Genomic DNA, 115,343 nt, shown 5'->3' on the forward strand with positions numbered 1-115,343 from the left:
ATCATGGCGGTGACACGCGCCACCTCGGGCTGGACGACGTCGACGATCACCACTCCGCCGACGCCGAAGATCAACGCGCCGTACAGGCAGATGCGCCCGTTGAGATTGAACGGGAAATGCGAGTAGTCCCACCAGCGCGCGTGGAACAGCAGCTCCATCACCCACGAGGTCACGTACTCGAGCAGGCACGCGCCGACGGCCGAGATGACGAACAGGAGGATCGGGTTGTCGACCTCTCCCAGCACGACGACGCCCAGCACCGCGCCGGTGCCGTAGATCGGGCACAGCGGCCCGTTGAGGAAGCCGCGGTTGACCGGACGACGCTCCTGCACGGACACGAGGATCGACTCGTACACCCAGCCGCAGAAGCTGTAGAACAGGAACCAGAGGAACAGGTACTCGACCGCAAGCGTCACGCGGGCACCTCGCCCTTGTTGAAGCGGTCGAGGGAGAGCGTCTCGCGTGTGGCGGAGAGCTTGTCGGCGACGGTGACGAGATACCCCTCGACGTAGCGCGGCGGCGTCGGGGTCATCGGGAACATGTGGTTGGCGATCGAATCGCGTTCGATCGCGTTCAGGCGGAAGTCCCGCAGCGCGTTGCGCAGGGCCGCGCCGCCGTGGGTGAAGCCGTGCAGTCGGTGCTCGCCGCCGTCCCAGTCGTGCCAGTCGTACAGGAAGTAGTCGTGCAGCAGGGCGGCGCGGATCAGCGATTTCAGATCGACGTGACGCCACAGGTGCGCGCGGTCGGCGATCCACACCGCGAGGCACGCCACGCGGATCGAATGGGCGAACGTGGAGACGTTGCCGTGCTGGAAGCAGCGGCGTTCGATCTGCATGTGCTCGTGTTCGATGACTTCGCGGCCGTGCACGGCGACCAGCTCCCGGATCTGCGTGCGCGTGAGCAGACGTGACATGGTATCGGTCCTTTGCGGGGTTGCTGTACGGGTTCTCCCGTGCGACGGTTCAGACACGACGGTTCAGACACGACGGTTCGGCCGATCGCACGACGGTTTCCGATCGCTCGACGGTTCCGATCGGATTGTCGTGCGATCCTCCCGGCTGATTCTAGGCCGCCCCGTACGGGCGCACGCTCATCCGCGAGGACGATTCCACGGGGCTTTCACCGTTCACGCAAGCCCGTGCGATTCGGCATACTCGCGGTAGGCTCGGAACCCGCCCTCGAGGCTCGCCACCTCGTAGCCGCGGTCGGCGAGGATCTCGGCGACCTCCTCGCTCCACCAGCCCTCGGTGCAGTAGACGACGACCATGCGGGTCTTCGGCACGGTCCTCAGCACCTTGGCCAGAGGGTCGAGCGGCGCGTTGATCGCGCCCGCGATCGGGTACGCGGCCACGTCGGCCGGCTCGCGCAGGTCGAGCAGGGTGACGGGTGTCGTTCCCGCCGGTTCAGCCGGTTCAGCCGGTTCAGCCGGTTTCGCAGTCCCCGACGCGACGATGGCGGCGAACTCGGCCGGGCCGATGCGCCGGAACGCCGGCGAGGAATCGGCCGCATCCGCCGTATCGGCGGTATCGGCGGTATCGGCATCGTTCGCATGAAGATGCAGTGCAATGGACATATGGATCCTTCTCTTCCCCTATGGGCTTCCCCTCTCCAGGGCAGCTCTCAGACCCGCTCCTCAGGCCCGCTCCGCGGGATGGATCGCGCAGGCCGGCTGGACGTACCGCGCCGGGTCGAGCGAGGTGATCGTCGGCCTGTCGCCGCACACCGGACAGTCGGGCACATGGTCCGGCAGCGGCACGCGACGGATGTTCATCGTCAGCGCGTCGACGGTGAGCATGCGCCCGACCAGCGGCTCGCCCACGCCGATGATGAGCTTCAGCGCCTCGGTGGCCTCGAGGCTGCCGATCACGCCGACGACCGGGCCGAGCACGCCCGCCTCGCGGCAGGTCGGCACCTCGCCGGCGGCCGGCATGTCGCCGAACACGCATCGGTAGCAGGGCCCCTGACCGGGCACGACGGTCATCACCTGTCCGGCGAATCCGACGACGCCCGCGTGGATGAACGGCCTTCCGGCGAGCACGCAGGCGTCGTTGATGAGGAACTTGGCCGAGAAGTTGTCGGTCGCGTCGATCACCAGGTCGTAGCGTGCGATGAGGTCGGCGATGTTGGCCGCGTCGACCGGCTCGTCGCAGGTCTCGACGGCCGTGTCCGGGTTGATCGCGCGGATCGCCGCCGCGGCCGATTCGGCCTTGGGCTCGCCGATGCTCGCGGTGGTGTGGATGATCTGACGCTGCAGGTTGCTCAGGTCGACCGTGTCGCCGTCCGCGACGCCGATGCGGCCCACGCCGGCGGCCGCCAGATACAGCGCGATCGGAGAGCCGAGCCCGCCCGCGCCGATGACGAGCACGCTCGAGGCGAGCAGCCGCTTCTGCCCCTTGACGCCGACGCCACGCAGGATCAGATGGCGTGAATACCGTTCGAGCTGATCGTCCGAGAACGCCGTGGCCGTCATCAGTGCAGGTATCCCGTGGTCGGGCTGGACGGCACGGCGTGGCCTTCGGTCACCTTGCCGAGTCCGGACAGGTAGGCGGCGCGGCCGGCGTCGATCGCGTGCCTGAACGCCTCGGCCATGAGCGGGATGTTGCCGGCGGAGGCGACGGCCGTGTACGCCATGACCGCGTCCGCGCCCATCTCCATCGCGTCGCACGCCTGGCTCGGGCGTCCGATGCCGGCGTCGATGATGACCGGCACATGCGCGTTCGCGATGATGATCTCGATGAAGTCGCGCATCCTCAGGCCCATGTTGGAGCCGATCAGCGAGCCGAGCGGCATGACCGCGGCGGCGCCGGCCTCCTCGAGCTGACGCGCGGCGATCGGGTCGGGGAACATGTACGGCATGACCACGAACCCCTCCTTGGCGAGCATCTCGGTGGCGCGGATCGTCTCCGCGTTGTCGGGCAGCAGGTACTTGGTCTCGTGCTCGATCTCGACCTTGACGAAGTCGGTGTGGCACACCTCGCGGGCGAGCCGGGCGATGCGCACGGCCTCCTCGGCGTTGCGCGCGCCGGACGTGTTCGGCAGCAGCGTGATGCCCTCGGGGATGTAGTCGAGCACGCTGTTCTCGGTGGTGGTCGCGCGGCGCAGCGCCATCGTGACGATCTGGGTGCCCGCATGCTCGACGGTCGCCTTGATGAGGTTCAGGTCGTAGCGTCCGGAGCCGAGGATGAAACGGGACCGGAATTCGTGGCCGCCCAGATTGAGCGGCTTGTCCTCGACGGGCAGGATCGGCGCGGCGGTGCCGACCGGGTTGACGACCGCCGGCTGCGGGGGCAGCGGCGTCGCCTCGACGGATGCTTCGGTGACGGGGTTGATGTTGCTCATGATGGTTCCTTCCATTAGAACGGATCGACGTGTGATGAGGTGTGATGAAGTGCGGTTATACGACGGATTGTGCGATGTGCCGCTCGGCCCCCTCTGATGAGGGGGCTGTCAGCGAAGCTGACTGGGGGAGAGAAAAGCCGCGTTGCCCCATCAATGATGATTGACGAACACAAGCGCTACTTCCCTTTCCTCATCCCCCCTGAACGAACTGGACGATCTCCATGACGCACTGGTCGTCGAGCATCGTCTCCGCGCGCCTGTCGCGCGGGATGATCTCCCCGTTGAGTTCGATGGCGACGCGTCCCGCCCGGTATCCGTGCGCGTCGAGGTAGTCGGCGACGCTGACCGGCGCCTCCAACGCGACGTGTTCCCCGTTGACCTGCATGTTCCGTTCCCTCCGTTCGTTTGTGCCGCGCAATGCCTGCGCAATGCGTGCCGCGCAATGCAAAAGGGCACACGAATGTAAGCCGTACCCTAAGTGGTGCGCCCATTCATGTGCCCTGACATGCGACCCTGCATGAGTCCCTGTCTTCCACGGCCGGACGAGTAACAGCCGTGGAAGCCACGCCCCAAGCATGGCTGAGTTATATGGTGACGAACGGATCCAAAACGTCTGATCGGCGGGATCGGGGCTTCACTATGAAGAAACCAACACAACAACGATTCCTTACGGCGGCATGACCCGCGTCAAGTTCCCCGGTCGAAGCTTCGCGCTTCCTCTCAGCCTTTCGGCTCCCGTTCGTTATGTGCCCCAGTCTAGATGCCGACGCTGACAACCGTCAGAACGTGCCCGGCGCCTTGTAGGACGGGCCGTCGGAGGTGGAGTCGGCGAAGACCTTGAGCTCCTCCAGCTCGCGCTTGGCGTCGACGATCTGCTCGCGCACGCGGCCGTAGGCGGTGCCGCCCTTGCCGTTGCGGGAGTCGACCGAACCGTGCGACGAGAGCACCTCGCGCACGCCCGGCGCCTTGTCGGCGGGCAGGAACGCGGCGAACGTGGACGCGAAGTCCTCGTCGGTCAGATCCCACAGCTCCTGGCCGCGGCCCTCGGCGATCTTCACGCACGCGCCGGAGAGCTCGTGGGCGTGGCGGAACGGCACGCCGTTCTTGACGAGCCATTCGGCGATGTCGGTGGCGAGCGCGAATCCGGTCGGCGCCTCGGCCTCGAGACGGTCGGCGTCGAAGCGCATGGTGCGCACCATGCCGGTGAAGGCGGGCAGCAGCACCTCGAGCGTGTCGACCTGATCGAACACGGCCTCCTTGTCCTCCTGCAGGTCGCGCGCGTACGCGGTGGGCAGGCCCTTCAGGGTCGCGAGCAGACCGGTCAGGTCGCCGATCAGTCGGCCGGACTTGCCGCGCGCCAGCTCGGCGATGTCCGGGTTCTTCTTCTGCGGCATGATCGAGGAGCCTGTGGAGTAGGCGTCGTCGAGCCTGACGAAGGCGAACTCCTGCGTGTTCCAGATGATGATCTCCTCGCTCAGGCGGGAGATGTCGACGCCGGTCATCGCGGCGACGAACGCGAATTCGGCGACGAGGTCGCGCGAGGCGGTGCCGTCGATCGAGTTGTCGGTCACGCGGGAGAAGCCGAGCTCGCGGGCGACGGCCTCCGGGTCGGTGCCGAGCGTGTTGCCGGCGAGCGCGCCGGAGCCGTATGGGGAGGCGTTGATGCGCTTGTCCCAGTCGACGAGGCGTTCGACGTCGCGCAGCAGCGGCCAGGCGTGGGCCATGAGCTGGTGGGCGAGCAGGACGGGCTGGGCGTGCTGCATGTGGGTGCGGCCGGGCATGACGGTGCGGCCGGCCTTCTCGCTCTGGGCGATCAGGGCGTTGACGAGGTCGAGCAGAAGCTTCGCGATGACGCGGGAGTGGCGGCGCAGCCACATGCGGATCAGGCAGGCGATCTGGTCGTTGCGGGAGCGTCCGGCCCTGAGCTTGCCGCCGAGCTCGTCGCCGGCGATGTCGATGAGGCCGCGCTCCAGTGCGGTGGCCTCGTCCTCGTCGTCCTCGATCGGGGCGAAGGAGCCGTCGTCGACGTGACGCTGCAGCGTGTCGAGCGCGTCCTCCATGCGCTTGAGCTCCTCGTCGGTGAGGAGTCCGGCGCGGCCGAGGGCGCGGGCGTGGGCGCGGGAGCCGGCGATGTCGTCGTCCGCGAGTCGCCAGTCGAACTGGGTGGACTTGGACAGGCGGGCGAGCTCGGCGGACGGCCCGGAGGTGAAGCGGCCGCCCCACAGGGCGAGGTGTTCGGTGTTTTCGGCCATATGCTGCTCCTTACGAGGTTCGGTTCTGCTTGGGTTTGTCATGCGTTTTCGACCGTATGCCAGCCTATCAGCGTTGCACTACATAGCGTCGCGGCCGTTCGGTTGCTTGTTCCTGGTCGTTGTGGTTCTCCTGCTTCTGATCTTCTTATTCTTCGTCCGCGTATTCGTTGAAAATGTCGCTGTCCACGGCTTTGATCTCGTAGGTCCTGCGGGTGCTGACACCGAAATCATGCTCGATCATCAGTTGTGCGAGCTTGTGCCCGTCCACAAGGATGATGTGCTGGAGCTTCGCATAGTCGATCGCCTGCCTGCTGAATTTCGCGGTGGTGACGAACAATCCCCTGCCGCCGCGCCCTGCGATGGCACCGACAAACTTCTGAATGTCCGGCCTTCCCACGGTCTGATCCTCGGCGTAGCGCTTGGCCTGCACGTAGATCAAATCGAAGCCGAGCTTGTCCTCCATGATGATGCCGTCGATGCCCTCGTCCCCGGTGATCGGCGTCATCTGATTCGCCGAGTCGAAGGCTCCATATCCCATCTTCGCCATCAGATCGAGCCTCCCCTCCATATGAGCCTCTCACCGAATGGTGCTCGGGTTGAACCTGACGGTTTCAGGATGCATAGGCTGACCCGTTGCAGGAGATCATGTGGCCCCCTCACCACTTGTGTTCGCCGGTGGCCACAAGGTGATCGATATCCTCATAGGCGTTGCGGATACTTTCCTGGTGGTACATCTCGTACATGTCGTAGATCTCCTGCGTGACGCCGCGTTCGTCCCATTCGCGCAGCACATCGGAGGTTGAACGGTTATTGTCTCCCGCATACTTCTCCAGCAGATAGATGAAGAAGCTCATTTCACGCGTCAATCTCATCCCTCCTCAAGTACAGCGAATCCCGGGGATCCCCCGCGATCTGTTCGACCTCTCACATGTCGAAGATGCCCTCAGGAGGAAAGTCGGTCATCGCCAATTCCGGGTCGCGCAGCATGGCGTATGTCTGTGAATGGATGAAGGATTCCAACGCCTTCATAGGAGAAAAACCGTATTTTCGGCATATCCGTTGCACGATCTCACGGTCGTAATAGATGAGCAATTCCCGTTCCAGCGTGGTCATGGTCGAATCACCTCGATGCAGGTCAGGGCGTCGATCGCCCGTTGCGTGCGAAACGCATACTGGTCCTTCAGTTTTTGCGGCAGCAGACGCTTCAAGGTCTCTTCCACGGGCTGCCTTTCCGCCGGCGTCTGGCAGACAATACCGCCCATCGCGAAGCCTGTTCCAGACTGCTGGTCAGGTAGAAGCCCGGTCCGAAATCCAAGCGACGATCCGAACGCAGCAGTCGTGGATTTCGAACCTCGACGTTGCTGCCGTGATACAAACGCATGACGTTGACCTCCTTGCCTCCGAACGAACATCTTGTCGAGCGACGATCTCTTGATGTTCCGCAGCAATTCCAACTTACGCCGATAAGGGTCGACGAGGCGAACGAACGCCAACCTTCCTTGAGCGCTCCTCATGGCGAGAGGTTCCCGTCACCTTGCAGCGCGCATCTCTCGCGGAACGGCTCCTGGCGGGAGATCGCCGTTGCCGTGTGACGGGAACCTCTCGTGAGGAAAACTCGTGGCGAGAGGGCTCCGTCATGCGGTGACACGAACCTCTCACTGGACGGCCTCCGGCGGGAGATTCACGCTCATCAGTGACGAGAACCTCTCGCCGAAGCCCCATCCCGCGAGAATCGCACCACGCAAAAGGCCTTCCTCCGGAACGGGTTCGGGAGGAAGGCCTTAGGGAAGGGGAGTCAGTCAGCGCCAGTCGGCGTCAGTCGGCATGTCAGCGAGACAACCGATCAGCGCCGGTGCGACGACCGACGACCAGCGACCAGCGACGACCGCGCGCGTCAGACTGACGTCACTCGACGGTGTTGGACGGCACTTCGATGCCGTTGCCGAACTTGACGTCGCGGGCGGCGGCGACGCGGCTCGGCAGACCGTAGATGTCGATGAAGCCGTTGGAGGACTTCGAGTCGAAGCTGTCGCCGGAGTCGTAGGTGGCGAGGTTGTAGTCGTACAGCGAGGAGTCGGAGCGACGGCCGGTGACGACCGCGCGGCCGCCGTGCAGGACCATGCGGATCTCGCCGGAGACGTACTTCTGGGTGTCCTCGATGAACGCGTTGAGCGACTGGGTGGCTGGGGAGAACCACTGCGCATCGTAGACCAGCTCGCCCCAGCGCTTGTCGATGTCGCGCTTGATGCGGTGCTGCTCGCGCTCGAGGCAGCAGTTCTCGAGCTCCTGGTGCGCGGTGATCAGGGCCACGGCGCCCGGGGCCTCGTACAGCTCGCGGGACTTGATGCCGACCAGACGGTCCTCGATCAGGTCGATGCGGCCGATGCCCTGGGCACCGGCGCGGCGGTTCATCTCCTCGATGGCCTGCAGCGGGGTGACGTCGCGGCCGTCGATCTTGACCGGGATGCCCTGCTTGAACTCGATGACGACCTCGTCCTCGACCGGCGGGAACGCGGGATCGTCGGTGTAGGAGTAGCAGTCCTTGGTCGGGCCGTTCCACGGGTCCTCGAGGAAGCCGGTCTCGATGGCGCGGCCCCACACGTTCTGGTCGATGGAGTACGGGGACTTCTCGGTCTGGACGATCGGCAGCTTGTGCTCCTTGGCGAACGCGATCTCGACGTCGCGGGTCAGGGCCAGGTCGCGGATCGGGCTGATGGCCTTCAGGGTCGGGTCGATGGAGGCGATGGACACCTCGAAGCGGACCTGGTCGTTGCCCTTGCCGGTGCAGCCGTGGGAGATCGTGTCGGCGCCGAACTGGTGGGCGGCGCGCACGAGGTGCTTGGAGATCAGCGGGCGGGAGATGGCGGAGACGAGCGGGTAGACGCCCTCGTACATCGCGTTGGCCTTGAGGGCCTTCATGCAGTACTCGTTGGCGAACTCGTCTCGCGCGTCGACGACGTACGCCTCGACGGCGCCGCAGGCGAGGGCGCGCTCCTTGATGGTCTCGAGGCTTTCGCCGCCCTGACCGACGTCGAGGGAGACGGCGACGACGTCCTTGCCGGTGCGCTCCTTCAGGTACGAGATCGCGACGGAGGTGTCAAGGCCGCCGGAATAGGCCAGTACGAGTCGATTGTTGTCTGCCATGGATTGCCTTTCTTCAAAAACAAACTGATGAAAGTATATACATAAGTCCGTATATTTATGCATCGACGGTGTGGCGCGTCTTGCGATGCGGACGCGCCACACCTCACTTCGACGCCAGCGCGAGCAGCCAGTCGGCGCGCATCGACGCGGACTCGTCGTCGGGGCAGATCACCATCACGGTGTCGTCTCCGGCGATCGTGCCGAGCACGCCGGCGAGCGGCTGCTTGTCGATGACGGACGCCACATACTGCGCCGCGCCCGACGGCGTGTGCACGACGATGAGGTTCCTCGCGGCGGCGACGGATGTGACCAACCCGCTCAGCACGCGCGACATCTGCGTCTCGACCTTCGTCATATCGGGATGCTCGTCGTCGGAGACGTGCCCCACGGCGTAGGCCATCGTCCCGTCGGGCAGGCGCTTCTTGAACGCGTTCATCTCGTCCAGATCGCGGCTCAGGGTCGCCTGCGTGACGGCGATGCCCTGATCGGCGAGGATCGCCGACAGCTGCGACTGGGACGTGACGACGTGGTTCGTCAACGCTTCCTCGATGGCGCTCAGCCGCGCCGCACGGGTCGTCGGACGCTGCAGGGAGCCGGATTCGCTCATGCGAGCAGGCTTTCGTCGCCGCGCGCCTTGCCGGTCAGCCAGGTCAGCAGCGCCTTCTGCGCGTGCAGACGGTTCTCGGCCTCGTCCCACACGACCGACTGCGGGCCGTCGATCACCGAGGCGGTGACCTCCTTGCCGCGGTAGGCGGGCAGGCAGTGTTGGAACAGCGCGTCGGGCTTGGCGAGCGCCATGAGCTCGTCGTTGACCTGATAGTGCCAGAACGGCTTGGAGCGGATCGCGTACTCGGCCTCCTCGCCCATCGACACCCAGGTGTCGGTGAACACGCAGTCGGCGTCCTTGACGGCCTCCTTCGCGTCGGTGGTCACGAGGATCGAACCGCCGTTCTCGGCCGCGATCGCTTCCGCGTCCGCGACGATGTCCGGACGGGGCAGGTAGCCCTGCGGGCCGGCGACGCGCACGTTCATGCCGGCGACCGCGCCGCCGAGCAGGTACGAGTTGGACATGTTGTTGGCCGCATCGCCCACGTACGCGATGGTCTGGTTCTTCAGGTTGTCGACGCCGCCGCGATGCTCGGCGATCGTCTGGAAGTCGGCGAGGATCTGACACGGGTGGAAGTCGTCGGTGAGCGCGTTGACGACCGGATGGGTGGAGTACTTCGCCATCTCCTCGACGCGATCCTGGCCGAAGGTGCGCCACACCACGCCGTAGGCCATGCGGTCGAGCACACGCGCGGTGTCGGCGACCGGCTCGCCGCGGCCAAGCTGGGAGCCGGACTTGTCGATGACCAGCGGGTAGCCGCCGAGTTCGGCGACGCCGATGGAGAAGCTGGAACGGGTGCGGGTCGACGGCTTGTCGAACAGCACCGCGACGGCCTTGGGGCCTGCGAACGGCTGCCTGTAGAAGCGGTCCTTGTGGAACTTGATGGCGAGTTCGAGGACCTGCTTCTGCTCCTCGTGGTTCAGGTCGTCGTCGCGCAGCATGTGACGCAGTTCGGGGGTCATGGTGATTGCTCTTTTCTTGTGACTGGATGACGCGAGGGGACGGATCGGCGGCGGGAAGGCCGCCGGCCGTCAGTCGTTGGGAAGGTCCGTCGGAACGGCCTTGAGGATGGCGAGTGCATCGTCCACGTCCTTGGCGGAGACGATGAGCGGCGGGGCGAAACGCAGGGCGTCGGCGCGCACGGCGTTGACGATGAGCCCGTGCTCGAGGCACCAGTTCATCACGGCGTGGGCGCACGGGTGCGACAGTTCGACCGCGTCCAGGAGGCCCCGGCCGCGCACGGAGACGTACAGCGGGTTGCCGGTGGCCATGAGCCCCTCGCGCAGCTGGCGTCCACGCTCCTCGGCGTTGGCGACGAGCCCGTCCTGTTCGATCACGGAGAGGGTGGCGAGGGCCGCGGCCGCGCCCAGGGGGTTGCCGGCGAAGGTGGAGCCGTGCGATCCGGGGGTGAACAGCGCGGAGAGCTTGGAGCCGAAGGCGATCATGCCGCCCATCGGGAAGCCGCCGGCCACGCCCTTGGCGAAGGTGACGATGTCCGGGGTGATGCCGCCGGAGAGATCCTCGCGCTGGAACGCGAACCACGAGCCGGTGCGGCCGATGCCGGTCTGCACCTCGTCGATGATGAGCAGCGCGTGGTGGATGTCGCACATCTGACGCACCTGCTTGACATAGTCGGCGCCCAAGGGCTTGACGCCCGCCTCGCCTTGGATGAGCTCCATGATGACGGCCGCGACCGGACCCTTGCCGTAGTGGCCGACGCCGGTCTCGGCGAACGCCTCGTAGAGGGCGAAGGGATCGCCGGCGCGCACGAACTGGACGCTCGGCACGAGCGGCTCGAACGGCTTGCGGATGGCGGGCTTCCACGTCGCGGACAGCGCGCCGAGCGTACGGCCGTGGAAGCCGTTGGTCAGGGCGATGATGCGCGCGGGCTTGCCGCCCATCGCGGGCGCGGCGCCCGGCAGCGTGCGGCCGTAGAGCTTGGCGAGCTTCAGGGCCGCCTCGTTGCCCTCGGCGCCGGAGTTGCCGAAGTAGACGTGTGAGCCCTCGGGGGCGCCGGCGAGCTTGACGAGCTTGGCGGCGAGCTCGATCTGCGGTTCGGTGGCGAAGTAGTTGCTGGTGTGGGCGACCTTCGCGGCCTGCTCGCTGACGGCCTTGACCCACTTGGGGTGCGCGTAGCCGAGCGAGTTGACGGCGATGCCGGCGAGGAAGTCGAGGTATTCGTTGCCGTCGACGTCCCAGATGCGCGTGCCCTCGCCGTGGTCCATCACGCGCAGCGGCGTGCCGAACACGTTCATGTGGACCTGGGAGTACTCCCCCAGCCACTTGGAATCCTTCGGGCCGAGCGTCTCGCCACCGGCGGGGACGGTGACGCCCGGGACGGCCGCGGCGCCGGCCGCGGCAGTGGTGTTGCTGACGTCAGTAGACATAGGAGCTCCTCATCTCGATGCCGTCCTCGGGCACGACCATGGTGCCGATGCCGGCGGAAGTGAATATCTCGTTCAGGATGGAATGCGGCTTGCGGCCGTCGATGATGTGCGCCTGCGGCACGCCGCCGTCGATGGCGCGCACGCACGCCTCCATCTTCGGGCGCATGCCGGATTCGAGGTCGGGCAGCATGTCGCGCAGGTTCTCCACGCCGATGCGTCCGATCAGGGAGTTGCGGTCGGGCCAGTCGGCGTACAGGCCGTCGACGTCAGTCAGGATCACGAGCTTGCGCGCGCCGACGGCGGCGGCGAGCGCGGCGGCCGCGGAGTCGGCGTTCACGTTGAGCACTTCGGTGGCGTCGTCCTCGTTCGGGGCGACCGACGAGACGACCGGGATGCGGCCCGCGTTGACGAGGTCCTCGACGGCGGACGCATCGACGGACACCACGTCGCCGACGAGTCCGATGTCGGTGGCCTTGCCGTCGATGACGGGCTTGCGCTGCATGGCGGAGAACAGGCCGCCGTCCTCGCCGGACAGGCCGACGGCGAACGGGCCGTGCGCGTTGATGAGGCCGACGAGCTCACGCGAGACCTTGCCGGTCAGGACCATGCGCACCACGTCCATCGCCTCCGGGGTCGTGACCCTGAGACCCCCTTTGAACTCGGACTTGATGCCGAGCGCCTTCAACATGTGCGAGATCTGCGGTCCGCCGCCATGCACGACGATCGGGTGCAGTCCCACCTGACGCAGGAACACCATGTCCTCGGCGAAGCACTGCTTCAGGTGCTCGTCGACCATCGCGTTGCCGCCGTACTTGACGACGATGCGCTGCCCGGCGAACTCCTCGAGCCACGGGAGCGCCTCGATGAGCACCTCCGCCTTCTGGTCGGCGCGCAGATCGGTGTGCACGTCGAAATGGAATCCAGGTCCCTTGAGTTCTGTTGCCATTGACTCAGCTTTCGTAGTCGGCGTTGATGTGGACGTATTCATGGGTGAGGTCGTCGGTCCACACGGTGGCCTCGGCGTCGCCGGCGTTCAGGTCGATGTCGATGTGGACCTCGCGCGGGGTCATGTCGACCTCGCTGCGGTCGCGCCCGGCGCCGCCGTGCTCGCAGATGCGCACGCCGTTGACGTCGACGGTCACCTTCTCGGAGTCGTACGGGGCGATTTCGGGCGGGACGGTGCCGAGCGAGGAGACGATGCGGCCCCAGTTGGGGTCGTTGCCGCTGATCGCGCACTTGAGCAGGTTGGAGGCGGCGACCGCGCGGCCGCAGGCGAGGGCGGCGTCCTCGCTGGTGGCGCCGGTCACGGTGATGCGGATGTCGTGGCTCGCGCCCTCGCCGTCGCCGATGATCTGGCGGGCGAGCGAGGCGCAGGCGTCCTTGACGAGCCTGTTGAACTCGTCCTTGTCCGGTTCGACGCCGGAGGCGCCGGAGGCGAGCAGCAGGACCGTGTCGTTGGTGGACATGCAGCCGTCCACGTCGATGCGGTTGAACGAGTGCTCGGCGGCGACCGTCAGCGCGGCCTGCAGCTGGCCGGCGGTGACGACCGCGTCGGTGGTGATGACGCACAGCATGGTGGCCAGCTGCGGGGCGATCATGCCCGAGCCCTTGACCATGCCGCCGATCCTCCAGCCGTTGGAGCCGGTCAGTTCGACGGTCTTCGGCTTGGTGTCGGTGGTCATGATGGCGTGGGACGCGTCCGCGCCGGCCTCGGGGGTGGCGGCGAGCGTCTTGTAGGCGCCCTCGGCCCCGGCGAGCACGTTGTCGAGCGGCAGCAGCTCGCCGATGAGTCCGGTGGAGCATACGGCCACGTCCTCGGGCTTGACGCCGACGAGGGCGGCGACCTTCTCCGCGGTGGCCTTGGACTGCGCGTAGCCGGCCTCGCCGGTGCACGCGTTGGCGCCGCCGGAGTTGAGGATCACGGCCTTGACGCGGCCGTCCGCGACCTGCCTGCGCGACCACTGCACGGGCGCGGCGCAGAAGCGGTTCGACGTGAACACGCCTGCAGCCGCGTCCAGCGGCCCGTTGTTGACGACGAGGGCGAGATCCTTCTTGCCTTCGACGGACGAAATGCCCGCCGCGACTCCGGCGGCGGAGAACCCTTGCGCGAATGTGACGCTCACGGTGCGACTCCGATCTTGGTCAGGCCCTGGTCCTCGGGCAGCCCCAGGGCGATGTTCAGTGACTGGACCGCCTGTCCGGCGGTTCCACGGTTGAGGTTGTCGATGGCGGCGAACGCGATGATGCGACCGGCATGACGGTCGGTGACGACCTGCAGGTGCGCGGCGTTCGAGCCGATGATGTTGCCGGTGGCGGGCAGCGAGCCTTCGGGCAGCAGGACCATGAAGTCCTGCCCCTCGTAGGCGTGTTCCCACACCGCGCGGATCTCGGCGTCGCCCATCGCGGCGGCCTTGTCGGTCATCGGGGCCGAGACGACGGCGAGGATGCCGCGCGACATCGGGGCGAGGACCGGGGTGAAGCCGAGGGTGAACTCGGCCGCGGCCGAAGCGGGCTTGCCGGCCGCGTGCGCGAGGTTCTGCAGGATCTCGGGGATGTGGCGGTGCGTGCCGCCCACGCCGTACGGCAGGGCGGAGCCGAGCGCCTCGGCGGCGAGCAGGTTGGTGCGCTTCAGGTTCTTGCCGGCGCCGGAGTAGCCGACGACAAGGTCGGCGACGAGGCCCTTGGGCTCGACGAGGCCTTCGGCGACGCCCGGCTGGATGGCCAGGGTGGTGGCGGTCACGTTGCAGCCCGGCCCGGCGATGCGCTTGACGCCCGACAGGTTCCCACGCTGGCGGGTGTAGCCGCCGTGGCCGTCATGGCCGGTGATGAGCTCGGGCATGCCGTAGGTCCAGTGCTCGTAGAAGTCGCCGCCGTAGAATTCGTCCCACGCGTCCTTCTCCTCGAGACGGTGGTCGGCGCCGAGGTCGACGACGACCGCGTCCGGGTCGAGCTGCGCGGCGAGCCTGCCGGAGGCGCCGTGCGGCAGCGCGAGGATGATCACGTCGTGGCCGTTCAGCACCTCGGGGGTGGTGTCCTCGACGGTCAGGTCGGCCAGCTGCGGGATGTGCGGCATATGCTTGCCGAGCTTGTCACCCACCGAGGAATGGCCGGCGACGCACGTCACCTCGAAATCCGGGTGGGCCGCCAGAATCCGCAGCGCCTCACCGCCTGCATAGCCCGTGGCACCCGCCACGGCCACCGTATACTTCGCCATATTCACGTCCTTATTCAACAAGACAACAAGCACGAGTATACGACTTATGCGGACTATTGCATAATTATGCAGTCCGGTGTTTCACAGTGTGATTCGTTGTCATGCGGACATCGAATCGCCGGAGGTGCCGGAACCTCCGCTGCCGGAGCCGTTGAGACCGTACATGTTGAGGACCTGGGCGTACAGGTCGTCCATGCTGATGCCGTGCATCCACATCCACACCTGCACGCCGGTGGTGATCAGGTTGATGACGACCGCGGCGATCGCGAACCCACGGCCCTTCATGTGGAAGGTGCGGGTGCGCCACATGGACGCGCAGCCCATGATCGCCGGCAGCAGCGGCACGGAGAAGATCAGCGCGAACACGAACGCGATGATCGCGTAGGGGTCCCAGCGCCCGTAAAGCGGGTTCTGGTTCGGGTCGTTGACGTCGACGCCGTAGATGTAGCGCGGCGTGTGGCCGTCGGCGGGACGGTTGGGATTGCCGTTGACACCGTTGGCATTGGCGCCGGTCGGCTGGGCGTACGGGTTCTGATTGCCGGCGGGGTTGCCTGCGGGGTTGTACGGCTGGCCCTGCGCCCCCGGGTATCCGCCCGGATAGTACTGCTGGCCGCCCTGCGGATTGCCCTGAACACCTTGGGCTCCCTGCGCTCCCGCTCCCTGCGCGGCGTCGCCGTTCGCGTCCTTGGGATCGGGGTCGGGCGCGCCGTAGAGGTACGGGTTGTAGTTCGGGCCGAACTGGCTGCGCATCGCGCCGTAGTCGAGGTTCGCGTACTGGCCGTACTGCGGCTGATCCGACGCCGGTTCCGGGGCGGCCGCGTTCACCCCGTTCGGCTCGGTGGGGTTGTTCGGCTGCTGTTCGGGTGCGGTCATCGGGTTCCTTTCCTACAGGGGTTCGTCCCCAGCTTACGCGACAGGGGGCGTCTTTCGACGCCCCCTGGTCACGGATCACGCTGAGCGCGGAGCATGCGCGGTCACTGTGTGACGCACGTCACGCGACATCACGCGATGTCATGCGCCATGCGACGTCGCGCGGACTCACGCACGCAGCTGCGCGCCGATCGTGGCGGCCTTGTCGACGATGGCCTTGCGGATCGCCTCGCTGTCCTCGGCGGACAGCGTCTTGTCGGGCGAGCGGAAGACCACGGCGAACGCCAGCGACTTCTTGCCCTCGCCGAGGGCGTCGCCGGTGAACACGTCGAACAGCTCGATCGACTCGAGGTTCGCGCCGGCGGCCTCGCGGATCACGCCCTCGAGACGGGCGGCGGTCACCGTGTCGTCGACGGTGAAGGCGAGGTCCTGCTTGACGGGCGGGAACGTGGAGATCGGCTTGGCCTGCACCGGCTTGCCGTCCAGCGTGGAGAACAGCGCGGTGAGGTTGAGCTCGAACGCGGCGGAGTGCTCGGGGAAGCCGAGCTCCTCGTTGACGTGCGGGTGCAGCTCGCCGACGAAGCCGACGAACAGGTCGCCGACCTTGACGTTGGCGAAGCGTCCCGGATGCCACTGGGCGGGCACGTCCTCGCCGGCCGGCTGGTCGAGCGCGATCGCGGCGCCGAGACGATCGGCGATGCGGCGCACGGCCTCGACGGCGTCGGACCAGTCGACCGGACGCCTGCCGCCCAGCCAGCCGGAATCCTCGGCCAGACCGGTCAGGATGCCGGCGACATGGTCGGGCTGGTCCGGCAGACCGGCGTCGAGCGCGGCGAGCTGCTCGTCGGTCGGCTTCACGCCGCCGGGCAGGGCCGGGATGGCCGGCGCGTCCGGGTTCCACAGGTAGACGTGGCCGAGCTCGTAGAGCGAGACGTTCTCGATGCCGCGGCGGATGTTGCGCTGCACGGTGCCGGCGAGGGTCGGCAGGATGTGGCGGCGCAGGAACGGACGGTCGCCGTACAGCGGGTTGGCGATCTCGACGCTGACCTTCTTGGTGGCCTCCGCGTCGTAGCCGAACGCCTTGTAGTCGGCGTCGCCCACGAACGGGTAGCTCAGCGCCTCCACCATGCCGTATTCGGCGAGCTCGTCGGCCACGCGACGGCGACGCAGCTGGTCCGGGGTGAGCCCCACAAGGCCCTCGACCGGCGCCGGCGGCACGGTCACGGGGATCTCGTCGTAGCCGACGAGACGCGCGACCTCCTCGACCAGATCGCACGGCTCGTTCAAGTCCGGGCGCCAGGTCGGCGGGGTGACGACGAACTCGCCGTTGCCGCCACCGGCCACCTTGCAGCCGATGTCGGTGAGGATGTCGGAGATCTCGTTGACCGGGGTGTCGAGGCCGGCGACGCGACGGACCTCGGAGGCCTTGAAGTGGATGGCCTTGCGGTGCGCCGTGTTGTTCACGTCGGTCGGATGGTCGCTCGGCTCGCCGTCGCCGTACTTGACCAGCAGGTCGGCGGCCATCTGCGCGGCGGCCGGCTGCAGCTCGTAGTCAACGCCGCGCTCGAAACGGCGGGACGCCTCGGACGGGATCTTGTGGCGGCGGGCGGAACGGGCGATCGTCACCTGATCGAAGTGCGCGGCCTCGAGCAGGATGTTCTTCGTCTCGGCCGTGACCTCGCCGTACAGGCCGCCCATCACACCGGCCAGGCCGATGATGCGGGAGGCGCGCTCGCCGTTCGGCGAATCGGTGATGAGCAGGTCCTCGACGCTCAGCTCGTGCTCCTTGCCGTCGAGGGTGGTGAGCTTCTCGCCCTCCTTGGCGCGGCGCACGACGATCGGCGCCTCGAGCTTGTCGAGGTCGTAGGCGTGCATCGGCTGGCCGAGGTCGAGCATCACGTAGTTGGTGACGTCGACGGCCAGGGAGATGGAGCGCATGCCGGCGCGGATCAGGCGGCGGCGCATCCAGTTGGGCGTGCGGGAGGTCGGGTCGAAGCCGCGGATGACGCGCGCGTAGTAGCGGTCGCAGCCGGGCACGCCATGGATCGGGTTGTCGTCCTCGATCTCGACCTGGATGTCCGGCACGGTGCCGGAGGCCTCGCCGGCCGGCTCGGGGACCTTCGCGTTGAGCTCGACGACCGGATCGGTGTACGCGGCGCCGGTGGAGTGGTGGTATTCGCGCGCCACGCCACGGTAGGAGAGCGTGTAGCCGCGGTCCGGGGTGATGTTGATCTCCAGCAGCGGCTGGTCGAGATGTAGCAGGTGCATCGCGTCGTCGCCGGGCTTCAGGGCCTCGTACTCCTCGGTGGTGAAGCCGTAGTGGCGCAGCAGGATGATGCCGTTGTGGTCGTCGCCCAGCCCCAGCTCGCGCTCGGAGGCGCACATGCCGTTGGAGATGTGGCCGTAGGTCTTGCGCGGCTCGATCCTGAAATCGCCCGGCAGGACGGCGCCCGGCAGGGTCACGACGACCTTCTCGCCGGCGGCCATGTTCGGCGCGCCGCAGATGATGCCGCGCGGCACCTTGTTGCCGTTCTCGTCGGTCTCGTTGTATTCGGGGCCAACGTCGACATGGCACCAGTTGATGACCTTGCCGTTCTTCTGCGGTTCGGGCGTGGCGTCGACGACGTAGCCGACGACGATCGGGCCGGTGACCTGCGAGGCGTGGATCTGCTCCTCCTCGAGGCCGACCTTGACCAGGTCCTTGGCCAGCTGCTCGTAGGTGAGGTCGGACGGAACCTCGACGTGCTCCTTGAGCCAATCGATATCAACCATGGGCATTGGCGATCACTCCCCCATCACAAACTGTTCGGCGAAACGCACGTCACCCTCGACGAGGTCGTGCATGTCATTGATGTCGGAACGCAGCAGGAGCGTGCGCTCCATGCCCACGCCGAACGCGAAGCCGGTGTACTCGTTCGGGTCCAGGCCCGCGGACTTGAGGACGTTCGGGTTGACCATGCCGCAGCCGCCCCATTCGAGCCAGCCCGGGCCGCCCTTCTTGTCGGGGAACCACAGGTCGAGCTCGGCGGAGGGCTCGGTGAACGGGAAGTAGCTCGGGCGAAGGCGCGTCTTGGCCTCCGGGCCGAACATGGCGACGGCGAGCTTGTCGAGCACGCCCTTCAGGTCGGCCATGGTCAGGTGCTTGTCGACGGCGAGCGCCTCGCACTGGTGGAACACCGGGGTGTGGGTGGCGTCGAGCTCGTCGGTGCGGAACACACGGCCCGGGGAGGCGATGTACAGCGGCACGCCGCGGCCGATCAGGGCGCGCACCTGATCGGAGGAGGTCTGCGTGCGCACGACCATGTTGCTTCCGACGAATCCGGCGGCGTCCTTGGCCTGGTTGCCCTTGACGTAGAAGGTGTCCTGCATCTGGCGGGCCGGGTGGTCCGGGCCGAAGTTCAGGGCGTCGAAGTTGTACCATTCGGCCTCCACCTCGGGGCCGGAGGAGATCTGCCAGCCCATCGAGATGAAGAAGTCCTCGACGTCCTCCATGAGCTTGGCGAGCGGGTGACGTGCGCCGAGCGGCTTGCGGTTCACGGGCAGCGTCATGTCGACGGTCTCGGCGGCGAGCGCGGCCTTCTCCGCGGCCTCCTTGAGCTCGGCCTCCTTGGGACCGAAAGCGCGGCCGAAGTCGGCGCGCAGCTTGCCCATGAGCTTGCCGGCTTCCTTCTTCTGATCCTTGGGCAGCGATCCGATCGCCTTGCTGGCGAGGGTCATCGCCGACTCGGCGCCGGCGTATTCGGTTCTGATGGCTTTCAATTCCTCCAGCGTGGAGGCGTTCTGGATTTTGGCGATGCCTTCGGCGACCGCATCGGTCACCGCTTGCGCATCGAATAGCGCTTCTGCCACGAGCACCCTTTCCTTCTGTTGCTTCATTGACGTGAAAACACGTGGGAAACCGCGCGAAAACACGCGTTTCCCCAAGCTTTGTCCAACATCACATTGTCACTATACGACTCGACATGGGGCCGCCCGCTCATCAGGCGGTCGACAGGCAGTCGACAGGCAGTCGGCGATCAGCGGTCGGCCATCGCCAGGCTCATGAGCATCACCGCGGCGGAGGTACCGAGGTTCAGCGATTCGGCCTTGCCGTACAGCGGAATCGAGACGATGCGGTCCATGCACGCGAGGATCTCCGGCGGCAGTCCGCGCGCCTCGTTGCCGAAGAGCACGGCCTCGCCGGGACGTGCGGCTTCGGCCTTCGCGACGACGTCGGTGCCGGCCGCGCCCGCGGTGCCGGTCACGTCCGCGCGTTCGGTACGTTCCGCAAGCAGCGTCGGCAGCGACTCGGGTCGACGATCGGGCGTGCCGTACACGTCGGCCGCGACGGTTGTGAGATCGTGTTCGGCGCAGTACGCGAGGAAGCCTTCGACGTCCATCTCGAGGACCGGGATGTGGAACAGCGATCCAGCGGTGGAGCGCACGACCTTGGGGTTCAACGGGTCGACGCATTCGTCGACGAACACGACCGCGTCGCATCCGGCTGCGTCGGCCGCGCGGATCACGGTGCCTGCGTTGCCCGGATCACGCACCTGCCAGAACGCGGCGATGCGCGGCGTGCGCTCCCCCGCGGCCGGCAGCGCCACCGACTCGGGTTCGGCGTGCATCGCCCGCATGTTGCCCACGGCGAGGATGCCCTGCGCGTCCTTGCTGATCCGCTCGATCACCTCGCGCGTGGCCCGGTGCACGTAGATGGTGGCGTCCTGCGAGGTCTCGACGATCCTCGCGAGCGTGTCCGAGGCGTATCGGACGTGGCCCAGCGCGTCGTCGACGGCGACATACAGGTCCTGGACCACGTCCGGACGCCAGGTGACGGCCTCGCGCACCGACTGCGGCCCCTCGATGAGGAACCTGCCGGAGCGTTCGCGCCCCTTGGCGCGCGCGAGGTCGGCGACGCGGCGCACACGGTCGGACTTCGGGTTATCGAGCAAAGCTTGGTTGATCGGCATGGCCACCAGACTACCGTTACTCCTACCGCGGCGCATCCGCGGTCACGATTCCCCCCTGCTCTTCGATCCTGTTCCATCTTCTGCCATAGAGCGCCCGCCCGTCAGCGTTCAAAGAGACGACAGTATGAGCATCGATGATTCGCCGTGTCTTCTCGGAATACGACCCACGCTTGTCGAAGGCGATGAACACCTGCTTGCCCATCGCGTCCGTTTTCGCATACATCTCCATGATGGACTCGATCGGCTCGTCTCCGATGTTCTTCAGCAACGTTGAATCATGAATAAGTATTGGAAGATCGGTACGTTCCAGAATGGCCAAATCAAGAAGAACCACATCCTTCGCACGGGTGCCGGCACCGGTGTCCCGCTCGGTGCCGAACGTATACGACTGCTTCCCGTTCCGAGTCTCCGATATGCACAGCTCGGGCGGATTGTTCCCCGTATCGACGGCATCATTCAGCTGTTTCAACGCAGTGTTGATCGTGCCGGTCATTCGGCCAATGAGTTTCGGCCGTTGTATCTGCAGTTCCGCGGATGCCTCCTGCATCGCCGCTTTCAGTGTCTCGGTCTTGTCCCAGGAGCCGATTTGCGCCTGCAACCGGTGGATGGTCCCATTCAGCTCTCCCGCCTTGTCCCACTCCTCCGTACTCAACGTTCCGGTCTGTCCCATATCGGCAAGTTCGGTTCTCAAGTGGTTGATCTGATTGTCGATGGAGCCGATCATCAGCCGGTACTGTTCCTTCTGTGCGGAGAGCTCATCACTGAGGATTCCGGTCAGTTTGTGGTGAAATGCCTCTATCTCCTCGATTCTGCCGATGTCCGCATTCGGGAAAAACCGAAGCAAAGCTTCGATCTGCCGGACGTCGACATCATGTCGAGTGATTCTTCCCCTGTCGATGATGCCGATTTTGGCGGTCAGTAGATCCCGCTTCTGCAGCAGTTCGTTGATTTCCGCTTTGAGTTCATTATTGCGTTCCGAGGCGGCAATGCCTTCTTTGAACAGCTTCTGGTCGGCCGCCAGTTTAAGGTCGTTGAGTTCTCGTTCGGCCGCCTCCAGCTGTGCTTGTGCGTTTCTGCGATCCCGTTTGCTCCTCAATGAGATGTAATCGGAAAGACCCAGCTTTGCTGCTCCGTGCATCACATCGTATCGCTTCCGGGCATCCGAGACCGCCGTCTCCAGTTGCTTGATGGGCTGGAAGACGCCGAACATCTTCTCAAGCGTTCTCACAGCTTGAGCATCCGGCGTATGCATCGAGGCGTTCAATGGTTTCGCATAGTCGATCTCATGCGACGTACTCACACGGGCAAAAGTCGCTGCTGCCTCCCTCCAGGTCAGGTCCGGGTCCTGGAATCCGGATTCCTCCTTCAGCGTCCTGCAGAAATCCTCAGCGGTCATGGATCCGGTAAGCAACGAATACATGCCATCCGAGTATTCCCTGACCAGATTCGGCTGAGCGGTGTCTCTGGAGAAATACCGCGTCCCCGAGGCGAACTCATGAGCGAAGAAGATCTCATGGTCGCCCACGGCGTAATCCTTCACAGCATCCGATTTACCGAACGTCTTGCCTCCGAAGGCGTAATCGACGATCATCAGCAACGTCGATTTGCCGATGGAGTTCTCTGCCTGTTCGCCGCCGAGCACCACGTTCAGCCCATCGTGGAACTGGATGTGCCGGTCAACACCGACATGAGCGGCGAATCGGCTCGAATAGATCTCCTTAAGCACGATGGATCACCTCCTTGGTCTCGTCAAGCTTCACCGCTCCGATTGCGAACAAGACGGTCAACGCGTCAATGACGGCCTCGGGGCTTTTAATTCCGGAAAGACACCGCAAACACAAGTCGATGACGCTGATCCCTTCTTTCGGTATCAGCGAAAAAACCGGCACGAGATCAGCCAACGTCGACTCGGCGAAGGGTACAAGCTTACTGGGCAGGAGCACGGAACACCTCACATATCTGAACAAAATACGAAACGAGAATTGAAGCGGTGCGCGACCGCGAATGAGTGCGATCGGCTATCCAATCGGAAAGTTGGTCGAAAATCTCGGCTTGGCTCAATCCCTGACCCTCATACTTCAGATATTTGGCATGCATCTGTGACAGCAGCTCATTGAACGACAATCTATGGGTTTCCTCCAGCATTTTCATTCGTGCGGCGATGAATGGATAATACGAGCTGACTGAATCGGTTATCTCGCGACAGAGCTCGCCGTCTTCAGAGACCTTATCACGTATCGGTACGGGATTGCGCATCTGGATTTGCTGATGAGACGTGTCTTCAAAACCCAGTTCTCTGATATCATCCAATAATTGCGCAAGTTCCTTCTCCAAGTTCAACGGAGTCAATAAACCTTCGAGATCCCTCTGCTTGGAAACGGCTTTCTTCTCGCTTCGCACTCGTTCGATGTCGCTCTTGCGTGGGTGATGCTTGTATTTCGCCGCGCAGGTCGGACACATCACCACAAAATCGTCAAGACCATATGAGGATACGTCCGAATCAATGGGAAGAATCTCGTATACGGGTATACCGTTCCCACGTTTATCCGTTATCAGGGAGGCGCCGCATTCTGTGCAGAGACCGGCACACTGCATGAGCAGGGCGTCCTTGTTATTCGCGATGCCTCTCGCGTAGGCAATCCTGGCAGCTACGGATTCCGGGGACATTTTTTGACCGGCTTTTCGGGAAATCACGCTCAATGCGATTTTCGCGCATCGCTCACCCAACTCGTTAAGATTCACCGTTATCCCATATTCGGTGAGATTATCCACGATTCTCTGTTTAGCCATAGGTTCCGCGCCATCAATTTGGCTTATGAACTGTCCAAGATCCATACATTCGTATATGGCATTGGCCAACTTCTTTGTGAATGAACCGTCACTTGAAGACATCTTACGGAGAGTTTCCTGTGACGCCTGGGCTGGATCCACAGCCGTGCCTATACGATTCTCCGGAACCTTGGTGAGCATCGAAACGACCTCAGCTACTTGTTCACCGGCAGACAGACCCTTCCCGGTAAGAGGTCGCAGCGATTTCACCAAATCACAGAATCTGACGTTCTCCTCTCTGGTCATCGCCTCTCCTCATGCAGCGCAGCACTGTCTTTATGGCGTATAGCTCCGTTGGCATCAGCCACACAGACAGCATTTTTACAATTTTTAGTTTACTAGGCGCCGCAACGCTTTCCACGGTTTTTCTCCCAGTTTCTCCCTCCTGAGTCTCCCATTTTCTCCCTGAATCCCGGTCGCCGTTTCATAACGTGGCCAGCATCGCGCACAACACGCGAATCAGCGAGCGGAAAGGAGGCGGACGCGATGGGCAGCGGAGCCAAGGGAGCGTATAGCAGCGGCGGATCGCAGCCGTACCAGCCGACCTACCACGTCGTCAAGTCGATGTTGGAACTCGACAAGAAGGCCGGCATCTACAAACCCGGCAGAGGATACTTCAAGAATCCAACCCGCACCGACCTCGAGAAGGCCGCCAAGGGCGACTCCATCATGTTCGACGGAGAGAAAGCTACTGGTACTTTCATGTACGTGCTGGATATGGACGGACACATCGTCTTTGGAGAACGGCGTAACCCGTACAACTCGAGGGGACGCTCGCCTCACCCCACGCTGATCGGCGGCAAGGATCCTGTGGTGCAGGCTGCTGGCCTCATGAATATGCAGGACGGGAAAATATTGTCTTTCGATGACCAGAGCGGTCATTTCAGACCAAGCTCCAAGTCCATGGACAAAGTGGCGACCGCACTGCGCAAACTCTACAATAAAAATCACAGTCTCTTCAGCGATGAATTCAATTGGAGGAAACAATGAGCAACGACCGCGACCTCGAGACCCCTATCAAAAACTACTTTGACGCCGATTCGGACTTAGTGCCTTATGAGGAATTACGGGCACTCGAGAAACAAGCTGCACGCCTTGTGAGCGAGTATGGCTGGGATGCCGTCAGGCAAGCGTTCTTCCGTTACGTACGGAACGAGTGCAAAACCTCAGACGACATCGCACGGGCGGCATTCCGCTACGAGGGACTTAATTGGAACAAGAAGCCGATCCCCGACCCTTACGAATTTCTCGGTTACCTCTACTACAAAGCCGGATTCAGAAAAGCCTCTCCCAAGGCAGCACACGCCCTCGACGATCTGTGCATCACCGTCCTGCCCGCATCCGGCTACCCCGAGGCGAACATCTATTACCACCCCTACTACGCCGCGGAAGCCGACCCCAAGATGATCGCCGCCGTCGAACGCTGGAGACAACGCGAAGCCAATGAAGCCGGCGAAGACAGCAACGACACCGGCACGACAAGCGATCCTCAGGAACCACACGGGATTCAAAGAACAGGAGAGACCCGTGACCTCATGTGAACTACATCAGGACGCATTCGACATCCCCGGGCTACGTAACGTTCCCGTAGATGACGGCGACCAACCACCGGCCGCACAATCACCGGCGCAACGACCTGCACGCCGCAACGCGACCATCGACGACGGCATGAACCCCGAGCTCGTCGCCGGCGCCGACTTCGACGGCGTCCTCGGTATCCCCATCATCAAGCGCCCATCAGAATTCATCATCCCCTCGGACATCATCCCGTTCAGCAAACGAAACCGGGACGCCGACACGGACCTTGCCGTGGGATTCTACGAGATGGACACCGAATTCGCCGACGTGCTCATCACCCCGGACCAGTTCATCGACGAGTTCCGCCAACGTCCGCTCATCAGTCCGGATTGTTCGCTCTACCGGGATGCGCCGCTCGCAGTTCAGATCGCGAACACCTACAAAAGCCGCGCCATCGGCTACTACTATCAATCCCACGGCATATACGTGATTCCACAGATCCGTTGGGGCAACAGCCTGACCTACACCACCGAGGCGCTACCGGAAAGATTGGCATTCCTCGGCGTGGAGAAACACAGCATCGTAGCCATCGGCACCTATGGGTGCATTCGGACTGCGGACGACAAACACGAATTCCGAGCCGGGCTCGACGCCATGATGGAAATCCTGGAGCCGGAAATCGTGCTCGTCTACGGTCCCATGCCTAAGCCGATCTTCAAACCCTACGCGCATAACACCACGTTCAAACAGTACGACGACTGGACCAGCCGCGTGAAAGACCGGTGACCGGCAACAGTTTCCGATATGGCATGCGTTCCACCCATGTCCGGAACCACCGATCCCAAGCATCACGTCACTTGGTATGAGCCGGATACCCGCTTACCAGTGGCGCGAAACGGTTATGGAAGGCCGTCAGTTCGTCCACGACCTCCTGTCGCCGCCGTTCGTACGCATTATCCCGCGCAAATCGGGACATCGGCTTCATAACAGCGCTGATGGCAGTACCCTCATCCGGTACATGTCCAGCGGCGAATGCCTCGGCCATGAACGCGCGCGTGGTCTCTGGCTTGAGTCGTTGTTCGACAATGATTTCTTCGAGTTGACCTTCCATCGCTTTGACAACATAGTCATGCCACGCGTTCGTGACGAACTCGCGACGCCGGTCTTCCGGCACGTTGCCGATGTCGATGACGGGCGGATACTGGTCGAATCCGACGAGCAGGAGAAACTGTTCGATGAGCTCGGCCTTGTCGCGCAACTGCGGTGAGGATGCGACGGCGCTGCGGATCTTCTCCGCAGTCTCCTTATCCTTGACGTTATCACCGTGATACTGCTCGACGAGCATGAGAATGTAGTCGATATTGATCTCCACCTGTCTCACGAGCTCCATTTCGAAGACGAGGTCGTCTCCGATGCCCGCAAGCTCTGCCTTGCCACGTCTGCGGTATTTGTCCGCGAGGTCGAGGTAATGACTCTGATAGTTCTGCAGTTCACGCTCACCGATCGGGTCATCAGCGGCGAAGTCGTCGAAGCAGGAGAGGATATTGCGCAAGCGTAGCAGCGTGCCGAATGTTTTGACGAATTCCTTTTCCCTTTCCTCCCCCAACATGGAGAAGTTGCCGTCAATGGGGAAATCGGCACGGAGTCGATCCAGTGTCTCCATGTATTGGGAAAGATATGCTTCGTACGGTTTGAGCAGGACGATGCCTCCGGCATCCGGATCGCCGAACAGGGCAAGCGCCTCATCCACCTTCGTGGACAGGTCGCGGAAACAGACAATGTTGCCGAAGGTTTTGACCGAGTTGAGGATGCGGTTGGTGCGGCTGAATGCCTGGATGAGACCGTGTAGCTTGAGGTTCTTGTCCACCCACAGGGTATTGAGGGTCTTTGCGTCGAAGCCGGTGAGGAACATGTCGACCACGATGAGCAGGTCGAGTTCACGGTCCTTCATACGACGTGAGATGTCCTTGTAGTAGTTGTCGAAGCCCTTGGCATCGGTGCCGCAGTTCATGGCGAACATGGCGTTGTAGTCGGCGATGGCATGGTCGAGGAATTCGCGGTCGGTTGCGCTCATGCCGGCGGTATCCATCGGCTCGTCGGCGAGCATGCCCTGCGCGTCGCCGGCTTGGTCGTCGCTGTTGGGCGCGTAAGTGAAGATGGTCGCGATTTTGAGGTCGCATCCCGGCCGTTCGGCGATCATCGATTTGAGCTTCGTATAGTACGCCTTCGCGGAGGGGATGGAATCGCAGGCGAGGATGGAGTTGAAACCCTTGCGATAGGAGCCTTCGTACCGGTATGCGGATTCCCGCTTGGTCTTCTGGTCGTAGTGATCGAGGATATAGGCGCACACGTTGTCGAGCCGTTGGGGATGCCGCCATGCAGTGTCGACGTCGATGCCCTCCACCTGTTCGTCCTGAATGCCGGGTTTGCGGTGGAACGTCCTGATGTAATCGACTTTGAAGGGCAACACGTTGCCGTCGTCGATGGCATTGACGACCGTGTACCTGTGCAGGCAATCACCGAACGACTGCGCCGTGGTCTTGAGTTCCGGGTCGCCGCCGGAGCGCGCGTTCTTCGCGAAAATGGGCGTGCCGGTGAAGCCGAAGATGTGGTAGTTGCGGAAGGCGCGGGTGATGGCCTTGTGCATGCGTCCGAACTGGGAGCGGTGACATTCGTCAAAGATGAACACGGTATGTCGATTGAAGACCGCAGTGTCACTCGAGCCTTCGGTTTTCATGCTGGCGAGGTAGACGGCGAGTTTCTGGATGGTGGTCACGCAGATGCGTTTGTCTGAGGCCGTGGATTCGAGGTTATGTCTGAGCGCCGCCGTGTTGGCGGACCCGTTGACCGCGCCCGGCTGGAACTTGTTGTATTCCTTCATGGTCTGATAGTCGAGGTCTTTGCGGTCCACGACGAACAGTACCTTGTCCACGCCATCCATGCCGGAGGCGAGTACGGCGGTCTTGAACGAGGTGAGGGTTTTGCCGGATCCGGTGGTATGCCAGACGTAGCCGCCTGCTTCGGGCGTGCCGAGCCGTCGCCGGTCGTTTTCGGAGATGAGGATGCGGTTAAGGACCTTCTCGGTGGCGCAGATCTGGTAGGGGCGCATGACGAGCAGGTTGTCGTCCACATCGAGCACGCAGTAATGGGTAAGGATCATGAGCAATGTGCCGCGTGAAAGAAAAGAGGCAGCGAACGGCGAGAGATCCATGATGCGTTTGTTGCGGGCATCTGTCCACCAACTGGTGAACTGGTAGGAAGCGCTGGTCTTATTGCCGATGACGACGCCTTCGTTGCGGGTCTTTTGCCAACGCGTGGTGTTGGAATAGTATTTGGTACGCGTGCCGTTGGAGATGATGAAGATCTGCACGTATTCATACAGGCCGCTTCCGGACCAGAAGCTTTCGCGCTGGTAGCGTTCGATCTGGTTGAACGCCTGTCTGATGTCGACGCCGCGGCGTTTCAACTCAATGTGGACGAGCGGCAGCCCGTTGACGAGGATAGTCACGTCATATCGGTTGTCATGCATGCCTTCGCCCGTCTCATACTGGTTGAGCACCTGCAGGTGGTTGCGGTGGATGTGGTGGCGGTCGAGCAGCATGATGTTGCGCAACGTGCCGTCCGCGCACGTGTAGTCGATGACTGGCGAATGCTGGATGCGCCTCGTCTTCTCGACGATGCCATCAGACTTGTTGGCGATGTGCGTGCGATAGAAATCGCTCCAGTCCTCATCGGTGAAAGTGAATCCATTGAGCATTTCGATGCGATGCCGCAGGTTGACGACGAGGCCTGCTTCGTCGTGGACGCTGAGCCGCTCGTAGCCTTGGGAGACGAGTTGTGCGATAAGCGCGGATTCGAGCTGCGCCTCCGACTGGTAGGACGCCGCATCGGAGGGCATGACCGGCACCTCGGCGCACACCGTGGATTCGGGACCTTCCAACAGGATGGAGTAGGTCTTTGCCAACGTGGTGTCGATCGGTTCGGTCGCGATAGTGTCGTTCACGATCATGCGTTATTCCTTCTTCGGAAAATCGAGCAGTCGGTCACGATAATACTCGTACTGCCGGCGACGGGCTTCGATTTCGGCGGGCAGGCCGTCAGTCAGCGACATGGTGAGCGCGTCGAACCTGTCGAGGATATCGACAATGCGCTGCTGCTCGGCGAGCGAGGGAACAGGGACTTCAAATTGTGCAATACGTTCGGCAGACAGGCGCGTCATCTTGGCTTCGGTGGCATACCTCTTTTTGAATTTCGCAAACCTATGCGTTTGGAATAGATACGAAATATACCTCGGATTCTGCTGATGATGGAAGATAGCACAATCATCATGAACCGCCACGGGCTTATCCCCAAGCCATGCCACCGCTTTGGCGATATCGTCTGAATCCTCACCCGTGCAGGCAATCACCACATCGCCCGGTTGCGCATATCGCAGCACATCGTGCTTGTCTTCGTTGAGATATGCGACGGCCGTATCGGTCCACGTATCAAGTTTCGTATAGATGTCGGCATAATGAATGCTGGGAATGCCCAATTCACGATAATCGGATTTGGTAAACCGACGGCCTCGCATGAACGTACCAATTTCGCCAAGTTTTAGCCACGAGCACTCTCTCTCTGTGAAGTCAAGTAGCTGATCGCGATAATAGGCGTATTGCGCCTTCCGTGCCTCAAGCTCTGCCTCAAGCTCTGCCTCAAGCTCTGCCTCAAGCTTAGCAAAAGAATCCAGAATCCGCACGATTTCCTCCTGAATTTCCATAGGAGGAATAGGGACTTTCACATAAGCTAAATCTGAGGGTTTAACTTCAATTACTTTTGTTCCACGAGCAATTTTCTTTTTTTGTTTAAAGAAATCTTCAGTACCCATATAATATGCAATATATCGCGAATTAAGTTTGGTGTGATATGCACATGAATGTCCACTAATAGCAACGGAAGAAATACCTTCCCACACCAACGGCGTGCAAACATCCTTGACATTCTCACTGGTAATTGCAATGATAATGTCACCCGGCTGCGCCTTTTTCGCACGTCTATACTGTTCTTCGGAAATCAAAGACAGGACCTTGTCAGTTGCCATGCCAAATCGTGTGTAAATCTGACCATAATGAATGCATGGCTCACCTTCATCCACGAAGTCCTTCTTCTGGATTCCAGACCCGCGCGTGAACACACCGACTTCCCCCAGTGTCTTGTACTCGACCCCGTCCGGGCAGAGTCTCGCGATCATCTCATCGATTCTGCTCATGCGTCCAATCTCCTCTCCCCTTATGCCTATCGTTCAGATGCTTTGCGCATTTCTCAACACTTGCGCCCCGACATCAGTGGATCAAGTCACGTTGTGTATCATTCCCCGAAGCTTTCCCGCCATCAGCCTTCCTTTTCATCCGGAAGAATACGTAGAATCGGATTAGCCAATACATTGCGCACGAACAACGATCTAATCAGTTCGTCATACGGCTTCTTCTCCGACTGGGTGATATAACTGGCTTTCACCAGATCGACATCCCGACCGAAGACTTCACGCAACGCCTCACGGAAGTTTGCGATTCTTCGAACACGCATATCATCGTCGTTGGTTTCATAGATGAAATCGATATCGGAATCGGAATCCGCTCCACCGGTAGCCATCGAACCGAACAAATACAATTCAGTAATGCCATATTGACGCGCAAGAGGACGAGCCAACGCAGCGATCTCTGACGGCGAAGGGACCGTCCCGCGCCCTTCGGAATGAGATAATTCCGACTGGGGCATCGCCACTGCCATATCCATCACATCCTCCCATTGACGTGTGGCACCGCTTGCATAATTCACATGTCACCGCTCCAGATCCGCGACGATGATGTCGATTTGCTTGCGCAGTTCGGTCTGACGCCTGACGATGCCGGAGATGCGTGCGTTCAGTTCGGCGATATCGATCTTCTCGCGGGTGTCCTTCTTCTCCACCCACGTGCCAACGGATAAGTTCCAGTGGTTCGCGTCCGCGCCGATCTCGTCGATACCGACAAGTTTGGAGAAATACTTCTCCTCAATGCGGTCGATGACGGTTTCGGCGATTTTCGCGATGTGCTCGGGCATGAGCTTGTTCTTGTTGCCGACATGTCCGAACTGTTCGGAAGCGTCGATGAACAGAACCTTGTCGTCGGTCTTGTGCTTGCTGAGCACGATGACGCAGGTGGCGATCGTCACACCGAAGAACAGGTTGGCCGGCAGCTGGATGACCGCATCCACGACGTTCGACTCAATCAGATACTTCCTGATCTTCTCCTCCGCCTTTCCCCGGTACAGCACACCGGGGAATTCGACGATGGCGGCAGTGCCGTCCGCCGACAGCCATGAGAGCATATGCATCGTGAAGGCAAGATCGGCATAGCCCTTCGGCGCGAGCACACCGGCGGGCGCGAAACGCGGGTCGTTGATGAGCGTCGGATCATCGTCCCCCACCCATTTGACCGAATACGGCGGATTGGAGACGATCGCGTCGAACGGCTGATCATCCCAATGCCTCGGGTTCAGCAACGTGTCGCCGCGTGCGATGTTGAACTTGGAGAAGTTCACATGATGCAGGAACATGTTGATGCGCGCAAGATTATATGTGGTCGGGTTGATCTCCTGACCGTAGTATCCCTTACGCACGCCCTTGTCACCCAACAGTTTGGCGAATTTCAGCAGCAGCGATCCGGAACCGCACGCAGGATCGTACACTTTGTTCACACTGTCACGTCCACCGACCACGATGCGAGCCAGCAGTTCGGACACCTCCTGCGGGGTGAAGAACTCGCCTCCGGATTTGCCAGCAGAACTCGCGTACATGTTCATCAGGTACTCATAGGCGTCGCCGAACAGGTCGATGCTCGCTCCGCGTACGCTGCCGAAGTCGAGGTCTCGGATACCTTCGATGATCTTCGCGAGTCTGGCGTTACGTTCCGCAAGATCGGCGCCGAGCTTATTGCTCGTCACGTCCACATCATCGAACAGACCTTTGAAATCATCCTCCGAAGCCGTACCGATGCTGGAGCCCTCAATCGAGTCGAAGATGCCCTTGACGTGAATATTGAGTTCAGGGTCATCGGCCGGACGTTTTGCCACGTTGACGAACAGCTGCGAAGGCAGGATAAAGTAGCCCTTCTCCTTCGTAACGCTTTCACGCGCCATCTCGGCATCCTCGTCAGACAGCTCGGCATAGGAGAACGACTCATCGCCGGCTTCATGCTCTCCGGCGTCTATGTATTCCGCAACGTCTTCGGAGATGAACCGGTAGAACAGAAAGCAGAGGATGTACGCCTTGAAGTCCCAACCATCCACCGCGCCACGCACGTCGTCGGCGATTCCCCAGATCGCCTTGTGCAGTTCGACGCGCTGAGTTTGTGAAATCAGACCTTCGTCAGCTGTCATCGTTCTCCTTCCGACATATATACGTCCCGTCCATCAGCCGGAACACCCAGTCATCGACTACGCACGAGTCTAACGGTCGTTCCGACCTAGCGTACGGCCATGCATCCCCACGTATCGCGCACTGTCGAATGCACGTTTCAGATTGTCTCCAACATCCGATCCACCAGATCAATCATGATGTTCTTCTCACCGGGGTCACTCAACGCGATTAGCAGCGTGATAGCGTCCAGGTCGTTGTTGGCGATGACCGGTCGCCCAACGACGGAACTGCACGCCGCGATAGGACTTCACCCGGTATCCGACCGATATGATGACGTCGAGACCGCAAATGCAATGGCCTTATCTGAATTGGCAATGTGCATTTTGGGCACATTGCCCTAGTCTCGGCATTCGCCGGCGCACCGTCAGCCGAAGAGGTCGTCGTGGGAGCCGGTGCGCTGGAAGATGGCGAGGTCGTCGGTGGTGCACCAGATGAGCAGCCAGTCGCCGGCGTTGGCAACATGACATTCGTTGGAACCCTTCCACTCGCCGGACAGCGTGTGCATGTTGTGGCGACGTTTCAGTTCCTCGATGGATTCGACGGTGTCGTCGAGGATGAGTCTGACTACCTCGCGTAGAGGAGCGGCATCGACCCGCTTCTTCTTCAGACGCTTAACATCTCTGTTGAACCGAGGTGTGTATTCAGGTTCCAGCATGGTCAGATTCCCAGACTCGCGAACATGTCATCGGCCGTTTTGAAATCGTGGGTCCTGCCGTTTTTGATGATCTCCTCGGTCTCGCGGATGGCCTCGCGGCTCTCCTCGTTCGGTTTCTCCGATTCGAAGGTCAGCGGGATGCTGCGGGTTCGGGCCATCTGCGTCCAGAAGGCGCGCGTGGCGGAGGCGAGGGTGAGGCCGTACTCCTCGGCCACCTCCGAAGCCTGGGCGATGATCCGCTTATCGGCCCTGATGGCCTTGGACTCCGTCGTCTTGACGGGAGCTGCCGTCGTCGTTGTCATGACGAACCTCCTTATTGATATCCACCCACCCACACGATGTGCACATTTGTGGCATATTGTACCACACCAGCACGCACCAAAAGAGTCGTCTTACGCGGACGGAACAGGCAACGCCGAATCCGGGAAACCACCAAGGACAACCTCAGAACCCATGCCACATATGCAGATATTCTTTTTTGAATAAGTGTGATATAGTTATATTCAGAAAGCAATAACAACGGAAAGGGACACGATGACGAAGGAACTTGGAGAAAGGATGCGGGAGCTGATGGGCCAATACGCAATCACACAGACGCAGCTGGCCATACGAGCCGGGGTCAGCCAATCCACCATATCGAAGTATCTGGCGGGCACTAGCGAACCCAAAGCGGAAGTACTCGCCAACATCGCGACGGTGCTGCACACCACATCCGCGGAACTGCTCGGCAAGCCGGAGCCGACGATCAAAACCCAGTACGGCACAGTGTTGGGTTTCTGCGCAAGGCACGGCAAAGATCTCAGTGAAGAGGATGTGAACAAACTCATCACAACCTTACTAGCTTCGAGAAGGGGAAACAATGGCAAGATTCGATGACGACTACTACACCGAAATCAAGAAGGGCATGATATCGGCCTTCCGCAAGCTGGGCTTCATCCGCACCCCCGTGGATCCCGTTGAACTCATGGGAGCATGTGGCATACACGCGATACCGTACCTGAGCGCCTTCGATCAAGGAGAGCTGATGAATCTCGCCCTGCTCACCGATTGCCCCAGCGGAGTTTCATTCGCGCTACGCGAGGAGGACGGCACCGAAACAAGATACGCTGCCTACAACAACTTCGAGTCAAGTGGCAGGACGCGCTTCACCGCGATGCACGAGTTCTGCCACTGCTTCTTCGACCATCGGGAGAGCAGTGAAGTAGCTGAGCGCATAGCTGATTTCGGTCCTGGATATGCGCTGGCGCCTCCTGTCCTCATCGACTATCTGCGGCTGACCACCGTCTCCGAAGTCGCCGAACGATTCGGCGTGTCTCAACAATGCGCCTCCGTCGCGCTTGCCACTCATCACAATTGGCTTCGCCATCGCAATGCCGACGCTCCTCTCGACAACGAGATTCTCAGGCTGTACCGCAAGGGGCAATGGATTGAGCAGTCCGATCAATCATCGACGAATCACAACCCGCAATCGACGCGATTGGAGGTGATTCGATGACCGAATAGAAAACAAGGGCGTTCCTGAAACGCCGAAACGAACCAACAACGCCCTCTCGAAGATGCACGCATCCTCGTTGTCGCAATTCGATTATGCGTTCATCTCCGATGAGATTCTCAATCGGTTCCCGCATAGCGGAATCCGAATATGGACATCCAAACGCCCAATCTCAAGGAGATCTTTCGTTATGTCCGATACGAAGTCCGATTACTCCGATGCGTCGAAGCACTATCTTGACGACATCGTTCCCCGCTCCCCCGTCGAGAAGGAGCGGGTCCGCAAGGCCAAGGAACGTGAGGCCAAGTACAACGATGACTGGCTCAAGCATCCCGTCAACATCAACAACATCGTCGACGAGTTCGCTCCCGGAGCCAAAGGACGCAAAAAAGGTTACAAACGCAAATACGTCGGCACGAACTACATCGTTCTCGCCGACATGATTGCCGGATACCTCCGCATCATCGACAAGCGCGTCGGCAGATACATCACCCTCGACCGTATCCCCAGCGACGACCAGTCTCTAACCCATTTCAAAATCCTCAAGCGTAAGGACATGTGAGATCATGCAGGCCGTATTGTTCCACGACTTCGACAGCATCCCCTCCTACTACGGGAACGTGCCTAACGGCCCCTACGGACCGGGCTTCCATTCTGAGGTGTATCGGATGCGTGAGTCGGATCGCGACCCGATGGACGAGGACTTCACCGACGAGGTCAACCGGTTGTGCGACACCACGCTCGGCTATGGCGACGTCGACTTCTTCGACCCCGAGCAATGCCGACTCCTCGCCGGCTGGCTCGAAGCACGACTCACCCAGCCCATCACGCCCAGACTCGCCGACATCTACCGCCACCTCCTCGACTACGCCCGACGTGCTGTCCAATACAACACCGGCATCGTCATAGAGCTATGAGCAGAGAAGCGTCTCAACCATGAAAAGCGCCTACCGACTCATCGGTTCCATATGGGATCATCTTCCCGAAGCGGACATCGACATGAATCCGATACCATACGACCCGAGCTATTCACCATCGGGGCAACCGTTTTGCCTGTTCGACTGCGACGGCAAACGCCGTGCCATCGCCTTGACGACATTGCTGGCGATCGACAATCGTAGGGACATCGAAACGTTGCGGGAACGCTTCACGGACTGCTCCCGCATCGCGGTGCTCGTGGACTATGCACCCGCCTCCACCGGTTGTGTGCATCGGAAATTCTATCAGCACCGTGTTCGTCAGGTGATGCATGTGCTACGCCGCATCGCGCCCGATGCCGAAATCGTGTTGATGCGGCCGCCCGTCCTGAGGATGACTGCATGATCAGTACGCTCAATCACATCATGCTGCTCATTGATGACTACGAATCGTATCTGACGGCGCGGGGAGTCCGCTTCGACAAGAACGGATTCCCCATACCGGAACAATCGTGGTATCTTGACGAACGACCTGAACTCATCGTGACCTATCGAGAGAGGAAATCACGACTCGTCCGCTATCCGGACAAAACGGTGTTGTGTTTCTTCTGCGCCGACGCACGAATCTACCCACGGTTGAAGAATGTGCTGAAGGAGCTGGACGTATACCGTTGCTTCATGGGAGTCATCGGGCCGGATGTGACCGTCACGCCGGACATGGATGTCGAATGGCAACGGGAGATCATTCTCCTCAACCAGCTGTTCATGGCGGTGCTTGCGGTCAATGGCATCAAGGTCATCCAGAACCTCCGCATCGGCGGACCGGAGACGCTTTCCTGTCTGGTCAACGTGCCCGATGGAATCATGTGTGCCTCCGGCACGCTCGGCTGCGTCCTCACCAAGCCGGATGACTATTCCTATTCGGTGAAGCTCTGCATGCTTCACCCGTCGGAGGTGTTGCTGTACGGTCGGCGAGACAAACTTCTGGAACGCCAGCTCGACGTACTCGGTATCCCCCATCACCGTTACGATGACACCCACACGCTCCACAAATCAGCGAACATGTCCAGGCTCCCTAACCAATCGCGACGCGATGACCGTGCGAGAGAATCATGCGGGACGCAAACCGGTCACGCGCCTTGGAAGGAGAAGCGCCAGTAGCCGGTCATGACGGCGACGGTCAGGGCGATGAACGGGATGACGATGCTGATCGCGAAGAACACCCAGTCGACCGGATGCAGGCTGGAGGTGCGCGCCTGACTGCGCGGGGTGTCGCCGCCGAAGCCGCGCGCCTCCATCGCGGTGGCGAGCTTCGTGGCGCGTCTGATCGACAGGACCAGCAGGCCGAACGCCTGCGACAGGGCGCGGCCGACGGCGTTGCCGTCGCCCAATCCACGCGAGCGACGAGACAGGCCGAGCGCGCGCCAGTCCTCCTGCAGCAGCGTGAACATGCGCATGCCGGCAAGTCCGCCATAGACGAAGCGGGGCGACAGGTGCAGGATCTGCACGAGTCCGTCGGCGAGATCGGTCGGGTCCATGCCGAGCGCGAGGATGACGCCGGGCACCGCGATCGCGCCGACCCTCAGGAACGTGGCGCACGCCAGATTGACGGACCCCTCCGAGACGACGATCCAGCCGGCGGACCACAGGATCGCGCCGGACGTGCGGCCGTACAGGAGCACGGAGATGAAGCCGCCGGTCGCGGCGATCCACACCGGCCATGTGCTGCGCAGGACGCGCAGCGGGTTGATGCCGCCGATCCACAGCAACGCGAACTCGATGCCGAGCGCCACGGATGCGGAGACCACGTCGAGACTGAAGAACATCGGGATGCACAGCAGCAGCGCGCCGATGATGCGCGCCACCGGGTTCAGCTTGGCGATGAACCACGAGGGCGAGGCCGCACGGGCCGGCTCCTTGCGCGCGGCGGGCGGCGTGACAAGGACGGTGTCGGTGGGAACGGTCCGCACGGCGACGCTGGCGACGCGCCCCGTATCGTGTTTCACATCATGTTTCACGACTCGTTCCACGGTCCTTTCCGCAATGGCGGCGGTCATCGTGCCGCACCTCCGTTCCCGTTGGCTGCCTCTTCGACGCTGTCGACTCCGTCGCCTCCGTCGGAGAACCCGAACACGATCCTCCTCGCGTCCAGTGCCTCCACAAGCGGCTCGTCGTGCGTGACGACGATGACCGCCGACCCCTGATCGCGCACGGCGGCGATGAGGTCGACCATCTCGGTCCATGTGGTGAAGTCCTGTCCGAAGGTCGGCTCGTCCATGACGAGGATCCGCGGCGCGCCGGCGAGCATCGAGGCGACGGACAGGCGCCGCTTCTCGCCGCCGGACAGCGTGTACGGGTTGGCCTCGGCGAAGCGGGAGAGGTTCATGCGCTCCAGCATGCGGTCGGCGATCGCGTACGCCTCCTCCTGGCTCGCGCCGCGCGACTTGGGGCCGATGGCGACCTCGTCGCGCACGAGCGCGGCCGCGAACTGGTGCTCAGGCTCCTGGAAGACCATGCCGATGCGCCCCAAAAGCTCGCGGCTCTTCCACTTGTCCGGTTCGTCGCCGCGGGCGCCCTCGGCGATGTCGGCGCGCACGCGCACATGCCCGGCGATCGGCGGCAGGAGTCCGGCGAGCGTGAGCGCGAGCGTTGATTTGCCGGCGCCGTTCGGCCCCATCAGGGCCGTGACCTCGCCGGCGAAGAACTGAAGATCGATGTGGGAGCCCAGCGCGGTGCCGCGTCCAAAGCTCAGGTCCTCGGCGACGAGCGCGGGCTCGCGATCACGCGCGGGCGCGACGGACCGCCCCGAATCGCCCGGCATGTCGATCGCGACGTCGCCGTGGCGTCCCGGCCCACGGTCCGGGATCGCGCGCCCCGGCACCCACGCGCCGCCGGACGCGAGCAGGTCGCCGAATCGCCCGAACACCTCGTCCGGCGTGCCGTCGGCGACGATCCCGCCGACGCGCGAATCGGGATCAGGGTGTCCGATGACGATCACGCGGTCGATCATGTCGAGCCACACGTCGATATGGTGTTCGACGACGACCATGGTCTGGCCGGTCGTCTCGAGCACATGACGCACCGCGTCATGCACCTCCCTGACGCCGTCCGGGTCGAGGTTCGCGGTCGGCTCGTCGAGCAGCAGCAGTCCGGGGCGCATCGCGAGCACGCCGGCCAGGGCGAGCCGCTGGCGCTGTCCGCCGGACAGATGCCGGGTGGAGCGGTCGAGGTCGATGTCCTGCAATCCCACCAGATCGAGGGATTCGCGCACGCGCTTCCATGTCTCGTCGCGCGGCACGCCGAGGTTCTCGCAGCCGAAGGCCGCGTCATCGCCCACACGTTCGAGGATGATCTGCGAATCGGGGTCCTGCAGGACGAGTCCGACCTTGCCTCGGCCGACGGACGGTTCGACGCCGTCGACGGTGAGGGTTCCCTCCTGGTCGCCGTCCTCGGAGCCGCCGAGCACGCCGGCGAGCGCGGCCATGAACGTCGATTTGCCGGCGCCGGAAGCGCCGAGGAGCAGCACGTGCTCCCCGGGACGGATGGTGAGGTCGACGTCACGCAGCGCGAAGTCCTTGCGCGTGGAGTGACGCCAGCCCCATCCCCTCGCTTCGACGCCGGCGGGTGTGATGCGCATCAGACGCGGGCCTGGCTACGACCGGACGGGAAACGATCCAGCGCGCCGGTGGCGGCGATCGCCTTGTGCAGGAACCACATCAGGGCGCCGGCGATGACGATGCCGGAGATGATGGAGGTGACCAGATAGGTGGCCACGTAGGCGAGCGCCCAACCGGGGTTGGTGGCCCAGTAGTAGGCCCAGCAGCCGACGCCGGCGAGAGCGCCGGACAGGATGGTGGTGCCGAGGTTCCACTTCTTCCACAGGAAGATCGCGAAGCCGATCTCGGCGCCGAGGCCCTGGATGATGCCGACGATCAGCGATCCGCCGACGCCCCACTGGTTGCCCATGAGCAGCTCGAGGAACGCGGCGACGGTCTCCGCGAACAGGGCGGCGCCGGGCTTGCGCACGATGATCGCGGCGAGCGGTCCGGCGAACAGCCACATGCCGTTCACGAGGCCCGCGAGTCCCGGGGTGATCGCCTCGAGCGGGGTCATCGGGACGCTGGAGACGATGTCCCACGCCCAGAAGATGACGCCGGAGGCGATGGCGATGACGGCAGCGACGACGATATCGACGACGCGCCACTTGTAGTTTGCTTTGGCTACGGCTTCAGCCATGGTGATGTGCCTTTCCTCTCTCATACGCCGGATTTCGGCGCGATGCAAGGCACGGGAAAACAAGAGCGACAATTCCGCGGCCGGCATTACCCGGCCGCGTCCCATCGGTCGAGACCCGTGAGGTCTCCTCTCAGCCGCCTCTAGGCAGCTCCCGTGTCAGCGCACCACCATAAGTGACGTAGCCGACGAAATCAAGGGGTTGCGAGGAACCCGATTCCGTGACCTGTGTCACGCGCCGAGCTTGTCGAGCAGCAGCGCCTCGGTGACGACGTTGTTCTTGAGACCCGACAGGGAGATCGACTCATTGGGGCTGTGCGCGTTGGCCTTCGGGTCCTCCGGGCCGGTGACGAGCACCTGCGCGGACGGGAAGAGCCGCTGCAGTTCGGGGATGAACGGGATGGACCCGCCCTCGCCCTTGTTGATCGGGGCGACGCCGAACGCCTCCTCCATCGCCTCGAGCGCGTCCTTGGTGGCCACGGCGTTCGGGTCCATGGCCCAGCCCATGCCGTTCTCCAGCCTGATCACCTCGACCTCGGCGCCGAACGGCGGATTGCCCTCGAGGAAGGCGGCGAGCGCGTCCTGCGCCTCTTCGGGACGCTGGTTCGGCGCGGTGCGCAGGGACAGGCGGAAGCGGGTCTCGGGGCTGATCACGTTGAACGAGCCGTCGACCGGGTGGGCGTCGAAGCCGATGACCGTCAGGCTCGGCTTGGTCCACAGCCGCGAGGCGAGCGATCCGGAGCCGGCGAGCGTGTAGGAGTCGACGATGCCGGCGTCCTCGCGCACGGTGGCCTCGTCGAGGTCGCGCTGGAGGCCGCCGATCGGCTCCTCGGCGGCGACGCCCGGCACCGCGAGGTCGCCGTTGCCGTCGTACAGGGATGCGATGAGCATCGCGGCGAGCGTGTTGGAGTCGAGGATCGGGCCGCCGTACTGGCCGGAGTGGACCGGGTGCTTCAAGGCGCGCACGGTCACGTCGACGCAGGTGTTGCCGCGCAGCGAGGTGGTCAGGGACGGGATGTCGGCGGACCAGTTGCCGGAGTCGGCCACGATGATCACGTCGGAGGCGAACTCGTCGCGGTGGGCCTCGATGAACGGGATGAAGCTCGGCGAGCCCATCTCCTCCTCGCCTTCGATGAAGATCTTCACGTTGACCTTGAGATCGTCGCCCAGGGCCTTGAGCGCGCCGAAGTGGATGGCGATGCCGCCGCCGTCATCCGCCGATCCACGGCCGTAGAGACGGCCGTCGACCTCGGTGCCGACGAACGGGTCGGTGTCCCACGCGGACGGGTCCGGCACGGGCTGCACGTCATGGTGCGCGTAGAGCAGCACGGTCGGCGCGTCCGGGTCGACGACGCGCGAGCCGATGACCTCCCACGCGCCCGGCGTGCCGTCCGGATTGACCGACTGGAAGACCTTCGCGTCGACGCCGACCTCGCGCATCTGCTCGGCGACGAATTCGGCCGAACGCCTCATGTGCTCGCCGGTGATGCCCTTGGCGGACACCGAGCCGAGCGCGATCTTGCGGTTGAGCACGTCGACGATGCGGTTCCAGTCCGCCTCCACGCGGGAGCGGATCTCGTCTGCGCCGATCCGGACGCTCCGGGCGCCGGACTGGCTGGACTGGCTGGACTGTGCCATCGGTGACTCCTTCTGTTGCCTGTGTGTCTGTGTGTTTCCACCTATATTTGTCTGTGATCGGCCCGTCGACTGCCTTCCGGCCGCCTGACCCGGCCCGCGGCGAGACCGCCGGCGTCCGGCCTGCGATGCCCCTCACCGGCGAAATACCGCCGTTCGCGCGTACCGACGCGCGTCTAGACGTCACCGTAACCTGCAAGCATGACATGGAACCCGTTGAAGAAGAAGGAAGAAGCGCAGGAGTCCGTCGAAGAGGCCCCCGCCCAGTCCAAGTCCGTCAGAGGCGGCAAGAAGGGACGTCCCACCCCGAAGATGAAGCAGGCGCAGGCCGCCGGCATCCGGCCGCTGGTGCCGACCGACCGCAAGGCCGCCGGCAAGGCCGCCAGGGAGCGTCTGCGCGAGCGTGAGAACGTCGAGTACGAGGCGATGCAGAAGGGCGACATCAACCACATGCCCAAGTCGGAGCGTCTGCCCTACCGCGTCTACATCCGCGACTACGTCGACGCCCGCTTCAACATCGGCGAGTTCTTCATGCCGGTCGCCATCGTGATCCTCATCGGCTCGATGATCGTGAGCACCGTGTGGCAGAGCGCGATCGCCTCGATGGCGATGATGATCCTCATGTACGTCTACCTGTTCGCCGTCGTCATCGACGTGTGGATCATGTGGCGCGGTCTCAAGAAGAAGCTCATCGCCAAGTACGGCGAGCGTTCGGTCGCCCGTGGCAGCCGTTCCGGTTCCTACGCGTGGAGCCGTGCGATCCAGGTGCGCCGCTGGCGTCTGCCGAAGCCGCGCTACGACAAGCGCGGCCACTGGCCGGAGTGATGTCTCCTTCAGCCATGCGGGACTACGATGGGTCGCATGGCTGAAGAATTCGATATCGTCATCATCGGCGCGGGTCCGGGAGGCTATTCCGCCGCGCTTCGCGCCGCCGAACTGGGCCGGTCGGTCGCGCTGGTCGAGCGTGACGCCACCGTCGGCGGCACCTGTCTCAACCGCGGCTGCATCCCATCCAAGGCGCTGATCACCGCGACCCACACGATCGACACCGTCCACCGTGCGGCCGAATTGGGCGTGCAGGCGCAAGTGGACGGCATCGACTACGGCACGTTGCGCGACTACCGCCTGCACGTCGTCGAGACGATGACGCAGGGGCTGTCCGCACTGCTCGCGCATCGGGGCGTGACCGTGTTCCGCGCTCTCGCATCGCTCGCGCAGTCCCCCGCGGCGACGCGCACGGTCGCGCTTGTCGCATCCCCCGGTCAGTCGGACGTCCTCAAATATGTAGAATCCGACGACCCGAAACCGCAGGGGCCGACGCTCGAACTCACGGCGAAGGACGTCGTCCTCGCGCTCGGAGCATCGCCACGTCCTCTGCCCGGCAATCCGTTCGCCGGCGCGCTGATCGACTCGACGCAGGCGCTGGAACTCGACGAGTTCCCCGCCTCCGCGGTCATCATCGGAGCCGGCGCCGTCGCGATCGAATTCGCGTCGATGTGGAACGCCGCCGGCGTGGACGTGACGCTGCTCATCCGCCGCGACCGCGTGCTGTCGCACTGGGACCGGCGCGCCGGCACGACACTGACGCGCGAGCTGATCCGTCAGGGTGTGAAGGTCGTGAAGAACACGGCCGTCACGCATGTGGACACGGGCGCGAACCTCGGGGCGAGAGTCCACTACACCGCCGGCGCGGGCGGTCAGGAGCATGCGGTCGAGGCGGAGATCGTGCTCGCCGCGATCGGCCGCGACCCGAACACCGACGCCGGCTGGCTGTCCGATGCGGGCGTCGCCACCGACGCGGACGGGTTCGTCGTCTGCGACGCGCTCGGACGCACCGGCGCGCCGCACGTGTGGGCGGTCGGCGACATCGTGGCCGGCCACGCGCTCGCGCACCGCGCCTTCGAACAGGGCGTGACCGTGGCCGAGGCGATCGCCGGGCTCGACCCGAAGCCGGTCGACGAGACGAGCGTGCCGCAGGTCGTCTTCTCCCATCCGGAGGCGGCGAGCGTGGGGCTGACCGGCCGCGAGGCGATGGACGATCCGCGGTTCAACAACGTCAAGGAGACCGTCTACCCGATGATGGGCAACTCGCGCATGCTCATGAGCGGCATGGGCGGCTCGATGACGGTCGTCAGCGGCGAGCGGGCGGATTCGCCCCACCCGGACACCCCCGAGGTGATCGGCGTGCACATCGTCTCCCCCGTCGCCTCCGACGTGATCGCCGAGGCCGAGCAGCTCGTCGGCAACCATGTGCCGCTGAGCGACGCGGCGCGCCTCATCCACCCGCATCCCACGTTCAGCGAGACGCTGGGCGAGGCGCTGCTCAAGGCGGACGGGAGGCCGTTGCACACGCGGTGACGGCCGCGGGCACGACTGCTGGTAGACTATGGGGCCTGTATGCGTGAATACGCGTGAATTACGACGCAAGTGAGGGAGCATGGCCGACAAGGACGAGAAGAAGCCCAAGAAGCAGAGCACGATCAAGCAGATCATCCAGATCTACAAGTACACGTCCAAGGACGACAAGCAGCTGCCGTGGCTGCTGGCCGGCGCGATCCTCGCCCCGGTGGTCGTAGCCGTGATCATCGGCCTGATCTTCCAGTGGAACTGGCTCAACTGGATCTTCATCATCATCGCCGCCATCATGCTGGGTCTGCTCTTCGGCACGATGACGCTCACCAACCGCGCCGACAAGGTCGGCTACAGGCAGCTCGAAGGCCGCCCCGGCGCCGCGATCGGCGTGCTCAGCAACATGAACAAGGCCGGCTTCAACTTCCCCGAGCAGCCCGTGTGGGTCGACCCGCGCACCAAGGACGCGATCTGGCGCGGCACCGGCTACAACGGCATCTACCTGCTCGGCGAGGGCGATTACGGCCGCGTCAAACGACAGATGGACCGCGAGGAGCGCTCCATCAAGGGCGTGACCGCGGGCTCGCAGATCCCGGTCTACCGCATCCTCGTGGGCAACGGCCCGGAGCAGACGAAGCTGAGCGACCTGCGCAAGACCGTCACCCGTCAGAAGAGCTATGTGCCGATCCAGCACAAGAGCAAGCTCATGGACAAGATCCACCCGCGCCGCCGCTTCATGCTCACCAAAGAGGAGCTGGCCATCCTCAACGACCGTCTGCGCACGCTGCAGATGAAGAGCGGCTACGGCATCCCCAAGGGCGTGGATCCGACCCGCGTGCAGAAGGTCAGCCGTCGCGCGATGCGCGGCAAGTGATCGGCTGGCGACGCGACAACGTCACTTAGAGAATCAAGCAATGGGTTCGGCGAATATCGCCGGGCCCATTTTTTGATGCGCCCTTGATCCGCCATTGACGCCAGCTTGACGCCCGTCGTCCATAACGCGGACGTCCACGCCCGCCGCCCACGCATCCCGGCAACGGACAAGACCAGACGCGAAGCTAGGAACCGCAACGGTAATCACACTGTCAACCCCCTCGCGTTACCGTTCACGAAACATTCTCGTAACCGAAGTTTCGAGCGGGCGAAACGCTGGTTCCTATGCTTAACCCTTGTAAGTTGTCAATCAACAAAACGTTCTCACCAAAGGAGCGATCGTGGCAGAGAATAAGATCTTCGCCCATACGCCGGAAGAAGTCGAGGCCCTCATCAACAAGGAAGGCGTCGAGTACGTCTCCGTCCGTTTCACCGACCTCATCGGCGTTCAGCAGCACTTCACCGTGCCGGTCAGCGAATTCCTGGACAACGCGTTCACCGACGGCATGCCGTTCGATGGTTCCTCCGTGCAGGGCTTCCAGGCCATCAACGAGTCCGACATGAAGCTGGTCCCGGACGTGACCACCGCCTTCGTCGACCCGTTCCGCAAGCACAAGACCCTTGACGTGGCCTTCTCCATCGTCGACCCGCTGACCGACGAGCCGTACTCCCGCGACCCGCGTCAGGTCGCCGGCAAGGCCGAGGCCTACCTGAAGTCCACCGGCGTCGCCGACACCGCGTCCTTCGCCCCCGAGGCCGAGTTCTTCATCTTCGACAAGGTCCGCTACGAGAACTCCATGCAGCGCTCCTTCTACGAGGTCGACTCCATCGAGGCCCCGTGGAACACCGGCGTCGACACCGAGGACGACGGCACCCCGAACATCGGCTTCAAGAACCGCGTCAAGCGCGGCTACTTCCCGGTCCCGCCGATCGACCACAACCAGGATCTGCGCGACGACATGGTCGCCAACCTGCAGAAGGTCGGCCTGCAGCTCGAGCGCTCCCACCACGAGGTCGCCGGCGCCGGCCAGCAGGAGATCAACTACCGCTTCAACACCCTGCAGCACGCGGGCGACGACCTGATGAAGTACAAGTACATCGTCCACGAGACCGCCGCCCTCGCCGGCAAGTCCGTGACCTTCATGCCGAAGCCGATCGCCGGCGACAACGGCACCGGCATGCACTGCCACCAGTCCCTGTGGAAAGACGGCAAGCCGCTGTTCTACGATGAGCAGGGCTACGGCGGCCTGTCCGACATCGCCCGCTGGTACATCGGCGGCCTGATCAAGCACTCCTCCGCGGTCGTGGCGTTCACCAACCCGTCCCTGAACTCCTTCCACCGTCTGGTCCCGGGCTTCGAGGCCCCGGTTTCGCTGGTCTACTCGGCCCGCAACCGCTCCGCCGCCATCCGCATCCCGCTGGCCGGCACCTCCCCCGCCTCCAAGCGCATCGAGTTCCGCGCCCCGGATCCGTCCTGCAACCCGTTCCTGGCCTTCTCCGCCCAGATGATGGCCGGCCTCGACGGCATCCTGAACCACATCGAGCCGCCGGCTCCGGTCGACAAGGACCTCTACGAGCTGCCGCCGGAAGAGCACGCCAGCATCAAGCAGGTGCCGAGCTCCCTCGCCGAGGCGCTGAACGCCCTTGAGGAGGACAACGACTTCCTCACCGCCGGCAACGTCTTCACCCCGGATCTGATCGAGACCTGGATCGACCTGAAGCGCGACGAGATCGATCAGGCCCGTCTGGCCCCGACCCCGCTCGAGTACGAGCTGTACTACCACATCTGATAGTCGCCTGACTCGCGTTGGAAACGCCCCGACCATACCCATGGCCGGGGCGTTTTTCGCATGCGTGATACCCATGCGCGCCATCGCGTGTCGCGCACTACAATGACGTTGCGAATGCGCGTGGAACAGCCGCGCATCGGGGAGATGGGAATCATGTCGCAGGACACTGTGGAAACCATGCAGACGGACAGGTCTGACAGGTCTGACAGGCCGGACAGGACCGGCAGGACGAAGGCCAAAGCCAAGACGGGGGCCGCGGTCAAGGCCGCGCTGGCCGCGAACGTCGGCGTCGCCATCGCGAAGTTCGCCGCCGCCGCGTTCACCGGATCGTCGTCGATGTTCTCCGAATCCGTGCACTCGGTGGCCGACTGCGCGAACGAACTCGTGCTCATGGTCGGCGACAAGGCGTCCGACCACCAGACCGACGGCGACCACCCGTTCGGACTCCACCGCGTCAAATACCTCGCGAGCTTCATCGTCGCGACGCTGCTGTTCTTCGTCGGCGGCGTGTTCGCCGTCTCGCAGGCGGCCGGCAAGCTCACCGGATTGGTCGAGGGGACCCTCCCCCGCGAGGCCAACCCGATGGAGCTCGTCGCCGCGCTCGTCGTGGTCGGCGTCTCCGCCTGTCTCGAGGGCTACGGCCTGCACACGTCCGTGCACGAGGCGCGCGGCCGTATGAAGCGCGTCAAAGTGGAAAGCACTTCGCTGGTCAGGTTCTGGCGTCGCACGAAGTCGGCCGAACTCGCCTCCGTGATGATGGAGGACACGCTCGCCCTGATCGGCCTGACGTTCGCCGGCCTCGGCATCGGCCTGTCCATCGCGACCGGCGACGAACTCTACGACGCGATCGGCGGCCTGATGGTCGGCCTCGTGCTGGTGTGCGGATCGGCGGCCCTCGCGTTCAAGTCCGGATCGCTCCTGATCGGCGAGGACATCGACCCGCGTACGCGCGAGATGCTGGTCGAGGCGATCGAATCCACCCCGGGCGTCGACCGGCTCATCAACATGCAGGCCATCCACATGGACGAGGACGCGGTGCTACTGTGCATGAAGGTCGAGACCTCGAAGCTCGACCGCGATTATGACGTGCAGACCGTCGACAAGATCGAATCGAATATCCGCGGCCGTATGCCGTGGTACGAATGGGAGATCTATGTCGAGCCGGACATCTGGAGGAGTGGGAAGTAGCCCAGCTTACCTTGCAGCGAATCGTTCTCAATAAGGAACGTGTGAGGCAACCGCACGGGAACGCACAATCGCACATCGCTCCTTAACGGCGGAATACCGCCGATTTCGGACAACCGGATGTGCGATTGACAACCCGTCAACCCTCACACTTTCGCTATCGAGAACGGTTCGCTGTAAGGTCGCCGTCCGGAAAGCCTCACCGCGGTTCCCCGTGGCTCATCCACCGTGTTATGCACCATATGCACATGGGAAGGCAGATGGCACCGCATCCCGAGAATCGTCCCGTATGGTCGGGGGCATGGTCTCATTCATGCAAAGCAATATCGTGGCGAACAGGAAGATGGAACGGGACCGATGCAATGCGGCGGCCCGGCGCACGAGTGCACCGTTGCACGTCGGGTATCTCAACGCGGTGCGGTATTGGGGCGCGCCGATTCCGGGTGACTGTGATCTCAGGGATGGCACAGTGCACGTCTCGGTTCCGGAATCACCCATGCGCAAGCGGGTCGCGGGAGTCACGTTCCATGTGTTTCGCGGGGCGGAATCCTATCGCAAACAGGACTATGAGCGGTTCTGGGTGGCGTCGCCGGCGATGACCTGGGCGCAGATGGCGGGTCATTGCGGCGTGGAGGACCTTGCGGCGATCGGCTCGGCGATGCTCAGTCGCGATGAACGGCGCAAGGTAGCCACCCTCGCCGAGCTTCGGGAATACGTCGAGAACAGTCCCCGATTCCGAGGACGGAAGAACTGTCTCGCCGCATTGCCGTATATCACCGAGAACACCGACTCGCCTCCGGAGACGCAACTGTTCAAGGCGTTGAAGGATGCCGGCCTGGGGAATCCCTCGCCGAATCACCGGGTGGAATTGGACAGGTCCTACGCGCTGCTGGACATGGCGTATCCCGATTGCAAGGTCGCGTTCGAATATCAGGGGTATCACCATGCCGAACCCGATCAGATGATGGCCGATGCGGCGAGGCTGAACCGATTGCAGGTGCGCGGATGGGTGATCGTGTACGTGACGGCCGACGACTTCCGCACGACGGAGGCGCGTCGATCGTTCATGGCTCTGGCGCGGACCATGGTCGCACGACAACGATATCTGGCGGCATTTTGCAAGTTGTGGCAAACTCCCGTTGCAGCGAATCGTTCTCAATAAGGAACGTGTGAGGCAACCGCACGGGAACGCACAATCGCACATCACCCCTTAACGGCGGAATACCGCTGGTTTCAGGCAACCGGATGTGCGATTGACAGCCCGTCAACCCTCACACTTTCGTTATCGAGAACGGTTCGCTGTAAGCCGTGATCGCTCCATGGGTACAATCGACAGAGCAATGGGACCACGGCAGTACGGCAAAGGCGGAAATATGGCAGACGAACAGCTCGCTTGGGACTTCGATGCATCGGATGGGTCGCCCGACATCGTCGCCGATGAGGGCATCGCGCGGTTCGCGCCCGGCAGCGAGCAATGGATCGCCGCGCTCCAACCCACCGACTCCGACGCAGTGCGACTCGACCGGCTCGACGTCGCATCGCTGAGCGCTGAGGCGGCCCAGCGCCTGTGGGCTCGCGTCGCCGCATGGGTCGAGTCGGATCAGATCGCCTACTACATCGACGACGCGCCGGTCTCCTCCGACGCCGCGTACGACGCGCGACTGCGCTGCCTGCAGCGTCTCGAGGCCGCGTTCCCCGCGCTCGACAACCCGCAGAGCCCCACGCATCGCGTCGGCGGCACGTTCTCCAACGACTTCGCGTCCGTCCGCCACCCGTCACGCATGATGAGCCTCGACGACGTGTTCTCGATCGAGGAGCTCAGGGACTGGTACGATTCGGTGCGCCGCGACCTCGACTGGCCGGACGGCAAGGCGCTGCCGATGAGCTGCGAGGTCAAGATCGACGGCCTCGCCCTGAACCTCATCTACAGGAACGGCGTGCTCGAGCAGGGACTCACGCGCGGCGACGGCGTCACCGGCGAGGACATCACCCTGAACGTGCGCACGATCGGCTCGATCCCCGCGAACCTCGGCGGCGACAAGGACGACATTCCCGAATTCGTCGAGATCCGCGGCGAGGTGTTCATGCGCTGGGACGACTTCCGCACGCTCAACGACGAGCAGGAGGACGCCGGCCGCACGCCGTTCGCCAACCCGCGCAACGCGGCCGCCGGGTCCCTGCGCCAGAAGGACCCGCGCATCACCGCCACGCGGCGACTGAGCTTCTACGCGCACGGCATCGGCACACTGCGCTGGGGCGCGGGCCGCGCGCCCGGTTCGCACGACGAGGTCAACGACCAGTCCGAAGCGTACGCGCTGTACGAGAAATGGGGTGTGCCGGTTTCGCCGCACAACCGCACCGTGAAGTCGTTCGACGAGATCCTGAAGATGATCGACTACTACGGCGAGCACCGCGGCGACATCGAACACGCGCTCGACGGCATCGTCGTCAAGGTCGACGATCTCGCGCTGCAGCGCACGCTCGGCGCCACCTCGCGTGCGCCGCGATGGGCGATCGCCTACAAGTACCCGCCCGAGGAGGTCAACACCGAACTGCTCGACATCACCGTGCAGGTCGGCCGAACCGGCCGTGTGACGCCGGTCGCGATTCTGAAACCCGTGTATGTGGCCGGGTCGACGGTCGCGCGCACCACGCTGCACAATCCGTCCGAAGTCAAGCGCAAGGGCGTGCTCATCGGCGACACGGTCGTCGTGCGCAAGGCGGGCGACGTGATCCCCGAGCTCGTCGGCCCGGTGCTGGAGCGCCGCCGCGGGCGCGAGAGGGAGCTACGCGAGTTCGTCATGCCCGAATACTGTCCATCGTGCGGCGCGAAGCTCGCCCCCGCCAAGGAGGGCGACAAGGACATCCGCTGCCCGAACGTCGAAAGCTGCCCCGCGCAGCTGACCGAGCGCGTGATCTCGCTCGCCTCGCGCAAGGCGTTCGACATCGAGCATCTGGGCGACCAGTCGGCGATCGCGCTGACGAACCCGGAGGAGAACCGGCCCGGATCGGTCGCGACGTTCGCGCCGAACATCACCGAGATCCTCGTCGCGCCGGGCGAGGAGCCGGAACCGTACGAACCGGTGCCGGGGCTCGCCCTGCCCGAACCGCAAGTGCCAGTGCTCTCCAGTGAGGCGGGATTGTTCGCCCTGACCGCCGCCGACTTGAAGGACGTGCGCGTGTGGCGAGAGGCGCCGATCATCGAGGTGCATGAGACGGTCGACGCGAACGGACGCAAGAAGAAGACGCGCCGGCGGGTCGGCGGGTCGGGCCTGTGGCATCAGGTGCCGGCGTTCTGGACCACGCCGACCGCGGCGAGGAAGCTGACGGCGAAGCAGCTGGAAGCGCGGGATGCGGATGCCGCCGCGGACGCCGCACAGCCGGCCTATCCGGACTATGACGTGCCCGCGGACGCCGAGATCGTGCACGTCGATCACAAGCGCACGCGCGCGGGCGAGACCGACGTGCCGGTCTACATCCGTCCGGGCGAGAACACGCGCAAGATGTTCGACGAGATCGACAAGGCGCGTCACGCCGACCTGTGGCGCGTGCTCGTCGCCCTGTCGATCAGGCGTCTCGGGCCGCCCACCGCCAGGCTCATCGCCTCGTCGCTGGGATCGCTGGACGCGATCGCGGAGGCGGGAGTCGAGGAGCTGACCGAGATCGACGGCGTGGGCCCGGAGATCGCCGAATCTGTCGTCGGCTGGTTCGCCGCCGCGCGCGAGCCGGGCGACTGGCGCGGCGAGACGTTGCGCGCATGGCAGGCCGCCGGCGTGGGCGTCGCATCGGCCGAGAAAAGCACGCTGCCGCAGACGCTCACCGGCAAGACCGTCGTCGTCACCGGCTCGCTGGAGGGCTATTCGCGTGACTCCGCCAAGGAGGCGATCATCGAGCGCGGCGGCAAGGCTGCCGGCTCGGTGAGCAAGAAGACCGACTACGTCGTCGTCGGCGCGAACGCGGGGTCCAAGGCCGCCAAGGCCGAAGAGCTCGGCATCCCGATGCTCGACGAGGACGGGTTCAACCGGCTGCTGGAGACCGGCGAGGCGAGCGCCGAATAGGACGGTCAAAAAGGTCTGGCAATCCGCCGATTGGCACGCTAGTGTGGTACGCGGCAATAAGGAGGATTCATGACAGCAGACACCCGACGGATCGAAGCGGACATCTACGAGCGACTGAGCCGCGTCATCGACCCCGAGCTCGGCCGCTCCGTAACCGATCTGGGCATGATCGCCGCGATCAACGCGGTTCCGGCCGAGTCATCGGAGTCGGCGACTCAGGCGACGCAGGCCTACGACGTCACCGTGCACGTCGAGCTCACCGTCGAAGGCTGTCCGCTGTCGGAAACCATCACCAACCAGATCAACGGCGCCGTCGCCTCCTATCCGAACGCGACGCTCGTCCCGCATATCGAGGTCAGCTCGATGAGCCGCGACAAGCTCGACGACCTCGTCGCCGATCTCAAGGCCGAACGCAAGCAGAACCCGTTCAACAAGCCCGGCATCAAGACGCGCATCTTCGCGATCGCCTCCGGCAAGGGCGGCGTCGGCAAATCGTCCGTCACCGCGAACCTCGCCGCCACGTTCGCGGCGCTAGGCTACGACACGGCCGCCATCGACGCGGACATCTACGGCTTCTCCCTGCCGCGCCTGTTCGGCGTGCACACGCAGCCCACGAACCTCAACGGCATGCTGATGCCGGTCACCGCGTGGGGGGTCAAGCTCATCTCGATCGGCATGTTCGCCGGCGCCGATCGCGCGATCCTGTGGCGCGGTCCGCGTCTGCAGCGGTCGCTCGAACAGTTCCTGTCCGACGTGTGGTGGGGCGAGCCGGACGTGCTGCTGCTGGACCTCGCCCCAGGCACCGGCGACATGGCGATCTCCGTCGCGCAGGCGCTGCCCAACGCGGAACTCGTCGTCGTGACGACCCCGCAGCCATCCGCCTCCGACGTGGCCGTCCGTTCCGGGCTGGTCGCGCTGCAGGTGCCGATGAAGGTGCGTGGCGTCGTGGAGAACATGAGCTACTACGAGCACAAGGGCGAGAAACTGCGCATCTTCGGCCGCGGCGGCGGCGAGCGCGTCTCCCGGCAGCTCACGGACGCGCTCGGCTATGACGTGCCGCTGATGGCCCAGCTGCCGCTGGAGCCCGAGCTGCGCGAGACGGGCGAGGCGGGGCGTCCCGCGGTCCTTGACGAGGACGGCGCCCTGAGGGCCGACGGCATCGGCGCCGAATTCAGGGCGCTGGCCGATTGCCTGATGAGATGAGTCCCCCCTTACAGCGAACCGTTCTCGATAGCGAAAGTGTGAGGGTTGACGGGCTGTCAAGCGCACATCCGGTTGCTTGGAATCGGTGGTATTCCGCCGTTAAGGGGGGATGTGCGATTGTGCGTTCCCGTGCGGTTGCCTCACACGTTCCTTATTGAGAACGATTCGCTGCAACGGGAAAGATGTTCACCCATTGAGGGAGCGGATGAACTGGGCCTGAACCACGTCGATGCCGCTGTTGTCGTCGTCTGTCATGCGCGCGGTGGCCACGGAGAGCGTGCGGGCGGGCACGAACATCCCCTCGTCGACCGTCAGCCGCGCCGCGTCGGCCACGATGCGCGCGACCTCGGTGTGCGGCCAGACCGGCAGGTCGTGCGCGGCGAGCACGGCGGCCGCGTCGCCCACGCTTTCCGGCACACGGATGCACTGCGAGTCGGCGCGGGCGACGAGCTCCTGCAGCTCGCCCTCCAGCGCGGAGATCTGGTCGGGGGCGATGTGGTCGCTCATGATGTACGCGGCGGCGGCCACGTCGAAATGATCCTGCATCCACTCCGCGTAAGCCAGACGGTAGTAGGCGAACGCGGCGTCATCGCGGTCGAGGGCGACGCGCAGGGCGTTCAGGCACGCGGCCCGAGCGGAATCCCAATCCTCGTTGCGCGCCAGCTGCACGGCGAGCTTCAGATGCGTCAGCGGATAGGCTGGCGCGTACGCCACCATCGCGTTGAGGTGCTTGAGGGAGTGGGAGGCGCCCTTGACCTGCGCGAGGACGTCCGCAAGCTCCATGTGCGCATAGAAGAGGTTGTCGGGGATGAGCACCGTGCGCTCGCCGGATGTGGCGAACAGACGGTTGTAGATCACGCGCTCGGCGTACGAGTTGAAGTAGCGCGGCACGCCGTCGCCCTTCGCGTACAGGGCATCGATGCGCCCCAGAGCCGCCTCGGCGGTCTCGAACGCCTGATCGACCTGCCCGCTGAACAGCAGGTCGCGGGCCTTGAGCCGGTCCCTGTCGAGCTCGTCGGCCATGCGCAGCGTGACGGATGGCGTGTCCCGTCCGTCGATCAGCGCGTTGGCGATGTCCGGCGCCTGCTCGGTGAGTTCGGGGTCGCCGATCATGTCGACGATGCGCATCGCCTCCTGCGCCTTGGCGACGGACGGCATCGACTCGTCGGAGGCGAGACGGTGGAAGTCGGTCTCGGCGCGCTGCATCAGGTCGACGCGCTGGATCGACAGGCCGGACGCCCGCGTGGTGCCGAGCACGCGCGCCGCATCGCCGGTGAAGACCCGGTCGGACATCTCCGGCTCCTCCTGGGCGCCGGACGGGGCGAACGCGGGGTCGCGCAGGTCGAAGCCGGCGTTGACCGGCTTGAGCGCGCCGCCGTCGACGTCCATCACGGCGTCGAACATGCGGTACGTGCTCATCGGGTGCGCGAGCGAATCGTGCTCGACGCGCATCAGGAACGCCTCGCGCGTGAACGTCACGGTCGCGAGGTTGCGCACGGTGGGATTGCGCTTGAGCACGCTCATCGGGTCGTCCGACGCCGTGCCGGAATCGTCGTCATCGTCATCGGAGCCGGAGCCGGAGCCGAGCGAGGAGCCGGCGATGAGCCCGTTCGCGCCGAACTCGTCGTCGGCCATGTCGCCGGCGTCATCGGCGTCGTCCGGCGCGGCGAACGCCGTCTCGTCGATGTCGATGTCGACGTCCCTGACCAGATCCTCGAAACGGCGGTCGAGCGCGTCGTCTCCGCCGTTGCCGTCCGACTGAGCCGTCTGATCCACCTGATCCGCCTGATCCGACCGGTCGGGCTGATCGGCGTCGCCCCGATCCGCGATCGGACGCGACGGAGAGGGCGTGCGCGTCGGATCGCCGTGGAAGTCGCCGTCCTTCGGTTCGGCCTTGCCGCCATGCACCGCGCCCATGTTGCCGGTGTGCATGCGTTCGAACGCGCTCAGCGCCTCGCTCATCATCTCCTCGATGGCGGAATCCTGTTCGGCGACCGCCTCCTCGAGCCCGAGCGAGTCGACGTGCAGCGACACCTCGTGCACGCGGTCGGAGGCGGCGAAGCTCAGAGCAGCCATGATGAGGCCGACGCGCAGGTTGTACTCGGCGCTCATCTCGGCGCGCTCACCCTCGGAGAGCGTGACCCAGCGATGCGTGGCCTCGTCGTAGCGACTGGCCGGCATCATCGAGACGCCCGCGGTGGTGAAGCCGACGGCCACGCGTCCCGCGTTGAGGTTGGAGCGGATCTCCACGTCGAAACGGTACGGCAGGCGCAGTTTCCTGACGAGCAACGCCATGCTCTGGCGATACGTCCATTCGGAGTCGGCGCCCTCGCGCTCCCCCGCGCGCTCGCCGATCTCCCGGGCGATGCGGCGGGCCTGCTCGATCAGGACGAGCATCGAATTGGCGTCGTCCCGCGTGCCCGCGCCCAGGGCGCCGTCCTGCGGGTCGCCGCCGCCGAGCGCGATCAGCGCGGGATCGTTGAGCAGCCTCAGGTCGAGGGTCGCGGCCTGCGCGCGCGTGATCGTCTCCTCGGTGGGTTCGAGGCCGAGGCGGGTGTTGCGTTCCAGCCAAGCGCTCACCTGCGCGAAGCGGTTGAGATTGCCTTCGATGGCGAGCGCACGCAGCGCCGGGGCGAGCGCGAGCGACGAATCCCAGTTGAAGAAGTAGGAGCCGGAGTAGCTGGACGTGTACAGGTGCAGCGGTTCGGCGCCGTGGATGGCCTCGAGGCCGGGGGCGTCGTCGAGGGCGCCGGCCTCGTGCATGAGTTCGGCGAAGTGGTCCTCGAGCCCGGAGACGCGCATGCCGTGGGCGCGCACGGCGAGCATGTCGCGCACGGAACGACGGATGGCGCCCATCGGCGCCTCGCGGTTGAGCCGGCGGAAGATGTTGCCGGCGCCGAAGCCGATCATGAGCCCGCTCATCTGCGGCAGCATGTAGGCGGCGAAGAATCCGATGGCGATGGCGTCGCGGTATTCGAGGTCCTCGCGCATCTCGCGCGGCAGGGGGTATCGCATCTGTTCGAGGCGATACCGGCCGCCGCGCATGCCGAGCCCGTCACGACCGTCACGGCCGTCACTGCCCGTGGTGCGGCTCCATGCGGCGAGCCAGGTCATGCGACCGTTGTCGTCGCGGCCGACGATGCCGCCGCCGACGCGCCGGCTGCCCGGCTTGCGTCCGCGCGGCTCCTTGGTGAACATGAAACGCGGCTCCATGTTCTGCACGTCCATGCCGATCTCGGGGCCGACGAACACGCGGCCGCGCCCGTCGGCGTAGGCGATCTGGGAGAAGTGGTCGCGGTCGGCGAAGACGCCGAGCGAGAAGCCCCCGCCGGACGAGGAGGACGGGCCGGAGCCGTTGAGCTGCGCCCATCCGAGCGTGAGCCTGCCCGGCACGTCCTCGAATTCAAGCAGATGGCGTTTGACCAGCGGGCCGAGCCTGCGCGAGTGGCTGGCGAGCTCCTGGGCCACGTCGATCCCGTCGCCGTCGGGGCGGCGGCCGGCTCCGGAGGCGTCGGCGGTGCCGGAGGCGTCCTCGGGGTCGGACGCCGCGCGTTTCATCGCCTCGGCCGCCGCGCGGTCAAGGGTGGCGCCGAACGGATCGGCCGAACCCGCCACCCGCCGGCCGAGACCGGCGAGACCTGCGGCATGGGACGCGAGCCGCATCGCCCGCTCCACGGCGCCCCTGATCGGTTCGGGGATCGGTGCGAACGGGAAACTGGGGTGTGGCTTACGTACTGACATGCCTCACATTGTTTCAACGCAACCCGACATGGGGAGAGGCGTGAAGCCTAGAGAATAATGCCTATAGAATGATGGGGTGCCTCATCTGCCCAGATCCCCCCGCCTTCCCCGGATCCCCCGCCGGGCGATGCGCCGACACCGTCGCGCGATCGTCGTGACCGTCGCCGCCGCGCTGATCATCCTGCTGATCGAATGCGTCGGGTTCAACCTGCCGTTCTGGCGCACGCTCGGCGCGAGCATGGATTCGGCCGCCTACGAGAACCGGATGGGATCGGGCCTCGAATACACCGACGCGGGCAGGCTGCGCGTCACCGATCCGACCGAGGCGTGGCTCGAGGTGGATGCGGACGGCACCTCCGGTTTCGCGCGCGTCGACACGTTGACGCCGAAGCAGGACGAGCTGCGGGTCATCCATCTGCGCGCCTCACTCGACGGAGAAACCGCCGAGGCGCGCACGATCACCCCCTATTCGCCGCGATCGCTCTTCCTGCCGGCGCATGGCGCGGGAACCTTGCGCGTGTGGATCGAGGAGGCGAAGGGGCAGGTCGTGCCGATCAAGGCGGTGCGCGCGAACGTGCGCGTCCCGTTCTCGTTCAGCCCGATGCGGGTGGCGTGCATGGCGGTCCCGCTGCTGCTGATCGCGGCGCTGGGCCCGTGGTCGAGGCTGTGGCGGATCGCGCTGGACCCGTCGGATTGGCGCCAACGACTCGGGTTCGCGGCGCTGATGGCGCCGTTCGCCGTGTCGATGGTGACGAACGTCATCTGGCAGATGATGTACGCCGGTCCGCTGGTCTTCCACGCATGGGGCGGCTACACCTTCGATTTCGAACAGTACGGCAGGATCGCCGATTCGCTGCTGCACGGGCGCGTATCGCTCGATCTGACGGTGCCGCCCCAGCTCGCCGCCGCCGAGAACCCGCATGACGTGCTCACGCGCAACCGGCTGTTCGCCGAGGGCGTCGAACCGATCTACTGGGATCACGCGTATTACGACGGCAAATGGTACACGTATTTCGGCGTGCTGCCCGCGGTGCTGCTGTTCATGCCGTACCGGGCGCTGACCGGACGGATGCTGTCGAGCGCGGCAGCCGTGCATCTGCTCATGTTCCTCGCGCTGCTGTTCACCTGCCTGCTGGTGGTGCGGCTCATCGTCCGGCTCGCGCCGCGCACGTCGCTGGCGGCCACGCTGATCGCCCTGATCTTCGTGCCGTTGGCCGGCAACTACGGCTACCTGTTCTACCGGACGAACTTCTACTCGGTGCCGTTCGCCGCCTCGCTGGCCCTGACCACGTTGGGACTGTGGCTGTGGGTGGGCGCGCAGACCGCCAAGCCGCCGCTCAACCCGGCCGACCGTTGGCGGGTCGGTTCGGCGCCGGAGCTGTCGTTGCCGAGGCTCGGTCTCGGCGCGCTGTGCATCGCGTCGAATTTCGGATGCCGCCCGACGTTCTGTCTCGCGGCCCTGCTCGGCTTCCCGCTGTTCTGGCCGCAGATCCGCGCGCTCGTCTCGGGGCTCGCCGCCGGTCAGGTGCCGTGGCGCAAGGCGTTGCGCGCGCCGGGCGTGGTGGTGCTGGCCGCGCTGGTGCCGATCATCCCGTTGATAATGTACAACCGCGCGCGCTTCGGCTCCCTGTTCGATTTCGGCACCGCCTACCAGATGACCGTCACCGACATGACGCGTTTCAAGGAGCCGGCATCCGACATCCTGCCGGTGATCGGCTACTACCTGTTCCTGCCGTTGCGGTTCACCGCCTCGTTCCCGTACCTGCGACTCTCCCCCACGCCGCTGCCCGAATGGTCGTTCGCCGAGCCGATGGTGGGCGGGCTGTTCGCGCTGTGCCCGCTGCTGCTGGGCGCGTTCGCGCTGCCGTTCCTCGTGCGCCGGCCCGTCGCGCCGTCGGACGCGCCGGACGCGCCGGACACGGACGTGCGGGACGTCGTGACACCGGGCCTGCGCCCGATGCTCGTCGGCGCGCTCCTTCTCGGCCTTGCGCTGGTCGCGTTCGACGCGGTGAGCGCCGGGCTGGGATGGCGTTATATGTGCGATTTCGGCTGGCTGATCGCGCTGGCCGCGCTGCCGGCGCTGCTGCATGCGATGGGCGAGGTCGCGCCGGATGCCGCGACCGGCGATGGCGCCGATCCGCGCCGCATCCGCCCCGCGATCCGCCTGCTCGTGCTCGCGATCCTCCTGTGGTCGCTGCTCGTGGCGCTGGTCTGCTGGTTCACGCCGGGGCGTCAGGACGTGATGCTCTCGGGCAATCCGAAGCTGTTCCACGACGTGGCCTCCTGGCTGCTCGCCTGACCCGCCCCGTCCATACCCCCGTTGCGCTTTCAGCGAATACCCAGCAAACAGGGCTCGACCGTCCAGACAAAACCCAAGTATTCCAAGGGTCGCCGCATACTATGAAGTGGTCATTCGCCCGATATGCGCGCATCGACACCCCCTGACAACCGAATCGTCACACACGAAAGCCGAAACATCACCCCATGAAGCGCATCGCCATGAGAAACCTCGCCGTACGCATCGCGGCGGCGGCAGTCACGCTCGCCATCGCGGTCGGATTGTGCCTGTTCACGCAGGACAACGTCAACGCCGCGATCAAGGAGCGTCGCGTCGAACGACTCAACGCACGCATCGAGAACGTGTACACCACCGACTACCAGCAGATGGCCGACGACCAGCTCGAAAGCGAGCGAGACAAGGCCGAGGCGACGCTCGACGACCCGTATCTCAAGGAGAACCCGTACGGGACGAACACGACGTCGCTGTACGTCTACTTCACCACCGACGAGGCGTCCAGCGTCTCGTACACCGTGCACGCGGACGGCTACCCGGACTTCTCCGCCACCGCCGAACAGGGCGACGACTACGCCACCGAACACGAGTTCCTCGTCCTGGGACTCGTGCCGGACGTCCAGAACACCATCACCCTGACCCTCAAGGACAAGTCCGGCGCGACGGTCGGCACCAAAGAGATCACGCGCAAGGGCCCGAAACTCCTCGGCGAGGAGGAGGTCCGCCTCGAGCAGACCGTCGAACCGACCGACGAGGCCACGCAGGCGCTCGGCAACGGCCTGTACGTGATCCTCGGCAACGACTCCAACGAGCAGGACTTCATGTTCTACTACGACGCGAACGGCGTGATCCGCGGCGAGGTGCCGGTCCTGTACTACCGTTCGCACCGTCTCCTGTTCGACGACAACGGGCTCATGTGGTTCTCCGCGTCGACGAAGCACTTCGTCGGCATGAACCGACTCGGCAAGCTCGAAAAGATCATCGACCTCGGCGACCGGTTCATCCTCCACCACGACTACGCGCTCGACTCGGACGGCGACATCGTCTCGCTCGCCACCGATCTCAAGCGCTCCGACCACGCGGTGCAGGATCAGGTCATCAAGGTGGACACCACCACCGGCGAGGTCACGCAGCTCGTCGACTTCGGCGAGATCTTCCCCGACTACAAGCAGTCCACCGACCATTCCGGCATCGACGAGTCCGATCCGACCGCCACGAACCGTTGGGACTGGATCCACTTCAACACGATCCAGCTGCTGCCCGACGGCTCCGCGCTGCTCTCCGCGCGCGAGACCTCGACGATCATCAAGATCGACGACATCGAGGGAGAGAACGGCGAGCCGACCGTCGACTACATGATCGGCGAGCCGAGCGTGTGGGACGGCACCTCATACCAGGACCTGTTCCTGAGCAAGTCGGGTGATTTCGGCGACACCGGCGGCCAGCACTCGATCACGTACGAGGCCGACCCGTCACTGCCCGACGGTCAGTACTACATCTACATGTTCGACAACAATTTCGGCTACGCGATGACCCGCCCCGACTACGACTGGACGACAATCAAGGGCATCTCCACCGCGCAGAGCTCGAAGGACGAGAACTCGACCTCGCAGTTCCGCAAGTACCTGGTCGACGAAACGGCCGGCACGTACACCGAGGTGCAGAGCTTCGACGTGCCGTACTCGCCGTACGTGAGCTCCGCCCAGGAGATCACCGACTCGATCAACCTCGTGGACACCGGCATGCAGGGCGTCTTCGGCGTGTACGACGACGCCGGCGAGCTGCAGGCCCAGTACAGGATGAAGCTCAACACGTCGTACATCTACCGCGTGTACCAGTACGGGTTCAAGGGCTTCTACTTCGCCTGATTCGCGTCGGTTCGCCCGTCCGGCCCGCCCGGTCCCGCCCGGTTCGCCCGGCGTACACCGTCCGTTCGGACGGACGGCCACCCAAGTCGTCCCATGGCACTCACTAGACTGAAGTGCCATGGGCTTTTTCTTTTCCCGCAAGGACACCCCGAAACCGGCCGCGGTCACGTTCACGCTCGACAAGGCCGGACACACCTATGACGACGGGCACGTCGGCCTCGGCGCCACGGACCTCGAGATCACCGAGAAGCGCGTCGCGATCATCGGCCTCAACGGGTCCGGCAAGTCGACGCTGCTGGGTCTGCTGGACGGCTCCTTGAAGCCGACGACCGGCACGGTGACACTCGCCGGCGCCGGCATGACGCTCGACACCACGTCGAAGAAGGACCTCAGAACCGTCGACGAATGGGTCGGCAAGGTGCGCCGCGAGGAGATCCCGAACGTGTTCTACCGCGCCGAGAACATCGTCAAGGCGGTGGACGAGTCGCTCAAGAAGCACAAGATCCCCGACGCGGAGCGCGCGGCGCGCATCGGCAACCTGTTCGCGCACTTCGGCCTGCAGCAGATCCGTCAGGCGAAAGCCGCCGAGCTTGACTCGGAGAAACGTCATCTGCTGGCGATCGCGGCGGCGCTCGCGTTCAACCCGTCCGCGATCGTGGCGGACGAGCCGTCGAAGGGTCTGGACGAGATCGGCACGCGGCATGTGGCCGAGGCGCTGTTCACCTACGACAAGCAGGTCATCGTCGCCACGCACGACACGGACATGATCGTGCGCCCGGAGTACGCGATCGACCGCACGCTGGTGCTCGACGCGCAGGGCGTCGTCTTCGACGGCGCGCCGAAGGACGCGGTCGCGTTCTACATGGACCTGATCCGGCGCAAGTACGAGGAGGGCAAGACGTCGGCGGCCGAGGCGTAGCTAGCGCCTTCAGCCGAGCATCGCGGCGACCGTGTCGAGGATGGCGCGGATGTTGCGGCGGAACTCGTCCGGCTCGGGCAACAGCGAGACCGCGAGATAGCCGTTGGACGTCATGTCGAAGAAGTAGCCGGGCTGGCCGGTGAGCCGGTGCGACTCGATCATGCGCAGCACGAGCTCGTTCTCGTCGATGACCGCGGGCACGCGCAGCAGCACGTTCCAGCCGCCTTCGGCGCGCAGCACGTCCACAAGCCGCAGGTTGTCGCCCTCGAGCATCCCGTGCAGGGAGGCGAGGTTGCCGCGCACCCGCTCGCGCACGCGCGCGACCTGGCCGGGGGCTGCGGCGAGCAGCGCGGGCAGCCGGTCGGCGATGATGTCGCTCATCGGCAGGTAGTCATCGGCGATCACGTCAAGTCGGCGCTGCGCCTCGATGACATCGTTTTCAGGCCCGGAGACGCGGATCCAGCCGACCTTCGCGTGCGGGGCGGCGAGCATCTTCGAGAAGCCGTCGAGCGCGAACGTGAGCGCGCCGGACTCCCCCGCGAGACGCGCATTGCCGTCGAACGGCTCGAGCGCGTAATCGTAGAACACCTCGTCGGCGATGATCGCGATCCCGCGCTCGCGGCACAGGCGCACCAGCGTGGCGCGCTCCTCGGGCTTGACGTAGGAGCCGGACGGGTTGTTCGGGTTGATGAGGACGAGCGCGCGGATGCGTTCGCCCCGCTCGGAGTAGAGCAGTTGCTCGATCGCGGCGGTGTCGATGGTCCAGGAGCCGTCGAACCGGAGCTGGTATTCGATCGTGTCCACACATTCGAGGCGCGCGATCGATTCGATGAGCGGGTAGCCGGGCTTCGGGGCGAGCACGGCGTCGCCCGCGTCGCACAGGAGCTTGATGAGCCAGGAATACGCCTCGGACGTGGAACTCAGCAGGTAGAGGGAGTCCGGGTCGACGGGCGCGGTGGGTCCGCCGGCCGGGGCATCGCCAGCGCCGCTCAGGTATCGTGCCAACGCCTCGCGAGCCGTGCGGGGGCCGCGCGGTTCGGCGGTGTACACGCCCGGCACCTCGGCCGGGGCGAGCCCGTGGCGGGTCGGATTGGAGTCATTGAGTTTGCCGAGGATGACGCCGTGCGCCCTGGCATCGGCCTCGGCCGCGGCGATCGGATTGGGCGCGGAGATGTCCACGCGCGAGGAGAAACGAACGGTCATATCCCCCTACTGTAGCCGTACCGCAACCGTCTCGAGAGGAGGAGGCTCCGTTTCCGGAGCCTCCCATTACAGCGAGATCAGGCCTGCTGCTTGGTGCTGGCGTAGTAGGCGGCGCCGATGATGCCGGCCTCGTTGCGCAGCGTGGCGGGCACAATCGGGGTCTTCACCTTGATGTACGGGATGAACTTGTCCGACTTGCGGCTCACGCCGCCGCCGATCACGAACAGATCCGGGTTGAAGTACTTCTCCATCAGACCGTAGTACTTGGTCAGGCGGCTGGCCCACTTCTTGTAGCTCAGGTCCTCCTGCTCCTTGATGGAGCTGGCCGCGTACTTCTCGGCGTCGAGGTGCTTGGTGTTGAGGATGATGTGGCCGAGCTCGGTGTTCGGGACCAGCACGCCGTCCATGATCAGGGCGGTGCCGATGCCGGTGCCGAGGGTCGTGGCGATGACGAGGCCGTCCTTGCCCTTGGCGGCGCCGAACTGCTGCTCGGCGAGGCCGGCGGCGTCGGCGTCGTTCACGACGGTGACCGGGCGACCGCACGCCTCAGAGAACACGGCGGTGACGTCCACGCCGACCCACGACTGGTCGAGGTTCGCCATGAAGTCGAGCGGCGTGCCCGGCTTGATCGGCGCCGGGAAGGCGATGCCGACCGGAGCGTCGTCCGGGACCTCGAAGTGGTCGAGCTGCTGCTTGACGATGCCGGCAACGGCTTCGGGGGTGGAGACCTCCGGGGTCAGGATCTTGAGCCTGGGCTCGGCGAACTCGCCCTTCTCCAGATTGACGGGGGCCGCCTTGATGCCGGAACCTCCGATGTCGACGCCGAAGGCCTGTGCGGTTTCAATCATCGTTGACCTCTTTTCCCTTTCCTTATTGGGTGGACGTATACCGACCATGCCGTGATACGACCCACGGCATGCAGACACTTGCATCCTATCGCCCGGACACGCACGACATGCTTGTCGTTTCATAATCTGTGCACACGTTTGCATGAACTGTTCGGTGCGATAATGGGACGTATGGCTGAACACACTCAATTGATCGACGCGGTGGACATCCGCACCGCGATCCGCTCCTACGACCCCGACCCCATCGACGACGATGTGGCGCGCCAGCTCGCGATGACGCTCGACCCGATCAACCTGATCTCCGGACTCGACATCCAGCTCGTACGCGACCAGCCCAAGGTGTTCGAGGAGGCGAACGCCTCCGGGCACCTGACGAACGCGGCGAACTATCTGGCGATCGTCGGCCCGAAGAACGACGACGAGGCCCGCGAGCGCGCCGGCTTCTACGCCGAACGCGTGGTGCTGACCGCGACCCTGCGAGGACTGGGCACCCTGTGGGTCGCCGGATCGTGGGATCGGGCCGAGGCGACGAGGCACTGCCGCATCACGCGCGATCAGGAGCTGTATCTGGGCGTCGTGATCGGCCACCCGGAGCATCACCTCGAACGTTTGCAGCGCGGCTACGCGGAACTCACGGAGTTCCAGCGCACGCACCGGCCGACCAAGACGTATGAGCAGTTCACGGCCGGCATGTCCGACGAGGAGCGCACCGGAGCGCCCGACTGGTTCAAGGCGGGCGTCGAGGCCGCGATGAAGGCGCCGAGCGCGATGAACCGCCAGCCGGTCGTCTTCTCGTACAACCCTGACGACAACACGGCCGTCGCGCGCCTCGACCCGGACGCCGGCGACGAGCACTGGGGCCTCAACGACCTCGGCATCGCCAAACTCCACTTCCAGATCGGCGCCGGCCAAGGCCAATGGGCCTGGGGCGACGGCGGGCTGTTTGTGCACAGGTGAAACGCCTGGAAAAGACCGATACAGAAGATACAGAAGGGAAAACAATATGGAACATGACGGCACACCGCAACGAGAATTCAACATATTCATCAGCTATCACCATGAGGACAACCACTACAAGGCGTTGACCAGCATCGCCAAGGAAGCCGTGAAAGCATGCAACGACGATATGGGCAACGTGCATTTCAACTGTTTCCTTGACGAGAACATCAATCCAGGCACCAGTTGGAGAACACGCATCAACGAGGCGTTGAGCCGCACCGACGTCCTCCTGCCGTTCATTACCGAGGATTACTGCCGCAGTGAGGAATGTCGTTATGAATTCAACCTCTTCTTCTCGAAGAAACACGGCAACGAATTCTGCCTGCCTGTGTTCTGGCATGCCGAAAGCGTCATTGCCGAATCACTCGACTCCGACGTTCAGGACGCCAAAGACGTCTGGCAAAAGGTACAGAGCATCAACGGCATCAGCGATATTGCGAACGCTGTGAAACAGCTGCCCCGTTACGCTTGGGATGACGAGCTGTCGCGAAACCTACGGCAATTCATCGTCAGCAGCATCACCGGTCAATTGCATCGCATGGCCAAGATACTCAACAAGATGTCCAGCGCCGAAGCCAAGGACATGAGACTCAGCGCACAGGAGATCGCACAGGCGGAGCAGTTGTCCGAAGAATCGGCATCGGCTTCAGGCCAGAGCGTCTCCGAGCCCGCCACCGTTCCCTCGACTACACCGGCGCGGACCGCCACGCGCAACAGCGACAATGCCGTCACGTCACAGGAACCAAATGAGCCGAGCGAGTCGGACGAACTCACTGATTCGGACGCCGAAGTCGAGCAGCCGCTTTCCCCGATCTTCCACATGCGTACCAAAAACACCGGCGTCGACGCAAAGGCACAGTTGATCGATGGCGTGTTCACCCTGCTGCAAGGATCCGTCATCCCCGCTCAGGCGAACATCAGCGACAACAACAAGGCCAAGTATTCCGCGAAGACAGTCAAGAAACTGTTCGAAAAGTATTGGGAAGACGGCACGTTGGTTCCCACCGACCCCGCCCCCAACGGCTCGAAGATGGCCATGCTGGTCGCGGACATCCAGTTCACGTCCCCCTCCGGTGCCTCCGCCTTCGCCCAAGGCCACGCCACAGCCGGAAACACCGTGTGGCAGACGGATGACGGCGTCGCTTACAAAGACTGGGTCAATCAGGCGGCCGCAGAAGCCGGTGAGACGTTGTCCGACGAGAACGATGAAGACGACGAGGACCAAAAGCAATCGTCGAATCACTCCGGAAAGACCCCGCGAGCCGGTTCCCGCAAGGCCAAAAGCAAGACTGACGTCAGCATCAAGGACACTACGACGTACGACACGATCGCGCAGGTCTGCAACACCGTGTTCGGCACGAATTACGTGTCCTCCCCGTACAAAAGCCATTTCCAGCCGGGCACGCTGCACAATCGCGTGGTGACCGGATACGAGCCGTACCGGGTCATGGCGTGGTTCCCGAGGATCACGGCGGAGGACGGCAAGCCCGTCATCGCGCCGAAGGACTGGAGCTACGAGCTGTCGCACGAAGGCGGCGACACGTACATCTACCGGACGAACAAGAATGGCACGACCGAACGGTCGAACAAGGACGAAGGCACGCGCAACGTGGTATTCGGCGGATTCCTCGACCCGGAAAACAGGAAGGTCTACTACCGCTTCCTTGGAGTCTTCCGCGACGACGGTGTCGCCGTGCACAACGGCAAGGCGTCGTACCGCAGCAAGCTGGTGGCCGATTCCTTCCCGATCATCAAGGACTAGACGGCGTCCGACCAGCCCTCCGGCCACTACGCGATCCATCTCACACCGGCGCGAACCGCATCTCGCACAGCGAAACGCGGTTTGCGCCGGATCCATACCTCCGCGTATACAGGTTCCTGTCAGTTTCAGGGAAGGTGAAATTCCTTACTGGCGGTAACCCGCGCCCCGGGATTCATAACGGGAGCGTTCGGGAAGCCCGCGACCCGCCCTCATACGGCGGCTGATCCGGTGAGATTCCGGAGCCAACGGTTACAGTCCGGATGGAAGAAACGAGGAGCTCAGCATGAGCGTATCTTCTGATAACCACGTCCAGTCCTCCGTCGACCACGCCACCGGCTCGCACGCCACGGGCGTCGCCGACTCCGGCCGTTGGTCCACGCGCCGCATCGCCGTCTACGCGCTGTTCGTCGCGCTCGCGATGGCCACCAGCTTCGTCGAATTCCCGATCATCCCGGGCATCGCGTGGCTCAAGTACGATCCGTCCGGCATCATCTGCCTGATCGCCGGCTTCGCGTTCGGCCCTGCCGCCGCCGCGATCGTCTCGGTGCTCGGCTTCCTGCCCCACCTGTTCATGGACCCGTGGGGCACGCTGATGGCCGTGCTCGTCGTGCTGGCGCTGTCCGTGCCGGCCGCGTTCATCTACCGCAGGAACCGCACCCGCAAGGGCGCGCTGATCGGCCTGATCGTCGGCGCCGTCGTCGCGCTGGTCGCGGCCATCCTCGGCAACCTCGTCGTCACCCCGATCTACGCGCACATGACCGTCGCGCAGGTCGCGGCGCTGATCGTGCCGGCCCTGCTGCCGTTCAACCTGCTCAAGTTCGCCATCCACGGCGTGGTCACGTTCCTGATCTACAAGCCGATCTCGAACCTGCTGGACCGCTGATCCGGCGGCTTGGTCTGACCGCATGACGTGACGAATGGTGATGATCCCGTTTCGGCGGAGTCATCACCATTCGTCGTTCTATGAGTTCCATGACTCTATGACTTTGCTTTGTGACTTCGCGAAATGAGTGACGTGACCAACGACGTGAACCCGGCCGCCATGAACCCCGACCCCTCCCCCACGGACGACGCGGCGAACCTGTCCGGCATCCGATTCAGCTACGACGGCGGCGCCACATGGGCGTTGGACGGCGTGGACATCACCATCCGGAACGGCGAGTACGTCGCGCTGACCGGCCCAAACGGATCGGGCAAGTCGACGCTGGCACGGCTCGTCGCCGGGCTCACCGCGCCGGACGCGGGCGAGGTGACGCTGTTGGGGCATCATGTGTTCGGACGGGCTGCGAATGGCACGGGCGCTGCAACCCCGGCGTTCACGCCCCATCCGGACGAGTACCGGGCCGCACGACGCGGCATCGGCGCGGTGTTCCAGAACCCGGAGGACCAGATCGTGACCACGGTCACCGAGGACGACGTCGCCTTCGGTCCGGAGAACCTCGGCGTGCCGCGCGAGGAGATCGGGCGACGCATCCTCGCCGCACTGCGGGACGTGAGCATGGAGGCGTACCGTGCGGCCGATCCGACGCGGATGAGCGGCGGCCAGCAGCAGCGCGTGGCCATCGCGGACATGCTCGCGATGCGGCCGCGCATGCTCGTACTCGACGAGCCGACGGCGATGCTCGACCCCGACGCCCGGGCGGAGGTGCTGCGCATCCTCGACTCGCTGCACGATGCCGGCACGACGATCGTGCATGTGACTCATCATGCGGATGAAGTGTCGCGGGCTGGGCGCGTGGTGCGGATGAAGGTGGGACGGGTTGTCTCCGATGTTGCGACAGAGGCTGCCGGGGTGATTTCCGATTCTTCCGTTGGGCGCTCCTCTACGGTCGGTGTGCGTGCCTCGACACACTCAAGGCCATTCGGCCAAGCCTACGGTCGAGACACGCACACCGACCTTCGGTCGCTTGCTTCCGCCGGTTCGTCACGTTCCGTGGGTGACGCCGCCATCGCAGTTAATCAGGTGTCGTTCGCCTATTCGCCGGATTCGGCGGCGGTGCTGCGGGACTTCTCGCTTGAGGTCGCCCGTGGCGAGACCGTGGCGATCATGGGAAGCAACGGGGCCGGCAAATCGACGCTGGCGCGGCTGGTCTGCGCGCTGGATCGGCCCGATGCGGGGTCGATCACGGTCGACGGGATTCCGGTGGCGAGCGCGCGCGACGGCAACAGACGCAAACCGCGGGTGCTTCGTCGTCGGGATCGGCGTCGGCTGCGCGAGACCGTGGGATTCGTCATGCAGCGGCCGGAACGGCAGCTGTTCGCCGAGACCGTGACCGAGGACGTGGCGTACGGGCCGCGCAACCAGCATCTGAACGAATCCGAGGTGCGCGAACGGGTCGACTGGGCGCTACGCCTGCTGCATATCGAGGGGCTTGCGGAGCGCTCGCCGTTGGAGCTGTCGGGCGGTCAGCAGCGGCTCGCGGCGATCGCGGGCGTGATCGCATGCCGGCCGCGCGTGCTGGTCATGGACGAGCCGACGGCGAGCCTCGACTCGGCGGCGACGGCGCGCATCCACGAGCTGGTGCGCACCCTGCACGATCAGGGGGTGACCACGCTCATCATCACGCACTCCGAGGCGGAGGCGCGCGAACTGGCCGACCGCATCGTCGTGATGCCGTCGCACGGCGATGACGTACGGGACGACCAGACGCATGACGACCAGGCGCATGACGACCAGGCGCATGGCGGCCGGCGATCGCCGTCGCTGATCGCGCGGCTGGACCCGCGGGTGAAGATGGTGTCGTTCCTGGCGATGATGTTCACCGCGTTCGCGATCAACACGCCGGCGCAATTGCTGCTCGGCGCGCTCGCGGTCGCCGGGGTCGTGACGGCGGCGCGTATCCGGCCCGCTCGACTCCTGCGTTCGGTGCACATGTTCCTCGCGCTGTTCGTGGTCGCGGGCCTGCTCAACATCCTCTTCGTGCGTTCGGGCACGGTGTTGGCGCGGCTCGGGCCGATCCCGATCACCGATGACGGCGTGACCATCGCCGTGCTGTACGCGTGCCGTTTCGCGCTGGTCATCATCTTGGGCGCGGTCTTCCTCGAGACGACCACACCCACGGCGATGACCGATGCGTTCGGCGCGCTGCTCTCCCCTCTGCGTCGCCTCGGCATGCACACGCAGGAGATCGCGCTGGTCATGTCGCTGGCGTTGCGGTTCCTGCCGACGCTCGGCACGGAGGCGAAGGCGATCGCGGACGCGCAGGCCGCGCGCGGAGGGTCGATCGAGACCGGTTCCCCCGCCGAACGCATCCGGGCGATGGTCGCCACGATCGTGCCGATCTTCGCCGGGACGCTGCGTCACGCGGACAACCTCTCCCTCGCGCTCGACGCACGCTGCTACGAGGAGGGTCTGCACCGCACGCATTGGCGTGTGATGCGGGTCGCCGCGCACGACATCGCGTTTGTCATGTTCGCCGTGGCGTATATCGCCGTGTTGATCGCGCTGGGCGTGCTGTTCCCATTGTGACCGGGCGATTCAGCTGCGGGGGTTGCCGAACCAGCCGGAGTAGATGAGGGCGAAGTTGCGGTTGCCGTAGCTGGAGCAGGCGTTCCCCTCCCCCGATCCGCCCTTCAGCGCGGCTTCGTTCGGCTGGTACGGCGTGTAGATGTACAGCAGCGCGGTGGCCTTATTGCGGATGTACACCTCGGAGGCGCCGCACGCGGTGTTCGGGTGATACTGGATCGTGTTGAGCTGACCCGCGTGATAGCCGTAACGGTCCTCGTGCTTCGTGTAGTACTGGTACCGGTTGGCGGCGCCGTAGACCTGACGGAAGAACCCCGCGTACTTCGGGTCGCAGCTCGCGTCGTCCGGACAGCTCAATCCCATCGCCGACTTGAGCTGGAAGTCGCTCGGGTCCGTCGCCGTCACCAGATGCTGCTCCTTCTGCAGCACGGTGAGCAGCACCTTCTGACTGATGCCGCAGGCGCGGGCGGACTTGTCGATGATCGCGGCCGCGGACTCCCCCTTCGCGCCCTGATACGCCGTGCAGTACTCGTCGGCGGGCATGGTTTCGGTGTCGAACGTCATCGAGGCGATCGATCCGCCCTGAGATTCGAGGAACGACTGCACTTCGGCACGGCTCATCGCGTCCTCGTTGAAGAACTGGCCGTCGGAGATGATGTCGCCGGGGTCGAAATCGTACTCCTGCGCGAGTCGCAGCTGCCTCGCCTCGACCCGGCGCACCTCCGCACGCCACTGGACGAACCGGACGAGGCCGAGCACCAGCGCGATCACGCAAATAACCGCGACGAGGCCGGCCGTGACCACGGCGACGCGCTTGAGCGGGCCGAGCTTCCTGAACTTGTTGACGATCGACTTCCTAGCGATCGACTTCCCGGCACCCGGCTTCCTGGCGCTCATGCGCGGCTCATGCTTCGACGCAGCAGCGTGGTGATGACGATCGCGCCGACGGAGAAGACCGCGCCGACCGGGCCGAGCCAGGTCAATCCCAGATGGTCGTTGACGAGGCCGCCGACCGCCGAACCGATGGCGATGCCGATGTTGAAGCTCATCGAGTTGAGCGAGGCGGCGAGGTTCATCGAACCGGGGTGGGCCTCGGCGGCCACATCCATGTACAGCACCTGCGAGGCGGAGTTGAACAGGTACATCATCATGCCGAGCGCGACGAGCAGAAACGCGCCGTAGATCGGCAGGATCGAGGCGAGCGCGAGCGAGCACAGCAGAATCGCGTGCACGCAGAAGATCGGGCGGGTGCGAGCCAACGGTTCGACGCCGCGGCCGCGTTCCGCGATCTTGCCGCCATACAGATTGCTCCACAGGCATGCGACGCCGTACAACACGAGTCCCACGCTCACATAGCGCTCGGGCACGCCGATTTCGTCACGCATGATCGGGGTCAGATACGTGTAGAACACGTAGCTGGACCCGGCGCCGCACACGACGGTGAGCACGCCGCCCCAGATGCGCTTGTCGAAGAAGAGACGGAACTGTCGCAGGAATCCGATGGTCACCGGATGCGAGTTACGCGGCAGGAACATGGCCATGAGCGCCATGAGCACCGCGGTCAGGCCCGTGATGATGAAGAACGTGATGCGCCAGCCGAATGCGTTCGCCACCCATGTGCCGAACGGCACGCCCACGACCGATGCGATGGAGAAGCCGGAGAACACCCACGCGATGAACTTCGTGCGGTATTGTTCGGTGGTCACATCGGGCGCGTAGGTCATCGCGATGGCGACGAGCGTGCCGGAGACGAGCGCGATCATGATACGGGCGACGACCAGTATCGGATAGTTCGGGGCGAGCGCGCACAGGAGGTTGCCGGCGAGGAACACGCCCATCAGGGTCAGGTAGGTCGCGAAACGCGGGAATCGGGCGGAAATCGCGGAGCCGAGCGGCGTGACCGGCGCGTATACGAACGCGAACAGGGCGACGAGGTTGCCGACGGTGACCTCGGAGACCTTGAGCCCCTGCGCGATGTCCGGCAGGATGCCGACGACGACAAACTCGCTCATGCCGAGCATGAAGCTCGCGAGGATGAGGATCGTCACCGGCAGGTTGAAGAATCGATCCTTCGTTGCAGGCATGAAACCACTCGTCATCTTCCCCGTTCCCTCTCATCATTTCCGTTTCATGTGCATGCTATTGTTCCGGCCCTACAACGGAAGCGTGAGACACGCGGGACACCCGGGGGCGAAGAAGCACGGCATAAGGCAGGCAAACGAACGAGGACCGGTCGACTGGAGTCAGCCGGACAATCAATTCGACAGACAGCAAAAGGCCCCCTCTGACGGGACGTTGCCGTGAAGCAAACAGCAGAGCTGTTTGTAGGCAACGTGCGAGCCGACAGGCGAGCCAACCAGCCTCGCGCGCAGCGCGTCCTTAATTGCGGGACGGGCTGGCAGCCGCAGACTGACTACAGCTTCGGCAGATACGTCTTCAGCTCGTACGCCGTGACCTGACGGTTGTACTCCTCCCACTCCTGACGCTTGTTGCGCAGGAAGTACTCGAAGGCGTGCTCGCCGAGGACGTCAGCCACGAAGTCGGACTTCTCCATGATCTTCAGCGCGGCGCCGAGCGAACGCGGCAACGGCTCGATGCCCATCGCCTGACGCTCCTGATCGGTGAGCTCCCACACGTCGTCGCTGGTCGGTTCGCCGAGCTGCATCTTCTTCTCGATGCCGTCGAGGCCGGCGGCCAGCAGCACGGAGTACGCGAGGTACGGGTTGGCGACCGGGTCGAGGCCGCGGAACTCCATACGCGCCGAGTTGCCCTTGCCGGGCTTGTACTGCGGGATGCGCAGCAGCGCGGAACGGTTGTTGTGACCCCAGCAGATGTAGCTCGGAGCCTCGTTGCCGCCCCACAGGCGCTTGTACGAGTTGACGTACTGGTCGGTGACCGCGCAGATCTCCGCCGCGTGGTGCAGGATGCCGGCGGCGAACTGACGGGCCGTGATCGACATGTTGAACTCCTGACCGGCCTCGTAGAAGGCGTTGGCATCGCCCTCGAACAGGCTCAGGTGGGTGTGCATGCCGGAACCGGGCGCGTCGGCCAGGGGCTTGGGCATGAAGCTGGCGTGGATGCCGCGCTCCAGCGAGATCTCCTTGACGACGGTGCGGAACGTCATGATGTTGTCGGCCGTGGTCAGCGCGTCCGCGTACCTCAGGTCGATCTCGTTCTGACCGGGACCGGCCTCGTGGTGCGAGTACTCCACCGAGATGCCCATCTGCTCGAGCATGTTCACGGTGGCGCGGCGGAAGTCCATGCCGGGGCTGCGCGGGACGTGGTCGAAATAACCGCCCTCGTCGATCGGGGTCGGGGCCTTGGACCAGTCGTCCTGCTGCTCGAAGAGGTAGAACTCCATCTCCGGGTGCACGTAGAACGTGAAGCCCTTCTCCTTGGCCTTGGCCAGCGAGCGCTTGAGCACATGGCGGGGATCGCCGAGGCTGGGCTCGCCCTCCGGGGTGAGCACGTCGCAGAACATGCGGGCGGTGCCCTGCGGGCCGCCGCGCCACGGCAGGATCTGGAACGTGGACGGGTCCGGCTTGACGATCATGTCGTCCTCGGAGACGCGGGTCATGCCCTCGATGGCCGAGCCGTCGAATCCGAGCCCCTCCTCGAACGCCGCCTCCAGTTCCGCCGGTGCGATGGCCACGGACTTCAGGGTTCCGAGCACGTCCGTGAACCATAGGCGAATGAAGCGCACGTCGCGTTCCTCGACCGTGCGCAGGGCGAACTCTTGCTGCTTATCCATAGGCACATATCCTCACACCCGCGTGTTATCGCTTTGTTTCGACGGCCGATTATCGGACAGGGCCGGCCGGAAACCGGCCGGCCCCGGATATTCGGCCGGGTTCACGCCCTGGCCGGGTTCACGCCTTGGCGGGGTTCACGCCGTCCTTGATGATGCGGTTCAGGCGGCGTTCGATGTCGGCGGCCTTGGCCTTGGCACGGTCGACGTCGAGCGGCTTGTCCTCGTCGAAGTAGTCGAGGTACGGGGCGATGCGCCTGCGGTAGTTCGGCCAGTTGCACACGGTCAGCTGGTTCTGGTCGCCGTCGTACATCGCACGCCACTGGATCCACGATTCGTTCGTGATCGGAATGACCGTGTTGCTCCTCGCCTCGCAGATCGCGAACACGAGGGGGACGGATTCGTCGCGCCTGTCCGTGAGCTGCCAGTGGTCAAGCATCTCCTTGAGCTGCAGCGTGTCGGACGTGTAGATGTACCTGAACTCGCGGCCGTCCGTATCCGGGTCGATCTCGGTGACGAGCTTCGGGGAGATCAGATCGCGCTGTTCGATCGAACGGGTATCGTAGGCGCTCCATTCGGCCTCGCCCGCGCCCGGATCGTAGGCGCGGAAGCTGTACGGCTTGTCGCCCCACGACTGGTCGTAGCGGAGCTCCTGCAGGTACATCTTCTCGTCGTTCGCCCAGCTGAAGTACTTGACCGACAGCTGTTCGTGGCTGAGTTCGAGGCCATCGAGCCACTTCTGGATGTCCTCTATCGTGGTCTCCTTGGACATGCGCAGGTCGTCGTAGGCGCCCGCGTAGACGTGCGCGCTCTCCTGCAGGCGTTCGATCTCGGCGTCAAGATCGGAGGCGTCCATAGCGGTGTCCGCGGCGGCGTCCGACTCGGAGTCGTCCGAGGTGTCCGAGATGTCCGAGATGTCCGAGACATCAACCCCGCCGTCACCGACCGGGTTCATCGCCGGCCTGTCGTCGTTCAGCGTGATCTCGCCGAACCCCGGCACATGCTCGATCGCGCACTGACGCACCTCGTCGGGGGTCGTCGCCTCGAGCATGCCCGGGCACGTCTTCAGATGGTCGAGCTTCAGCCCGAGACTGATGATGTAGTGACGCAGGCAGTAGCGCGAGGCGTGGTCGTCCTTGCAGTTGGGATAGTTGCAGTACGAGAGGATGTAGTGGTCGGCGAGCTCGTCGCACCAGCCGTCCTCCCACTGGCAGCTCGTCGGGCCGTCGCCGCCGAAGAAGTCCGGCTCGTCCGGCTCCGCGGGTTCCATCTGCGGCGCCTCCGCGGCCTTCTGCTCGACATCCAGCTTGGTCTCGGTCTCCGACGCGGTCTTCAATGCGCTCATCGCGATCTCCTTACGTGCTCCCCATATCGGCTGATTCCGGTCTACCACAGACGCCGCCACCCCGCCGACCCGGCCGCGGCCCCTTACATCAGGGTTAACCGGACAACGCGCCGGGCGCACCCACGCTAAAGTAGAAGCTTATGAGTGAAGTTAGCGAAGTCGCACAGGACCATCTGACCCCGTCCCCCAATCCGCCCGTCGACGTCACGTCGTGGCGTCAGGCCGACAACCCGCGAGAACGCTCCCGCGCCGGCATCGCCGCCCGCACGAAGGCGCCGCTCGAATCGCACGCCATCTGGCAGGTGAGGCCGGGTCGTCGCGAGTCGATCGCACTGCTCGAGGAACAGTCCGCGATCCGTGTGCCCGACCTGATTCCGCTGAGATACAAGCGCATGAGCGTCAGCCCCTTCACCTTCTACCGCGGCACCGCGCTCATCATGACCAACGACCTCGCCACCACACCCGTTACCGGCATCCCGGTGCAATGCGTCGGCGACGCGCACATCGGCAACTTCGGCATCTTCCGCTCCCCCTCGGCGCGACTCGTGTTCGACATCAACGACTTCGACGAAACCGCGATCGGCCCGTGGGAGTGGGATCTCAAGCGCCTCGCGGTGTCGGTCGAGATCTGCGGCCGCGCGAACAAACTCAAGGAGAGGGACGTGCGCGCGGCGGTCCTCAGATGCGTGCAGACGTACCGCGAGTGCATCAAGCAGTTCTCCGAAATGGACTATCTCGACGCCTGGTACGAGCATCTCGACGTCGAGGAGACGCTCGACCGCTTCGAGACGAACGCGGGCGGCAAGCGAAACCGCACGCTGCGCGAGGCCGCGATGAAGGCGCTGCTCAAGGACAACGACGCGGCCGCCGCGAAGCTGTGCAAGCTCAAGGACGGCAAGTTGCGCTTCAAGTCCAATCCGCCCGAACTGGTGCCGATCAACGAGCTGACGAGCTACGCCGACCCGGAGGCGCTGCAGGCACGTCTCGACACCCTGTTCGAAAACTACCGCCACTCCCTGTACGAGGACCGTCGCTGGGTGTTCGACCACTTCCGCTACCAGGACGGCGCGCGCAAGGTGGTGGGCGTCGGATCGGTCGGCCAACGTGCATGGGCGAGCGTGTGGATCGCGCGCGACATCGACGACCCGATGATGATCCAGATGAAGGAGGCCACGTATTCGGTGCTCGAGCACTACTGCGGCGCCTCCCCGTACGCGACGCACGGCGAGCGCGTGGTGCAGGGTCAGAAGCTGATCCAGTCGACCGCCGACGTGCTGCTCGGATGGACCAGCTTCCTCGCCGAGGACGGCAGGAAGCGCGACTACTACGTGCGTCAGCTGTGGAACGGCAAGGGGTCGATCGACATCGACAATCTCAACGCGACGGCGCTGTCCGATCTGTCGCGCATGTGCGCGTGGTGCCTCGCGCACGCGCACGCGCGGACCGGCGATTCGATCGCGATCGCGAACTACCTCGGCGGCTCGGACGACTTCGACCGGGCGATCGCCTCGTTCGCGGTGAGCTACGCCGAGCAGAACGACGAGGACTACGCCGTGTTCAAGAGCCTGATCAAGAAGGGCGAGCTGCCCTGCGCCTGACTGGTAGCCGTATCTCGAGAGAACCTGACGCTGAGAATCCGTCAGCGACGGTTTCTCTCGAGATATGGGCTGATTATGAGAGAACCTGACGCTGGGATGCACTCAGCGTCAGGTTCTCTCGGGGTTCCTTATGTATCAGCGCGCGACCTCCAGCGCCTCCTCGAGGGTGAAGGCGCGGGCGTACAGCGACTTGCCGAGGATGGCGGAGTCGACGCCGAGATCGGCGAGCGTGCGGATGTTGCGCAGGTCGTCGAGCTTGGCGATGCCGCCGGATGCGGTGACCTTGGCGTCGGTGCGTTCGGCGACCTCGCGCAGCAGGTCGAGGTTCGGGCCGCTCATCATGCCGTCGCGTGCCACGTCGGTGACGACGTAGCGGGAGCAGCCGGCGTCGTCGAGCATCTTCATCGTCTCGAACAGGTCGCCGCCCTCGCGGGTCCAGCCGCGTGCGGCAAGCGTGTGGCCGCGCACGTCGAGGCCGACGGCCACGCGGTCGCCGTACTTGGCGATCGCCTTGCGCGTCCACTCGGGGTTCTCGAGCGCCGCGGTGCCGATGTTCACGCGGGCCGCGCCGGCCTCGAGGGCCGCGTCGAGCGAGGCGTCGTCACGCACGCCGCCGGACATCTCGATGTTGACGCGGTCGCCGAGTTCGTGGACGATCTCGCGCAGCTGGGCGCGGTTGTCGCCGGTGCCGAACGCGGCGTCCAAATCGACCAGATGGATCCATTCAGCGCCGGACTCGACCCACGTGCGGGCCGCCTCGAGCGGGGAGCCGTAGTCGGTCTCGGAACCGGATTCGCCCTGACGCAGGCGCACGGCCTTGCCGTCGCGCACATCGACGGCGGGAAGCAAAGTCAACGACATGTCAATAACCTTTCGTTTTGAGCTTTTCTCGGCTCCCCTTGTCGGACGTTGCCGTGAAGCAAACAGCAGAGCTGTTTGTAGGCAACGTGTGAGCCCGACAGGCGAGCCAACAGAACGCGCGCGTAGCGCGTCCGTAATTGCGGGACGAGCTGGCCCGCAAAGCGGGTCTGAGGGGTAGTCAATCCGTCAACGAATGTATGGGGATGCCCTATCTCTCCCCCAGTCAGCTTCGCTGACAGCCCCCTCGTCAGAGGGGGCCAAGATTACGGAGCCGAAGGGCCGCTAGCTAGGACTAGCTAGAACGTGGCGATCCAGTTCTCGAGCAGCTGGGCGCCGGCGTCGCCGGATTTCTCCGGGTGGAACTGCGTGGCGAACAGGGGTCCGCGCTCGTAGGCGGCGACGAAACGGCTGCGGCCGTACGTGCACCAGGTGACCCGCTGCTCGTCGGGCAGTTCGATCTGGAACTCGTCCAGATCCTTCGCCTTCGCGTCGAGCGCCGCATAGGAGTGGACGAAGTAGAAGCGCTCATCCTCCACGCCCTTGAGCAGCGCGGAGCCTTCGGCCGCCTCGACCGTGTCCCAACCCATGTGGGGCACGACGTCGGCGTCGAGCGGGTCGACGCTGCCGCCGATCAGGCCCACGCCGCGGGTCTCCTCGCCGTGCTCGTGACCGAGCTCGAAGAGCACCTGCTCGCCGACGCACACGCCGAGCACGGCGCGGCCGGCGCGCAGACGGTCGGCGATCACACGGTCGCCGCCGACTTTCTTCAGGCCGTCCATGCACGCGGCGAACGCGCCGACGCCGGGTACGACGAGACCGTCGGCCTCGAGGGCCTGACGGTAGTCGGAGGTGAGCGAGGTGTCGACGCCGAGGCGCGCGAGGGCGCGCACCATCGAGCGCACGTTGCCGAATCCATAGTCGAACACAACCGCGGTGGTCATTGCTCCTCCTTAGGTACGTACAGTGTGATGCGGGTCAGCCGATGCTCGACCCGCGCGTGGCGCCGCCGCGGCCGAACCGCGTATGCTCGGCGATCACCTTCATCGCCGACTCGCGGTCGAGGCTGCCGGAGTCGACCACTTCGAAGCCCTGCGTCTTGAGCTGGGCGACGGTGGTGATGCCGAGCATCAGGTCCTCGACGAACCGGGGCGTCGAGTTGAACAGGATCGGCGGGGCGAGCGTCTCCCCCGCCTTGCCGCCGGCGTAGATCGTGACCTCGAGCTTGTCGGCGCGGTTCACGCCGAGCACGACGCTCATGCCGCCGACCACGGTGGTGATGTCGCGGGCGGCCGACTCGGGGCCGTCGCCGTCGAGGTTGCGCAGCACCACGATCGCACCCTGGTTCGAACCCACGCAGTCGGCCGAGATGTCGGACAGCTGGCAGAACGCGGCGAGCAGCGGCGCGGACGCAATGCGCGTGACAAGCGCCGCCATCTTGGCCTTGTTGCCGAGCAGCCCGGCCAGCGCGTCCTCGAAACCGACCGACGGGTCGATCGACGAGGCGTCGTCCGGGATGTCGATGTCGATGTCGTCGGACAGGCCGTCGATATCGCCCATATCGACGTCGTCGACGCCCATTCCCGCGCCCGAGCCCGGATGCGGGTCGAGATCGTCCACGTCGGACAGATCGGAGGTCTCCTCGTCGGCGAACTCCTTCTCGAAGCCTTCCAGAGCCTTGGCGATGTCCTCGTCGGTCAGATGCTGGTCCGGGGACTGGTTCTGATCGCCCTTGCCGGCGTCGTCACGATCCTTGTCGTCGAAATCGTCAGCCATCACAGGCTTCCCTTCGTGCTCGGGATCAGTCCCTCGATACGCGGGTCCGGCTCGATCGCGAACCGCAGCGCGCGGGCCAGCGCCTTGAACTCGGCCTCGGCGATGTGATGCGGGTCGCGGCCGGCGAGCACCTGCAGATGCAGGCAGATGCCGGCGTGCAACGCGATCGACTCCATGACGTGGCGCACGAGCGAACCGGTGAAATGCCCGCCGATCATGCAGTATTCGAAGCCCTCCGGCTCGCCGGAGCACACCACGTACGGGCGTCCGGAGATGTCGACGACGGCCTTGGCGAGCGCCTCGTCGAGCGGCACGGTGGCGTCGGCGAACCGGCGGATGCCGCGCTTGTCGCCGAGCGCCTGCTTCAGCGCCTCGCCGAAGACGATGGCCGTGTCCTCCACGGTGTGATGCACGTCGATGTCAGTGTCGCCGTGCGCGTGGATCTTCAGATCGATGAGCGAGTGCTTGCCGAGCGCGTTCATCATGTGGTTGTAGAACGGCACGGAGGTGTCGATGTCGGTCTGTCCAGTGCCGTCGAGGTTCAGCTCGAGGTCGATGTGCGATTCGCTCGTCTCACGGACGATGTGCGCGGTGCGCGCCATGGTTCCATACTCCTTGTATCGATTGGTATCGATTGTTCCGGGCCGTCAGCGGGCCTCGACGATGTGCATCGACTCGACGAGGGCCTCGCGGAAGCGGGCCATCTCCTCGTCGGTGCCCATGCACACGCGCATCCAGCCGTCGGGGCCGACGACGCGGATGAGCACGCCGCGCTTGAGCAGCTCGTCGAAGATCGCGTCGCGGTCGTCGAAATGCCCGCCGAACAGCAGGAAGTTGGATCCCGATTCGGCGACCTCGAGCGGCTCGCCCTTGTAGGTCTGCGCCTTCAGCCACTCGGCGGTGGCCTCACGGGTCTCGCGCAGGTGCTCGACACGGCTCAGCTGCTCGTCGGTGTGCTCGAACGCGGCGATCGCGGCGGCCTGCGTCACGGCGGACAGGTGATACGGCATGCGCACGATGCGCACGCAGTCGATGATGCCCTTCGACGCGGCGAGGTAGCCGACGCGCGCTCCGGCGAAGGCGAACGCCTTGCTCATCGTGCGCGATACGGCGAGGTTCGGATGATCCTTGATCAGCGTCACCGCGCTCGGCGTGCCGGGCTTGCGGAACTCGACGTATGCCTCGTCGATGACGAGGATCGGGTGCACGCCCTCGCCGGCGCCAGCGACCTCGGCGCTTTCGCAGGCCGCGAGGATGCGTTCGATGTCCTCCATCGCCAGCGGCGTGCCGGTGGGGTTGTTCGGGCTGGTGAGCAGCACCATGCTTGGCTTGACCTCGTGGATCGCCTCGATGGTCTTCTCGACGTTCAGCGTGAAGTCCGCGTTGCGGTGGGCGAGCTTCCAGCCGGTGAACGTGTCGCGCGCATACTCCGGGTACATCGAGTACGTCGGATCGGCGCCGAGCGCGGTGCGTCCCGGGCCGCCGAACGCCTGGAAGAGCTGGAGCATGATCTCGTTGGAGCCGTTCGCGCCCCACAGCTCATCGACGTCGAGCCTCGTGCCGGATTCACGCGCGAGATAATCGGAGAATGCCTGACGCAGTTCGATGTGCTCGCGATCCGGGTAACGGTTCAGCGTCGGCGCGATCTCGCGCACGCGCTTCGCGATCGAGTCGCACACGGCCGGGTCCGGCGCGTACGGGTTCTCGTTGACGTTGAGGCAGACGGGCACGTCCAGCTGGGGCGCGCCGTATGGCTCCTCGCCGATCAGGTCGTTCCTCAGCGGCAGGCTCGCGGGGATCGCGTTGCCGTTGCTCTCGTTGCTCTCATTGCTCTCGCTCATGGCCTCGCTCACAGCAGACCGGCCTCCTTCTCCTGCTCGTGCAGGGTGGCCTTGTCATACGGGTCCTTGACGAAGCGGGACAGCACGCACTCGCCGTGCGCGGGCAGGTCCTCGGACACCGCGAACGCGTTGATGCGCGCGGCCAGGGCCTTGAGGCCCTCCTCGTCGTATTCGATGACCTCGACCGGCTTCATGAACGTGTGCACGCCGAGGCCCGCGGCGAAGCGGGCGGTGCCGCCGGTGGGCAGGACGTGGTTGGAGCCGGACATGTAGTCGCCCAGCGGCACCGGGGAGTACGGGCCGCGGAAGATCGCGCCGGCGTTCCTGATGCGCTTGACGACGGCGTCCGCGTCGGCGGTCTGGATCTCCAAGTGTTCGGCCGCGTAGGCGTTGGCGGCGTCGATCGACTGGTCGAGGCCGTCGGTCAGCACGATCGCGGACTGCGTGCCGGACAGGGACGTGTGCACGCGCTCGGCGTGCTCGGTGCGCGGCACGCGGTAGTTGAGGTTCTCCTGCACCTTCTCGGCGATCTCGGTGGAGTCGGTGAACAGCACGGAGCCGGCGAGCTCGTCGTGCTCGGCCTGACCGATGAGATCGGCCGCGAGCAGGCTCGGGTTCGCGGTCTTGTCGGCGATGATGCCGATCTCGGTGGGGCCTGCGACCGCGTCGATGCCGACGAAGCCGGAGACCAGCGACTTGGCGGTGGCCACGAAGATGTTGCCCGGGCCGGTGATCTTGTCGACCGGATCACACAGCACGTCGCCGTCCTGCGGCTCGGAGCCCTTGGCGCCGTAGGCGAACATGGCGATGGCCTGCGCGCCGCCGACCGCGTACACCTCGTCGACGCCGAGGATCGCGCAGGTGGCGAGGATCGTACGGTTCGGCAGACCGGAGCCGTCACGCGCCGGCGGGGTGGCGATGGCCAGCGATTCGACGCCGGCGGCCTGCGCGGGCACCACGTTCATGATCACGGAGCTCGGGTAGACGGCCTTGCCGCCGGGCACGTACAGGCCGACGCGCTGGATCGGAATCCAACGCTCGGCGACGCGGGCACCCTCGGCGAGGTCGGTGTAGAAGTCCTTCGGCACCTGGTTGGCGGCGACGGCGCGGGCGCGGCGCACCGACTCCTCGATGGCGGAGCGGACCTCCGGGTCGAGGGTCTCGAGGGACTCCTCGAACGCCTCCTTCGGCACGCGCAGGTGCTCGGGGCGCACATGGTCGAACTTCTCCTCGAAATCGCGCAGGGCCGCGGCTCCGCGCTCCTTGACGTCGTCCAGGATCGGACGCACCAGATCGGTGGCCTCGGAAGTGCCCATGGCGGCGCGCGGCATCGCGGCCAGCAGCTCGGCACGGGAAAGGTTCTTGCCGCGAAGATCGATGATTCGCATGATGTTTTCGCTGTTCTCGCTCATAACTGACCATCGTAACAACGTCCGCGCATGAATCGGCGGGAGGAGTCCAATTCCAGCCAAATCGTGAGATTCCAAGGTGACGACGCTGTTCCGCGACCGCGGAGGGCGACTCTCTTCCCCGCCCCGGTTGCCTTTGTCGCTACTTCTTTTGCTCCGCGACCGCCGCACGACCGCGGAGGGCGACGACGCGCGGTTCGGGACACGCTCAAGGCCGCTCGGCCAAGCCTACGGTCCCGAACAGCGCGTCGTCGTCCTCCGCTCCTTTGCGTTGCTCTGTTACGTTTTGTTTTTCTCCTCTTACATCAGCGATGACAGTGCGGGATAGAGCTTCAGAAACTTGGGGTAGAGCGTGTCGTATACGGATGCTGCGGCCGGATCGGGGGTGTAGGTCGTGCCTTGGGCGGCGTCGGTGAGGATCTGCGGGTTTTGGAATACGAGCGAGGCCAGTGCTACTGCGGGGAGGATGTCGGCGTTGGCGAAAACGGTGATTGCGCTGCCAAGCACATCGGCCATGATCTGGCACCAGGCGGGTTCCCGGGCGCCGCCTCCGATCAGGGAGATCTCCTCGGGCGCCGTGTCGAAACTCTCCATGCCTTGGCGGATCGAGAACGCGACACCCTCCAACGCGGCCCGGACGAGGTCGGCGCGTGTGGTGTCGGGCGAGATGCCGACGTACGCGCCGCGGATCGACGGGTTCATGACCGGGAACCGCTCCCCCACGAGGTACGGCAGGCACAGGACGCCGTTCGCGCCGGGCTGGGATCGTTCGATGAGATCGTGGGCCTTGGCGTAATCGGGGGTCTCGCCGGTTCCGGAGTCCGCGCCGGCGTCCGTGCTGGCATCAGCGACACCGGCGAGCGCTCTTGTCACCCACTTGTGGACGTCGCCGGCGTTGAGGAACGGGACGGCGTTGACGAATCCCGGGGCCACGCCGAACGCGAGGTTCGCGGCGCCCGGCTTGTCGACGAACGGCTCGGACGAGACGGTCGCGATCCAACCGGACGTGCCGAGGTTGATGTTGTACCGCCCCGGCCGGTCGACGCCGCTGGCGAACGTGGTGGCGCCGGCGTCGCCGATGCCGGCGAACACTGGGGTGCCGGGCGCGAAACCGGTCAGGATCGCGGCCTGCGGAGTCACCTCGCCGACGATGTCCTGCGGGCGATGCAGTTCGGGCAGAATCCCGTGGTCGATGTCCGCTGCCTTGAGCAGGCGTGCATCCCACTCGCCGGAGCGGATGCCCATCGCGCCGGCGGTCGAGCAGGCGGCGACATCGCCGACGCAACGGCCCGTGAGCCGCGCGATGAGATAGTCCTTCGAACTGATGAGCACATGGGCGGTGCGGGCGGAGGCGTCCGGCTCGTGAGCGCGCATCCACATGAGCTTCGGCAGCGGCAGGCAGCCCTCGAGACGGTTGCCGACCACGTCGAGGAATCGCCGGGAACCATAGCGTTCCGCAAGTTCGGCGGCTTCCTCCTCCGCACGGCCGTCGGAGTAGAGGATGGCGTTACGCACCGGGTTGAGGTCGCGGTCCAGCACGATCACGTCCTGCATCTGACCGCTGAAGATGATGCCCGCGATGCGGCCGGCTACAGCCGAATCGTTCGAATCACCCGAACCGCCCACATGGAGACCGGGCTCGTTCGCGACCGCCTCGGCGAGCATCCGCCGGCTCACCGCGACGAACGCATGCCACCACTGGTCCGGGTCCTGCTCGCGGTATTCGCCGTGCGGCCCCGCGATGACGAGATCCAGATCCTCGCTCGTGCTCGCCACGATGCGGCCGTCTTGCGCGACCAGCGCGCCCTTCAGCGCCGTGGTCCCCGAATCGAACGTCGCCGCATAGCGAGGCGCATCAACGCAAGCCTTTCGCGTTTCATCCCGCATATCCATGCCGCCCATCGTAGTCAGTGGCCATCATCCGATCGCGCGTCAAAACGTCAGCCGCATCTGATGCCAGATGACGCCGCCGTGCGCGGAGCCGCTGATCCCCTCGTCCACATAACCGAATCGCGCGTAGAAGCCGACGAGCCGGTCCTTGCAGGTGAGGACCAGCCCCTTGCGCCCGGCGGCGCGGGCGTCGGCGATGACATGGCGCATCAGGAGGCTCGCATAGCCGCGATGCCGGTATTCCGGCACCGTGTCGACACCGAAGATCATCTGCCACGCGCCTTGCGGGTTGTGCCCGGAGGGGTCGTCGTACATGTCATCGGTCAGATCCGGTCGGTTCGTGGCGAACCCGTTGATGAACGCGACGATGCGACTGGCGTCCCGGCCATTGTCGTCGCACAGCAGACAGAAGCACTCCGGATACGCCGCGACCCGTCCGCCGATCGTCTCCCGATCGGCGGCCTCCGCCGGCGGGAAGCACGCGGATTCGATCGCCGCGATCGCGTCGACATCCGATGCGGTCGCGTGCCGGATCGTCAATCCCGATAGCTCGGGACCGATCGCGTTCCCATTTCCATCGCCCATTCCATCCATGGCCCCATTATCCATCGTCCATCGTCGGTCGCGCAGCACATACGCAACGCATACAGTGTCGTCCCGCCACGTGTCCCGCCATGTGTCCACCGCAGCTACAAAATCATCACCACAACCACCACATCATCACCACAACCACCACATCTCAGCGCAACAAATTCCGGAAATGAGCCCATTGCTCCGGAATATGTTGCGCTGAGTCGGAGTGAGTGCAACAATCTCGGGAGCTCAAGGCCGATTTCGGGAAATTGTTGCGCTGACGACCGGTCAGTGCAACAATCTCCCGAAATGGCCGTTCCGCTCGGGAAATTGTTGCGCCGGGAATCAACGTCGAACCACCGAGAACCATCAAGAACGGACGAGAACGGACGTCCCCGGACGCCATGGCCGACCGTACAATGGCTGACGGATGGGCGATGGGCCATCATCGGACAGGGCATCCGCAACCATTGCCACGAAGGGAGCATCATGGCGATTCAATCGACGATCACGCTGAACAACGGAACGGTCATCCCGCAGGTGGGACTGGGCGTGTTCCAGACGCCGGACGGCGACACCACGGTCAACGCGGTCACCGCGGCGCTCGAGGCCGGATACCGCCATATCGACACGGCGATGATCTACCGCAACGAGACGTCCGTCGGCGAGGGCATCCGCCGTTCCGGCGTGCCGCGCGACGACATCTTCGTGACGACCAAGCTGTGGAACGACGACATCCGCGCCCGTCGCGGCCAGAAGGCGTTCGAGGAGAGCCTCGATCGCCTCGGCCTCGACTACGTGAACCTGTACCTGATCCACTGGCCGGCCGACGGCTGGCAGCAGGCGTGGGACGACCTGCAGGCGATCTACGCGTCCGGCCGCGCGAAGGCGATCGGCGTGAGCAACTTCCAGCGGCATCACCTTGAGGAGCTGCTGGCGAACTCGGACGTGAGGCCGGCGGTCGACCAGATCGAGTCCTCCCCGCAGTTCGCGAACCAGGAGCTCGTCGACTTCGCGCACGCGCAGGACATCGACGTGGAGGCGTGGAGCCCGCTCGGCGGCACCGGCGGCAACCTGCTCGCCGACCCGCGTCTGGCCGAGATCGGCGCGAGGTACGGCAAGTCGGCCGCGCAGGTCGTGATCCGCTGGCACATCCAGCGCGGCGTCGTCGTCCTGCCGAAGTCGACGCACGCCGAGCGCATCCGTCAGAACCTCGACGTCTTCGACTTCAACCTGACCGACGCCGACATGGCCGCCGTCAGCGCGATCGACACCGGCAAGCGCAACGGCGCCGACCCGGACGATTTCGATTTCTGATCGGCGAACCGCCTCGGTTCTCTCCCCCCGCCGGCTTCGCCGACAGCCCATCCCGCAATTACGGACGCGCTGCGCGCGCATCCTGCTGGCTCTCCTGCCGGCTCGCACGTTGCCTACAAACAGCTCCGCTGTTTGTAGGCAACGTCCCATCAGAGGGGGCCGACTCCCAACCCGTCAGATGACGTGGTACTCGCGCAGGAGGGTGGCGATGTCGGTGCCGTCGAGCTTCTTGAGGATCTTGCCGAGCACGGCCTTCTCCACGAAGTTGAGCTTCATGTCGGTCACGGGCGCGCCGTCGCGCAGCTTGACGGTCGCGTTGAGGAGGTTGCGCACGTCGTAGACGCTGCCCCACACCTCGGGCACGCCGCGATCGACGTCGAGCAGCGTGTACACCGCCTCCATGCCGGTGCGCATCGAGTACTCGGTGGTGAAGATCGTGTCGCGCGGGGTCTCGGCGAACTGGCCGAGGAACGCGAAGTTGACGGCGCCATCGGGCACCACGTCCGGACGGTCGCCGGCGGCGCGCGGCATGAAGAAGGCCGTGATGTACGGCATCATCACCGGCACGGTGTTGGCGTGGGTTTTGGCGAGCGCCTCGATCTTCTCCGTCGGCACGCCCATGTGGTAGAGCCACTCGGCGCAGATCTCCTCGCCGGTGCATTCGGTCATCGGCTTCTTGACGTAGTTGCCGGGCTTGTCGGGGAACAGGCCGTAGACCCACACGCACAGCTGGTCCTTGGGCTGGTCGCGGAACTGCTGCTGGCGGTTCAAGGTCCAGCTCATGAGCCAGTTGGAGTCGGTGACGGTGACGATGCCGCCGGTGACGACATGGCCGGTGAACGGGTCGCGCTTGCAGATGCGCTTGATGTACGGCGGGATCTCGCCGTCGAGCGTGGTGACGGTGGCGCTCATCCACTTGGTGGCCTGCGGGTCGGAGCAGAACTTGTCCGGGTGGCCGAAGCTCGGGTCCTGCTTGGCGATGCGACGCCACATGTCCCAGCCGCCGCCGGGCTTCAGGTCCGGGTTCCACGCGGCGGGCGCGTGCTGCGATCCCATCGTGGAGTTCTCGACACAGCCGCCGTTGGTGATGAACACGTAGTCGTCGGGGGTCAGGTCGATCGACGACTTGTCGCCTTCGTGGTCGATGTCGATGCGCACGGCGAGCTTCTTCGTGTCGGAGCCGAACGGGTTGCGCTTGAACACGCCGGAGGTCGCCTGGATCTTGAGGATCGTGTCCTGGCCGACGCCGGTGCGCTCGCGGCGCGGGCCGTCGCCTCCGCCGATCGCGAACTCGACGTTCTCGACCTTGGTGTTGTAGTGGAACTTCACGCCGAGCGATTCCAAGTACTTGACCATCGGCAGGATCATCGACTCGTACTGGTTGTAGCGGGTGAAACGCAGCGCGGAGAAGTCGGGCAGGCCGCCGATGTGGTGGATGTAGCGCTTGATGTACAGCTTCATCTCGAGCGCGGAGTGCCAGTTCTCGAAGGCGAACATCGTGCGCCAGTACATCCAGAAGTTGGAGTTCAGGACCTCGTCGTCGAAGAAGTCGGTGATCGGCTTGTCGTAGAGCTCCTCGTCGGGTGTGAAGAAGAGCTTCATGATCTCCTGCGACGCCTTGTCGGACAAGCCGAACTTGCCGTTCGTCCCGGCGTCCTTCCCGAGATCCTTGGTGGCGCGGCACAGCGAGTAATTCGGGTCCTCCTTGTTGAGCCAGTAGTACTCGTCGAGCACGGAGACGCCGGGCGTCTCGATGGACGGGATGGAGCGGAACAGGTCCCACATCACCTCGAAGTGGTTGTCCATCTCGCGCCCGCCGCGCATCACGTATCCGAGTCCGGGGATCTCGGCGCCGTCGCATGCGCCTCCGGGGACCGCGTCCTTCTCGAGGATGTGGATGTGCTCGCCGGGCATCTGCGCGTCGCGCACGAGGTAGCACGCGGCGGACAGGGCCGCCAGTCCCGTGCCGATGATGTAGGCCGACTTGCCGTCGACGCCTTCGGGCTTCTTCGGGCGGGCGAACGCCTCGTAGTTGCCGTTGGAATAGTACATGTTCCGCCTCCTTGGGGATGTGTTGACACAGCGTCAACTTTTCTTAATGGACATAATGTCGCATTTGCTTCCCTCTCGCCATAGACACTACGCCGGGTTTCGCCGAATATCCAGCATCCGTTCCGTCCGTCGACGCCGATCAGCGGATGACCAGATACAGCAGCATCGCCGTGACGATGACGACCAATCCGATCGCGACGACCGCGACCAGGCCGGCGCGCACGCCGAGGATGCGGCCGTGGCCTCTGCGGCCATCATCCCCATCGCCCGGTCCGACGGCCCGGCCGCTTTCCAGCAGGGCCGAGAACGCGCCGAACGCCACGAGCAGCGATCCCATCACGACGAGCACCATCAGGGCGCGGGTCGGGAAGGTCAGGCCGTCGCCCAGCTGGATCGAGGCGATGACGAAGGAGATGATGCCGGCGAAGAAGCCGATGAACTCGAGCATGTCGATGCGCTCGTTGTCGAATCGCCTGCCCAGCTCGTCCATCTTCCCGTCGAGCTCGCGGGCGCGGGCGCGTTGCGCCTCCTGCGCGTCGTCGATGACCGACGACAGCGAGCGCATGTTCGACAGCATGTTGCAGGTGTTGCGCGCGTCGAAGATCTCGTTCATCTCGGTCACGTACGTGCTGCCCTTGAGCACGCCGTCGCCGGAACCGCCGGCCGCACCGCCGGAACCGGAGGAACCGACATCATCCCCGACCCGCGCGTTGTAGCGCGAGTTCTCCAGATCGACGGCGCGGGCGAACTCGGCCTGCGCGTCGTCGTATCGTCCGAGGCAGGCGAGCACACGCCCATAGCTGACGTGGAAGATCGGATGCCAACCCTCGCGCGGCATCCCCTCGAACAGGTCGACGAGCCGTTCGAGCGCATCCCGGTCGCCGTCTTCGGGCATCTGCCGGCCCGACGAGATGAGCTCGCGCTCCACGCGCCCAAGAATCTGCTCGGTGTACGTGTTGATGAACCCGATATGCCCGGGCGCGATCTCGTGGGCGCGCCACGACGCCTCCTCGGCGAGCCGGGCGTCGCCCTCATACTGATGGAACATGGACAGGGCGTACCGGTACAGCGAGAACCCTCCCAGACACACCTCGAGCAACGGTACGAAACGACGCCAGTACCGCAACCGCCTGTCGGCGTCGAACTCGCGCCGGTGGAACCATTCGAAGGCGATAAAGAACGGGACCAGCAGCGCGACGTCGCCCTTGTGCCTGGCGCTCGCGTCGAGCACCGAGTCGATGATGTCGACGGCGTCGGAGCGCGTGAAGACGCCGTGCTCGATCACGTCCTCGCGCAGATACCGTTCGAATTCCGGCTCGTCCGGAGACACCGTCGCAAGGTGCGCGTAGACGTCCCGCAGACGCTCGACCGTCGCGGAGGAGACGGGGAACTCGGACCCGGCGAGCTCGCCAAGCAGCGCGTCCGCACCGGGGAAGACGGTCGCGTCGCCTGCGACGCCCGGACCGGCCGAGACCGTATCCACCGCGGATACCGTCTCGGGTTCCGTCGTTGGTTCCGTTGTGGAAGTACTGTCAGCCATTGATGAGACCTCCGCTCGTATAATGCGAACCGTGGGACCGGCCGGATCGCCCCGACAGGCTCCGGCCGCGCGGTTCGCGGAATCGATCGTACGGCCATACTATCGCCCGAAGACCCTGTGAGGGAAAGGAAACGCGTATGCAGCCCGTCGTGGCGCTGATGATGCAATGCTCGGAGACCGTGCCCGGGGCCTTCGACATCGATCCGGGGTATGTTCGGCTGCTGGAGCACGCCGGCGCGCAGGTGCTGCGCGTGGACCCGTCCGACGACGACGCCTACCTGCACGACATGATCGGGCGTGCGGACGGCCTGATGATCCCCGGCGGCAACGACATCGACCCCGAGCTGTACGGCGGCGCCCGCCTGGATTCGACGGACGAGCTCGTGCCCCTGCGCGACCACGCCGAACCGGTGCTGCTCACCGACGCCTATGAACGCCGGATGCCGTATCTGGGCGTCTGCCGCGGCCTACAGATGATGTGCGTGCTCGCGGGAGGCAACCTCTACCAGCAGATCGCCGACGATGTGCCGGGCGCACTGAATCACTGGCAGGACAAGCCGTATGCCGAACCCAGCCACGAGGTGTCCATCGCCGCCGGCTCGCCGTTGCGCGGGATTCTGGGGCGGGATACGCTCGCGGTCAACAGCGTGCACCATCAGGCGGTGCACGAGGCCGGGCGTGGCGTCACGGTGCAGGCGACGGCGCCCGACGGGATCATCGAGTCCGCGTATCGGAGCGACCGTGACTTCTTCATGGCGGTGCAGTGGCACCCCGAGCAGACGCCGGACGCCGAGGACAGCCATCGGCTCGCCGTGGCGTTCGTGGACGCCTGCCGCAGGTATCGCGACGCGCGAGGAGAGTGATCGCGCGCGTTTCGGCGTCCGGATCAGAACAGCGGGGTCATGCCGTCGGGGCGATCGGAGTGCGCCGGACGGGCCGGATGAGCCGGACGGGCCGGATGCACCGGATGCGCGGCGAGGTCGCGTTCGATCCACGCCATGACGAGGTCGGCGAGGCGGTTCACCTCCGCCTCGCTCAGCGCACGGCCTTTGGGGATGTGATGCCATTTCTCGATGCACCCGCGGCAGCAGGTCGCGGTCGCGTGCTGCGCGGTGAACACCGGATGGCCCCGCCACGGGGTCTGACGGCCGTCGTTCCTCGGAGTCGCATCGCCGACCCGGTCTCGTAGCATCTCATGGGCGTGGCGGTCGATCACCTCCCGTCCCTTGGCGCGCGCATACGCCCGATCCTTGGCCGCAAGCGCGAATTTCGCCCGGAATGGCGAATGGGACAGCCGTTCCAAGGTGTCCGCTATCCATCGCCGTTCATCGTCGTCCATACGCCGCCCCATCCGATCCGCCGCGTCCCGTCGAATCCAGGACCGTCGAATCCAAGACGAGCGTACCGCTTGTCACAACATGCGATTTCGGATGATTTTCGCACGTTGTGACACGAATCATCGACGCGGCACGCCACCGACCGCGATCGAAGCAACAAGCAATATCGTGAAAATGGCGGAATTCCAAGCATTTCGATGACGCTCTCTCAACCCCCATCCGCGCGAGCGATACACCGATCCTGTCACAACTCGCAATTCACACCGATTCAGTCGAGTTGTGACAACGAAATTTGTCACAACGTGCCGGAGGGGCGATGGAAAGCGAGTTGTGACAATCCGTGGCGTTCCCGGCGGACATGACTCGCGAAAGATCCGAACCGCCGTACCCTCCGACCGCGGAAACGCCCGATACCCCCTACTCACCAACGACGGAAACGACTACAATACCGCTTTAGCCAAGGAATTCCGAGGGCGGGGTTCCCTACACCGCCTCCCGCGACGCCGATGACGTCGGACGCGGACGGCGGCACGCAAGCCAAGGAGTCATCATGACCGGCATTGACGAAAAGGAACTGGACGAGAAGCTGGCCGAGGCGCAGACCATCGACGAGGTGATGGCGATCGCCAAGGAGGCCGGGCACCCGCTGAGCTACGAGGAGGCGGACGCGTTCTTCGGACGCATCGAACAGGCCAAGTCCGACACCGCCGAACTGGTCGGCGATTCCGTCAGGACGCAGGCCGAGAAGGAGTTCGGCATCTGAGGAATCTGGCGCATCCCCCTGATACGCGAATGGCTTCCGTCCCCACGCAACACCCATGCGACGCGGGAACGGAAGCCATTCTCGTTATGAGTCGGATCAACTACCCCTCAGCCCCGCTTTCGCGAGCCAGCTCCCCTGACAGGGGGAGCCTTCAGCGGTATCAGACCCGTGAGGCGGACTCGGCGTCGATCAGGGCGCGGCCGGAGGCGAGACGGTCGAGGACGCCGGTCCGGGCGAGGCCCAGCATGAGGAACCACGGCATCACACCGCTCAGCAGCGCACCACCCGTGAGCTCGGAGATCAGGTGGACGATGCCGCGGGGGCTCACGATCGCGACGCCCTGATAGCGGAAGAGCAGCAGATAGAAGCCGTATTCGAGCGCGACGAGCAGTCCGGAGACGACCGAGATCGGCAGGTTGAACCTGCGGTAGCGGGTCAGCGCGAACGGGATCTCGGCGAACGCGCCCTGCAGCAGCGCGGAGACGATCACGAATCCGACGCCGTACTGGCTGCCGATCACCGTCTCGACGAGCGTGCCGACGACGTTGACGTACAGCGCGGCGCCCGGCCTGCGCAGGATCAGCAGCGCGAGCGTGCCGGAGAAGTACCACATCGCATGCGTCACCGACGCGAGTCCCGGAAGGACCGCGCCGAGCACCGAGGAGATCGGCATGTACGCGAAGTTGAATCCCCAGAAGATCACGCCGCAGGCCGCGCCGAGCGCCGCGCCGACGGCGATGTCGACCGGTCGCCACTTGAGGCTGGAGAGGCCGGAGCCGTTGGCATCATTGGAGGAAACGGATGAAGACGAAGGCGAAAACGAAGACGATGGACGATTGTCGATTGCGGACATGGTGCTCCCCTGCCGGTTACGGCCGCGCACAGTGATACTTGACTACTTGGAAAAGACGCCCCTTGACCTGCACGGCTCGGGCGGGAGCGCCGCACGCCAGTATAGGGGCGATTCGTGCGATTCGGGTAACAAGGTATCCGCGCCGGACGTTCACCGGCGAACTTCACTACCCCTCAGTCCCGCTTCGCGGGCCAGCTCGTCCCGCAATTACGGACGCGCTATGCGCGCATTCTGCTGGCTCGCCTGTCGGCTCGCACGTCGCCTACAAACAGCTCTGCTGTTTGCTTCACGGCAACGTCCGACAAGGGGAGCCAGTGCGTATGGTTTCCGCGGTTCACGGCTGGAAGTACCCTAAAGAGTTATGAAGCTTACCGATATTTCCCCCGCAATCGCACTGACGCCGCTTGACGGCCGCTATCACTCCGCCACCGCCCCGCTGGTCGAATACCTGAGCGAGCCGGCCCTGAACCGCGAGCGCATGCGCGTCGAGGTCGAGTGGATGATCCTTCTGGCCAACGGCTTCGAGGGCAACGGCAACCAGCCGATCATCGACGGCGTCGAGCCGTTCACCGACGCCGAGCAGGCGTTCCTCAGGGCGATTCCCGAGGACTTCGGCGCCGAGGGCATCAGGCAGCACGCCGCGCACGAGGCCGTCACGCATCACGACGTGAAGGCCGTCGAGTACTACATCGACGACCAGATCGACAAGGCCCCGGCAGAGCTGACGCACATCAACGACGCGCTCAAGACCCTCGTGCACTTCGCCTGCACCTCCGAGGACATCAACAACCTGTCGATCGCCCGCTGCGTGAAGAACGCGATGGAACAGGTGTGGACCCCGGCGTTCGAGGAGATCATCGACCATCTCGCCGTCAAGGCCGATGAGTTCCGCGACCTGCCGCTGCTGTCCCTGACGCACGGCCAGCCGGCCACGCCGACGACGCTCGGCAAGGAGCTCGCCGTCTACGTCTACCGTCTCAACCGCCAGCTGAAGCACCTCGCCGCGCAGGAGTACCTGGGCAAGATCAACGGCGCGACCGGCACGTTCGGCGCGCATCTGGCCGCCTGCCCGGACGTCGACTGGATCGCCGTCTCCCGCGAGTTCGTCACCAACCGCATGGGCCTGACCTGGAACCCGCTGACGACGCAGATCGAAAGCCACGACTGGCAGGCCGAGCTGTACTCGACCGTCTCCCACGCGAACCGCATCATGCACAACCTGTGCGTGGACGTGTGGATGTACATCTCGCGCGGCGTGTTCGCGCAGGTCCCGGTCAAGGGCGCGACCGGCTCCTCGACGATGCCGCACAAGGTCAACCCGATCCGCTTCGAGAACGCGGAGGCCAATTTCGAGCTGTCCTGCTCGCTGCTGGACACGCTGTCCGCCACGCTGGTGGAGTCCCGTTGGCAGCGCGATCTGACCGATTCGACCACGCAGCGCAACATCGGCTCGGCCCTCGGCTACTCGCTGCTGGCCCTGCACAACCTGATGGGCGGCCTGAAATCCATCCACCCGAACGAGCATGTGATCGCCCACGAGCTCGACACGAACTGGGAGGTGCTCGGCGAGCCGATCCAGACTGCGATGCGCGCCTGCGAACTCAAGGGCCTGCCCGGCATGGACAAGCCGTACGAGAAGGTCAAGGAGCTGATGCGCGGCCACACGATCGACAAGACGCAGGTCGAGGCGTTCATCGACCAGCAGTCGTTCGACCCCGAGACCGCCGCGCGCCTCAAGGCCCTCACCCCCGCCACGTACACGGGTGTGGCGAGCAGGCTGGTGGACTTCGACCGCTGACGGACCGCTGGCACCCACCGTGACTTCCATCGACCTCGACCTCGATGAGACGGCGCCGGGCGACCCCGCCGACCCGCATATCGACGATGTGCCGCCCAAGCGCATCCACGATTTCGGCGACCTGCTGCACGCGGGCGCCGCGGTGCTGCTCGCCCTCGTGGCGATGCTGTCGGCCACGTATCTGAGCGGGTTCGTCACCGGCATCGAGTCGGACGCCCATCACGTCGCCGGGCAGACCCTCAACTGGATGGTCGACCTGCCCACGTCGATGCTCCAGCAGCTCGCGATCGTCGCGATCGTCGTGATGGCGATCGCGCAGCTGCTCGTCGCACGCGAATGGCTGCAGGCCGTGCTCGCATTGCTGGCGCTGTTCGGCGGCATGGCGTTCGCGTGGGGCATATCGCTGGCCGTCTCGTCGATCGGCAACGCGACGATGGTCTCCGCACTGGGGTCGGCGAGCAGCACCTACGGCGCCGGCCTGCTGCCCGACTTCTATGCGGGGGCCGGCGCCCTGCTGACCGTGGCCGGGCCGCGCCGCACGCGTTCGACGGTCAAATGGGGATGGAACATCCTCTACGCGGTGGCCGCGATCCTCATCCTCCTGTCGGTCAACTCCGTGGCCGGCGTGCTCGTCTCGTTCGCGGCCGGTCGTCTCATCGGCATGCTGCTGCGCTTCGCGATCGGCACGAAGAACCAGGGCACATGGGGCGCCGACCTCGTGCAGGCGTTGAACGGCATCGGCCTGCGCATCACGTCGCTGGAACGCCGCGTTGAACCGAGCCCGGCCGCGCACCGCTCGTTCCGTTCCACGTCCGTCGCTCTCGACGACGATCTGGTCGAAGGCTCGCGCGTGTACGACGCGCGCGACGATCTCGGTCGCCGCTTCGTCGTCTCCGCGCTCGACAGCCAGGTGCACACCGCCGGATACATGCGCCAGCTGTGGCAGTGGATCCGTTTCACCGGCGTGTCGATGCGTCACGACCGCTCCCCGCGCGAGGCGACGCAGCATCACATGGCGATGATCCTGGGACTCAAGAACGCGGGGCTCTCCACGCCGCACGTCTACGGCGTGGCGGACACCGGGGAGACCTCGATCCTCGTGCTGCGCGGCAACGAGTCGATGCGCGAATTGAACCTCAACACCCTCTCCGACGACGACGCGATCGCCCTGATGCGCTACCTGTCGGTGGCGAACCGGCGCGGCTACACGCACCGCCGCATCACCCCGGACACGCTGGCGCGCCTCGAATCGGGCACGCCGATCATCGCCGGATGGCAGAACGGCGACGACGCGAGCACCGCCCCAAACGTGGCGCTCGACCAGGTCCAGCTGCTCACCCTGCTCGCCGTGCTCATCGGTCCGGAACGCGCGGTCGCCGCCGGACGCGAGGTGTGGGGCGACGACCAGATGATCGCGCTCACGCCGTTCATGCAGAACGCGGCGGTCCCGACCGGCACGCGCGCGCTGGGCGGGTGGGACAGGCATGTGATGGATGACCTGCGCGCCAGGACGCGCGCGCTCGCCCCCGAGGAGGACGTGCGCTCGATGGAGCCGGTGAAGCTCTCCCGCTTCTCGCCGCGCTCGTTCATCGGCACGGCGCTGCTCGTGGTCGCGGTGGTCGTCGTGTTCACGCAACTGAAGCCGAACGAGGTGATCGCGGCCGTCAGGAACGCGAACCCGATGATCGCGCTCGTCTGCCTCGTATTCGAGGTCCTCGCGATCCTCGGCTCGGCGATCGAGCTCGGCGCGTTCATCGAGAAGGACAAGCGCCGTCCGCTCGGCATCTTCATGTCGCAGGTGGCGCAGGGCTTCGCGGTGGTCTCGATGCCCGCGGGCGTGGGCCCGGCGTTCGTGAACCTGCAGTTCCTGCGCAAGTCCGGATACCGCAACACGACGGCCACCGCGATCATGACCGCGGTGATGGCGGTCTACTACGGCGGCACCGTGATCATCCTCGTCCTGATCGGCCTGTTCACCGGGTCCAGCGCGTTGAGCACGATGATCCCGACGAACACGCTGATCACCATCATCGGCGCCGTGCTCATGGCGATGGCGATCGCGATGATGATCCCGCCGGTGCGTCGGCTCGTCGCCGACAAGCTGCTGCCGCTGGCCAAGGCGTACGCCCGCCAGCTGGTCGACGTACTGTCCAATCCGCGCCAGCTGGCCGTGAGCGTGCTCGGCATGCTGCTGCTCAACGTCGCCACGGGACTCGAGTTCTGGGCGGCGCTGCTCGCGTTCGGGCAGATGACCAACCCGTTCGAGACGCTGTTCCTCTTCCTGCTCGCCAACGCGATCGGCTCGGCGGTACCCACGCCGGGCGGCCTCGGCGGCGTCGAGGCCGCGTTGACGTTCTCGTTCGGAGCCGCGGGCATCCCGGCCGGCGTGGCCCTGTCCGCGACGCTGCTGTACCGGGCGCTGTTCTACTGGCTGCGCATCCCGCTGGGTGCGCTGGCGATGCGCTGGCTCGACAGGCGGAACATGGTGTGAAACCCGTAAAAACCACGGTATGAGACCCGTAAAAACGTTGGAAAATGCGGCGTCTGGTCACATCATGCGCTATCATCATTCATGACAACCAACGGACCGGCAATGCAGTAGCCGGTCCCCGGACAAAGAAGGATGCTTTATGGCATACAACAAGTCTGATCTCGTCTCGAAGATCGCTCAGAAGTCCAACCTGACCAAGGCTCAGGCTGAGGCCGCTGTCAACGCCTTCCAGGATGTGTTCGTCGAGGCCATGCAGTCCGGCGAAGGTCTGAAGCTCACCGGCCTGTTCTCCGCGGAGCGCGTCAAGCGCGCCGCCCGCACCGGCCGCAACCCGCGCACCGGCGAGACCATCGAGATCCCCGCCACCTACGGCGTGCGCATCTCCGCCGGCACCCTGCTCAAGAAGGCCGTCACCAACAACTGATTCACCAACAACTGATTGTTGGCTGATTCTCCGGCCTCCGGATAGGCGGAACAGATAAACCCCGACCATGACGGTCGGGGTTTTCGCGTATCGGGGCGACTGCTCCGCAGCCCGCCGGGAAACCACCAAGAACGTACGCTGGCTCGGGCTGAGTGTACGCTCCGGGTGACTAAAGGACGCTCATCCCCTGTTTTCGTACGGATGCCAGCGGTAGGCGTACGAAAACAGGGGATGACCGCTTTCTAGCCACGAGGAACGTACGGATGGGGAAAGTCACCGTACGTTCCTCGTGGGAGGGAGGGATTTGACCACGGGGAACGTACTTTCGGCTCACGGAGGCGGACGACCCGTATGCACGCGCTACAGCAGCGCCATCAGGGCGTCGTACTCCGGCGTCCTTTCGGCGCTGAACGGGTCGAGGAGGGTCGCCTCACGCCGCACCGGCGAGGAGACGACCAACGTGGTCCAGTCGCAGGAGAACTGGACGCCGGCCGCGAGCGCCCGGTGCACGAACGCGCCGCGCAGGGCCGCGCGTGTGTTCGCTGGCGGGGTGTGGCGGGGGTCGGAGTTGATCGGATCGGCGGGCACGGCGGAGTCGTTCGGATCGGCGGAGTCGACCGCGGCGAGGCCGTTGTACGACAGTCCCGGGTCGATGGTCTCCTCCAGCTGGCCGTGCGCCACCAGCGAGCCGTACAGCCGGCCGTTGGCGATGTCATGGTAGTCGAGCTCCATGCGTTCGAGCTGTGCGAAACCGGTGTCCGGGCGACGCCGGCGCATCGCCTCGGCCAGACGGTGTTTCGCGGCCCAGTCGACGCGTGCGGCCAGCGCGGCGATGTCGCGGCGTTCCAGCGCGTCCAGCGCCCACCGCCAGCCGTCGAGGACCAGTTCGACCGGCGTCGACGGCAGGGAGGCGTTCATCTCGTCCCTGTGATCGCGCACGAACGCCTCGACGACCTCGAGGTAGCGGCGCTGCATCGCGAGGGCGCCGGCGGGGTCGGCATCGGTCGAAACTGCGCCGTCGAGCCAGCGGCTCACCGCGCGGTTGGCGGCGGCCGGGTCGTCGAACGCGAGATCCTCGAACCCGCTTGGCACGACGCGTCGCACCGCGTCCTCGATCACGCACAGCACGAGGTGCGTGACGGCGAGCTTCATCCATGTGGCCCATCGCGAGCGGTTCGAGTCGCCGATGATCACATGCAGACGGCGGAACGACTCGGGGTCCGCGTGCGGTTCGTCGCGCGTGTTGACCATCGGGCGCGAACGCGTGGTGGCCGACGAGACGGCCTCGTCGAGGAAGTCGGCGCGCTGCGTGATCTGGAAGCCGGCCGCGCCAAATGCATCAGCCGCATCAGCCGCATCGGCCGTGAACCGTCCGGCTCCGGTGTACAGCTGACGGGTGATGAGGAACGGCAGCAATTGCCGTTCGATCGTCTCCAACGGCACGATGCGGCGCACGAGGTAGTTCTCGTGGCAGCCGAACGCATGCCCCGCGGAGTCGACGTTGTTCTTGAACACATGGATCGCGGCGTGCTCGCCGTGGCTTGCGCGCAGCTTCTCCTGCGCCTGCGCGGCGAGGGAGGCCATGATCCGCTCCCCCGCCGTGTCCTGCGCGAGCGCGTCGAACGGGTCGCGCGCCTCGGCGGTCGCGTACTCGGGGTGCGATCCGACGTCCAGATAGAGACGTGAACCGTTGTCGAGGTACGTGTTCGTCGACCTCGCGCGGGAGACGACCGGCTGGAACATCGTCATCGCGACCTGCCCGGCATCGACCGGCCGGTCCGCGCCGGTGACGGCGACGCCGTATTCGGTCTCGACGCCGAAGATGCGCGCGAAGCCGTTGAGCTCGGAGGCCGAGGCGACGCCCGATGCGTGCGCCGCCCGCGTGCCGCTGTCACGCAGCTGCGGCATCACTCGCCGCCCTTTTGCACGAAGCTGTTGACATACTCCTCGGCGTTGGTCTCGAGCGTGCTCTCGATGTCGTCGAGCACCGCGTCGAGCGCATCCACGTCGGTGTCGATCTCGGCGTTGGTTCCGGTCTGCGCGGCTGCGAGGGGCGCGTCCTGCTCGTTCCCGTTCTGCTGCGGCTGGCTCTGCTCGAATTGCTGAGGCATGGTTCCTCCCTTCCCTTCTCGGCTTGCCTCACTCCTGCACGAGGTAGGGCTTGAGTTCGCGGTCGATCATGCCGTTGGTGCACAGCACGTCGTTGGCGCGACGCCAATGGATGCCGTTGCCGTTCCAGCGGTGCAGCGTGCCCTGCGCCTCCCAGACGACCACCGCGCCCGCGGAGATCGCCGGGATGTCCCATTCGTGCAGCATCGGCTCGAAGTAGGCGTCGTACGTGCCGTCCGCCACCTTGCACAGATCGAGCGATGCTGGGCCGACGCGCTTAATGTCGGCAGGTCGGGCCTCCGCGAGACCCGCCACGGTCTTCAGGGCGCGGGCCGACTCGCTCGGCACGTAGGACATGCCGTAGCTGACGACCGCGCCGTCGAGCGTCGAGGTCATCGACGGGACGACCTTCTCGCGCTTCTCGCCGACCGGCGTGTTGCGGATGCGCACCGCGCCGGCGCCACGCGCGGCCAGATACGTCTCGCCCAGGGCGGGGGCGTGCACGATGCCGAGGATCGGCTGGGCGGATCCCTCCTCGTTGAACTCGAACAGGGAGATGGTGACCGTCCATTCGCTCATGTTGCGGATGTAGTTGATCGCGCCGTCGATCTTGCCGACGCACCAGTAGCGCTGGCCGGGGCGGGACTTCGCGGGGCGGGTCTGCCAGAATCCGTCAAAGTGCTGCATGTCGGCGAGACGGCCGGAGATGTACCGCAGCAGTCGGCCGTCGACGTCCACGTTGAACTGCTCGGTGGGGTTCTCACGGGAGATCAGCATGTTGTGCGGGGCCATCTGGTCCTGCAGCGCGTGCTTGCCTGCCGCCTGTGCGATGTCGGCGACCTTCATCGCGAGGTCGCGGAGATTCTCTTGTTGTGCCATGACTCACAATCTTACCTGCCGCCGGCTCATCTGCCGCGAGCCGCGAGCTCGCCGATCGCCTCGGCAGCGTTCGCGGCGCGCGCGACGACGGCTTCGACGTTCTCCTTGCGGAAGGCCAGCGGATCGGACATGTCAAGGCTCACAAGGTCGCCGGGACGCACGCTCGTCGCCTCGGCGGCGGACGCGTTGCCGTACGTGTCGGACAGGGCGTCCTCCCCCGCCGCACGCGGCATGCGGACGGTCAGATGCGACCAGCTGGCGGCGACGACGTCGGACGGGAACGAGCGCACGATCGCGGCGCGCAGCCAGGCGCGGGTGTCGGCCGGCGGCTCGGCGGCGGCGCGCGTGAGACGGTCGTCGTCGACGAGGCGTTCGACGCGCCCCGCCTTCTCGAGTTTGGCGAACACCGATTGGGCCGGTTCGAGCGCCGCCCATGACAGGTCGATCGCGGCGAGACGCGGATCGCCCCACCCGTCGCCACTGCCGGCGGCGAGCTTGCGGCGCAGCTTCTCCAGCAGCTGCCATTTGAGCAGCCATTCGATGCGGGACGCCTCGGCCTTCATCGTCAGTCGCGTATCGTCGTCGGCGTGCCTGATCGCGGCGACGTCGGCGAGCGCCTGCCCCCACATGGCCATCACGTTGCGGGTCTCGCGATCCTCCCACGCCGGCTCGCCCTTCGTGTCGGTGCCGAGGACCGCGGCGGCTACCTCGTAGACGGCGCGGCGCAGTTCGATCTGCATGAGCCACGCGGTGGTCTCGCCGCCGGTCTCACCGCCGGTCTCGAGCTTCAGCGGCGCGGCAAGCGTCAGATCGTGCGAGACGGCGTGCATCGCGTCGACCGGGTCGGCGAGCTGGAGGCGGCCGAGCAGGGCGTCGAGGTCGTATCCGGCGTCCCGCGCGTGTTCGAGCGTCCACAGCAGCATCGAGGTGATGCCGAGCTTCAGCACCTGCGGCACGTCCATGCGGTTGGCGTCGCCGACGATGACGTGCAGGCGGCGCTTGTCCGAGGTGGAGTGGGATTCGTCGCGCGTGTTGATGATCGGACGGTCGAACGTGGTCTGCAGGCCGATCTTCGCGTGGATGTAGTCGGCGCGCTGGCTCAGCTGGAATCCGGCGGCCTCGCTGCGTTCGCCGATTCCGACGCGCCCCGATCCGGCCCAGATCTGGCGGGAGACGAAGTGCGCGGTCATCAGGGCGGCCACGTCCGTGAACGGCACGGCGCGATCCATCATGTAGTTCTCGTGCGTGCCCCAGCTGGCGCCCTTGCCGTCGACGTTGTTGCGGTGCAGGACGATCGGCCGGCCGGTCTCGCCGGTCTCGGGGTCGGGGCGTGCGCTTGCGGCCCGGGAGGCGGCGCGGGCGGCGGCGAGCATGATGCGGTCGCCGGCGTGGTCGTAGGTGAGCGCCTCGAACGGATCGGTCGTCTCGGGCGCCGAATATTCGGGATGCGCGTGATCGACGTACACGCGCCCGCCGTTGGGCGCGATCACGTTGGTGATGTTGAGCTGCGGGGAGTCGGTGAGCATCTCGGGGCGGGCCGCGGCACGATCGAGCCGCGTGCCGCGTGCGTCGTTGACCGGGTCCTCCTGCCGGTAGTCCCATCTGATGTGTCGCGTGGCGTCATCGGCCGCAGCCCCCACCACATCGAAGCTCAACCGGACCGGCTGGTAGTGCGCCACCCCCGGCTGAGAGACCGCATACTCGGTCTCCGTTCCCATCACTCGTCGAACGCTCATGGTTGTCCATGATAGACGGGTGATGCGGCGGCGTGACGCGTCCCATCCATCCGGGCGCCGACGAGAAAAGCCGTCGCTGAGGACGACTCAGCGACGGCTTTTCTCGGGAATGCGGCTGGTTTCGAGAGAACCCGACGCTGAGCGAACATCAGCGTCAGGTTCTCTCGCCAGCGTCAGCTTCTCTCGGGGATCACGACGGGGCGGATGGCGACGACTCGGCCGGCGTCGAAGCCGTTGACGCGGGACCATTGGACCGGGTCGGCGTCGAGGAGCGAGTCGCGGGTCTCCGCGTACTCGTCCTCGACGGCCTTCGCGAGCAGGTCCACGCCGATCGCCACGTCACGGCCCGACGTGATCGACGCCTTGACCGCGTAGGTCTTGGCGCGGTCGACGACGTTCTTCAGGGACGCGCCGGAGACCACGTCGGCGAGGAACAGCGCGTTCCACACGCCGTGCTCGTCGCGTACGTCGGCCAGATGGCGGCGTTCGGAGCGCGTGTAGATGTCGCGCACGAGCACGCGGGTCAGCGCCTCCGCGTCCACGCCCGCCTCCAGCGGCAGGTCGTCGGTCAGATAGTGGCGCACGATCGAGGCCGCGGCCTCGCCGTCCGGCCGGTCGATGCGGATCTTCACGTCGAGGCGTCCCGGGCGCAGCACGGCCGGGTCGATCATGTCCACGCGGTTCGACGCGCCGATCACCATCACGTTGCCGATCGATTCGACGCCGTCCAGTTCGGCGAGGAACTGCGGAACGATCGTCGTCTCCACGTCGCTCGAGACGCCGGAGCCGCGCGTGCGCAGCAGCGAGTCCATCTCGTCGATGAACACGATGACCGGACGGCCGTCGGCGGCACGCTCGCGGGCGCGCTGGAAGATGAGACGGATGAGACGCTCCGACTCGCCGACGAACTTGTTGAGCAGCTCGGGGCCCTTGACCGACAGGAACACGCCCTTGCCGCCCATGTGCGACCCTTCGGCGAGCGCATGCGCGACCGCCTTGGCGATGAGTGTCTTGCCGTTGCCGGGAGGGCCGTACAGGAGCACGCCCTTGGGCGGGTTGAGGTCGTAGCGGCGGAACAGCTCGCGGTGCAGGAACGGCAGCTGGACCGCGTCCCTGATGCGTTCGATCTGCGCGTCGAGGCCGCCGATGTCGGCGAAGGTGACGTCCGGGGTCTCCTCGAGCACGAGGTCGGCGTCGTCCTCGTGCGGCAGCGCCTCCAAGGCGAGGCGCCCGGACGGGTCGACGATCACGCGGTCGCCCTTGTCGAAGGAAGTGCCGGCGAGCGCGGAGGCGCGGCGGATGACGGTGGGGTTGCCGCCGCCGTCCGTAACGACGAGACGGCCGTCGACGAGCGCTTGGGAGATGCTGCGGATGGAGCCGACAGCGTCGATGTCGCGCTGTTCGACGAGGACCATCTTCTCGTTGAGGATCACGGTGCGTCCGGCGGCCAGACGCGAGGCGTTGAGGCTCGCGGCGACGGGCACGATGAGGCGGCGCGTGCCGCAGATCACCTCGGCGGAGGCGTGCCGGACGCCGAGGTCGTCGGTGTGCATGGAGTCGACCCGGACCATCGTGGCGAAGCTCAGCGGCGGCTGGGCGAGCTGCGCCAGCTGCGACTTGGCCTTCGTCAGCTCCTTGCCGGCGCGGGTGAGCGCCTCGGCCAGCGCGTGGTTCTTGGCCATGAGCCGGTCGTTGAGCGAGGCCAGCTCGCGGGCCGTCTGCTCGCGCGCCTGCCGGTCCAGGGTCTCCTGATCGTCCGTCATGCTTGTCGAAGGCTCCTTGTCATTCGTCGTGTCGTCCATCGTGTCGTTCGTGGTCTGTCGATCGAATGTCGATCGCCTACCGCTTCCTGTCACGCACCACTGTACGGATCTTACGCACGGCGAACACGACGATGACCACGATGAAGGCGACGATGACCACGTCCTCGAACACGTTGAGCCATCCCTGGATCGAACACCAGCCTTCGCCGAGGAAGTATCCGGCGGACACGAGGATCGTGTTCCACACGGCCGAGCCGAGGAGGGTCCAGCCGCTGAACCGCGCGAAACTCATCCGGTTGAAGCCGGCCGGGATGGAGATGAGCGAGCGGACGACCGGGATCACACGGCCGATGAGCACCGACCAGGTGCCGTATCTCGTGAACCAGTCGTTGGCCTTGTTGACGTCCTTGCGGCTGACGCCGGGGATCACGTCGACGGCCTTGTGGATGCGATGCAGCCCCACCCAGCGGGAGATGCCGTAGAGCGCCCATGCGCCGAGCAGGGATCCGACGGTGGCCCACACGATCGCCTCGAGAAGGCCGAACGAGCCGCGTGATGCGGTGAATCCGGCCAGCGGGAGGATCACCTCGGAGGGGATCGGCGGGAAGATCGATTCAAGGGCGATGGCGAGGGCGACGCCGAGGCCTCCGACCGTCTCCATCAGGGAGACGAGCCAGTCGGTGATCGACCCGATGAGCCCGCCGTCGCCGGTCGGGCAGACCGCGTTCGCGGTGTTCGCCGCGTCGGCGAGGGTCATGTCGGCGAGGGCCGTGAAGGTGGCTGCGGGGGTGGTCGCGGAGGTCGGTTGGATCGCTGCGGTCGCCTGAGTCGCGACGTCGTGGAAGGCGTCAAAAATCATAAGGCGCATTGTCCCAAGGTTTTCCCACAATCGAAGCCATGATCGAAGAACATGCGCAATCCCTTGACGAGTACGGCACCGCGGACGCCGGCGCCAACGGCGCCGAAACCGGTTTCCCGGAGCCTCCGACCCTCGCGGAACCCGGCCTGCTGGTGATGGACGTCGACTCCACGCTGATCGACGAGGAGGTCATCGACCAGCTCGGCGAGGCGGCCGGCGTGGGCGAGGAGATCGCGTCGGTGACCGAGCGGGCGATGCGCGGCGAACTCGAGTTCTGCGACGCGCTGCGCGCCCGTGTGGCGTTGCTCGAGGGGCTGCCGGTCTCCGTGTTCGACACGGTGCACGACGGGCTGCATTTCACGAACGGCGCGTTGGAGCTCATCGACACGCTGCACGCGCACGGCTGGAAGGTGGGCGTCGTCTCCGGAGGCTTCCACGAGGTGGTCGACAGGCTTGCCGCCGAGGCGCATATCGACCATTGGCTGGCGAACCGTCTTGAAGTGAAGGACGGCAAGCTCACCGGCAGGGTGCTCGGCGAGATCGTGTGCAAGACGACGAAGCTGCATGCGCTGCGCGAGTGGGCGAAGCGCGACGGCATCGACATGGCGCAGACCGTGGCGGTCGGCGACGGCGCGAACGACATCCCGATGATCCAGGCCGCGGGCCTCGGCATCGCGTTCTGCGCGAAGCCGAAGACCCAGCTCGCCGCCCCGGAGGCGCTCAACGAGCGCGACCTGACGAAGGTGCTCGGGTTTTTGCGCGGCTGATTCCGCAATCTCTCCCCCAGTCGGCTTCGCCGCCAGCCTGCCCTGCAATTATGGACGCGCTGCGCGCGCAATTGGTTGGCTCGACTGTCGGCTCGCACGTTGCCTACAAACAGCTCTGCTGTTTGCTTCACGGCAACGTCCCGTCAGAGGGGGCCAGAATAGGGAATTAGGCGAGATTGGCTTCGGGGGTGAGTCGGGCGCCTCGGGCCCAGTCGGCGGCGCGCATGGCCTTCTTGCCCTGCGCCTTGACCTCGAGGAGTTCCAGCGGCGTGGTGCCGGTGCCGACCCACACGTTCTTCTTGCCGGCCCTGAGCTCGCCGGAGGCAAGCGTCTGCGGCGCGTTCGGATTGGCCAGATCGGCCGGACGGGCCGCGAGGACGTGGAGGGTCAACGGCTTGGCGGGGGCGGACGGCTCCTCATCGCCGGTCGATATTCCCTCCGGATGCAGCTCGCACCACGCGCCGGGGGCGGGCGTGCAGGCGCGGATCTGCCGGTCGATCGCCTCGACGGGCAGCGTGAGGTCGATGCGCGCATCGTCGACGGTGATCTTGTGCGCGTATTCGAACTCGCCCTCCGGCTGCGGGGTGAACACGGCGGTCCCCTCCCCCACGCTGGCGAGCGCGTCGACGTACATCGGCGCGCCTTCGCGCGCGAGCCGGTCGAGCAGTTCGCCGGAGGTCTCCCGTCCGGTCAGTTCGACGCTCATCGTCGCGATGACCGGGCCGTCGTCCAATCCCTCGCCGACCTTGAACACGTCGGCGCCGGTGATCCGGTCCCCGGCCCAGATGGAGCGCTGCACGGGGGCGGCGCCGCGCCATGCGGGCAGGTTGGAGAAGTGCAGGTTGTACCAACCGAGCGGCACCGCGTCGAGCACGACCTTGGGCAGGATGTTGCCGTAGGCGATGACGGCGGCGATGTCGACGTCGAGTCCGGCGAGCGTGTCGAGGAAGCCGGGATCGCGCGGTTTCGCGTCGATAACGGGGATGCCGAGTTCGATCGCGGCGGCCTTGACCGGACTCGGGGTGAGCCTGCGGCCGCGGCCGGTGGGCGCGTCGGGGCGGGTCAGGACCGCCTTCACGTCGAATCGGGGATCGGCGGCGAACGCCTTCAGGGACGGCACGGCCACATCGGGGGTGCCGGCGAACAGCAGTTTGAGCATATGGATGGTGATTCCTTTTGTCCTTACTTCATGGGCTTCATGGGCTTCATGGGCTACTTCATGGGCTTCGTGATCACTTGACGGTCTTGACGTCGGGGATGTCGATGCCGGCGTCGATGAGCAGCTCGCGCAGCTTGACCGGGTCGCGGAAGCGCACGCCGCGGATGCCGGCCGCGTTCGCGCCGACGATGTTCATCGCCTTGTCGTCGATGAACACGGCGCCGTCGGCCGGGATGCCGAACTCGCTGAGCGCGCGCTCGTAGATGTCCTTGTGCGGCTTGCGCAGCTTCACGTAGCCGGAGACGACCTTGCCGTCGAGCTTGGAGAGGATCGGCGTGGCCTTCTCGGCGATCGGGAACAGCTCCTTCTCCCAGTTGGACAGGCCCCACACGCCGATGCCGGCGGCCTTGAGGTCGTTGATGAGCACGCGCGCGCCGGGCACGACGCCGACGAGCGAATCCTCGAAGTTGTCGAGATAGTACCGGAGCATGTCGGCCCACTGGTCGCCGCTGTGCTCGCGCATCCACGCGACGCCCTCCTCGGGGGTGGCGCCGCCGTCCATCAGGTCGTTGGCGTCGTAGAAACGGGAGACGTCGTTGTCGAGGAACCGGTCGATGGTCTCCTTGTCGTAGCGCGGGATGAGCACCGCCGACGGATCCCAGTAGATGAGCACGTTGCCGAAGTCGAAGATGACGTCGGTGATCGGCTTGCCGGCGTTCGCCGCCGCTTCGCCGTCCGCCACCAGCACGTCGTAGTCCATGTCCGGTTCCCCTGGCCAACCCTTCATCGCGGTTCCTCCATTCGTGTGCGTCTGCGTTGCGGTTCCGGGCGACGCGCGCCCGTTTTCCGCCATCATGTTCCCATGCGAGCGGGACGGCAACGGATCGGTTCAGATCAGGTCCTTACGGTCGAGCTGGAAGCGCAGTTCGCCGCCTTCGCGCGCGGCGACGTGGCGTGCGACTTCGGTTTTGAGCCGCGCGGCCAGCTCCTCGCGGCGCGCGTGCGGCACGCGGACGACGGCGCGCACGCGGTCGGCGGTCACCTCCAGCTCGCGCGCGTCGATGGTGCGCGGCTGCGGAATCGGCACCGGGCCGAGCACGCCGGGCATCGCCGACGCATCATCGCCACCCGGCATCGGGCAGACGGCCATGTCGCCGTCCAGCGCTCCGATGGCCTTGAGCGCGCGCATGACCGCGTCGCGTCGGCCCCACACGCAGGCGACGGCGACGGCCGGCGGCATGCCGGTCTCCACCCGTTCGGCGAGTTCGCGCGAGGCGAGCAGCGAGGAATCCCACAGCATCAGGGACTGGGCGATGGCCGGGTCGGTCTCCCCCAGCAGCAGCGCCTGTCCGCCGGCGGTGCGTGGCGCGCACAGGGAGACGACGCGCATCCACGCGGCGAGCGTGTCGACGCGCGCGTCGAGTCCCGGCGCGTACAGGCTGGTCCATGCGTCGAGGATCGCGACCGCCGCGTAGGAGGCGTACCCCGATCGTTCCTTCGCGCGCACGCGCGGTTCGGCGCCGGGGGTCGCGATGACGATGACCGGACGGTGGTCGATCTCGTCGATGACGCCGCGCGGCTGGCTGGGGCTGGACAGCAGCATCGGGACGCCGCGGAACAGGCCGCGCAGTTCGTCGGCGGTGCCGGCCGCGCCGACGCGCACGACGCGCAGCCGGTCGCCGTGGCAGTGCGGGCATGTCCAGTTCGACGCGGCGGCCCCGCACCAGCGGCATCGCGGCACGGCGACGCCCGGCATGCGCTGCAGCGGGCCGGTGCATTTGCGGCATCGCGCCTGACGCAGGCATTTCGGGTTGGCGCAGCTCAGCGCCTCGGCCACGCCGTCGGCGGGGATCGAGAACAGGACCGGGCCGCCGGCGTTCAGCGCGGTGCGGATGTTGGCGACGGCGGTGTGCGGCACGCGCGCGCCGATCGACGGGTCGGCGAGTCGGGCGAGCTCCTCGCGGTTGAGCCAGCGCACCCACGGGGAGGCGTCCTTCAGCACGCTGGGCAGCGGGCGGATCGCGACGCTCGGTCCGCTCACCGCGTCGGACAGGGAAGTCGGGGTGACCGGAGCGACCGGGGTGACCGGGGTGATGTCGCTCTCGCCCGGCAATCCTCCGCCGGTTCCCGGCAGCCCGGCGACCTCCATCTGGCTCAAGGGGCCGCGCGCGTTGGCGAGCGCGACGAACACGCCGCCGTGCGCCTTGGCGCGCAGGCGCAGCACGCCGCGCGCGTGGGCGTAGGGCATCATGCCGTCGGCCTGCTGGTAGGCGATGTCGTCCATGATCGCGAACAGTCCGGGACCGTCGACCGGCGCGTACATGGCGGCGCGCGGGCCGATCACGCATCTGACCTGTCCGGTGGCGATGGCGAGGTAGGCGCGATACCGGTCGATGGGCGGGGTTTCGGCGCTCAGGACCGCGACGTCGCCCCGCCATCCGCCGGTGTCGGAGCGGCCGGGGCCGAAGGGCGTGAACCCGAGCGCGCCGAGCGAGTCGAGCACGTCGTGTGTCTCCTTCATGCCAGGCAGGACGATGACGGCGGCGCGGCCGGCGGCGAGCGATTCGGCGGCCATCCACGCGAGCGTCGCCGCGGCCTGCCCGACGCCGGGCAGCGGGTCGAACACGAACGCGCGGAAGGCGGCGGCGCGGGCGTGCAGCGCGTCCTGCAGGGCGGCCAGATTGCGGTCGTACATGCCGGAGAGGCGCTCGAAGCGGGCGGCGACGCGGGCGGCCGGCGAGCCGGAAGTGGTTCCGTCGCCGTTCCCCGCGCCGAATCGCCCGTCATCCCAGCCGTCGCGCGCGAATCCGGCGACGAGACGCTGCTCCTTCTCGACCTTGGCGACGCGCGGGGGCACGGCAAGGCGCAGGATGTTGGCGCGCGTGCCGCCGTAGGCGTCGGCGATCAGGGTGATGTCGCGGCGCATCGAGGCGGGTACGAGCACGTCGCCGCCGAGCACGCGCTCGAGGTATCGCAGCGAGGAGGATGGCGTGTCGCTGACGGCGGCGCGCTCCCAGATGACGCCGGTGACGCGCCGGCCGCCGAAGCGGACACGCACGAGAACGCCGGGGCGGGCCCCGTCCGACTGCTTCTCGTCGATGAGATAGTCGAAGGTCTGGCCCAGATGCGTGGCCTGCACGTCGAGGACGACGCGGGCGATGGGGTTGTCGGGGGCGGGTGTGTGCTCCGCGGGCGCGCGACGCCGGCGCTTGCGGGGGGCGAGCCCGTCAAGCGTCAGCTGTTCCGCGTCCATTTCACTCATAGGAGCCATCGTAGCGGCACATGCACGCCGCCCGACGCGCCCCGGCCCGCTCCATCGCGCGGTCGGACCTCCCATCGCGCGGTGAATACGACATGACGCGGTGAAACACCCATGACGCGGTGTGGGAAAACGGCTTCATTCCAACGATTCGGATTTCGGCCTCACCGCGCGATGGGATACTCACCGCGTCATGGGTGACATCACCGCGCGATGCGAGGGCGCGAGTGGTGTCTCGTCAGGCCGATCAGGCGAGTTCGGCGATGGCAGCCTTGAGCTCGTCGACCTTATTGGTCGCCTCCCACGGGAAGGCGACGTCGGTGCGGCCGAAGTGGCCGTAGGCGGCGGTCTTCGCGTAGATCGGGCGCTTCAGGTCGAGCTCGTCGATGATCGCGGCGGGGCGCAGGTCGAAGACCTTGCGCACGGCCTGCTGGATCCGATCGCGGGTCACGCCGCCGATCTCGGTGCCGAACGTCTCGACGTTGATGGACACCGGGTCGGCCACGCCGATCGCGTACGCGACCTGCACCTCGACGCGGTGCGCGAGGCCTGCGGCCACGATGTTCTTGGCCACCCAGCGGGTCGCGTACGCGGCGGAACGGTCGACTTTGGACGGGTCCTTGCCGCTGAACGCGCCGCCGCCGTGGTGCGCGGCGCCGCCGTACGTGTCGACGATGATCTTGCGGCCGGTCAGACCCGCGTCGGCCGCAGGGCCGCCGAGGATGAACGAACCGGTCGGGTTGACGAGCTGGCGGTAGTCGTCGTGCTTGAGCGTGTCGCCGAGGATCTCGTCGAGCACCGGATCGATGACGTGCTCCTTGAGCTCCTTCTCGAGCCACTCGTGGGTGGCCTCGGGGTCGTGCTGCGTGGAGATGAGCACGGTGTCGACGCGCAGCGGGCGGTCGTTCTCGTCGTATTCGATGGTGACCTGCGTCTTGCCGTCCGGGCGCAGGTGCGGCACCTCGCCGCTCTTGCGCACCTGGGCGAGGCGGTAGGCGAGACGGTGCGCCAGATGCACCGGCAGCGGCATGAGCACGTCGGTCTCGTCGGTGGCGTAGCCGAACATCACGCCCTGATCGCCGGCGCCCTGCGCCTCGTAGCGCTCCTCGCGGCTGGCGGCGGACTCCTCGGCCCCGCTCAGGCGGGAGACGCCCTGGTTGATCTCGGCGCTCTGGCCGGTGATGGCGACGATCACACCGCAGGAGTCGGCGTCGAGGCCGACCTCGGACGAGGTGTAGCCGATGCGGCGCAGCGTTTCGCGCACCTTCGCCTGCACGTCCACGTAGCCTTCGGAGGTCACCTCGCCGAAAACGAGGAACACGCCCGTGGCGGCGGAGGTCTCGACGGCGACGTGGGACTGGGGGTCCTGCCTGAGCAGGTCGTCGAGGATTTCGTCGGAGATCTGGTCGCAGACCTTGTCGGGGTGGCCTTCGGTGACGGATTCGGCGGAGATGAGCTTGCGCTCGTGGTTGGTCATATCATCCCTCTTTCGGACTTATCGCCTCGCATACGCGGCCGCTTCGGGCCCGGGAGTGCGGGGCACAATGATACGTTTCTTGAATTGTTGGTTGTACATCAGGACCGACACTGTCCACGGCATCACGAAACGGCTGCCTTCGGCGGTGATACAAAAGGGCTCGTGCCAGACCTTGCGGTCGGCGCGAGCCCTACGTTGTTCGCTCCTGATGGTCAGTTGTACTCGTCCGCATACGCTTGGGCAAGCGTGTCGAACGAGTTCGGACCGGAGTTTTTCGATTATCGGTCGATAATCGGTCGATCGTGCGTCCGGTGTCTACCGGACCGGCGATCAGTTGCCCTCAGTCAGATCGTCCTCGCCAAGGGTCTCCTCGAGCAGGCCGTCGTTGATCTCGCGGAAGGCGATGGACAGCGGCTTCTCGTTGTTCTGGTACTCGACGAGCGGACCCACGTTCTGCAGCAGGCCCTCGTTGAGCTGGGTGAAGTAGGAGTTGATCTGGCGAGCGCGCTTGGCAGCGAAGATGGCCAGCGCGTACTTGGAATCGGCGTGCTGCATGAGCTCGTCGATCGACGGGCTGACCAGACCCTCCGGGGTGGGCTTGGTGCCGAACTCCTCGCCGGCCTTCGGCTCGACGTCCTTCGGCTCGGTGTCATTTGCCATAATCGTGCATCTCCCAACATGCGGAAAAACTATCTCAACCGCAACGAGTATAGCCATATCCGCGGACGCGCGGAAGACTTCCGGAGCATCTGACACAGGCCGTCCGCCTACTCCCAGGGCACGTATTCGGTTTCGGACTCGCGCAGGCAGGGGCGCCCCTCGACGACCTCGACCTGCGGCTGCGGGGCGTCGGCGCCGTCGCGCTTGGCCGCGATCTGCTCGTAGAGCATCCGGAACGCGCGCTCGCCCATCTCGTGGAAGTTCTGGCTGTAGCTGGTGAGCGCCGGCCGCCAAAGCGGGGCGAACCGCTGGTCGTCGAAGCCGACCACGCTCACATCGTCCGGCACCTGGCGCCCCGACTCCTCCAGCCCCTTGATCACGGCGATCGCGGTCTCGTCGTTGCCCGCGAACACCGCCGTCACGTCGCCACGCTCGCCGAGCCTGCGCCCGACCTCGACGGCCTCCTCCAGATCGTCGGGCGAGACGATGACCGGTTCGTGGATCACGGCGCCCCGCTCCTCCAGCGCGTCCCGCCATCCGTTGGTGCGCGTGTTGTCGGTCGGCCCCTCGGGGCGCGCCACATGGAACACGGTCCTGTGTTTGAGGTCCAGCAGGTGCATCGTCATCCAGCGTCCGCCCTCGCGCTCCGCGTTGACGACCTGGTAGTCGCCGTCGCCGAAGCTGCCGCCGACGACGACGATCGGCAGGTCCTTCGGGATGAAATCGAGCGCCCTGATACCGGCGCGGTCGTACTGGTAGACGATCGCCCCGGCCGGGCGGACGGACAGGCCCATCCGCACCCGCTGCTCGACCGAGTCCATGTCGGATTCGTCGAGCGAGACGATGTTGAGCAGGAACCGGCGGCGGCGCGCGGCCGCCTCGACGCCGTGGTTCGTCTCGGAGGTGGAGAAGGCGGACGGGTTGGCAGCGAACACGACCACCGTGTCCATCTCACGGTTGGACAGGGCCCGGGCGACGACGCTCGGCTCGTATCCCAGCTGCTTGATGGCCCGGGCGATGCGCTCGCGCTTGTCCTCGGAGACCTTGACGGTGCCGTTGAGGTAGCGGGAGACGGTCGGCGCGGACACTCCGGCGAGACGCGCGACGTCCTTGATCACCGGTCGGGAGTGTCCCGTGCTTCTCGCCATATCCGCCCCGCTCCTTGCCCGTCGGCACCACGCCATATGACTTCCATGAAAATGCACGCATCAGACAAGGTGCACGACAAGGTGCGCGTGCCGGGAAGAGGCTCGGGGGCACACGCCACCGCGTCCACGACACGCCGAACGGTTTCACCGTGGGACGAAATCCGCCGTCCGCGCCGGTCACCTCGCCGGCGGTCCGCGACACTGACCGCCCACCTTCGGAGCCGGCCCGGGAGAACGGGTTTCGCGCATCGCGGTATCGAACCGGTTTGATACACACGTTACGAAATCGGTTTCAGAAGTGTGAAGAAATACCGATATGGCATATCCGAACTTGATTTCTCCCTTGATGCGCGTTATTCTGAAACCGGTTTCAGAAAGAAGCCGAAAACGAAGATATCGAAGCCGCAAGGCTTTGACCTGATGAAAGAAGGACATTATGTCGTTCAAGGATTCGATGGTCCGCGGTCTCGCTCTCTACGGCGCCAGCATGATGGCCCAGTACACGCCGGGCAACGCCAAGGTGATGGCCGACATCATCAGCGACAACAAGACCGCCCGCTGAATCAAGCTTTAATCAAGTCTTGAGGAGCGCGCCCGACGGCCGCCTCTGGCAAATCTGGCAAACAGAGTCAAGCTGAGCCGCGCGCACTCCCCCGCAACCGCAGCCGCCGAACGGATTCCGGCGGTTGCGACACACAACAACCATACGTATACATCACGGGGCTGCCCCGAACGGGAACGCCCCAATCGAAAGGAAGTTCATCATGTCGTTCAAGGATTCCATGCTGCGCGGTCTGGCCATGTACGGTGTCAACTCGATGGCCCAGAACGGTTACGCCAACTACAAGGTCATGTCCGACATCATCAACGACGTCGACAAGACCAACCGCTGAATGTTTTGATGGCCGGCTCGCTCCGGCCGTCACGGCTTCGGCCACTTGGCTTCGGCCACCTAGGGGAACGGGATTCCGCGATCATGCGCGGGATCCCGTTTTCGTTGCCCCGACGGACATCATCGATGAGCATCCGGATCATTCCGCGATCGTCGGCAGCGGTCCCAAATCGGCTCCTCCATCCGGCGAATAAGCATCGGCCGGCTGTCGTTTGAAATACTGGCCGACCATCCAAAGCGGAACATTGGTCAGCCAATCCTGTTCCTTGTACCCGCGCATGGACGTCCGGTAGCCGCGGATGGCGTATTTGTCACACAGCCATTTCAGGCTTCGTTTATTCCGCTCCGTTCCGGCCTTGGCCTCCAACGGAATGACGGAACCATTGGCGGAGAACACGAAGTCAACCTCTCCGGTGCTGTTCGAGTTGGACCAATACATCGGGGTCACCCCGGAGGCAACGAGCTGCTGACAGACATACTGCTCGGTCAGAGCACCCCGAAATTCAAGGAAACCATCATTGCCAAGAATCACGTCCGCAGGGGTCAGGTCCAACGTGGCAGCCAGAATGCCTACATCATGCATGTATAGCTTGAATGCCGAATCATCACGATAGGAGGGAAGCGGAGCAACCGGCTTCTCGACTCGGTACACCCGTGTGGCCAATCCGGAATCGACGATCTGCTGAATGGCTGACTCATACTGAGCCGCCCTGGCCCCACGAGCGATGTGACCGAAGATAAACTTGTGGTTCTCTCTCGACAGGTGCGACGGGATGGAGGAGAACACGAGTCGCACCTTTTCACCGTCTACGCCGGTTCGAGGGTGTTTAGAAAAGTCCATGTCATAGTTGGACAGCAACTCCCGCTGGACATTCCTCGCCGCCTGATATCCATCCGCGACGAACGCCGAAACCACCGCCGGCATGCCACCGGTAAAGCAATATTGACGCACACGTCGTTCCAAACGCTCTTCGAATAAGGTAAGA

At 65.0% G+C, this 115,343-nt stretch carries 101 protein-coding genes, 1 pseudogene and 3 riboswitches (2 of these 105 cut by a window edge); of the genes and pseudogenes, 34 read left to right on the forward strand and 68 right to left on the reverse strand.

The window, feature by feature from the left end; all coding sequences use genetic code 11:
• From CSQ85_RS03485 to CSQ85_RS03600, 25 genes are all read right to left on the reverse strand, one after another.
• On the reverse strand, nt 1–416 hold the start of the coding sequence (locus CSQ85_RS03485; protein ID WP_150382867.1) for a putative ABC transporter permease. Its footprint begins 445 nt before the window's first position; the window shows 416 of its 861 coding nt (coding positions 1–416); the start codon lies at nt 414–416; its stop codon lies off the left edge, out of view.
• Nucleotides 413–913: an HD domain-containing protein gene (locus CSQ85_RS03490; RefSeq protein WP_107041070.1), complete on the reverse strand. Its 501-nt coding sequence runs from the start codon at nt 911–913 to the stop codon at nt 413–415. The genes CSQ85_RS03485 and CSQ85_RS03490 overlap by 4 nt, the downstream gene beginning before the upstream one ends.
• Before the next feature lie 213 nt (nt 914–1,126).
• Complete coding sequence (locus tag CSQ85_RS03495) at nt 1,127–1,573, reverse strand: rhodanese-like domain-containing protein (protein WP_223846809.1); 447 nt, start codon at nt 1,571–1,573, stop codon at nt 1,127–1,129.
• A gap of 60 nt (nt 1,574–1,633) precedes the next feature.
• The gene (thiF, locus tag CSQ85_RS03500) at nt 1,634–2,470 is read right to left on the reverse strand and encodes a thiazole biosynthesis adenylyltransferase ThiF (protein WP_150382868.1); all 837 of its coding nucleotides are present in this window, start codon (nt 2,468–2,470) and stop codon (nt 1,634–1,636) included.
• Complete coding sequence (locus CSQ85_RS03505; protein ID WP_107041068.1) at nt 2,470–3,339, reverse strand: thiazole synthase; 870 nt, start codon at nt 3,337–3,339, stop codon at nt 2,470–2,472. The genes thiF and CSQ85_RS03505 overlap by 1 nt, the downstream gene beginning before the upstream one ends.
• Nucleotides 3,340–3,529: 190 nt before the next feature.
• Complete coding sequence (gene thiS, locus CSQ85_RS03510) at nt 3,530–3,724, reverse strand: sulfur carrier protein ThiS (protein WP_107041067.1); 195 nt, start codon at nt 3,722–3,724, stop codon at nt 3,530–3,532.
• A gap of 261 nt (nt 3,725–3,985) precedes the next feature.
• A riboswitch (TPP riboswitch) is annotated at nt 3,986–4,088 on the reverse strand.
• A gap of 30 nt (nt 4,089–4,118) precedes the next feature.
• The gene (gene argH, locus CSQ85_RS03515) at nt 4,119–5,591 is read right to left on the reverse strand and encodes an argininosuccinate lyase (protein WP_150382869.1); all 1,473 of its coding nucleotides are present in this window, start codon (nt 5,589–5,591) and stop codon (nt 4,119–4,121) included.
• Between the two features lie 145 nt (nt 5,592–5,736).
• Entirely contained in the window at nt 5,737–6,138 is a 402-nt protein-coding gene (locus tag CSQ85_RS03520) for a restriction endonuclease (protein ID WP_263390559.1), read from the reverse strand.
• Nucleotides 6,139–6,247: 109 nt separating this feature from the next.
• Nucleotides 6,248–6,463, reverse strand: a complete 216-nt coding sequence (locus CSQ85_RS03525) for a DUF3791 domain-containing protein (RefSeq protein WP_223846811.1) — start codon at nt 6,461–6,463, stop codon at nt 6,248–6,250.
• A 52-nt stretch (nt 6,464–6,515) separates the two neighbouring features.
• Nucleotides 6,516–6,704 (reverse strand): hypothetical protein, encoded by a 189-nt coding sequence (locus CSQ85_RS03530; RefSeq protein WP_223846812.1) that lies wholly within the window; start codon nt 6,702–6,704, stop codon nt 6,516–6,518.
• 91 nt (nt 6,705–6,795) lie between these two features.
• A complete protein-coding gene (locus CSQ85_RS13610) occupies nt 6,796–6,972 on the reverse strand; it encodes a DUF3990 domain-containing protein (protein ID WP_223846813.1) in 177 nt (58 codons plus the stop codon).
• Between the two features lie 524 nt (nt 6,973–7,496).
• The gene (locus CSQ85_RS03540; protein ID WP_150382870.1) at nt 7,497–8,735 is read right to left on the reverse strand and encodes an argininosuccinate synthase; all 1,239 of its coding nucleotides are present in this window, start codon (nt 8,733–8,735) and stop codon (nt 7,497–7,499) included.
• A 103-nt stretch (nt 8,736–8,838) separates the two neighbouring features.
• Nucleotides 8,839–9,342, reverse strand: coding sequence for an arginine repressor (argR, locus tag CSQ85_RS03545; RefSeq protein ID WP_107041063.1), 504 nt, complete (start codon nt 9,340–9,342; stop codon nt 8,839–8,841).
• Nucleotides 9,339–10,304, reverse strand: coding sequence for an ornithine carbamoyltransferase (gene argF, locus CSQ85_RS03550; RefSeq protein ID WP_150382871.1), 966 nt, complete (start codon nt 10,302–10,304; stop codon nt 9,339–9,341). Before argF ends, argR begins: the two co-directional genes overlap by 4 nt.
• A 69-nt stretch (nt 10,305–10,373) precedes the next feature.
• Nucleotides 10,374–11,729 (reverse strand): acetylornithine transaminase, encoded by a 1,356-nt coding sequence (locus tag CSQ85_RS03555; protein WP_150382872.1) that lies wholly within the window; start codon nt 11,727–11,729, stop codon nt 10,374–10,376.
• Nucleotides 11,719–12,675: an acetylglutamate kinase gene (argB, locus tag CSQ85_RS03560; RefSeq protein WP_150382873.1), complete on the reverse strand. Its 957-nt coding sequence runs from the start codon at nt 12,673–12,675 to the stop codon at nt 11,719–11,721. Before argB ends, CSQ85_RS03555 begins: the two co-directional genes overlap by 11 nt.
• A gap of 4 nt (nt 12,676–12,679) precedes the next feature.
• Entirely contained in the window at nt 12,680–13,852 is a 1,173-nt protein-coding gene (gene argJ, locus CSQ85_RS03565; protein WP_150382874.1) for a bifunctional glutamate N-acetyltransferase/amino-acid acetyltransferase ArgJ, read from the reverse strand.
• Complete coding sequence (gene argC, locus CSQ85_RS03570) at nt 13,849–14,943, reverse strand: N-acetyl-gamma-glutamyl-phosphate reductase (RefSeq protein ID WP_150382875.1); 1,095 nt, start codon at nt 14,941–14,943, stop codon at nt 13,849–13,851. Before argC ends, argJ begins: the two co-directional genes overlap by 4 nt.
• Nucleotides 14,944–15,042: 99 nt before the next feature.
• Nucleotides 15,043–15,816 (reverse strand): chromosomal replication initiator protein DnaA, encoded by a 774-nt coding sequence (locus tag CSQ85_RS03575; protein ID WP_150382876.1) that lies wholly within the window; start codon nt 15,814–15,816, stop codon nt 15,043–15,045.
• A gap of 165 nt (nt 15,817–15,981) precedes the next feature.
• Complete coding sequence (pheT, locus tag CSQ85_RS03580; protein ID WP_150382877.1) at nt 15,982–18,591, reverse strand: phenylalanine--tRNA ligase subunit beta; 2,610 nt, start codon at nt 18,589–18,591, stop codon at nt 15,982–15,984.
• A 6-nt stretch (nt 18,592–18,597) separates the two neighbouring features.
• A complete protein-coding gene (pheS, locus tag CSQ85_RS03585; protein WP_107041055.1) occupies nt 18,598–19,689 on the reverse strand; it encodes a phenylalanine--tRNA ligase subunit alpha in 1,092 nt (363 codons plus the stop codon).
• Nucleotides 19,690–19,829: 140 nt separating this feature from the next.
• Nucleotides 19,830–20,762 (reverse strand): TrmH family RNA methyltransferase, encoded by a 933-nt coding sequence (locus CSQ85_RS03590; protein WP_150382878.1) that lies wholly within the window; start codon nt 20,760–20,762, stop codon nt 19,830–19,832.
• Between the two features lie 22 nt (nt 20,763–20,784).
• Entirely contained in the window at nt 20,785–22,488 is a 1,704-nt protein-coding gene (locus CSQ85_RS03595) for a DUF2326 domain-containing protein (RefSeq protein WP_150382879.1), read from the reverse strand.
• On the reverse strand, nt 22,481–22,717 hold the full coding sequence (locus CSQ85_RS13615) for an ABC-three component system middle component 7 (protein WP_395956287.1): 237 nt from the start codon (nt 22,715–22,717) through the stop codon (nt 22,481–22,483). The genes CSQ85_RS03595 and CSQ85_RS13615 overlap by 8 nt, the downstream gene beginning before the upstream one ends.
• Nucleotides 22,689–23,837, reverse strand: a complete 1,149-nt coding sequence (locus CSQ85_RS03600; protein WP_150382880.1) for an ABC-three component system protein — start codon at nt 23,835–23,837, stop codon at nt 22,689–22,691. Before CSQ85_RS03600 ends, CSQ85_RS13615 begins: the two co-directional genes overlap by 29 nt.
• 240 nt (nt 23,838–24,077) lie before the next feature.
• On the opposite strand from CSQ85_RS03600, the gene CSQ85_RS03605 reads away from it, so the two are divergent.
• From CSQ85_RS03605 to CSQ85_RS03615, 3 genes are read left to right on the forward strand one after another with little or no spacing between them, the layout of a single operon-like run.
• Nucleotides 24,078–24,581: an RNA-binding protein gene (locus CSQ85_RS03605; RefSeq protein ID WP_150382881.1), complete on the forward strand. Its 504-nt coding sequence runs from the start codon at nt 24,078–24,080 to the stop codon at nt 24,579–24,581.
• A complete protein-coding gene (locus CSQ85_RS03610) occupies nt 24,578–25,132 on the forward strand; it encodes a hypothetical protein (RefSeq protein ID WP_150382882.1) in 555 nt (184 codons plus the stop codon). Before CSQ85_RS03605 ends, CSQ85_RS03610 begins: the two co-directional genes overlap by 4 nt.
• Nucleotides 25,035–25,895: a DUF4417 domain-containing protein gene (locus tag CSQ85_RS03615; RefSeq protein ID WP_223846814.1), complete on the forward strand. Its 861-nt coding sequence runs from the start codon at nt 25,035–25,037 to the stop codon at nt 25,893–25,895. Before CSQ85_RS03610 ends, CSQ85_RS03615 begins: the two co-directional genes overlap by 98 nt.
• Before the next feature lie 67 nt (nt 25,896–25,962).
• Here the strand turns inward: CSQ85_RS03615 and CSQ85_RS03620 are convergent, their stop codons facing one another.
• The 7 genes from CSQ85_RS03620 to CSQ85_RS03650 form a co-directional block, all read right to left on the reverse strand.
• Entirely contained in the window at nt 25,963–29,118 is a 3,156-nt protein-coding gene (locus tag CSQ85_RS03620) for a type I restriction endonuclease subunit R (RefSeq protein ID WP_150382883.1), read from the reverse strand.
• 3 nt (nt 29,119–29,121) lie between these two features.
• Nucleotides 29,122–30,357, reverse strand: a complete 1,236-nt coding sequence (locus CSQ85_RS03625; protein ID WP_150382884.1) for a restriction endonuclease subunit S — start codon at nt 30,355–30,357, stop codon at nt 29,122–29,124.
• A gap of 122 nt (nt 30,358–30,479) precedes the next feature.
• Nucleotides 30,480–30,884: a nucleotidyltransferase family protein gene (locus CSQ85_RS03630; RefSeq protein WP_150382885.1), complete on the reverse strand. Its 405-nt coding sequence runs from the start codon at nt 30,882–30,884 to the stop codon at nt 30,480–30,482.
• A gap of 45 nt (nt 30,885–30,929) precedes the next feature.
• Nucleotides 30,930–32,507, reverse strand: coding sequence for a type I restriction-modification system subunit M (locus tag CSQ85_RS03635; RefSeq protein WP_150382886.1), 1,578 nt, complete (start codon nt 32,505–32,507; stop codon nt 30,930–30,932).
• Between the two features lie 195 nt (nt 32,508–32,702).
• Nucleotides 32,703–32,837: a RhuM family protein gene (gene rhuM, locus CSQ85_RS13350; RefSeq protein WP_223846834.1), complete on the reverse strand. Its 135-nt coding sequence runs from the start codon at nt 32,835–32,837 to the stop codon at nt 32,703–32,705.
• Nucleotides 32,838–32,911: 74 nt separating this feature from the next.
• Nucleotides 32,912–33,202, reverse strand: a complete 291-nt coding sequence (locus CSQ85_RS03645) for a type II toxin-antitoxin system RelE/ParE family toxin (RefSeq protein WP_150382887.1) — start codon at nt 33,200–33,202, stop codon at nt 32,912–32,914.
• A gap of 2 nt (nt 33,203–33,204) precedes the next feature.
• Nucleotides 33,205–33,504, reverse strand: a complete 300-nt coding sequence (locus CSQ85_RS03650) for a type II toxin-antitoxin system RelB/DinJ family antitoxin (protein WP_107041042.1) — start codon at nt 33,502–33,504, stop codon at nt 33,205–33,207.
• A 232-nt stretch (nt 33,505–33,736) separates the two neighbouring features.
• On the opposite strand from CSQ85_RS03650, the gene CSQ85_RS03655 reads away from it, so the two are divergent.
• The 6 genes from CSQ85_RS03655 to CSQ85_RS03680 all read left to right on the forward strand — a co-directional run bounded on the left by CSQ85_RS03655 (nt 33,737) and on the right by CSQ85_RS03680 (nt 36,772).
• Complete coding sequence (locus CSQ85_RS03655; protein ID WP_107041041.1) at nt 33,737–34,078, forward strand: helix-turn-helix domain-containing protein; 342 nt, start codon at nt 33,737–33,739, stop codon at nt 34,076–34,078.
• Complete coding sequence (locus CSQ85_RS13355) at nt 34,062–34,697, forward strand: ImmA/IrrE family metallo-endopeptidase (protein WP_223846815.1); 636 nt, start codon at nt 34,062–34,064, stop codon at nt 34,695–34,697. The genes CSQ85_RS03655 and CSQ85_RS13355 overlap by 17 nt, the downstream gene beginning before the upstream one ends.
• 187 nt (nt 34,698–34,884) lie before the next feature.
• Complete coding sequence (locus CSQ85_RS03665; protein ID WP_150382888.1) at nt 34,885–35,256, forward strand: hypothetical protein; 372 nt, start codon at nt 34,885–34,887, stop codon at nt 35,254–35,256.
• 4 nt (nt 35,257–35,260) lie between these two features.
• Complete coding sequence (locus CSQ85_RS03670; RefSeq protein ID WP_150382889.1) at nt 35,261–35,611, forward strand: hypothetical protein; 351 nt, start codon at nt 35,261–35,263, stop codon at nt 35,609–35,611.
• Between the two features lie 19 nt (nt 35,612–35,630).
• On the forward strand, nt 35,631–36,017 hold the full coding sequence (locus CSQ85_RS03675; RefSeq protein ID WP_150382890.1) for a hypothetical protein: 387 nt from the start codon (nt 35,631–35,633) through the stop codon (nt 36,015–36,017).
• Complete coding sequence (locus tag CSQ85_RS03680; protein ID WP_150382891.1) at nt 36,014–36,772, forward strand: DUF4417 domain-containing protein; 759 nt, start codon at nt 36,014–36,016, stop codon at nt 36,770–36,772. Before CSQ85_RS03675 ends, CSQ85_RS03680 begins: the two co-directional genes overlap by 4 nt.
• Here CSQ85_RS03680 and CSQ85_RS03685 read toward each other — a convergent pair.
• From CSQ85_RS03685 to CSQ85_RS03700, 4 genes are all read right to left on the reverse strand, one after another.
• Nucleotides 36,742–37,581 (reverse strand): energy-coupling factor transporter transmembrane component T family protein, encoded by an 840-nt coding sequence (locus CSQ85_RS03685; protein WP_223846835.1) that lies wholly within the window; start codon nt 37,579–37,581, stop codon nt 36,742–36,744. The two genes, CSQ85_RS03680 and CSQ85_RS03685, sit on opposite strands and share 31 nt — an antisense overlap.
• A gap of 83 nt (nt 37,582–37,664) precedes the next feature.
• Nucleotides 37,665–39,248, reverse strand: coding sequence for an ABC transporter ATP-binding protein (locus tag CSQ85_RS03690; RefSeq protein ID WP_190972871.1), 1,584 nt, complete (start codon nt 39,246–39,248; stop codon nt 37,665–37,667).
• Nucleotides 39,248–39,847: an ECF transporter S component gene (locus CSQ85_RS03695; RefSeq protein ID WP_107041035.1), complete on the reverse strand. Its 600-nt coding sequence runs from the start codon at nt 39,845–39,847 to the stop codon at nt 39,248–39,250. The genes CSQ85_RS03690 and CSQ85_RS03695 overlap by 1 nt, the downstream gene beginning before the upstream one ends.
• 228 nt (nt 39,848–40,075) lie before the next feature.
• Nucleotides 40,076–41,482: a dipeptidase gene (locus tag CSQ85_RS03700; protein ID WP_150382893.1), complete on the reverse strand. Its 1,407-nt coding sequence runs from the start codon at nt 41,480–41,482 to the stop codon at nt 40,076–40,078.
• Between the two features lie 198 nt (nt 41,483–41,680).
• On the opposite strand from CSQ85_RS03700, the gene CSQ85_RS03705 reads away from it, so the two are divergent.
• From CSQ85_RS03705 to CSQ85_RS03740, 8 genes are all read left to right on the forward strand, one after another.
• The gene (locus tag CSQ85_RS03705; protein WP_150382894.1) at nt 41,681–42,304 is read left to right on the forward strand and encodes a DUF3043 domain-containing protein; all 624 of its coding nucleotides are present in this window, start codon (nt 41,681–41,683) and stop codon (nt 42,302–42,304) included.
• A 36-nt stretch (nt 42,305–42,340) separates the two neighbouring features.
• Nucleotides 42,341–43,837 (forward strand): FAD-dependent oxidoreductase, encoded by a 1,497-nt coding sequence (locus CSQ85_RS03710; protein ID WP_150382895.1) that lies wholly within the window; start codon nt 42,341–42,343, stop codon nt 43,835–43,837.
• Between the two features lie 79 nt (nt 43,838–43,916).
• Nucleotides 43,917–44,702, forward strand: coding sequence for a DUF4191 domain-containing protein (locus tag CSQ85_RS03715; protein ID WP_150382896.1), 786 nt, complete (start codon nt 43,917–43,919; stop codon nt 44,700–44,702).
• Between the two features lie 340 nt (nt 44,703–45,042).
• Nucleotides 45,043–46,491, forward strand: a complete 1,449-nt coding sequence (gene glnA / locus CSQ85_RS03720) for a type I glutamate--ammonia ligase (RefSeq protein WP_150382897.1) — start codon at nt 45,043–45,045, stop codon at nt 46,489–46,491.
• A gap of 177 nt (nt 46,492–46,668) precedes the next feature.
• Entirely contained in the window at nt 46,669–47,679 is a 1,011-nt protein-coding gene (locus CSQ85_RS03725; RefSeq protein ID WP_150383043.1) for a cation diffusion facilitator family transporter, read from the forward strand.
• Nucleotides 47,680–47,977: 298 nt separating this feature from the next.
• Complete coding sequence (locus CSQ85_RS03730; protein WP_223846817.1) at nt 47,978–48,838, forward strand: hypothetical protein; 861 nt, start codon at nt 47,978–47,980, stop codon at nt 48,836–48,838.
• A 211-nt stretch (nt 48,839–49,049) separates the two neighbouring features.
• Nucleotides 49,050–51,734, forward strand: coding sequence for an NAD-dependent DNA ligase LigA (gene ligA / locus CSQ85_RS03735; protein ID WP_150382898.1), 2,685 nt, complete (start codon nt 49,050–49,052; stop codon nt 51,732–51,734).
• Between the two features lie 69 nt (nt 51,735–51,803).
• On the forward strand, nt 51,804–52,937 hold the full coding sequence (locus CSQ85_RS03740; protein ID WP_150382899.1) for an Mrp/NBP35 family ATP-binding protein: 1,134 nt from the start codon (nt 51,804–51,806) through the stop codon (nt 52,935–52,937).
• A gap of 186 nt (nt 52,938–53,123) precedes the next feature.
• Here CSQ85_RS03740 and CSQ85_RS03745 read toward each other — a convergent pair whose 3' ends face one another.
• Entirely contained in the window at nt 53,124–56,495 is a 3,372-nt protein-coding gene (locus CSQ85_RS03745; protein ID WP_395956290.1) for a tetratricopeptide repeat protein, read from the reverse strand.
• A gap of 310 nt (nt 56,496–56,805) precedes the next feature.
• Between CSQ85_RS03745 and CSQ85_RS03750 the strand changes: the two genes are divergently transcribed.
• From CSQ85_RS03750 to CSQ85_RS03760, 3 genes are all read left to right on the forward strand, one after another.
• Nucleotides 56,806–58,977: a hypothetical protein gene (locus CSQ85_RS03750; RefSeq protein WP_150382900.1), complete on the forward strand. Its 2,172-nt coding sequence runs from the start codon at nt 56,806–56,808 to the stop codon at nt 58,975–58,977.
• A gap of 185 nt (nt 58,978–59,162) precedes the next feature.
• Complete coding sequence (locus CSQ85_RS03755; RefSeq protein ID WP_150382901.1) at nt 59,163–60,839, forward strand: aryl-sulfate sulfotransferase; 1,677 nt, start codon at nt 59,163–59,165, stop codon at nt 60,837–60,839.
• Nucleotides 60,840–60,957: 118 nt separating this feature from the next.
• Entirely contained in the window at nt 60,958–61,758 is an 801-nt protein-coding gene (locus tag CSQ85_RS03760) for an ATP-binding cassette domain-containing protein (protein ID WP_150382902.1), read from the forward strand.
• Nucleotides 61,759–61,767: 9 nt separating this feature from the next.
• Here the strand turns inward: CSQ85_RS03760 and CSQ85_RS03765 are convergent, their stop codons facing one another.
• Both CSQ85_RS03765 and ppgK read right to left on the reverse strand, forming a co-directional pair.
• Nucleotides 61,768–62,961: a pyridoxal phosphate-dependent aminotransferase gene (locus CSQ85_RS03765; RefSeq protein WP_150382903.1), complete on the reverse strand. Its 1,194-nt coding sequence runs from the start codon at nt 62,959–62,961 to the stop codon at nt 61,768–61,770.
• Nucleotides 62,962–63,038: 77 nt separating this feature from the next.
• Nucleotides 63,039–63,809: a polyphosphate--glucose phosphotransferase gene (gene ppgK / locus CSQ85_RS03770; RefSeq protein WP_150382904.1), complete on the reverse strand. Its 771-nt coding sequence runs from the start codon at nt 63,807–63,809 to the stop codon at nt 63,039–63,041.
• A gap of 171 nt (nt 63,810–63,980) precedes the next feature.
• On the opposite strand from ppgK, the gene CSQ85_RS03775 reads away from it, so the two are divergent.
• From CSQ85_RS03775 to CSQ85_RS03790, 4 genes are all read left to right on the forward strand, one after another.
• Nucleotides 63,981–64,766, forward strand: a complete 786-nt coding sequence (locus tag CSQ85_RS03775) for a nitroreductase family protein (RefSeq protein ID WP_150382905.1) — start codon at nt 63,981–63,983, stop codon at nt 64,764–64,766.
• 46 nt (nt 64,767–64,812) lie between these two features.
• Nucleotides 64,813–66,570, forward strand: a complete 1,758-nt coding sequence (locus tag CSQ85_RS03780; RefSeq protein WP_190972873.1) for a TIR domain-containing protein — start codon at nt 64,813–64,815, stop codon at nt 66,568–66,570.
• Nucleotides 66,571–66,687: 117 nt separating this feature from the next.
• Nucleotides 66,688–66,846: riboswitch (FMN riboswitch) on the forward strand.
• Nucleotides 66,847–66,853: 7 nt separating this feature from the next.
• Nucleotides 66,854–67,453 (forward strand): ECF transporter S component, encoded by a 600-nt coding sequence (locus tag CSQ85_RS03785; protein ID WP_150382907.1) that lies wholly within the window; start codon nt 66,854–66,856, stop codon nt 67,451–67,453.
• Between the two features lie 159 nt (nt 67,454–67,612).
• Complete coding sequence (locus CSQ85_RS03790; protein WP_150383045.1) at nt 67,613–70,039, forward strand: energy-coupling factor transporter ATPase; 2,427 nt, start codon at nt 67,613–67,615, stop codon at nt 70,037–70,039.
• A 9-nt stretch (nt 70,040–70,048) separates the two neighbouring features.
• On the opposite strand, the gene CSQ85_RS03795 is transcribed toward CSQ85_RS03790, so the two are convergent.
• The 4 genes from CSQ85_RS03795 to CSQ85_RS03810 form a co-directional block, all read right to left on the reverse strand.
• Nucleotides 70,049–70,933: a hemagglutinin gene (locus CSQ85_RS03795; protein ID WP_223846818.1), complete on the reverse strand. Its 885-nt coding sequence runs from the start codon at nt 70,931–70,933 to the stop codon at nt 70,049–70,051.
• Nucleotides 70,930–72,120: an MFS transporter gene (locus CSQ85_RS03800; protein WP_150382908.1), complete on the reverse strand. Its 1,191-nt coding sequence runs from the start codon at nt 72,118–72,120 to the stop codon at nt 70,930–70,932. Before CSQ85_RS03800 ends, CSQ85_RS03795 begins: the two co-directional genes overlap by 4 nt.
• A 329-nt stretch (nt 72,121–72,449) precedes the next feature.
• The gene (gene glnA / locus CSQ85_RS03805) at nt 72,450–73,787 is read right to left on the reverse strand and encodes a type I glutamate--ammonia ligase (protein WP_150382909.1); all 1,338 of its coding nucleotides are present in this window, start codon (nt 73,785–73,787) and stop codon (nt 72,450–72,452) included.
• Between the two features lie 118 nt (nt 73,788–73,905).
• Nucleotides 73,906–75,129, reverse strand: a complete 1,224-nt coding sequence (locus CSQ85_RS03810; RefSeq protein WP_150382910.1) for a hypothetical protein — start codon at nt 75,127–75,129, stop codon at nt 73,906–73,908.
• Between the two features lie 140 nt (nt 75,130–75,269).
• Between CSQ85_RS03810 and CSQ85_RS03815 the strand changes: the two genes are divergently transcribed.
• On the forward strand, nt 75,270–76,727 hold the full coding sequence (locus tag CSQ85_RS03815; protein WP_150382911.1) for a DUF2252 domain-containing protein: 1,458 nt from the start codon (nt 75,270–75,272) through the stop codon (nt 76,725–76,727).
• A 135-nt stretch (nt 76,728–76,862) separates the two neighbouring features.
• On the opposite strand, the gene priA is transcribed toward CSQ85_RS03815, so the two are convergent.
• The 8 genes from priA to CSQ85_RS03855 form a co-directional block, all read right to left on the reverse strand.
• Nucleotides 76,863–77,588: a bifunctional 1-(5-phosphoribosyl)-5-((5-phosphoribosylamino)methylideneamino)imidazole-4-carboxamide isomerase/phosphoribosylanthranilate isomerase PriA gene (priA, locus tag CSQ85_RS03820; protein WP_043166360.1), complete on the reverse strand. Its 726-nt coding sequence runs from the start codon at nt 77,586–77,588 to the stop codon at nt 76,863–76,865.
• Between the two features lie 296 nt (nt 77,589–77,884).
• On the reverse strand, nt 77,885–78,529 hold the full coding sequence (hisH, locus tag CSQ85_RS03825; protein ID WP_150382912.1) for an imidazole glycerol phosphate synthase subunit HisH: 645 nt from the start codon (nt 78,527–78,529) through the stop codon (nt 77,885–77,887).
• Between the two features lie 34 nt (nt 78,530–78,563).
• Nucleotides 78,564–79,361 carry a hypothetical protein gene (locus CSQ85_RS03830; protein WP_223846819.1) on the reverse strand — a complete coding sequence of 266 codons (798 nt, stop codon included), beginning with the start codon at nt 79,359–79,361 and terminating at the stop codon, nt 78,564–78,566.
• A complete protein-coding gene (gene hisB, locus CSQ85_RS03835) occupies nt 79,361–79,963 on the reverse strand; it encodes an imidazoleglycerol-phosphate dehydratase HisB (protein ID WP_043166357.1) in 603 nt (200 codons plus the stop codon). Before hisB ends, CSQ85_RS03830 begins: the two co-directional genes overlap by 1 nt.
• 45 nt (nt 79,964–80,008) lie before the next feature.
• Nucleotides 80,009–81,202, reverse strand: coding sequence for a histidinol-phosphate transaminase (locus tag CSQ85_RS03840; protein ID WP_150383049.1), 1,194 nt, complete (start codon nt 81,200–81,202; stop codon nt 80,009–80,011).
• 8 nt (nt 81,203–81,210) lie between these two features.
• A complete protein-coding gene (hisD, locus tag CSQ85_RS03845) occupies nt 81,211–82,590 on the reverse strand; it encodes a histidinol dehydrogenase (RefSeq protein ID WP_150383048.1) in 1,380 nt (459 codons plus the stop codon).
• 321 nt (nt 82,591–82,911) lie between these two features.
• A complete protein-coding gene (locus CSQ85_RS03850; RefSeq protein ID WP_223846820.1) occupies nt 82,912–84,504 on the reverse strand; it encodes a xylulokinase in 1,593 nt (530 codons plus the stop codon).
• Nucleotides 84,505–84,543: 39 nt separating this feature from the next.
• On the reverse strand, nt 84,544–85,086 hold the full coding sequence (locus CSQ85_RS03855) for a GNAT family N-acetyltransferase (RefSeq protein ID WP_150382913.1): 543 nt from the start codon (nt 85,084–85,086) through the stop codon (nt 84,544–84,546).
• Nucleotides 85,087–85,563: 477 nt separating this feature from the next.
• Between CSQ85_RS03855 and CSQ85_RS03860 the strand changes: the two genes are divergently transcribed.
• Entirely contained in the window at nt 85,564–86,391 is an 828-nt protein-coding gene (locus tag CSQ85_RS03860; protein ID WP_150382914.1) for an aldo/keto reductase, read from the forward strand.
• Nucleotides 86,392–86,565: 174 nt separating this feature from the next.
• Here CSQ85_RS03860 and CSQ85_RS03865 read toward each other — a convergent pair whose 3' ends face one another.
• Both CSQ85_RS03865 and CSQ85_RS03870 read right to left on the reverse strand, forming a co-directional pair.
• The gene (locus CSQ85_RS03865; RefSeq protein WP_150382915.1) at nt 86,566–88,443 is read right to left on the reverse strand and encodes an oleate hydratase; all 1,878 of its coding nucleotides are present in this window, start codon (nt 88,441–88,443) and stop codon (nt 86,566–86,568) included.
• Between the two features lie 139 nt (nt 88,444–88,582).
• Entirely contained in the window at nt 88,583–89,983 is a 1,401-nt protein-coding gene (locus CSQ85_RS03870) for a hypothetical protein (RefSeq protein ID WP_150382916.1), read from the reverse strand.
• A 137-nt stretch (nt 89,984–90,120) separates the two neighbouring features.
• Between CSQ85_RS03870 and CSQ85_RS03875 the strand changes: the two genes are divergently transcribed.
• Complete coding sequence (locus CSQ85_RS03875) at nt 90,121–90,846, forward strand: gamma-glutamyl-gamma-aminobutyrate hydrolase family protein (RefSeq protein WP_150382917.1); 726 nt, start codon at nt 90,121–90,123, stop codon at nt 90,844–90,846.
• Nucleotides 90,847–90,944: 98 nt separating this feature from the next.
• Here the strand turns inward: CSQ85_RS03875 and CSQ85_RS03880 are convergent.
• Nucleotides 90,945–91,334: pseudogene (locus CSQ85_RS03880) on the reverse strand (DUF4186 domain-containing protein); the annotation flags it as partial.
• A gap of 536 nt (nt 91,335–91,870) precedes the next feature.
• On the opposite strand from CSQ85_RS03880, the gene CSQ85_RS03885 reads away from it, so the two are divergent.
• Entirely contained in the window at nt 91,871–92,083 is a 213-nt protein-coding gene (locus CSQ85_RS03885) for a Nif11 family protein (protein WP_107040816.1), read from the forward strand.
• 160 nt (nt 92,084–92,243) lie between these two features.
• Here CSQ85_RS03885 and CSQ85_RS03890 read toward each other — a convergent pair whose 3' ends face one another.
• Nucleotides 92,244–92,936: an ECF transporter S component gene (locus CSQ85_RS03890; protein ID WP_150382919.1), complete on the reverse strand. Its 693-nt coding sequence runs from the start codon at nt 92,934–92,936 to the stop codon at nt 92,244–92,246.
• Between the two features lie 361 nt (nt 92,937–93,297).
• Between CSQ85_RS03890 and purB the strand changes: the two genes are divergently transcribed.
• The 3 genes from purB to CSQ85_RS03905 all read left to right on the forward strand — a co-directional run bounded on the left by purB (nt 93,298) and on the right by CSQ85_RS03905 (nt 97,649).
• Nucleotides 93,298–94,734, forward strand: a complete 1,437-nt coding sequence (purB, locus tag CSQ85_RS03895) for an adenylosuccinate lyase (protein ID WP_150382920.1) — start codon at nt 93,298–93,300, stop codon at nt 94,732–94,734.
• 19 nt (nt 94,735–94,753) lie between these two features.
• Complete coding sequence (locus CSQ85_RS03900; RefSeq protein WP_223846821.1) at nt 94,754–97,225, forward strand: lysylphosphatidylglycerol synthase transmembrane domain-containing protein; 2,472 nt, start codon at nt 94,754–94,756, stop codon at nt 97,223–97,225.
• Nucleotides 97,226–97,364: 139 nt separating this feature from the next.
• The gene (locus CSQ85_RS03905; protein ID WP_107040813.1) at nt 97,365–97,649 is read left to right on the forward strand and encodes an HU family DNA-binding protein; all 285 of its coding nucleotides are present in this window, start codon (nt 97,365–97,367) and stop codon (nt 97,647–97,649) included.
• 360 nt (nt 97,650–98,009) lie between these two features.
• Here the strand turns inward: CSQ85_RS03905 and CSQ85_RS03910 are convergent, their stop codons facing one another.
• From CSQ85_RS03910 to CSQ85_RS03935, 6 genes are all read right to left on the reverse strand, one after another.
• Entirely contained in the window at nt 98,010–99,557 is a 1,548-nt protein-coding gene (locus tag CSQ85_RS03910) for a proteasome accessory factor PafA2 family protein (RefSeq protein ID WP_150382921.1), read from the reverse strand.
• A complete protein-coding gene (locus tag CSQ85_RS03915; RefSeq protein ID WP_150382922.1) occupies nt 99,557–99,760 on the reverse strand; it encodes a ubiquitin-like protein Pup in 204 nt (67 codons plus the stop codon). Before CSQ85_RS03915 ends, CSQ85_RS03910 begins: the two co-directional genes overlap by 1 nt.
• Nucleotides 99,761–99,788: 28 nt before the next feature.
• A complete protein-coding gene (locus CSQ85_RS03920) occupies nt 99,789–100,637 on the reverse strand; it encodes an inositol monophosphatase family protein (protein WP_150382923.1) in 849 nt (282 codons plus the stop codon).
• Nucleotides 100,638–100,663: 26 nt separating this feature from the next.
• Nucleotides 100,664–102,373 carry a depupylase/deamidase Dop gene (gene dop, locus CSQ85_RS03925; RefSeq protein WP_150382924.1) on the reverse strand — a complete coding sequence of 570 codons (1,710 nt, stop codon included), beginning with the start codon at nt 102,371–102,373 and terminating at the stop codon, nt 100,664–100,666.
• A 173-nt stretch (nt 102,374–102,546) separates the two neighbouring features.
• Nucleotides 102,547–104,136, reverse strand: a complete 1,590-nt coding sequence (gene arc / locus CSQ85_RS03930) for a proteasome ATPase (protein WP_150382925.1) — start codon at nt 104,134–104,136, stop codon at nt 102,547–102,549.
• A gap of 76 nt (nt 104,137–104,212) precedes the next feature.
• Entirely contained in the window at nt 104,213–104,893 is a 681-nt protein-coding gene (locus CSQ85_RS03935) for a DedA family protein (RefSeq protein WP_150383052.1), read from the reverse strand.
• Between the two features lie 257 nt (nt 104,894–105,150).
• On the opposite strand from CSQ85_RS03935, the gene serB reads away from it, so the two are divergent.
• Nucleotides 105,151–105,762: a phosphoserine phosphatase SerB gene (serB, locus tag CSQ85_RS03940; RefSeq protein ID WP_258175805.1), complete on the forward strand. Its 612-nt coding sequence runs from the start codon at nt 105,151–105,153 to the stop codon at nt 105,760–105,762.
• Nucleotides 105,763–105,928: 166 nt separating this feature from the next.
• On the opposite strand, the gene fmt is transcribed toward serB, so the two are convergent.
• The 6 genes from fmt to CSQ85_RS03970 form a co-directional block, all read right to left on the reverse strand.
• The gene (fmt, locus tag CSQ85_RS03945) at nt 105,929–106,921 is read right to left on the reverse strand and encodes a methionyl-tRNA formyltransferase (RefSeq protein ID WP_150382927.1); all 993 of its coding nucleotides are present in this window, start codon (nt 106,919–106,921) and stop codon (nt 105,929–105,931) included.
• 73 nt (nt 106,922–106,994) lie between these two features.
• Nucleotides 106,995–107,708 (reverse strand): HAD family hydrolase, encoded by a 714-nt coding sequence (locus tag CSQ85_RS03950; protein WP_150382928.1) that lies wholly within the window; start codon nt 107,706–107,708, stop codon nt 106,995–106,997.
• Between the two features lie 102 nt (nt 107,709–107,810).
• Nucleotides 107,811–110,183 carry a primosomal protein N' gene (locus tag CSQ85_RS03955; RefSeq protein WP_150382929.1) on the reverse strand — a complete coding sequence of 791 codons (2,373 nt, stop codon included), beginning with the start codon at nt 110,181–110,183 and terminating at the stop codon, nt 107,811–107,813.
• Nucleotides 110,184–110,427: 244 nt separating this feature from the next.
• Nucleotides 110,428–111,657, reverse strand: coding sequence for a methionine adenosyltransferase (gene metK / locus CSQ85_RS03960; protein WP_150382930.1), 1,230 nt, complete (start codon nt 111,655–111,657; stop codon nt 110,428–110,430).
• A riboswitch (SAM riboswitch) is annotated at nt 111,653–111,732 on the reverse strand. It overlaps the preceding gene by 5 nt.
• 255 nt (nt 111,733–111,987) lie before the next feature.
• Nucleotides 111,988–112,317 carry a DNA-directed RNA polymerase subunit omega gene (gene rpoZ / locus CSQ85_RS03965; RefSeq protein ID WP_107040797.1) on the reverse strand — a complete coding sequence of 110 codons (330 nt, stop codon included), beginning with the start codon at nt 112,315–112,317 and terminating at the stop codon, nt 111,988–111,990.
• Nucleotides 112,318–112,424: 107 nt separating this feature from the next.
• Nucleotides 112,425–113,465, reverse strand: a complete 1,041-nt coding sequence (locus CSQ85_RS03970; RefSeq protein WP_150382931.1) for a LacI family DNA-binding transcriptional regulator — start codon at nt 113,463–113,465, stop codon at nt 112,425–112,427.
• Nucleotides 113,466–113,901: 436 nt separating this feature from the next.
• Here CSQ85_RS03970 and CSQ85_RS13505 point away from each other — a divergent pair, with 436 nt between their 5' ends.
• Together CSQ85_RS13505 and CSQ85_RS13510 are read left to right on the forward strand one after the other, a co-directional pair.
• Complete coding sequence (locus CSQ85_RS13505) at nt 113,902–114,027, forward strand: hypothetical protein (RefSeq protein WP_263390562.1); 126 nt, start codon at nt 113,902–113,904, stop codon at nt 114,025–114,027.
• Between the two features lie 202 nt (nt 114,028–114,229).
• Nucleotides 114,230–114,358 (forward strand): hypothetical protein, encoded by a 129-nt coding sequence (locus CSQ85_RS13510; RefSeq protein WP_263390563.1) that lies wholly within the window; start codon nt 114,230–114,232, stop codon nt 114,356–114,358.
• A 138-nt stretch (nt 114,359–114,496) separates the two neighbouring features.
• Here CSQ85_RS13510 and CSQ85_RS03975 read toward each other — a convergent pair whose 3' ends face one another.
• Nucleotides 114,497–115,343, reverse strand: partial view of an ATP-binding protein gene (locus tag CSQ85_RS03975; protein WP_150382932.1) — the 3' portion only. Its footprint extends 518 nt past the window's final position; the window shows 847 of its 1,365 coding nt (coding positions 519–1,365); the start codon falls outside the window, past its right edge; the stop codon is at nt 114,497–114,499.

Source organism: Bifidobacterium rousetti (assembly GCF_008698235.1).
GTDB classification, from domain to species: Bacteria; Actinomycetota; Actinomycetes; order Actinomycetales; family Bifidobacteriaceae; genus Bifidobacterium; species Bifidobacterium rousetti.

Bases quoted from the DNA above. Each gene is read 5' to 3' on its own strand.
- CSQ85_RS03665 (WP_150382888.1), top strand. From the start codon at position 34,885: ATGTCCGATACGAAGTCCGATTACTCCGATGCGTCGAAGCACTATCTT.
- CSQ85_RS03970 (WP_150382931.1), bottom strand. From the start codon at position 113,465: ATGGCGAGAAGCACGGGACACTCCCGACCGGTGATCAAGGACGTCGCG.
- CSQ85_RS03775 (WP_150382905.1), top strand. From the start codon at position 63,981: ATGGCTGAACACACTCAATTGATCGACGCGGTGGACATCCGCACCGCG.
- CSQ85_RS03670 (WP_150382889.1), top strand. From the start codon at position 35,261: ATGCAGGCCGTATTGTTCCACGACTTCGACAGCATCCCCTCCTACTAC.
- CSQ85_RS03855 (WP_150382913.1), bottom strand. From the start codon at position 85,086: ATGGGCGATGGAAATGGGAACGCGATCGGTCCCGAGCTATCGGGATTG.
- purB (WP_150382920.1), top strand. From the start codon at position 93,298: ATGAAGCTTACCGATATTTCCCCCGCAATCGCACTGACGCCGCTTGAC.
- serB (WP_258175805.1), top strand. From the start codon at position 105,151: ATGGACGTCGACTCCACGCTGATCGACGAGGAGGTCATCGACCAGCTC.
- CSQ85_RS03795 (WP_223846818.1), bottom strand. From the start codon at position 70,933: ATGAGCGCCAGGAAGCCGGGTGCCGGGAAGTCGATCGCTAGGAAGTCG.
- argR (WP_107041063.1), bottom strand. From the start codon at position 9,342: ATGAGCGAATCCGGCTCCCTGCAGCGTCCGACGACCCGTGCGGCGCGG.
- CSQ85_RS03885 (WP_107040816.1), top strand. From the start codon at position 91,871: ATGACCGGCATTGACGAAAAGGAACTGGACGAGAAGCTGGCCGAGGCG.
- thiF (WP_150382868.1), bottom strand. From the start codon at position 2,470: ATGACGGCCACGGCGTTCTCGGACGATCAGCTCGAACGGTATTCACGC.
- CSQ85_RS03750 (WP_150382900.1), top strand. From the start codon at position 56,806: ATGCGCCGACACCGTCGCGCGATCGTCGTGACCGTCGCCGCCGCGCTG.
- CSQ85_RS03590 (WP_150382878.1), bottom strand. From the start codon at position 20,762: ATGCCGATCAACCAAGCTTTGCTCGATAACCCGAAGTCCGACCGTGTG.
- CSQ85_RS03725 (WP_150383043.1), top strand. From the start codon at position 46,669: ATGCAGACGGACAGGTCTGACAGGTCTGACAGGCCGGACAGGACCGGC.
- CSQ85_RS03790 (WP_150383045.1), top strand. From the start codon at position 67,613: ATGAACCCCGACCCCTCCCCCACGGACGACGCGGCGAACCTGTCCGGC.
- CSQ85_RS03705 (WP_150382894.1), top strand. From the start codon at position 41,681: ATGACATGGAACCCGTTGAAGAAGAAGGAAGAAGCGCAGGAGTCCGTC.
- CSQ85_RS03910 (WP_150382921.1), bottom strand. From the start codon at position 99,557: ATGCCGCAGCTGCGTGACAGCGGCACGCGGGCGGCGCACGCATCGGGC.
- CSQ85_RS03815 (WP_150382911.1), top strand. From the start codon at position 75,270: ATGAGTGAAGTTAGCGAAGTCGCACAGGACCATCTGACCCCGTCCCCC.
- ligA (WP_150382898.1), top strand. From the start codon at position 49,050: ATGGCAGACGAACAGCTCGCTTGGGACTTCGATGCATCGGATGGGTCG.
- CSQ85_RS03955 (WP_150382929.1), bottom strand. From the start codon at position 110,183: ATGAGTGAAATGGACGCGGAACAGCTGACGCTTGACGGGCTCGCCCCC.
- CSQ85_RS03755 (WP_150382901.1), top strand. From the start codon at position 59,163: ATGAAGCGCATCGCCATGAGAAACCTCGCCGTACGCATCGCGGCGGCG.
- CSQ85_RS03950 (WP_150382928.1), bottom strand. From the start codon at position 107,708: ATGAAGGGTTGGCCAGGGGAACCGGACATGGACTACGACGTGCTGGTG.
- CSQ85_RS03785 (WP_150382907.1), top strand. From the start codon at position 66,854: ATGAGCGTATCTTCTGATAACCACGTCCAGTCCTCCGTCGACCACGCC.
- CSQ85_RS03695 (WP_107041035.1), bottom strand. From the start codon at position 39,847: ATGGCTGAAGCCGTAGCCAAAGCAAACTACAAGTGGCGCGTCGTCGAT.
- CSQ85_RS03605 (WP_150382881.1), top strand. From the start codon at position 24,078: ATGGGCAGCGGAGCCAAGGGAGCGTATAGCAGCGGCGGATCGCAGCCG.
- CSQ85_RS03540 (WP_150382870.1), bottom strand. From the start codon at position 8,735: ATGGCAGACAACAATCGACTCGTACTGGCCTATTCCGGCGGCCTTGAC.
- argH (WP_150382869.1), bottom strand. From the start codon at position 5,591: ATGGCCGAAAACACCGAACACCTCGCCCTGTGGGGCGGCCGCTTCACC.
- CSQ85_RS03905 (WP_107040813.1), top strand. From the start codon at position 97,365: ATGGCATACAACAAGTCTGATCTCGTCTCGAAGATCGCTCAGAAGTCC.
- CSQ85_RS03630 (WP_150382885.1), bottom strand. From the start codon at position 30,884: ATGGATATGGCAGTGGCGATGCCCCAGTCGGAATTATCTCATTCCGAA.
- CSQ85_RS03490 (WP_107041070.1), bottom strand. From the start codon at position 913: ATGTCACGTCTGCTCACGCGCACGCAGATCCGGGAGCTGGTCGCCGTG.
- CSQ85_RS03650 (WP_107041042.1), bottom strand. From the start codon at position 33,504: ATGACAACGACGACGGCAGCTCCCGTCAAGACGACGGAGTCCAAGGCC.
- CSQ85_RS03700 (WP_150382893.1), bottom strand. From the start codon at position 41,482: ATGGCACAGTCCAGCCAGTCCAGCCAGTCCGGCGCCCGGAGCGTCCGG.
- CSQ85_RS03765 (WP_150382903.1), bottom strand. From the start codon at position 62,961: ATGACCGTTCGTTTCTCCTCGCGCGTGGACATCTCCGCGCCCAATCCG.
- thiS (WP_107041067.1), bottom strand. From the start codon at position 3,724: ATGCAGGTCAACGGGGAACACGTCGCGTTGGAGGCGCCGGTCAGCGTC.
- arc (WP_150382925.1), bottom strand. From the start codon at position 104,136: ATGACGGACGATCAGGAGACCCTGGACCGGCAGGCGCGCGAGCAGACG.
- CSQ85_RS03920 (WP_150382923.1), bottom strand. From the start codon at position 100,637: ATGGCACAACAAGAGAATCTCCGCGACCTCGCGATGAAGGTCGCCGAC.
- CSQ85_RS03620 (WP_150382883.1), bottom strand. From the start codon at position 29,118: ATGATCGTGAACGACACTATCGCGACCGAACCGATCGACACCACGTTG.
- CSQ85_RS03610 (WP_150382882.1), top strand. From the start codon at position 24,578: ATGAGCAACGACCGCGACCTCGAGACCCCTATCAAAAACTACTTTGAC.
- CSQ85_RS03680 (WP_150382891.1), top strand. From the start codon at position 36,014: ATGATCAGTACGCTCAATCACATCATGCTGCTCATTGATGACTACGAA.
- CSQ85_RS03810 (WP_150382910.1), bottom strand. From the start codon at position 75,129: ATGAGCGCATTGAAGACCGCGTCGGAGACCGAGACCAAGCTGGATGTC.
- argF (WP_150382871.1), bottom strand. From the start codon at position 10,304: ATGACCCCCGAACTGCGTCACATGCTGCGCGACGACGACCTGAACCAC.
- CSQ85_RS03525 (WP_223846811.1), bottom strand. From the start codon at position 6,463: ATGAGATTGACGCGTGAAATGAGCTTCTTCATCTATCTGCTGGAGAAG.
- CSQ85_RS03495 (WP_223846809.1), bottom strand. From the start codon at position 1,573: ATGTCCATTGCACTGCATCTTCATGCGAACGATGCCGATACCGCCGAT.
- CSQ85_RS03850 (WP_223846820.1), bottom strand. From the start codon at position 84,504: ATGGATATGCGGGATGAAACGCGAAAGGCTTGCGTTGATGCGCCTCGC.
- CSQ85_RS03655 (WP_107041041.1), top strand. From the start codon at position 33,737: ATGACGAAGGAACTTGGAGAAAGGATGCGGGAGCTGATGGGCCAATAC.
- hisD (WP_150383048.1), bottom strand. From the start codon at position 82,590: ATGCGAATCATCGATCTTCGCGGCAAGAACCTTTCCCGTGCCGAGCTG.
- CSQ85_RS03625 (WP_150382884.1), bottom strand. From the start codon at position 30,357: ATGAGCAGAATCGATGAGATGATCGCGAGACTCTGCCCGGACGGGGTC.
- CSQ85_RS03935 (WP_150383052.1), bottom strand. From the start codon at position 104,893: ATGACCCTCGCCGACGCGGCGAACACCGCGAACGCGGTCTGCCCGACC.
- glnA (WP_150382909.1), bottom strand. From the start codon at position 73,787: ATGGATAAGCAGCAAGAGTTCGCCCTGCGCACGGTCGAGGAACGCGAC.
- CSQ85_RS03760 (WP_150382902.1), top strand. From the start codon at position 60,958: ATGGGCTTTTTCTTTTCCCGCAAGGACACCCCGAAACCGGCCGCGGTC.
- pheS (WP_107041055.1), bottom strand. From the start codon at position 19,689: ATGAAGCAACAGAAGGAAAGGGTGCTCGTGGCAGAAGCGCTATTCGAT.
- CSQ85_RS13505 (WP_263390562.1), top strand. From the start codon at position 113,902: ATGTCGTTCAAGGATTCGATGGTCCGCGGTCTCGCTCTCTACGGCGCC.
- CSQ85_RS13510 (WP_263390563.1), top strand. From the start codon at position 114,230: ATGTCGTTCAAGGATTCCATGCTGCGCGGTCTGGCCATGTACGGTGTC.
- CSQ85_RS03520 (WP_263390559.1), bottom strand. From the start codon at position 6,138: ATGGCGAAGATGGGATATGGAGCCTTCGACTCGGCGAATCAGATGACG.
- metK (WP_150382930.1), bottom strand. From the start codon at position 111,657: ATGACCAACCACGAGCGCAAGCTCATCTCCGCCGAATCCGTCACCGAA.
- CSQ85_RS03860 (WP_150382914.1), top strand. From the start codon at position 85,564: ATGGCGATTCAATCGACGATCACGCTGAACAACGGAACGGTCATCCCG.
- CSQ85_RS03870 (WP_150382916.1), bottom strand. From the start codon at position 89,983: ATGGCTGACAGTACTTCCACAACGGAACCAACGACGGAACCCGAGACG.
- rpoZ (WP_107040797.1), bottom strand. From the start codon at position 112,317: ATGGCAAATGACACCGAGCCGAAGGACGTCGAGCCGAAGGCCGGCGAG.
- CSQ85_RS03745 (WP_395956290.1), bottom strand. From the start codon at position 56,495: ATGAAACGCGCGGCGTCCGACCCCGAGGACGCCTCCGGCACCGCCGAC.
- CSQ85_RS03575 (WP_150382876.1), bottom strand. From the start codon at position 15,816: ATGACCGCACCCGAACAGCAGCCGAACAACCCCACCGAGCCGAACGGG.
- priA (WP_043166360.1), bottom strand. From the start codon at position 77,588: ATGTCGTTGACTTTGCTTCCCGCCGTCGATGTGCGCGACGGCAAGGCC.
- pheT (WP_150382877.1), bottom strand. From the start codon at position 18,591: ATGCCCATGGTTGATATCGATTGGCTCAAGGAGCACGTCGAGGTTCCG.
- CSQ85_RS03710 (WP_150382895.1), top strand. From the start codon at position 42,341: ATGGCTGAAGAATTCGATATCGTCATCATCGGCGCGGGTCCGGGAGGC.
- CSQ85_RS03615 (WP_223846814.1), top strand. From the start codon at position 25,035: ATGAAGCCGGCGAAGACAGCAACGACACCGGCACGACAAGCGATCCTC.
- CSQ85_RS03690 (WP_190972871.1), bottom strand. From the start codon at position 39,248: ATGCGCATCACACCCGCCGGCGTCGAAGCGAGGGGATGGGGCTGGCGT.
- argC (WP_150382875.1), bottom strand. From the start codon at position 14,943: ATGGCGAAGTATACGGTGGCCGTGGCGGGTGCCACGGGCTATGCAGGC.
- argB (WP_150382873.1), bottom strand. From the start codon at position 12,675: ATGGCAACAGAACTCAAGGGACCTGGATTCCATTTCGACGTGCACACC.
- CSQ85_RS03915 (WP_150382922.1), bottom strand. From the start codon at position 99,760: ATGCCTCAGCAATTCGAGCAGAGCCAGCCGCAGCAGAACGGGAACGAG.
- CSQ85_RS03780 (WP_190972873.1), top strand. From the start codon at position 64,813: ATGGAACATGACGGCACACCGCAACGAGAATTCAACATATTCATCAGC.
- CSQ85_RS03555 (WP_150382872.1), bottom strand. From the start codon at position 11,729: ATGTCTACTGACGTCAGCAACACCACTGCCGCGGCCGGCGCCGCGGCC.
- CSQ85_RS03675 (WP_150382890.1), top strand. From the start codon at position 35,631: ATGAAAAGCGCCTACCGACTCATCGGTTCCATATGGGATCATCTTCCC.
- CSQ85_RS03840 (WP_150383049.1), bottom strand. From the start codon at position 81,202: ATGAGCGAGAGCAATGAGAGCAACGAGAGCAACGGCAACGCGATCCCC.
- CSQ85_RS03865 (WP_150382915.1), bottom strand. From the start codon at position 88,443: ATGTACTATTCCAACGGCAACTACGAGGCGTTCGCCCGCCCGAAGAAG.
- CSQ85_RS13610 (WP_223846813.1), bottom strand. From the start codon at position 6,972: ATGCGTTTGTATCACGGCAGCAACGTCGAGGTTCGAAATCCACGACTG.
- CSQ85_RS03600 (WP_150382880.1), bottom strand. From the start codon at position 23,837: ATGACCAGAGAGGAGAACGTCAGATTCTGTGATTTGGTGAAATCGCTG.
- CSQ85_RS03890 (WP_150382919.1), bottom strand. From the start codon at position 92,936: ATGTCCGCAATCGACAATCGTCCATCGTCTTCGTTTTCGCCTTCGTCT.
- fmt (WP_150382927.1), bottom strand. From the start codon at position 106,921: ATGCTCAAACTGCTGTTCGCCGGCACCCCCGATGTGGCCGTGCCGTCC.
- CSQ85_RS03505 (WP_107041068.1), bottom strand. From the start codon at position 3,339: ATGAGCAACATCAACCCCGTCACCGAAGCATCCGTCGAGGCGACGCCG.
- CSQ85_RS03645 (WP_150382887.1), bottom strand. From the start codon at position 33,202: ATGCTGGAACCTGAATACACACCTCGGTTCAACAGAGATGTTAAGCGT.
- CSQ85_RS03830 (WP_223846819.1), bottom strand. From the start codon at position 79,361: ATGGCTGACGATTTCGACGACAAGGATCGTGACGACGCCGGCAAGGGC.
- CSQ85_RS13355 (WP_223846815.1), top strand. From the start codon at position 34,062: ATGGCAAGATTCGATGACGACTACTACACCGAAATCAAGAAGGGCATG.
- CSQ85_RS03530 (WP_223846812.1), bottom strand. From the start codon at position 6,704: ATGACCACGCTGGAACGGGAATTGCTCATCTATTACGACCGTGAGATC.
- hisH (WP_150382912.1), bottom strand. From the start codon at position 78,529: ATGACCACCGCGGTTGTGTTCGACTATGGATTCGGCAACGTGCGCTCG.
- ppgK (WP_150382904.1), bottom strand. From the start codon at position 63,809: ATGATTGAAACCGCACAGGCCTTCGGCGTCGACATCGGAGGTTCCGGC.
- CSQ85_RS03740 (WP_150382899.1), top strand. From the start codon at position 51,804: ATGACAGCAGACACCCGACGGATCGAAGCGGACATCTACGAGCGACTG.
- CSQ85_RS03635 (WP_150382886.1), bottom strand. From the start codon at position 32,507: ATGACAGCTGACGAAGGTCTGATTTCACAAACTCAGCGCGTCGAACTG.
- CSQ85_RS03715 (WP_150382896.1), top strand. From the start codon at position 43,917: ATGGCCGACAAGGACGAGAAGAAGCCCAAGAAGCAGAGCACGATCAAG.
- CSQ85_RS03875 (WP_150382917.1), top strand. From the start codon at position 90,121: ATGCAGCCCGTCGTGGCGCTGATGATGCAATGCTCGGAGACCGTGCCC.
- dop (WP_150382924.1), bottom strand. From the start codon at position 102,373: ATGAGCGTTCGACGAGTGATGGGAACGGAGACCGAGTATGCGGTCTCT.
- CSQ85_RS03730 (WP_223846817.1), top strand. From the start codon at position 47,978: ATGGTCTCATTCATGCAAAGCAATATCGTGGCGAACAGGAAGATGGAA.
- hisB (WP_043166357.1), bottom strand. From the start codon at position 79,963: ATGGCGCGCACCGCGCACATCGTCCGTGAGACGAGCGAATCGCACATC.
- CSQ85_RS03800 (WP_150382908.1), bottom strand. From the start codon at position 72,120: ATGCCTGCAACGAAGGATCGATTCTTCAACCTGCCGGTGACGATCCTC.